Source organism: Enterocloster aldenensis, from assembly GCF_003434055.1.
GTDB lineage: Bacteria > Bacillota > Clostridia > Lachnospirales > Lachnospiraceae > Enterocloster > Enterocloster aldenensis.
The window spans coordinates 1-115,343 of the sequence record NZ_QVEX01000006.1 but is presented as its reverse complement, the minus strand read 5'-3'; the positions used below and the strand labels follow the sequence as shown (position 1 = coordinate 115,343).

Genomic DNA, 115,343 nt, shown 5'->3' with positions numbered 1-115,343 from the left:
ACAGAGGTAGCCCAGAGGATTATTGATTTCACTTCAGGGGCAACCTATTCCATGAACGGTAATCTGCAGAAGATATCCAATTATATCTTCATTGCAACGCCTGATTCCGTGGAGTTATCCGGAGATTTCCAGGATATCCTGGCTGCCGGAGGCGCCATGGGTATGGATGTGTCGGGGCTTAATATCCGTTTATGATATAAGGATACGAAGACCATATGGACGTGAATGCGGCAGACCATGAGAGTCTGCCGATTTTGTGTTGTTCAGCACCACAGCCCGGATCAGATGGCGGGAATGAAATATTAAAACACCCAACCAAAGGGCAATGGGTGCAATCTTTTAGGAGGAAACGGATATGGCGGACAGAATGAACGTGTGCAGGGATGGAAAACCGATTTATGACATTGTGATGGATACATCTTTTTCCGGTTTAAAGGAAGAGGCTGACCGTCTTTCATTGAAAGAACATAAGATCTGCATTGTGACCGATTCCAATGTGGCGCCCCTTTATCTGGAGGAAGTGAAAACCATCCTGTCCAGCTGCTGCAGGCAGGTTTCCGTATTCATATTCCCGGCAGGTGAGGAGAACAAGAACCTGGAAACAGTGAAGAAACTGTATGAACACCTGATACTGGAGCATTTTGACCGGAAGGACATACTGGCTGCCCTTGGCGGCGGCGTGGTAGGCGATCTCTGCGGCTTTGCGGCTGCCACCTATCTGAGGGGCATTGGTTTTGTCCAGATTCCCACCACCCTGTTATCCCAGGTGGATTCCAGCATCGGGGGCAAGACCGGCGTGGATTTTGACGCTTATAAGAACATGGTAGGCGCATTCCATATGCCGCTTTTTGTATACACCAATTTAAGGACCCTGCTTACCCTGCCAGGGGAGCAGTTTTCTTCCGGCATGGGGGAGGTCATCAAGCATGGGCTTATTAAGGATAAGGAATATTACCAGTGGCTGGTGGATAACCGTGAAGGTATCTTAAAACGCGACCTTGACCTGTGCCAGGCCATGGTATATGGAAGCAACCGGATTAAAAAGGAAGTGGTGGAAACAGATCCCACCGAGCAGGGAGACCGGGCCCTTTTGAACTTTGGCCATACCCTGGGCCATGCAGTTGAGAAACTGAAGGATTTCACCATGCTCCATGGCCATTGTGTGGGGCTTGGCTGTATTGCGGCGGGATACATTTCCCATATAAGGGGCATGATTACAGAGGAAGAGTTCCTTGCATTAAGGGATGTATTTACCGGTTTCGGCCTTCCGGGACGGGTGGACGGCCTTGACTGGGAGGATGTGGGCCGGACTGCAAAAAGCGATAAGAAAATGGAGGCCGGGGTCATTAAATTCATCCTTCTTAAGGCCATCGGACATGCCTGCGTGGACAAAAGCGTTACCAGCAGTGAGATGAAGGCCGGATTTGACATGATAGGAGGATACAGGGAATGACAAAACAGAAAAAATCCATGCTTGCCAGCTTTGTGATTGGATTCATAATCCTGGTGGGGCTGGACCAGTGGACCAAGGGGCTGGTTGTAGCCCATCTGAAAGGCAATGGGCCCTATGTTATCTGGGACGGTGTATTTGAATTCCTGTATTCCGAGAACCGCGGCGCTGCCTTTGGCATGATGCAGGAAAAGCAGCTGTTCTTTTTCCTGATTGCGCTGGCAGTTCTGGGGGCAGTGGCTTACCTTATGCTCAGGATGCCCACAGACAGGAAATACCGTCCCCTGACCGTCTGCCTGATGATGGTCAGCGCAGGCGCTGTCGGCAATATGATTGACCGGGTGAGCCAGGGATATGTGGTGGATTTCCTGTATTTTAAGCTGATTAATTTTCCCATATTCAATGTTGCGGACTGTTATGTCACCATTGCCGCCGCATGCCTTGTACTCCTCATCATGATTTATTACAAGGATGAGGATATGGCCTGCTTTGCATTAAAAAAGAAGGAGTAATACCCTTGAAACAGGAATTTTATCCCACGGACCTGGAGTCCGATGTGCGTATTGACAGATACCTTGCCAAAGCCTGCCCCGAATTAAGCCGCTCCTATATCCAGAAGCTCCTTAAATCAGGGCAGGTCCTGGTTAACGGCAGTCTCATAAAATCCAGCTATGTGGTTGCAGCGGATGACCATATTGAGGTGGATGTGCCGGAGGCAGTGGAGCCGGAGATTGAGGCCGAACCCATGGACCTGGACATCCTTTATGAGGACCGGGACATCATACTGGTTAACAAACCAAAGGGAATGGTGGTCCATCCGGCTGCAGGGCATTACAGCCATACCCTGGTCAACGGCCTGATGTATCACTGTAAGGACCAGCTGTCCGGCATTAACGGGGTCATGCGTCCGGGCATCGTGCACAGGATTGATATGGACACCACCGGCGTGCTTATTGTGTGCAAGAACGACATGGCACATAACTCCATTGCCGCCCAGTTAAAGGAGCATTCCATCACCCGGCGTTACCAGGCCATTGTCCACGGCGTCCTAAAAGAGAATGAGGGGACCGTGGACGCGCCCATTGGACGCCATCAGACAGAGCGCAAGAAAATGTGCATTAATTACAATAACGGCAGGAATGCGATTACCCACTATCAGGTGTTAAGACGGTTTGAACAGTATACCTATGTGGAATGCCGGCTGGAAACCGGCAGGACCCATCAGATCCGCGTGCACATGGCCAGCATCCACCATCCCCTTCTGGGGGATACGGTGTACGGCCCCTCCAAATGCCCTGTGCCAAGCCTCATAGGACAGACCCTACACGCAGGTGTCCTTGGGATCATCCACCCCAGGACAGGCGTGTATATGGAATTCACCGCGCCTTTGCCCGGGTACTTTGAGAAACTTTTAAAGACTTTGAGATAAAATATTTTTTAGATAAAATGCCTATTAAGAGAGACAGTAGCAGACAAGTTGTCACTTTTGTCGAAAAGCTTTGGGTTATTTTATATTTTATTGCGCATTTCTATATACTTTTCTGAATTTTTGAGTTATAATACTTAATAGATAAAATATGACTCATTCATAACATGACATAGAGTGCAGAAAGGGGAATGTGGAATGACAAATAATCTTATTATCACAATTGGCAGACAGTGTGGAAGCGGAGGAAAATTAATAGGCGAGATGCTGGCTGGGAAGATGGGGGTCAAGTGCTACGACAAGGAACTCTTAGCCATGGCAGCCAAGCACAGCGGTCTCTGCGAGGAATTATTTGAGAAACACGATGAAAGGCCCACCAGCAGTTTCCTGTATTCCCTGGTAATGGATTCTTATTCCATGGGATATACCGCATCCGGATATTCCGATATGCCCATTAACCACAAGATATTCCTGGCACAGTTTGATACCATTAAGAAACTGGCGGACGAGGCATCCTGCGTTATCGTGGGGCGCTGCGCGGATTACGCACTGGAGGATTATCCCAACGTGGTAAGCGTATTCATCACAGGAGATGACAAGGATAAGCTGAAACGTCTTCAGGAGCTCTATAAGGTGGACGAATCCAAGGCAAAGGATATCATGATTAAAACTGACAAACAGCGCTCTAATTACTATAATTATTATTCCAACAAAAAGTGGAGCGACCCGCGCAGCTATGATTTATGCATTAACAGCAGCAAGGTCGGGGCGGACGGCGCAGTGGATGTAATCATGAATTTCGCCAAAGTCAAACAGGCATGGAACAGACAGAAGTAGTATCAAATGTAGTATCATGGACAATATATGATTAAAAACAGCGGATGCTGCCGTACCAATCCAGGTTGGTGCGGCAGCATCCCTTTTGTCACAGTAACGTCATGATGACATCATTCACGCTATTTCCATATGCCTGCCCTTATTGCGCAGAAGCCATGTCCAGGTCAATGAGTTCCTTGGCCATTGCCGTCAGTTCATCTTTCGTGACAGCCTTATTGATGTCCATAAGCATATAGTAGACATCCCCGTCAATCCATGATATGGAATTGGCCTGGATTGTGCTGTAATATAATTTCCTTTCCCCATATTCCACAAGGGCAGAGTCTTCTGAAAAGGACTGGTCCGTGGCCTGTTCCGCGGACAGGGTGACTGATTTGGCAGTGCTGCCGGCTTTATTTACATAGTTGAAGCTGATGCCTTTTTGCTTGTTGACCTGAGCGCCGCCCGCGTCCAGGTCAAATGATTCCGTAATCCTTCCGCTGTCAAACCGGTAACCTCCTGCCAGTGCGGCCGGCGCCTTTGGCTTGAATCCCACGTCCTTTTGCAGGGTCTCACTGCTTGGGAGCGCTGCATATTCCGTACCCTGGGAACCCACATAACTGACCTTTACGGACTGGGATGCAAAGCAGGGCACCGTATTCATCAAGCAGGCGCCTGTAAGTAACAGTAAAGCAATTCTCTTTTTCATAGTTAACTCTCCTTTGTCAATTGTGTGAATCATTTCCTGTGGTTATAACTATAACAGATGATTCTCTAAGACACATCTAAAGGCAGCATCATTCCACGGTAACTGATTTAGCCAGGTTCCTTGGCTGGTCCACATCCAGGTTCTTGCCGGTGGATGCATGGTAGGCAATGAGCTGAAGGGCCACGGCAATGGGGAACACGGTGAATCTGTCCTCCAGATCCGGTATCCTCAGTTCCATATCCGCAACGCCGTCCTCCAGCTGGGCCTGTTCCTTTGCAAGAAGGATTACGTAGGCCCCCCTTGCCTTTACCTCCCTGACATTGGAAATGGTCTTGGCAAACACGTGGTCCTGGGTGGCGATTGCAATTACAGGAACATTATCATAAATCAGGGCAATGGTCCCGTGCTTTAATTCGCCGGCAGCATAGGCCTCGGCGTGGATATAGGATATTTCCTTCAGCTTCAGTGCGCCTTCCAGGGAAAAGGCATAGTCCAGGCCCCTTCCGATGAAAAAGGTATCCCTTTCACGGATCAGGTGGCGGATAAAGGATTTAATCTGGTCTGACCGGCCAATCATTGTCTCCATGGCCGGAATCACGGCCAGAAGGTCCTCCATGAACTGTCCGGCCTCAGCTTTGTTGCAGCATCCCCTGGTAAGGGCCATGCGGCAGCAGAGCATGTAGAGGGCGGCCAGCTGGACAGAGTAGGCCTTTGTGCTGGCAACCGCTATCTCCGGGCCGGCGTGGGTATAAAACACATAATCGCTTTCCCTGGCAATGGTGGACCCCTTCACATTGACAATGGATAGCGCAGGCGCCCCAAGGGACCGTGCCAAACGCATGGCTGCCAGCGTATCAATGGTTTCGCCGGACTGGGAAATGACGATTGCCAATGTCTTTTCATCCACCAGAGGGTCTTCATACCGGAATTCCGATGCAATGGACACCGTAACGGGAATCCTCAGAAGGGGTTCCATCAGGGCCTTGGCCACAATCCCTGCATGCATGGCTGTTCCGCATGCAATGATGCGTATCTGGTTACAGTTAAGGAACAGTTCATCCGGAATGCCATCCGCGGTAAAGTCCGGCAGGTTCCCTGACAGGCGGGGGAGAATGGTGTTCCTGAGGGCCTCCGGCTGCTCATGGATTTCCTTCAGCATGAAGTGAGGGAAGCCGTTCTTCATGGCCGCATCCATATTCCAGCTGATCTCCAGCATTTCCGGTTCAATCCTGTTGTATTCCATGTCATATACCCTTACCTTATAAGGAGTAAGGCGCACGATATGTCCCTCAGGCACCACGAAGTATTCCTTTGTGTAGGAGATAAGCGCTGTCAGGTCCGAGGCAACCAGGGCCCCGGAACGGGTGTAGGCAGCCACCAGCGGGCTTACATTGCGCACAGCGTATATTTCCCCTGGCCGGTCATCAAAAAGAATGCAGAAGCCGTAAGAACCAGACAGCTTCTTTATGAATGTCCTGATGGCAGCTAAGGGGTCGCGGCCGCTGTCCTCATACACTGCGTCCAAAACCCAGGCAGCCACCTCGCTGTCGGTCTGGGATACCAGTTTATCCTGAAGTCCATATGCTTGTGTCAGCTGGTGATAATTCTCTATGATTCCATTATGGATCAGGGTCACCTGACCCGCCCTGTGGGGATGGGCATTCTCATCGGTCACACCTCCGTGGGTTGCCCAGCGCGTATGCCCGATGCCGCAGTGTGACACGTCCCCGGTCCTATTGACGCATTCCCTGAGGGCAGCCACCTTGCCCACGTTCTTAATGATCCTGACCTGGGAGTCTGTGTTAAAATAAGCAATCCCGGCGCTGTCATAACCTCTGTATTCCAGTCCTGCCAGACCGTTTAATAGCAGGTCCCTGGCCTCTAATGGTCCTGTATATCCAATGATTCCACACATAATATGATTCCGCCTTTCTATTCTCAATCGGTTTACAAGTAAGTGTTACATAGAAGTAAATGATAGGATGTAAATGATTCATTAAGCTGCACAAAAAGGCCGCACAAAAATAAGCTGCCGCCAAAGGACAGTTTTTCGAATCCGTATTTTGCTTTTGGAAAATCATTCCGGTTATGTTGCCTCTGTTTTGCAGTTACCCGCATATTTAACAACATATCACACGCCCGGACGGCATGGGAGAGTACCCGCCGAATATCTCGATTATCTCTCCACCTCGTTAACCTTTTCACCGGCAGCATTGGTCCTGCTGTTCACGGTCCCGGTAAAAGGTGCATGGCGCTTAGCTTTGCTATGGGTCCCTATTCCTCCTAAATAGATTGGGATTATTATATCTCACTCTATTTTATGCGTCAACCATATTTTGGGTGTTATGCCGGACAGGGGTTATAGAGGATGATTCAAAAAATGCATTGAGAATCCAAAAGAGGAAAACCGGGAAGCGTACAAAGCATGTCGGAAAAATATAAAATGAGGTCCTATGCACCAAGACGGAGGATTTTCCGGCTGAGGTGAGATGCAGCGGATATTATCCAGTGGCTGCTTTAATTAAGAGACTTTATTTTTGGGACTTTAATTAATGATTCTTTAAGAGTTTTGTTCTGTTTTTTCTTTTGTCCCTATGATATAATGGGGAACGGTGTAATTACATAGGATACCTGTGACAATAAGGATAAAACAATGAACAGACTGATACAGCTTTTCCTGAATTTTTTTCATACATATAAACAGCGCATATATAAGATATCGGCTTTGGCCCTTGTATTCCTGACAGGCTGCTTCCTGTCATTTACAACAGGCAGGCGCCTTGGACAGCGCAGTCTGGCGCCGGTTCCAAAGCCTACGGCCATCAGTACTCCATCCACAGCGGAAACACTGAATGGCACCCCCCATTTTGAATTCCCGCCATCTGCATCCTATTCAGATGCCACCCCTTCCAATGCTGACCTGATGAGTCCGGACATTTTAAACCTGGCTTATCTTTATGAGGATGGGGCAGATACGACCCAGCCTTCCTACAGTTACGCAGGCCGGCTTTATGACCAGCTTTCCGGAATGGATGCCAAATGGTCCTCCGGCATATATGATTTATATCACTATACGCCGGAACGCCTGGCAGGGCTGTTAGGACTTCCGGTTGAAACCGTGACCGCGCCTTCCGGAGTGATTCCTGAGTTTAAAAATGTGAACCTGCAGTTCCTGGATGGGGACGGACAGGCCTCCGGCAGTACTTCCAATGCAAGGAGCATTGTTTCCATGGCAAATATCCTCTACTATCATGGCATCCTCAATGATATGGGGCAGCTGAAGGCATATGTTTCAGATATGTGGGAAGCCTCCCACAGCTATTCGGTACATATGGGGGAAATCTATTACTGTGACGGAAGCTGCCTGGAGCAGGGGAATGTATCTGCGGATATATCAGCGGACGCCGGCACCTCCCTGGTCCCGGCTGCTTCAGAAAATATGGAATCAGCGGACCCTGCCCCGCCATCTGCCCCGCCATCCCCATCGTCACTTGAAACAGAAGAGACCGCCGGGTCAGCGCAGTCTGGTGGCGGTGATGGATCAGAGACTGGGCGGGTGGATGATAATGCGGCCGCCACGGCTGCCGGACAGGCTGCCGATAATGCGGAAACTGCAGCCGCACAGACAGACCCTTCTTCCAATCATCACAGCAAGGGACCTGGTGAAACAATAAGCACGGATGCAGGATTTGAGCCGGAAACCGCAAAGGCCCAGGAACCTCCGGTGAATCCATGCCCCGGTCACATGGATTTTTCCATCAACATCACGATTAAGGGGATTACGGAAGACAACGGACTCTTCCGGACGGATGAACTGGCCGGCAGCGCAGCAGGGCAGGGGACCTGGAATGGATGGGATGGACCTGCAATGGAACAGGTCCGGTATCTGAGCGCACAGGACTGGTACCAGGTATACGGTATCAATACCACGGACCTGTTTGTCCGCAATCCGCTGACATCTGCGGAAATAGACATTTACATGACCATGGTCCCCGAAAATACCAGCCGGCAGAAGAAGGATTTTATCCGCTATGCCCTTTCCTCTGTTGGGAAGATTCCTTACTACTGGGGCGGCAAGCCAAGTTCGCCAGGATACACGGGCAACGGCTTTGGCTCCATCACAGCACCGGATGAGGACGGACGTTTCCTGAAAGGCCTGGATTGTTCCGGGTGGATTAACTGGGTATACTGGTCCGTTACAGGCAGGGGACTGGGCGCCGCAAGCACAGGCACCCTGATTTCCAGCGGCAGGGCCATTACAAAGGCGGAGCTGGTTCCTGGGGATATCTGTATCCGCACAGGACCCTCTGCCCATGTGGTCATCTTCCTTGGATGGGCGGCAGACGGACAGATGTTATGTATCCAGGAAACCAGCGGCAATGTGAACAACGTGGAAGTAGGGATTGCCGCATCGGATTGGCAAAGCTACCGGCGTATCCTTGAATAAGCCGGATAAACAGAATGAGAAAGATAGATGAGGTGTATGTCATGAATTACAATGATGATGATGAGCTGGAACGCCTGCGTGCCAGGAACAGAAGAGGGACAAGGCGCAGCCCTGCTGCGGCCGGACCAGGGACCGGAAGGCAGATACCGCCTTCCAGGAATGGAAAACAGGACAGCCGCGGCCATTATGATGAGGAATACTACTACGACGAGGAATTCGGTCAGGAAGAATATGGGCGCGAAGCTTACGGCCGCGTGGAAAACCGATGGAACCGCCAGAGCCAGGACGGCTTTGGTTACAGGGACGGTTATGGTTTTGGGGGCGGGGAGGATTATGGGGACGGCGACGGGTTCGGGGACAGTATCATAGAAGATGAACCGGAATACCGGAGGTCCAACAGACGCGTTTCCCCTACCGCCCGGTCCTCCAGGTCCGGTAAGGCGGCCCGGGCTGTGGCGGGCGGCGCTGCATCCAAGAGCAGACGTCCGGTCCGTCCGGCAGCAGACACAGCAAAAGCCGGACAGCGCAGGCAATATGATGATGTTTATACAGACAGCAATGGAAGGAGCCGTGACGCCTCCGGGCGGCGGGGACAGGGACAGATGGCAAAAAAGAGAAAAAAGAAAGGATTCAGGAACATTCTTCTGATACTGCTGGCAGCGTTCATTGCATACGGGGCATGGCTGTTCATCCACAGGCCCACAGGGATATGGAACATAGCGGTGTTTGGCGTGGACAGCAGGGATGGCAATACGAAGAATGCGCTGGCCGACGTACAGATGATATGCAGCATAGACCGTTCTACCGGTGAAATCAAGCTGGTCAGCGTATACAGGGATACCTATCTGAAAATCAATTCAGAAGGAACCTACCACAAGATTAACGAGGCATACTTTAAAGGCGGCCAGAAACAGGCGGTTGCCGCCCTGGAAGAGAACCTGGATATAAAAATTGACGACTATGCCACCTTCAACTGGAAATCCGTTGCTGAGGCAATCAATATCCTGGGCGGTATTGATATAGATATCACCCCGGCTGAATTTAAATACATCAATGCATTTATCACGGAAACCGTTAACTCCACCGGAATCGGTTCCGTCCAGCTGGCCCAGGCAGGCCCCAACCATCTGGATGGGGTACAGGCAGTGGCTTACAGCCGTCTGCGGCTCATGGATACGGACTTCCAGAGAACGGAACGTCAGAGAAAGGTTGTGATGCTGGCGCTGGAGAAAGCAAAACAGGCAGATGTATCCACCCTGACCTCACTGGCCACCTACATGATTCCGCAGATTTCCACCAGTGTCGGGGTAAATGATGTGGTCCCGCTGGTAAAGGACATTAAAAAATACCACATCGGCGACACGGCCGGTTTCCCCTTCTCCAGGCAGACCAAACGCGTGGGAAGGATGGACTGCGTCATCCCAACCACCCTGGAGAGCAATGTGGTGCTCCTCCACCAATTCCTGTACGGAGAGGATGCCAGCTACCGTCCATCCTCGGCCGTCAAGAAAATCAGCGCCCATATCTCAGAGGAAACAGGCCTTTATGAGGAAGGCAAGGCAGCGCCTTTTGGAGGCGGTTCATCCGGTGGTTCGTCCGGCGATTCATCCGGCGGAGGCCAGGCGCCGGTCCAGACAGCTCCTCCTGAAACAGTGCCGGAAACAACAGTAGAAGAGAGCACCCAGGAAGAGACAACAAAAACGCAGGAGACAACAGAGGCAGAAACAACAGAGCCGGAGGAAACACAGGAGGCAGGCCCTGGTATGACAAAGCCTTCCAGGGAACCGGATAAAACGGAGGAAGGAACCACCACCTCGGATGAAGGCGGCCCAGGCGCCCAGGACAATACAAAACCTTCCGTCAAGCCAACACAGCCGTCAGCAGCAGAAACATCCCCACAGCCGCCGGAAGCAGGAACCCCGGGGCCCGGAGGCCCTTCCGGTTCAGAAAATAATTCCGGCGGCCCAGGTCAGGCAGGACCGGGCGTATGACGGGAATCTGTCATCCGGTCATGATTCAGCCGTCATCGGGTCATGATCCAGCCATCATCCGGCTTAATCCAGCCATCCAGCCAGGATTAAAGGCAGGATTCCCATGAAAAAAGAACGATTCCCATGAAAAAAGGCCTCAGGCGTTACTTAACCGCCTGGGGCCATCCCTTTATATTCCCATCCAGGATTGCGTGGAACATGCAGTCCTTCAGATGGGGATTATCCTTCTGAAGCTCTTTGATCAGATCCTTAATATATTGTCTCTTGGTGTATCCATCCATCGGGCATGGATTCTTGCACACAGGAAGCTGATACTTATTCTTAAATCCAACAATATCCGCCTCCGTCACAAATAAAAAGGGACGTATGACCGTCAAATCCATGCGGTCCAGGTAAGTATGGGGTGAGAACGAATAGAACCTTCCCTCATAAAACAGGGACATCAGCATGGTTTCAACCACGTCGTCCCTGTGATGGGCATAGGCAATCTTATTACATCCCAGTTCTTTCGCCGTTTCATTCAGGGCGCCCTTACGCATCTTGGCGCAGAGGGAGCAGGGATTGGACTCTTTGCGGATATCAAATAAAACCTTGCCGATTTCCGTGGGAATCACCGTATAGGGCACGCCAAACTCCCTGCACAGCTCCCTGACCGGTTCCAGGTCCATGTTCCCCAGTCCCAAATCCACCGTAATTGCACACAACTCATACTTACTGGGATAAAACCGCTGCAGATGATGCAGCGCATACAGCAGCGCCAGACTGTCCTTTCCTCCGGACACCCCCACTGCAATCCTGTCCCCGTCCTCAATCAGGTTATATTTATCCAAGGCCTGTCTTGTCAGGCTTAAAAGCCTCTGAAGTTTCATCCTGCCGTTTTCCTTCCTTCATAAAATTCGATTCTTACACACCAGCCTCTCTATTCTACATACATACCTGCCATCTTGTCAAGAAATCCCTTACCGGTTTGCAGATGAATGACTCTACCATAAACCCTTGTGCACTTTCCCCAACTATGTTAAAATGGGGGGAGGAAAAACAAAGGATGATGATACGATGATTACTTACAAATATGTTATTTCAGACAAGCAGGGCCTCCATGCAACCAATGCCATGAGTCTCTGCCGCGCGGCTTGCGGGTATGAAAGCAGTATTTACCTGAAAAGTGATAAAAAGACTGCAGACTGTAAGAACGTCCTGTCCCTCATGAGCCTGGGGGCGCGCCAGGGCGAGAGCCTGGAGCTTGAGGTGGAAGGGCCGGACGAGGTTCAGGCCGCCGGATTCCTTAAGGGCCTGCTTCGCACAATTTTATGATTTCCTAGCTGTTAGGAAATATCTTTACCTCTCTTTTTCCTGGTAATTGGTTATATTATATATAACATACCAGATAGTACAGGACTGTGAACCAGTCTTAATAAGAAAGAGGGGTATTTATTATGGCAAGATTAGGTATTTCCATTTATCCGGAGCATTCCACCGCCCAGCGCGACCAGGCGTATATCAGGAAAGCAGGAAGCCTTGGTTACAAGCGTATCTTTACCTGCCTGCTGAGCGTGGGGGATAAGTGCAGGGAAGAAGTGGTAAGTGAGTTCCGCCTGCTGGCGGACGCGGCCCATGAGTGCGGCATGGAAATCATCCCGGATGTAAGTCCGGCCGTGTTTTCCAGACTGGGGATTTCCTATGAAGACCTGTCTGTTTTCAAGGAGATGCACGTGGACGGCATCCGGCTGGACGAGGGCTTTGACGGCATGAAGGAAAGCCTGATGACCTACAATCCGCAAGGGCTTAAGATAGAGCTGAATGCCAGTACACAATTGGTCTATGTGGAGAATATCATGGACCACCATCCTGACCGGTCCAAGCTTGTTACCTGCCACAACTTTTATCCGCAGCAATACACGGGCCTGAGCCTTGCGCATTTCAACAAATGCAATGAGAAGATGAAATCCATGCACCTGCCGGTGGCCGCCTTTATTTCCAGCAACAGCGAAGGCACCTACGGTCCATGGCCGGTGAACGAAGGCCTCTGTACCCTGGAGATGCACCGGGGCCTGCCCATGGATTTCCAGGCGCGCCACCTGTTTGCCACAGGAATGGTGGATGATGTGCTGGTGGCCAATGCCTATGCTTCCGATGAGGAATTGAAGGCCTGCGCGGCCGTGAATCCGAGCATACTGACCTTTGGGCTGGTTCTTGAGAAGGAACTGACTGAAACAGAGCAGAAAATCCTGGATTACGGACCCAAACACGTGGTACGGGGCGATATGAGCGAGTATATGATACGCTCCACATGGCCAAGGGTAACCTTTGCGGATGCACCGGTCCCAGCCGCCAACACACGTGACTTAAAGCGGGGGGACGTGGTCATCTTAAATGACGGATACCTGAAGTACAAAGGGGAACTGCATATTGTCCTTAAGGATATGCCCAATGACGGACGCAAGAACGTCATCGGACATCTACCGGAATACGAGCATGTGCTGTTAAATTATGTAGAACCGTGGAAGGTATTTGCCTTCTGCAAAGCATAAGCAAAAGAGATAAGGAGTCTAACCATGCAGAACGTGAGACAGGAACAGCTGCTTGCCATACTTTCAGAAAGAGGGGACTGGATGACCAGCAGGCAGCTGGCCGGCCTCCTTGGAGTATCAGACAGGACCATCCGCTCTGATGTGGAGGCTGTCAACAGACGGATAACCCCGGCGCCCATTGAATCCAACGTGCGCCAGGGTTATCGTGTTATGGAGGATGCCAGGACAAGCATTCCGGCGCCCGAGAAAAATCCTTCCGGGCCTGAGGTTCCCCAGACCCCGGGAGGCCGGTGTATATACATTATACAGAAGCTTTTGTTTGAGACCAGGGAACTGAACCTGGTCTCTCTTCAGGACCAGATTTTTGTCAGCGGCTACTCCATTGACAATGATTTAAAACGCATACGCAGGATGCTGGAGCCTTACGCCAACCTGAAACTGGTACGAAACAGGGAATGCATTTCCCTGAAGGGGGATGAGGCCAGCAAACGGCGGTTTTACAGGGACCTGCTTGTGGCTGAGGTCCAGGAAAATTTCCTCAACATGAACCTGCTGGCCGGCCTTTATAAAAGCTTTGACCTGATTGCGGTCAAGGATATCTTCGTGGATGTGCTGGAGGAGTATGATTACTCCATCCATGAGTCCATGTTCCCCATGGTCATCCTCCACGCAGGGACCAGCATTGAACGGATGAACTGCGCCAATTATGTGAATATGGATAACAGCTCCCAGGGCCTTGAGGATACCATTGAGTACCAGATTTCCCTGACCTTTTTTGACCGTATCTCAAAGCGCCTCCACATCGAGGTCCATGACGGCGAAGTGGGGATGTTTGCCCTGGTCATCATGGGCAAGCGGGCCTCCAACTATACAAGTGATTTTGTGAACTTTGAAGGTAAATGGCTGAACACGAAAAAGCTGGTTGCCGAAGCCCTGGATGGGATTTATTCCCTGTTCGGACTGGACTTCCGGGAGGACGGGGACCTGATAGCAGGGCTTAAGATGCACATCCACGGCCTCATAGACCGCGTAAAGGCCAAAGCCCATATGCAGGATGTGTTTGTGGAAGAAATCAAGCGCAAATACCCTTTGGTGTTCGATATGGGCATCTATGTGGTGGAACTTTTGGAGGACAGGCTGGAGGCTTCCATATCCGAGGTGGAATCCTGCTACATTGCCCTGCATCTGGGTGCTGCCAGCGAGCGGATTAACAGTGTCAGGAAGTACAGGACCATCATGATCATCCCCCATAACCAGACATTCTCCGATATGTGCGTGAAGAAGATATCGGAAATGTTCCGGGAGAGGGTGGATGTGGTTGGGACGTTCCGCTATTTTGAGGAAGAGACGGTTTCCTCCCTGGACCCGGATCTGATACTGACCACATTTCCCCTGGAACATAAGCTGGACGTGCCAACGGTGCCAATCAACCTGTTTGTGGATTCAGATACAGAGTCAAACATCCTCCAGGCTGTCAATAAACTGGATAAGAAGCAGTTCCAGCTGGAATTCACCTCCCATATCGGCAGCCTGATACGTAAGGAGCATTTCCATGAAAACGTGACCCTTGGGACTCCAGAGGAAATCATACGCCTATTGTGCCATGGCCTTGAAAAGGAAGGCATCGTGGAGCCGGGCTTCAAGAATATCGTACTGAAAAGGGAACAGATGTCGCCCACCTCCTTTGTGAATGCATTTGCGATTCCCCATGCCTTCGGCGCCTTTGCCAGCCATTCCACCATTGCGGTGGCCCAGCTGAAAAGCCCGGTGCGCTGGGGGAACTTTGACGTGGGACTGGTCATGCTTTTTGCCATCAATGAAGGGGATGAGCGGATGATCAAGATTTTCTTTGACTGGGTCAGCAATGTGGTGAACCGGCCTGAGGAGCTGGCAAAAATAGTATCGTCCTGTACCTATGAGGAATTTATTGACAGGATAATGGGTTGAATTTCCTAACAGCTAGGAAATCCGATTAATGAAAAAAACTGAATAAAGGCCTTATAATAAAGGCAACTTAATAAGAGATGCAGCAAACAGACAGTTTTGTTGCATTTTCTCATTTACGATTTTAAGCAAAACAGCAAACAGGAGGTAGCATTATGGTAGAGGGATTAGAGATGACATGCTTTCAGATCATTTCCAATGTGGGCGCTGCGCGTTCCAGCTACATTGAAGGGATCCAGAAAGCAAAGGCAGGGGATTTTGAAGGGGCAAGGAAATGCATCGAGGAAGGACAGAAGCTATTCCTGGTCGGGCATGAGGCGCATTTCGAACTGATACAAAAGGAAGCCCAGGGCGTCCAGGTAGGCGGTTCGCTTATCCTGGTCCACGCAGAAGACCAGCTGATGAGCGCGGAAAGTTTTAAGATCATTGCCGAGGAAATGATTGCATCCTATGAGCGTATCATTGAACTGGAAAAGAAGCTGGAAAATAAATAATCATTAAAAATAAAAAAGTAACCATAATAAAGAATATGGACATAAGGAGGATTTTACAATGAAACGTGTATATTTATTCTGTAGCGCAGGTATGTCAACCAGTATGCTGGCAAGCAAGATGCAGGGTGTTGCCAATTCCCATGACCTTCCGATTGAGGTGGAGGCGTTTCCGGACGGCAAGATCGGGCAGATCATTGATGAGAAACACCCGGATGTCATCCTGTTAGGGCCCCAGGTTAAATACCGTTATGCTGAGATTGTTGAAAAGTACGGCAGCACAGGCATCCCTATCCAGGTAATTGACCAGACGGATTATGGTATGATGAACGGCGAAAAAGTCCTCAAGTCAGCCATCAAGCTGATGAAGTCAGCAAAATAAAGAAACACCCGGCGCCAAGGCGCACATTAAAATATCTGATATGGGGGAATAGAAAATGTTAAGTAAGTTAGAGTCCGTACTCATGCCGCTGGCAGAAAAAATCGGTAAGAACAAATATCTGATAGCTGTCCGTGACGGTTTCCTGTTATCCATGCCACTGTTGATTGTAGGTTCCTTCTTCCTGCTGATTGCCAACTTCCCGATTCCTGGATGGAGCGATTTCTGGGCAAGGTTTTTCGGCGAGAACTGGACCTCCTATTTCTCCAAGCCAACGGACGCCACCTTCACGATTATGGCAATCCTGGCTGTCATCGGCATCGGTTATTCCTTTGCAGAGCAGATGAACGTGGATAAGCTGTTCGGCGCTGCAATCGCCATGGTATGCTGGTTCTTAATCATGCCGTATGAAATCATATCCGGCGACACAACCGTAACCGGCATCCCGCTGGGATGGGTTGGTTCCAAGGGAATCTTCGTAGGTATCATCGTGGCATTCCTGTCCGTGCATATCTATGCATGGGTGAATAAAAAGGGCTGGGTCATCAAGATGCCTGACGGCGTGCCGCCCACCGTATCCAAGTCCTTCTCCGCACTGATCCCGGCTGGCGTGGCAGTACTGGTGTTCTTTGTCATCAACATCGTATTTGCCATGACTCCATATAAGGATGCATTCACCTTTATCTTCACCATCCTTCAGACACCGCTGTTAAAGCTGGGCAACACACTTCCGGCCATGGTAATCGCTTATATATTCCTGCATTTCTTCTGGTTCTTCGGAGTAAACGGCGGTTCTGTGGTGGGCGCGGTGTTCAACCCGATCCTGCAGACACTGTCTGCCGACAACCTGGCTGCGTTCCAGGCAGGCCAGGCGCTGCCAAACATAATCTCACAGCAGTTCCAGGACCTGTTCGCCACCTTTGGCGGCTGCGGTTCCACCTTGTCACTGTTAATTGCCATGCTGTTATTCTGCCACTCCAAACGTATCAAGGAACTTGGCAAGCTGGCATTCATCCCCGGCGTGTTCGGCATCAATGAGCCAATCGTGTTCGGCCTTCCCATCGTGCTGAACCCGATGATCCTGATTCCGTTCATGCTGGTGCCCACCATCAACATCGTGATTTCCTATGTCTGCATGAGCATTGGCCTGGTTCCCCTGTGTTCCGGCGTCGCCATTCCATGGACCATGCCGGTGGTGCTTTCCGGTTTCCTGGCAACAGGATGGCAGGGCGCCGTGCTCCAGCTGCTGCTTCTGATCCTGGGCGTGTTCATCTACATGCCATTCATCAAGATGATGGATAAACAGTATCTGGCAGATGAAGCCAAGGCCGCTGACAGCAAGGACGACGATGATATTGACTTTGACGACCTTTCCTTTGATGACCTGTAGGAAGCAGTATGACGTGAACTAGTATGACGTGAACTAGTATGACGTGAACTGACAGCAAAACCTGTAACTCCATTCACATGCCGGGCCTGTACCTTTTGTGCAGGCCCCTTATAAAAACAAGAGGTGTATGATATGAAAATAATTATGATATATGACCAGATTCAGTCAGGACTTGGAACAAAGGACGATACCATGGTTCCCCTTACAGGAAAAAAGGAACCCATCGGGCCCGCGGTCATGATGGAACCTTTCTTAAAACAGGTGGACGGACACGTAATTGCATGCCTGTGCTGCGGCAACGGGACCTATCTTGCAGACCCCGAGGAGGTAAGCCGCAAGCTCTGCGCCATGGTAAAAAAGCTTCAGCCGGATGTGGTCATGTGCGGGCCGGCCTTTAACTTTGCGGATTATGCAGCCATGTGCGCAAAGGTTGCCTGTGACATCAACGCAAATACCGATGCAAAGGCATTTGCAGCCATGTCCGTGGAAAATGCGGAAACCATTACGGCCTACAAGGATAAGGTAGCCATTGTGGAAACGCCAAAGAAGGGCGGAATGGGCTTAAACGACGCCCTTAAGAACATGTGCGCCATGGCAAAGGCCCTGGCTGACGGAGAAGACATAACCGGACTTAAGAACGCATTCTGTTTTAAATAATTCATTGGAAGAGGAGGAATCTGCCATGTGGGGAATGATTGCAACCTGGCGTATGGCCGTGGAAGGGATTACAAAGGGGGCTGGGCTTTTAAAGGACGGGAAGGACGCAGGGGATGCCATTGAGACAGCCATCCGTGAGGTAGAGGATTTTCCATACTACAAGTCTGTCGGATACGGCGGCCTTCCAAATGAAGAGATGGAAGTGGAGATGGACGCCGCGTTCATGGACGGGGATACGCTGGATATCGGGGCTGTTGCGGCCATTAAGGATTTTGCCAACCCTGTTTCCATTGCAAGGCGCTTAAGCCATGAAAAGGTCAACAGCCTGCTGGTGGCCGAGGGTGCTGAGAAATTTGCCCATAAGGAAGGATTTGAGCGCAAAAACATGCTGACCGACCGCGCCAAGGCACATTACCGCAAGCGGGTAAAGGAAGTGGCTGCCCAGGAAATCAAGCCTTACTCCGGTCATGATACCGTGGGCATGGCGTGTCTGGATATGACAGGAAAAATGACTGCCGCCACATCCACCAGCGGGCTTTTCATGAAGAAAAAGGGACGGGTGGGGGATTCGCCTATCTCAGGTTCTGGTTTTTATGCGGACAGCAAACGCGGCGCAGCCAGTGCAACCGGACTTGGGGAGGACCTGATGAAAGGGTGCATTTCCTATGAAATCGTACGCCTTATGGGGGAAGGCATGCATCCCCAGGAAGCATGTGAGACAGCGGTGAACCGGCTGGACGCGGAGTTAAAAGAGAGAAGGGGCCAGGCCGGCGACCTTTCCCTGATTGCCATGAACCCCAAGGGTGAGTGGGGCGTTGCCACCAACATTGAGGGCTTTTCCTTTGCAGTTGTCACGGAAAACCAGGAACCCACGGTTTATCTGGTAACACGGGGCGGGGACGGACATTGCACCTTTGAGGCTGCCTCAGAGGAGTGGATGGAAAATTACATGAAGACGCGTATGGCGCCTATCGAGGAATAAGGGATGGGCTTGAATATGGGCTTTGATAAGGGTTTTGATCAGTGTATCATAGAGGCAGTGGACCGTTTAAAGGATGAGATGATTGACAGTATCCTTGAACTGGTGCGGATTGACAGCGTGGAAGGGGAAGGATTAAAAGAGGCACCTTTCGGCCCGGGCGTGAAGCAGGCTCTTTTAAGCGCGCTGGATATCAGCAGGCGTCTGGGATTTGACACGGTGAATCTTGACAACTACATTGGTTATGCACAGTATGGCAGGGGAGCGGACGGATACGTCTGCGCCATCGGGCATGTGGATGTGGTGCCGCCGGGGGAGGGATGGAAACAGCCTCCCTTTAGCGGATATATGGAAAACGGAATTATCTACAGCAGGGGAGTATTGGACAATAAAGGGCCTGTTCTGGCCTGCCTTTACGGGCTGGCGGCCCTTAAGAAGCTGGGGGCAAAGCTAAGGCACCCGGTCAGGATTATCTTTGGATGTGACGAGGAAACAGGCTTTGAGGACCTGAAGTATTATCTCACAAAGGAAAAGCCCCCCATATACGGGTTTACGCCAGACTGTAAGTATCCGGTGGTGTACAGTGAGAGAGGACGGGCCGTTGTGCGGATTCTTGGGGGCAAAGAAAAGCTGGAACCATTTTTCGGATTTGTGAACCAGTATTTTATCGGCGCCAGGAATACAGGGGACCGCCTGGGGATTGACTTTTTCCATGAAGAATACGGGACCATGGAAATGCGCGGGTATAAACTTGGATGTGTGGAAGGAATGGTCAGCTTTGACGTGACCCTCAGCTATCCGGGCGGAACCGCCATCCGGCAAATCATGGAAAAGATTCAGGGGAAGGCTTTGGAATCAGGGCTTTACACAGAGCTGGTCATGAATTATGACCCGGTCATATTTGAAAAGGACAGTCCCATGGTAAAAGCGCTACAGGAGAGCTATGAGATTGTAACGGGACAGGACGGGACGCCGGTTACCACCACGGGCGGGACCTATGCCAAGGGTATGCCTGGAATCGTGCCCTTTGGCCCAAGTTTTCCGGGGCAGAAGGGAATCGGGCATAATCCCAATGAATGGATGACCGTGGACGACCTGATGACAAACGCAAGGATATATGCATTGGCCTTGTACCGGCTGGGGCAGTTGTAGGCAGCAGGGAAATGGCGGCGGGTACAGACAGTGGTTAACCGGATGCGGATTGGCACTCGGACGGTCAGACCGATGGATCAGATAGGGAGGAACGTAAAACTATGTTGGAAATATGCTGCGGCAGCTACTATGATGCGGTTCAGGCCGCGTCCGGGGGCGCCAAAAGGATTGAGTTAAACAGCGGGCTGCATCTGGGCGGGCTTACCCCGTCCCTGGGCACCCTTGAGCTTGTGAAGGAACACTGCAATATCAGGACAGTGGCAATGGTGCGTCCAAGAGGCGGCGGCTTCTGCTACTGCAAAGAGGATTTTGAGGTAATGGAAAGGGATACCGGGATCCTGGTCAGCCACGGGGCGGATGGAATTGCCTTTGGCTGCCTGAACCCGGATGCAACCATTAACCGGGAGCAGAATGAAAGGCTGATTTCCATCATCCATGAATATGGGAAGGAAGCCGTATTCCACCGGGCCTTTGACTGCACGGACAATCCTTACAGGTCCATGGAGCTGCTCATAGACATGGGGGTGGACCGGGTGCTTACCAGCGGACTAAAAGCCAAGGCAGCACAAGGCACGGCTCTCCTAAAGGAACTGCAGGCCATGTACGGGGACAGGATTGAAATCCTGGCAGGAAGCGGCATCCATGCCGGCAATGCCAGGAAGCTGATGGACGACACCGGTATTACCCAGGTCCACAGTTCCTGCAAGGACTGGGTAAAGGACCCGACCACCATTGTAAACAGCGTTTCCTATGCCTTTGGGGATGCGCCCAACGAAAATGCTTACGATGTGGTATCAGAGGAACTGGTGCGCAGACTTCTCATCAGCATCGGCGAGGCAGAGGGGACAGGGCTATGATTGCCAAATACAAGAAGAACATCATGGTGCGCAGGCTCATAACCATTGCAGCGGTCATTGTCTCCGCACTGCTTCAGACCTATGTAATCCAGGCATTTATCCGGCCGGCCAACCTTTTGTCCAGCGGTTTTACCGGCGTGGCAATCCTGATTGACAGGATTGCCTCTTTATATGGACATAATATCTCCACATCCCTGGGAATGCTGGTCCTCAACATACCGGTAGCCATCCTGTGCAGCAAAAGCATCAGCATGCGTTTTACCTTTTATTCCATGCTGCAGGTATTCCTTGCCAGCTTTTTCCTGAAGGTGTTCCACTTTAAGCCATTGTTCAATGACGTGCTTCTGGATGTGGTGTTTGGCGGCTTCCTGTACGGTATTGCCATTGCCATCGCGCTGCGCGGAAATGCCTCCACCGGGGGCACTGACTTCATTGCGCTGTATGTGTCCAATAAGACCGGGAAATCCATATGGGAATATGTGTTTGCAGGGAACTGTGTCATCCTGTGTATTTTCGGGTATATGTTCGGATGGCTTTATGCCGGGTACTCCATCTTATTCCAGTTTGTTTCCACCAAAGCCATTTCCGCCTTCCATCACAGGTATGAGCGGGTCACGCTGCAGATTACCACCACCAATGCAGAGGATGTGATTAAGGCTTACGTGAAACAGTACAGGCATGGGATATCCTGCGTGGACGCCATAGGAGGCTACAGCCACAGGAAAATGTACCTGCTGCACACCGTGGTATCCTCCTATGAGGTGAATGATATCGTCCACCTGATGCGGGAACAGGATCCGCATGTGATTGTGAATATGATTAAGACAGAGAACTTTTATGGTGGGTTTTATCAGGCGCCGATTGAATAAGGCTGCCATGCCATCCTATGATCCATTTCCCCTTTTGTTCCTGTCATATGTCTGATATAATAGTGAAAAAGGAGGCGGGTTATATGAAACTCTGCATTGCATTAACTGGAATAGTCCCAAAACAATCATTAATGGATCAGGAGGATTATAATGACTATTCCAGACAGCAGCAGGATTTATCCCAGAACGGGAGATACGCAGATTGTATATTTGAAGAATGTAATTGAGAATCCCAATATAGAAATAGGGGAATTTACAATTTATAATGATTTTGTCCATGACCCAAGGGATTTTCAAAGGAATAATGTGCTTTACCATTATCCAATCAATCAGGACAGGCTTATCATCGGGAAATTCTGTTCCATTGCATGCGGCGCCAGATTCCTGTTCAACAGTGCGAACCACACCATGCACTCCCTTGCCACCTATACATTCCCTTTGTTTTACGAAGCATGGGGACATGGCATGAGACCTGACATGGCGTGGGATAATAAAGGTAATATTGTCATCGGCAGCGATGTATGGATTGGATATGAGGCAGTTATCTTGGCAGGGGTTACCATTGGCGATGGGGCCATCATCGGAACCAGGGCCGTTGTCACCAAGGATGTGCCGTCATATACAATCGTAGGAGGCGTCCCGGCCAGGGTGATACGGAAACGTTTCTCAGATGAAGATATACAAACACTACAGCAGATGAGGTGGTGGGACTGGCCGGTGGAGAAGATTGCATCTGCCATACCATTGATACAGGCAGGAGACATTGATTCATTAAAGACGCTTCATCCGTAGATAGGATGGGATTCATAGTGGCAGGCAGCGGATTGCAGCTGCCTGCCGGTTTATAGTATAAAGATTCGTTTTTGTCATGGGGGATTGGTTATGAATATGAATCTTATTATATCGGATTTGATTGAAAATAATATTGAAAGAATACTGAAATATTTAGGCGGGCGCGTAAAGGCAGAATTCAAGAAGAGCCAGGTTCGATTCAGGATAGCATTTCAGAATTATTTAAGTACATCATATAATAAGTATAGTAAAGTAAAAACTATATTATATAATGATGAACCCATTTATTTATATGAATTTTTTGTCTGTAATGAATTAGAAAATGATAGATTTACAATTGATACAAACGAACATATAAAAGACTTACTGAATATATCACATTATATCATCATTACGGGCAGCGGTGGGATTGGTAAATCCATGATGATGAGACACTTCTTGATAAAAGCAATACAGGATAAAACATACATCCCCATCCTTCTGGAATTAAGGGATTATTCTGACTTTCCAGGGGATTTTCAGGAATTTATTTACCATTCCCTTACCGCATTAGAGTTTGACCTGGAAATGAATTATTTTGAACACGGTTTATCGACCGGTTGTTTTGTATTTTTATTAGATGGCCTTGATGAGGTAAAATCCAATAGATACTTAAAGCTCTGTAAGGAAATCGAATATCTTTGTTCCAGGTACAAAAAGAACTATTATATCATAACATCAAGACCTGGAAAAGGGTATGAAAGTTATTTCCAGCAGTTCACTGTCCTTAAATGCATGGAATTCACAAAAGAGCAGTCCATTATGATGATTAACAGGTTAAGTTATGATTATGAGATAAAGCAGAAATTCATCAATTATCTTCGGGATAAATTGTATGAATCACACAAGACCTTTGCCTCTAACCCTTTACTTTTAACAATACTTTTATTAACATATCATGAGTATGCGGAAATACCGGATAAACTTCACCTTTTTTACTCTTATGCATTTGATACGCTTTACATAAAACATGATGCGCGCAAAGGATTTAAACGTGATTTCCGTTCAGACTTAAGTGTTGATGATTTCAGGTTGGTATTAGCCACATTTTGTATGAGGACCTATATTCAAGAAATTTATGAATTCACATCCGATGATATAAGAAAATTAATAAAGGAAATACTTGATAAAAAGGTGAAAACAAAAGCATCCACAGAAGATTACATAGATGATCTTTGTACGGCCGTGTGTATCTTAATACGGGAGGGTGTCCGATATAGATTCTCCCACCGGAGTTTTCAGGAGTATTTTACCGCGCTTTGCATACGGGATTTATCGGATTCACTTTTATCAAGAATCTGCAATTATATGATCTATGAAAGCCAACCCCAAATACTTCAGGATGATATGATACTGATGCTATATGATATGATACCGGAACGTTTTGAAACTTGTATCATGATTCCAATATTAGAGAAGCTGGAAAATGATATGTCAGGTGATAGGCAGCTCGAATACACAAAATTATTATTTCCCAGGTTAAGGATGAAATATTCCAGTGACCAGTTCACAAATTTTGAGATATCATATAATAATTCACCTGTAATCAAACTTCTTTTAACCGCTATAAAACGGAACCATACAATATCTGATGCAGCTGCTGTTTCCGATAAAACCTTTTGGTATGAAATGAGAAAAAGGCATATAAAATTGACAGAGCCAATGGTGAATATCATAAATGAACATGGCAATGAATTCATGGATATTTTTTTACAGACCAGAATGGGACTGATGATTAAAAATACCTTACACTTGAAGAACCGGCTTCAGGAAAAATACAATGAAGAAATTTATTTATTGGATGAGTTACTAAAATAAAACCTGTATGTGGCATATCATGCCGTGATAGTTTACATAATAATGTTATGTTAACTATCGCGGCAATCGTCTCATCTTATCTTTTTTAACTCTTTATATTCTGTTATATATTACCAAATCCACTTGACAAATAAAATGGAATCATATATCATGATAGTATCATATTGTTATTAACAAAATGTAATTATCATACCGTTACTATGATATTGATATAATCCATACCAATATCCCACATGATACCATACATAAGGAGGAGGGTGACATGGTTTACTCATTGGAAGATTTAAAAAAAGCATACAGCAAAGGCCAGCATTATAAATTCCTGTTCTTTTGGGGGCACACACCGGATTCCGGCGGACGTATAACCGAGACCTGCTTAAGTCAGTGGTGGATGGCCCGCTTTGAGGTGGATGGGATTACATATTCCTGTGCGGAGCAGTTCATGATGGCGGAAAAGGCAAGGATGTTCCATGATGAGGAGATGCTTTCGTTGATTTTGGAAGCAAAGCAGCCCAAGGCCATGAAGGCATACGGCCGTAGTGTCCGCGATTTTGATAAAGGGACATGGGACCATGCATGTTACGGCATTGTCAAGCAAGCCAGCATGGCAAAGTTCTCCCAAAACCCGGAACTGTGGGAATTCCTCCGTTCCACCAGGAACAGGATACTGGTGGAGGCCAGCCCAAGGGACCGCATCTGGGGAATCGGTATGGGAAAGAGCAATCCGGATGCGCAATGCCCGTTAAAGTGGAAGGGCACTAACCTTTTGGGATTTGCCCTGACCGAGGCCAGGGATATCCTTATGGGGCAGGAAAAGGAGGTATGACAGGGATGGACAGAGACACCAGAATCCTTGACCGGAACGGCCTGACAGAAGCCGCGTATTTACAATCCTATGATCCCGGCCGCTATGAACGGCCTTCGGTGGCAGCCGACATGGCTATTTTCACGGTTTTGGAGGAAACAGAAGATAATTACAGGAAGCTTCCTGAAAAGGAACTGGGCATACTGCTAATCCAAAGAGGGGTTCATCCGTATCTTGGTTCCTGGGCCCTGCCCGGCGGCTTTGTACGGCCGGATGAGACCACGGAACAGGCGGCCAGGAGAGAACTCATGGAAGAAACCGGTCTGGACCAAGTATATATGGAACAGCTGTATACTTTCAGCGACCCTGGCCGTGACCCCCGCACCTGGGTCATGAGCTGTTCCTATATGGCGCTGATTGACAGTTCCCAGGTCCGGATAGAAGCAGGGGATGATGCGGATAATGCCCGCTGGTTCCACATTTCCTTCCACTTGATGGATGAACACGCGGATTATCCTGTTCCAACGGACGGGGAGGAACCAAAGGTCATACGCACCCAGCATTATAAACTAGAATTAACCCAGGACAGCACCTGCCTTTCTTCTGTCATTGAGAAATCCATGACCAAAACAGAAAAAGGCACGTTTATTGAATATAAGATAACGGAAAACAACGGCCTGGCTTTTGACCATGCCAGGATTATCACCTATGCCCTGGAACGGCTCCGGGGTAAGGTTGAGTACAGTGGACTGGCGCTTCACCTGATGCCTCCTGAATTCACGCTGACACAGCTGCAGCAGGTATATGAAGTGATTCTGGGAAAACGCCTTTTAAAGGCAGCCTTCCGCAGGAAAGCAGCCTCCCTTGTGGAGGAAACGGATTCCTACACAGGGAATGAGGGCCACCGTCCGTCCAGACTGTATCGCAAAAAATGGAAGGAGTTTTAAATATGGATAGAAAAGCAACTGCCAAGGAAACACTGGAAATCATGAAACGCGGAACCTACGAAACCCGTGGCAGGACAGTTGATATCATGAAACAGCACAGGGCATCTGTGGACAACAGCCTTTTATTCACACCGGAACAGGCAGAGACACTTGCAGCAACATACGCCAAAGGGGAACCGTCCGGTAAATTACCTGTAATGAAGACCATGGACTGTTCCACCGTGGATGCCATCCTCCGGCTGGCAGGAGATGGGGTGGCTGATCCCGGGGTGCTGAACTTTGCCAGCGCCAAGAATCCCGGAGGAGGGTTCTTAAACGGAGCCATGGCCCAGGAAGAGAGCATAGCTGCATCCAGCGGACTCTACCACACCCTGATAAGGCATCCGGAATACTATCAGAACAACCGGAACTGCCCATCCATGATATATACCAACCACGCCATTTATTCACCAGAAGTTGTATTTTTCCGCAATGGCCGGTTTGAGCTTTTGGAGGAACCTGTAACGGCTTCCGTGCTGACCCTGCCCGCTGTCAACATGGGACAGGTGATACAGAAGGGAGAGGATGTACATACAGCGGAAACAGCCATGTATGAACGCATGAAGCTGGCCCTGGCCCTGTTCGTGCAGATGAATCACCGTCATCTCATCCTTGGGGCTTACGGATGCGGCGTATTCCGCAATGACCCGTACAAGATAGCCTGCTGGTGGAAGGAACTGCTGACCGGTTATTTTGCAGATACCTTTGATACCGTGGTGTTTGCAGTCATGGACCGTTCCAGGAAAGGGGAATGCCTGCGGGCGTTCGGGGAGGTGTTTGGTGCGGATGAGGCGGTGAGGATGTCTTAATAGGAGACAACACGATGAAAGTGAAAATCATGGCTGCAATGTAACTTATAGGATTATCTATCAAAGAGGTACTGTAGTGTCAGTTTGGATTTAATCCGTGCAATACAGTACCTCTTTCCTGTTTATCTGTATCCCGTCCTTGGGTTCAGCCACTCGCTTTAAAGGGACCGCCCTGGCGTATTGGTTCAAGAACTCCAGGGGAACTTGACTGAGTCTGTTTTTTGTGAACGGAGGCATGACAGCGTTACATCGCTACCAGTTTCTTTTCCGAGAAGCACTTCCTTGGCAGTAGAGACAATGGCATTGTTCACGAATCCATGGACCGACATGTTGGTACACATGCCTTGCCATCCATACATTTTTGTATTATAATTAAGAGCATCAAACAAATGGAGAAACGATTATGAGCGCAGGACAGCTTTTTACAAAATTATTTGAGAATCCGGTGAACACAGCCATTACCGTACTTACCGTGGTGATTGTGATTGAACTGGTAAAGTATTTCATCAACCGTAAATAAAAGTTTTCTGTTTGATGGTTGACATTTCCCGGTTTTCCCATTATAGTAAGTTCTAGAATAAGAAGACCGGTGGTTCTTCATAAGCAAAGGAGTGGTTGTTATGTTGGCAAATCAGATGGATCAGGTGAAAACAAGATAACAGTGTAAATCAGACAGGGACTGGCGTATGATATGTTTTTTGCGCACGGCTTGTTGTCGTGTTTTTTTGTACCCTTTTTTACCTGTCAGCTTATGAAGGAGATTTTAGGTTTGAATCAGGAAAATTGCATATTGATTACGAATGAAAAGAACTGGGTGGAACAGGCGGCCAAGGACCAGCTCTGCGGCGTGGGCAGGCTGCCAGGGGTCATAAAGGCAGTGGGTCTGCCGGACCTGCATCCGGGCAAGACGCCGGTTGGAATGGCTGTGCTCAGCCAGGGAAGGTTTTATCCCCATCTGATTGGAAATGACATTGGCTGCGGGATGAGCCTTTTTAAGACAGAAGTAAAACAGAAGAAATTTAAGATGGACAAATGGGTAACCCGTTTAAACTCCATACGCGGACTGGAAGACATACCCTGTGACATCCCATATGATGAAGCGTGCCCTATCCGGGATTTCGGAACCATTGGCGCAGGCAATCATTTTGCTGAATTCCAGTGCCTGTACCAGGTGTATGATGAGGATACAGCGGGAGGGCTTGGGCTTTTGGATGGAAGGATCTTTCTCTTGATCCACTCCGGTTCCAGGGGTTATGGGCAGGATATCCTCTCACGTTTTTATTCACCTGCCGGACTGGAGGAGGGTTCCCAGGAGGCAGGGGCCTATCTGGCGGAACACGATAATGCGCTTTTATGGGCAGGGCGCAACCGGCTGGCTGCTGCTGTCAAGCTTTTGGATTATCTGAATGTAGACAGCCAGGTAGGACTGTTAACGGACAGCTGCCATAATTATGTGGAGCAGACCAGGGAAGGATGGCTGCACAGGAAGGGCAGTGTGTCCGCCGGTCACCAGGCCCTGGTCATCCCCGGTTCCAGGGGAACCCTGACCTATGTCTGTGTTCCGGGAAGGGATACACATATATCCCTGGATTCCATTTCCCATGGAGCTGGCCGCAAATGGGCCCGCAGCATCTGTAAGAGCCGGATTGACCGCAAATACGACCGGAATTCCATACGCAGCACCCGGTATAAAAGCCAGGTGGTGTGCCATGACACCAACCTGCTGTTCGCAGAAGCGCCGGAGGCATACAAGAACGTGGAACAGGTCATGGAAGCGCTGCAGGAATATGGACTGGTTGATGTAATTGCAACCCTGCGCCCGCTCATCACATTTAAAGGGTAGGTGAGGGCATGAGGGTACAGATCAGTTCCGGGCAGGGCCCGGCGGAGTGCGGACTTGCAGTGGAATTATTTTACAGACAGCTACAAAAGGAGGGGAGGGATATACGCCTGATCCAGAGTGTCCGTGCAAAAGGAGGTAAAGGGTATTCTTCCATACTGTTTGAGACAGAGGAGGATATGCGGGAACTGGAAGGCAGCGTGCTCTGGATATGCAGAAGTCCTTTCCGTCCAAAGCACAGACGCAAGAACTGGTTTATTGATGTGAGCGTCCTGGAACAGCTGCCTGATACCCAGGGGGACATGAAGCTCCGTTTCGAAACCTTCCGCAGCAAAGGCAAGGGAGGACAGCATGTAAATAAGGTGGAGACAGGGGTGCGCGTCATCCATGTCCCCACCGGGATATCGGTTGTGTCCACAGAGGCCCGCAGCCAGCACATGAATAAAAAGCTGGCCATGAACCGTCTGTGCGATATCCTTGCAGATATGGAACTGGACAACAGGCGCAGGGAAAAGGAACTGGCATGGATGGAACACACCCGCCTGGAACGCGGGAATCCGGTGAGGGTTTACGAGGGCATGGATTTTATAAGGAAGAAATAATCATAGGGCAATAGGCCCCGTATCCCTCTGCCTCCATCTGGCTTAGGGGTATGAAACGGAGGGAGGCGCTGTTGATGCAGTAGCGCAGCCCTCCCTTTTCTAAGGGGCCGTCCGGAAACACATGACCCAGATGGGAACCGCCTTCACGGCTTCGGATTTCCACACGCGTCATACCATGGCTGGTATCGTGATGTTCCGTGATTGCACCGGGATGGACGGGTCTTGTGAAGCTGGGCCAGCCGCAGCCGGAATCATATTTGTCATCCGAAAGAAAGAGCGGCTCCCCGGTCACCACATCCACATAGATGCCCGGCTCCCTGGTCGTCCAGTATTGGCCGGAAAATGGACGTTCCGTGGCTGCATTCTGGGTCACTTCATACTGTTCCTTTGTCAGTGTGCCCTGCAGTTCCCGGATGTCCTTACGGATTCCCACGGTTTTATCCGTGCGCACATCCAGGCTGTTAAGGCTGCTAAAATCAATATGGCAGTAACCTCCGGGATGCACCCGCAGATAGTCCTGGTGATAATCCTCGGCAGGATAAAAGCTTTTAAGGGCCATGAACTCAACTGCCAGCGGTTTTTCATGGTCTTTTTGTACTGCGGCAATGATGGGCCGGATTTGCGCCCGGTCTTTCCCATCCGTATAGTAGATGCCTGTCCTGTACTGGCTTCCCCTGTCATTTCCCTGCCGGTTGATGCTTACCGGGTCAATTATCTTAAAAAACAGCCGTGTCAGTATGCCCAGTGTGACCACGGCCGGGTCATACACCACACGGACAGCCTCTGCAGCCCCTGTTGTGCCGGAGCATACTTCTTCATAGGACGGATCCTTAATATCACTGTTGGCATAACCCGAGATCGTGTCAAGGACACCGGGAACCCTGGAGAAATATTCCTCCACGCCCCAGAAACAGCCGCCTGCATAGTAAATTTCTTTTGATACATCCATTTGTCATTCCCCGCTTTCATGGTCCGGTGTGTGTTCCGTGTGATTTGTCATAAAATCTTAATAGAATATATACTATCCATATTTTCTTTTTTCTACTAAAATAAAAGTAGTAAAATAAAGTATATAGGATGGAGGAAGCCGCCATGACGCCAACGTTTCGATTCGTGTTTCCATATCTGCTGGTTATTATCATTGATTTCTATATACTCCCGCTTTTAATCAGGGACACTGGTTCGGCGATGATCATGCTTTTGATCATCCTGCCTTTTATCTGCTTTGTGTCATCTGTATTTTATGGTATCCGTCATTCCTTTCATCTGTCATACGCCTTCATAGTGGCAATATTGTTCCTTCCATCACTTTTTATCTATTATAACATAAGTGCTTGGATTTACAGCCTGATTTACGGGATTATCGCCCTGGCCGGTAATCTGACCGGATATCTGCTTCGTAAAACACAGAATCCGCACGAAAGGAGGGGCTTATGAGGGCAAATAAATGGCGTCTGTGGGGATTGATTGCTTTTCTGTGCCTGATTAACTGCCTTGCCTGCGGCCATGTCAGGTACAGCCTGGCGGGGCAGCAGTGGCTGGCCTCTCCTGGCGGCAAGGCCATACTGATTGTGACAATTGTATCGGCAGCCGCGCTGGCCGGATGTATGGTCATGGATTTTAAGCGGGGAAGGCGGCAGCCAAGGGATACAAAGGGGATATTTAAAAAAATAATGTGAGGATTACCATGAAAAAACAGACAAATACGGACCAGCAGGAGCCAAAGGACAGGAAGAAGGAAATCCTGGAATGGCTTCAGATCATAATAGCGGCAGCAGTAATCGCATTCTGCCTGAATACCTTTGTGGTGGCAAACAGCCGGGTCCCCTCGGCCTCCATGGAGAATACCATCATGACAGGGGACCGGATCCTTGGTTCCAGGCTTTCCTATTATTTTGGGAATACACCTGAGCGCGGGGACATTGTTATCTTTACCCACAAGGCGGAGCCGGGTAAGGATAAGACACGGCTGGTAAAACGTGTCATTGGCCTGCCCGGGGAGACAGTTGATATCCGGGAAGACAAGGTCTTTATCAATGGCTCAGACACACCGCTGCAGGAGACCTACCTGCCGGAGGCCATGGATTCAAAGGACTATCACTTTGAGGTGCCTGAGGGCTGTTACCTGATGCTTGGCGATAACAGGAATCATTCCATTGACGCCCGCGGATGGGAGGACCCATATGTGACAGAGGATGAGATAAAGGCCAAGGTCTTATTCCGGTACTTCCCCAGCATAGGGAAGATTGAGTAAAAGTAAAATCACTATATTGGGCAAAATAAACCGCGGATCATGGTAAAAATACCGGCTGACTGTAAAAACAGGACTGCCATCATGATTGGCGTCACATAGCGTATCATAAATGCATACATCTTCTTGCGTCTGAATACATTCCCATTTACTTCCATCTCTTCATCAATCCAGGCCGGTTTGATGACCCATCCCACAAAGATGCAGGTCAGCAATGAGATGAACGGCATCAGGAAGCTGTTGCTGATATAATCCATCAAATCCAGCAGCTGGGCGGTCTGTCCGTTTGGCAGAGGCATTTCAAAGTAAAAAATATTGTAACCCATACAGATGACCCCGGCGGCGCCTGCGAACAGGATGCCAATGAGCAGGCTCATCTGTTGGCGGGACTTGTGGAACAGCTCCATGCAGTTGGCAACCAGTGTCTCCATAATGGAGATACAGGAGGTCAGGGCTGCAAATGCCACCATGATGAAAAATACAAGGCCAATCAGGGCGCCGGCCCGGCCCATGGAGTTAAAGACCTTTGGAAGGGACACAAACATCAGGCTTGGGCCGGACGCCATGCCTTCGGTTCCGGAGAACACGAACACAGCGGGAATAATCATAAGCCCGGCCAGGAACGCAACACCTGTGTCAAAAAATTCAATCTGGCTTAAGGAGCGGTTCAGGTTAACCTCCTTTTTCACATAGGAACCGTATGTAATCATGATTCCCATGGAAACGCTTAAGGAAAAGAACAGCTGGCTCATGGCGTCCAGGAGGATTTCCAGGAAGCGCTTTAATGTAATCCCGTCCAGGCTGGGGATGATATATACCCCCAGTCCCTGAAGGCCTGTACGTGTGACCCCGTTCCCATCCGTATACTTGAGGGTAAGGGAGAAAAGCGCAATGCCCATAATCATGAAAATCAATCCCGGCATGATGATTCTGGAAAACTGCTCAATCCCTTTCTCCACGCCCCGGTACACGATAAAGGCGGTTGCAGCCAGGAAAATCAGCATGAAAAAGATGGGCGAGGCCTTGGATGTGATGAAGGATGTGAAATATCCATCCTTTGCAGCCTCCGCGCCCCGGGCAGTCATGTAAGTGACAATGTATTTCGTGACCCAGCCCCCAATTACGGAATAGTAGGTCATGATCAGGGCAGGGACCAGGAAGGTGAGATAACCCAGGAAATTCCATTTTTTATTGATGGCCCCAAATGCCTTAAGTGCATTCTGCTTTGTCTTCCTTCCAATGGTAACGTCCGTGGTCAGAAGCGTAAATCCAAAGGTGAGTACCAGCACCAGATAGATGATCAGGAACAAGCCGCCCCCGTCCTTAGCCGCCAGATAAGGAAACCGCCATATATTTCCCACCCCAACCGCACTTCCGGCCGCGGATAAAACAAAACCGATGGAGCCGCTGAAACTGCTTTTCTTTTTGGTATCCATAAAATCCCCCTGTTTCTTCTTATGTTTTCTATTGAATATTTTTGATTGAATGTTTTTTCTCATGTTTATGATTAAGCTTAAAGGATAACCTCATAAGGAAAACCTCAAATAGTTTATCAGAATTACTTTATAAATCAAATGTGCCCGTGTTTCATTTCAATAAACTTTTTTGCCTAAAAGTTTATTTAGAGTAGAATTATCCGGAAGGATGGTGTATGATAGGAAACTGGACACATCCCATATGGATGATGATATATTCTAAAGAAACTTTCAGGAGGAATCATGAGCAGGATCAATGAACATATTGGCGGGCGCATCCGCATGTACAGGAAGGCCAGGGAACTGACCCTGCAGCAATTGGCGGATCTGATTCACAAAAGCCGGGCCAGTGTGAGCAAATATGAAAATGGTGAGATCACGCTGGACGTGGAAACCTTGTCTGAGATAGCGGATGTGCTGATGGTCAGCCCTGGCCAGCTGATGGATTTTAACCCGCCGGTCCCAAAGACCGCGAAGCAGCCCCTGAACCATTCTGCCAAAAGCCCCTTTTACCAGGCCAAACGGCTGTATTTCTATTTTTATGACGGCCGTTATAAAAGGCTGAAGGATGGGATTATCGATATATATGAGAGGGAAAACTCACCGGGCAACTTTGAGGCAACCCTGTCCATCAGCGCAGTGACGCCCACGGGCAGGAGCAGTGAGATCTATTATACAGGCAAGGTGGTCTACAGTGATATGCTGATACGTTTTTCCTTTGTGAACCAGTGCAATGCCCTGGAGGAGGATCTGCTCTATATCTTCAATCCCCTGGAAATCCGTGATTCCACGGATGGGCTGCTGTGCGGGATTTCCAGCGCTGATTTCATGCCCTGCGCATTCAAATGCCTTGTGACCCTGACGCCCCAGGAGCACACGGAACGCTTTAAACAGCAGCTCCTTATCACCAAGAAGGAACTACAGAAATGGCAGAAATTAAACATGTTGATTGTGGACAACAGAGGACTATAGAAAGAGGACCATATGACAAATCAATTTGCAGCATACAATTTATCGCAGCCCATCCTTGACGCACTGACACTGCTGGGATACACGACGCCTACACCTATCCAGGAAGCCGTGATCCCGGCGGCCCTGAATGGGCGGGATATCGCTGCCCGTTCCCAGACCGGCACGGGCAAGACACTGGCCTTTGCCGTCCCGATCTGTGAAAAGGCCGTGTGGGAGGAGAACCTTCCCCAGGCCCTTGTACTGGAGCCGACCAGGGAGCTGGCCGTACAGGTAAGCCGCGAACTCTTCCAGGTGGGAAGGAAGAAGCGGCTCAAGGTCCCGGCTGTGTTCGGAGGTTTTCCCATTGACAAGCAGATCCGGACCCTGAAACAGAAATCCCATATCGTGGTGGGCACACCGGGACGCGTCATGGACCACCTGCGCAGGGGCAGCCTTTGTCTTTCAACGGTACGTTTCCTGGTGATTGACGAGGCGGATCTGATGCTGGACATGGGATTTCTGGAGGACGTACAGCAAATCCTTTCCATGCTTCCAAACCACAGGACCACCTTCCTGTTCTCAGCCACACTGGACGGGCGGGTACAGGAACTGACGGAGGCGGCTGTGTCAGAAGCAGTGTTCATTTCCATGGAGGATGAGGTGAAGGCGCCGCCTGCAATCGAACAGTCCGTGTATCAGGTTTTGCAGGAAGAAAAGTATGGTGGGTTTAAAAACATTCTGATTAAGGAAAATCCGGACAGATGCATGATATTCTGCGGAACCCGGGAGATGGTCAACGTACTGTTCCAGAAACTGCGGAGGGACCGCATTTTCTGCGGTATGATCCACGGGGAAATGGAGCAGGCGGAGAGGCTTAAGCATGTGGATGCATTCCGCCGGGGCGGGTTCCGGTACCTGATTGCCACAGACGTGGCTGCCAGGGGCATTGACTTTGAAGGCATTTCCCTGGTGGTGAACTATGATTTCCCTACGGGGCGTGAAACCTATGTGCACCGGATTGGCCGGACCGGCAGGAACGGACAGGCCGGACGGGCCGCCAGCCTTGTGACCGTGGATGAGCTGAGGATGCTTAATAAGGTGGAGGAATATATGGACGCCGCCCTGCCGCTCCTGCCGCTGCCTGAGCCGGACGAGGCAGAGGAAAAGGCATTCTGGGCGCTCCAGCGGAAAAAAGCAGAGCCCAGGGCAGGCAGGGACGCGGCCCTGAACCATTCCATCCTGCGCCTGTCCATTGGCGGCGGCAGGAAATCCAAGATGCGCACAGGGGATATTGTGGGAACCATATGCAGCATTGACGGGGTGGCGGCAGAGGATATCGGAATCATTGATGTCAGGGAAAGCCTGACCTATGTGGAGATACTGAACCAGAAGGGTCCCATGGTGCTGGAGCAGCTTCAGTCAAAAACCATTAAGGGAAAGGTGCGCAAGGTAAGGGCGGCAGGCAGCGGCCTGATATAGCGGGTATCATATACCATACCTGTACATGATTGGAAAACCAACAGCAAGGAGGGATTTTATCATGCCTGAAACCACTAACAGACAACCGGATAACAGGTCACGGCGTCTTTTTGCCGCCATTACCGCTGCAGCCACCCTTATGATCCTATGGGTGCTGTATGATTCGGAATTCCATTATGCCGATACTGCCAAAGGGCAGATGGAGGCGGCGGCTGATTATATAATAGATACAGACGGGAACAACAGCCTGCATTCGGTCCGGCCCGGTGACCCGCTGCATGTGATTGCATCAGGGAAGGTAAAAAAACATCTTTTTATTTTCTATGGCGCTGAAGACAGGGATAACATCCATGGCCTCGTCCATCTGATACAGGGAATCAATGGCAAATACCGTCTGTCCGATGCAAGCCTCAATCCATTTCCATACACAGCCGGGATCTATGCGGAACAGCTGCGGGTCAAGGGTAGCAATCTGGAACTGCTGGCACTGGCCGGTCACGGCTGCCAGGATATGGATGCATTCCGTATCACGTACGTATCATCCGTGGAAGGGTCTGCAAAGGAGACCACCCATGAACAGGTCTATCAGATAGAGGAGCCGGATTTCTTATGGCTTAAGGACATAAAGGAGCTGCGGCAAGAACTGGGCCTGGAGGACAATGCACGGATCCGCCTGTCAGCCGGGGAAATCCAGCTCCTTAACAAGGATGGGAATGATATCACCAGCCAATTTAAGGATCCTTTTGTAAGCCAGGGATGGGGCGGCGGAAAAGGAACCGCAGAAATGGGACTTCTGTACGTATTGATGGGGATTGTGGGCGGACTTGGATTAATATTAATCCGCTACTTACTCTATGACGACAAAAACCATGGGAGGCATTAAATGACAGGAAGCAGGAGAAGAAGCAGGAAAAAATGGAGCCGCCAAAAGGGAATACGGCGGGGAAAGGGCCTCATACTGGTCCTTGTGCTGATTGTGCTGGCAGGCGCCGGCATGGGCGGCGCATCCTACTATTATATACAGGCCAGGAAACAGGCGGCCATCCCAAAGCCGGATGAATTGTTTGTCCGGTACATTTCCTGCCTGTCCGAGGGCAGCTACGGGAAAATGTATGATATGCTGGACGACCAGAGCCGCCATGAGATAAGCCTGGAGGATTTCACTGCGCGCAACCAGAACATCTATGAAGGCATTGAGGCCTCCCATATCCAGGCTGACATCAAAAGCGTGGAGGAACCCCAGGAAAATGTGGCTGTGGTAACTTACCAGATGAGCCTTAATACAGTGGCGGGGGCAGTCTCATTCCCCAATCAGGTGACCTTTATAAGGAATGAAGAGGGATATTACCATATGTCCTGGAATGACCGGGTCATATTCCCTGAGTTCAGCAAGACAGACAAGGTCCGCGTGTATACGGAAAAGGCTGAACGCGGGGAAATTTATGACAGAAATGGAACGCTTCTGGCAGGCCGGGGCGCCGCATCCCTGGTAGGTCTTGTACCTGGCAGGATGAGCGCTGAGCCTGCCTCGGACATGGAACGCATTTCCTCCCTTCTGGGTATTTCCACGGAAAGCATTGAAAAAAAGCTTGGCGCGAAATGGGTCAAAGGCGACTCCCTGGTCCCCTTAAAGACCCTTAAAAAGGTCGATGAGTTAAATCTTAAGTCCGGGGAGCCAGGGGAGGAGAACCTGCTAAACCGCGCCCTTCAGGATGAGCTCCTGACCATCCCGGGTGTCATGATTACGGATACGCCGGTCCGTTCTTATCCCCTTGGGGAGCAGGCCTCCCACCTGATAGGATATGTGCAGAACGTAACGGCAGAGGACCTGGAAAAACATGCCGGGGAAGGATATCTGACCGACAGCGTTATCGGGCGCAGCGGCATGGAGGCTTTGTTTGAAAATGAACTGCGGGGCACCAATGGCTGTACGGTTGCCATCATCCGGGAAGACGGTTCCATGAACCGGGTGCTGGCAGCCATCCCCAAGCAGGACGGTAAAAACATTACCCTTACCATAGACAGCAATCTCCAAAGCGCCATATACCAGGCATTTAAAGAGGATAAAAGCTGTTCTGTTGCCATGAATCCTTATACAGGTGAGGTGCTGGCCCTTGTGAGCACGCCGTCCTATGACAACAATGACTTCATACTGGGTATGTCCCAGGAAAAGTGGACCGCGCTGAACGAGGATGTGCGCAATCCGCTGCTGAACCGCTTCAGGCAAAGGTTTGCCCCTGGTTCCTCCTTTAAACCCATAACCGGCGCCATTGGCCTGGATGCAGGAACCCTGGACCCGGACCGCGATTATGGCGAGGAGGGGCTGAGCTGGCAAAAGGACGAAAGCTGGGGCAATTATCATGTGACCACACTCCACAACACCAATCCGGCCACGCTGGAACATGCCATGGTGCTGTCCGACAATATTTACTTTGCAAAGGCTGCACTGGAAACCGGATATGATGCCTTTGCCTCCGGACTTGACCGCCTGGGCTTTAACCAGGACCTTCCCTTTGAAATCTCGGTGGCCAAATCCCAGTACTCCAATACGGACCGCATTGAGACAGAAATACAGCTGGCGGACAGCGGTTACGGACAGGGCCAGATATTGGTTAATCCTATCCATCTGGCCTCCCTCTATACCATGTTCCCCAATCGGGGAGATGTGATAAAACCCCGCCTGGTCCATGATAAAGATATGGAACCGGAGGTATGGCTTCCCGGTGCATTTTCACCGGAAATCACGGAGCGGATTGAAAATTCCCTTAAGCAGGTGGTGTCTTCCCCAGAAGGCACGGGGCGGGCCGCATACAGGGAGGACCTTACTCTTGCAGGCAAGACCGGGACAGCGGAAATCAAGGCCTCCAAGACCGATACCAGCGGAACGGAACTGGGATGGTTTGCCGTCTATACAGCAGACCCCAATCAGCCCACGCCCCTTCTTCTTGTGAGTATGGCGGAGGATGTGAAACATACAGGCGGCAGCGGACTGGTAGTGCGCAAGGATAAGACGGTGTTGGACACCTATCTGCCGGCTGCACCGCAGTAGGAATGGTCATGCTGTCGCGCAGCTATGTCCAGGCCCACGATGAGGCGGAGCGGATCAATGCCAACCTGGAGGAGCTGGTTAAACAGCGCACGGCCCAGCTGAACCATGCCAACCAACAGCTGAAAGCCTCCCAGACAGCACTTCAGGAAATGATCGGCAACATTTCCCATGACCTTAAGACGCCCCTGACCGTGCTCAATAATTATCTGGAGCTGCTGGGAGATGATATGATTGCTTCCAGTGAACAGGAGAGGACGGAATACCTCGGCATTGCCTATCACAAGAACCTGGACCTTCAGCGGCTCATCCACAACCTGTTTGAGGTTACCCGCATGGAATGCGGAACCATTGTCTATCATCCGGAGTGGGTATGTGCCGGATTCCTTATCGAGGAGGCGGACAGGAAGTACGGCGACCTGGTGCGGGATAAAGGGATTACCTTCCTGGTCCAATCTAATCATAGGCTGGAGCTTAAAATTGACAAAAACAAAATCTGGAGCATATTGGACAATTTAATCTACAATGGGCTGCGCCATACGCCGGAGAGCGGGGAAAAGGACGGTTCCAGCGGCCTGGGCCTGTATATCGTGAAGACGACGGCCGAGTCCATGGGTGGTTCTGTCTGGGTGGAAAGCACGTTGGGCAAGGGTACTGTTTTTACCGTCACCTTTTCTGCAAGATAGTTTTTTGATCCGGAACATGGATTTCTAACCGTGTTTTAACCTTATATTGTATATAATGAATGCGTGATCACATTGCAGCAGCCATAAAAAAACAATATAAACCGGAGGTAACAGATTATGATGAAACACAAAATGATGACATGTCTGGCCGTTACAGCCATTGCAACCGCAGCCCTTGGGATTCCCGCATTTGCAGCAGAGGCAAAACAGGAGATTTATACCGTAACAGTAAAAGAGGCTGACGGCAGAGAGACAGACATGAACATGACCTTACCTGACTTAGGAAATAATGGAAATGGGGTCCAGTACTATGATACGGAAAATGGGAGCACGGTTTCCATTGTGCGGGCAGATAATACGGATACCGGTAAAAAGCTGCCGCCTCAGAAAACCGATGGAAATGGCAACCGCTATTTCGAGATGGCAGATGGCAGCAGGGTCTATGTTACCCAGTCCAGGGGAGTTTCCGTCAATTAACCGTATGGAACATAAATAAGCGGATGGAAGGATATGGTATGCAATGAGGCTTTTAATTGTGGAGGATGAGGATGATATGAGGGAAGCGTTATGCTGCGGACTGAGGAAACGCGGTTATGCCGTGGACTCCTCGGGTGACGGTGCAGAAGCTGTCCATCTGTGTTATATCAACCGCTATGATCTGGTGGTACTTGACCTGAACCTACCGGGCATGGATGGAATGAAAGTCCTCAGGCACATACAATCCCTGGAAAACCATACAAAGGTACTGATACTTTCCGCCCGCTCAGAACTAACAGACAAGATAGCGGGATTGGACAGCGGTGCAAGCGATTATCTTACCAAGCCCTTTCATTTCCAGGAACTGGAGGCGCGTATCCGTATGCTGCTCCGGCGTTCTTTCACCCAGGCAGACGCCGCCCTGATGTGGGGCGGCCTTTGCCTGGATACAAATGCAAGGACCGCGAGCTGTAACGGCATTCCGCTGGAGCTGACCATGCGTGAATTTGCCATACTCGAATATCTGATGATGCATATGGGCAGACCGGTAAGCGCCGAGGAACTGATGGAACATGTGTGGGACAGCGAGGCAGACCCATTTTCCAATCAGGTCAAGGTTTATATCAGCGTCATCCGCCGCAAGCTGCTTGCAGTTACCAAGGATGATATCATAAGGAATATCCGTGGAGCCGGTTATCTCATTGGCGGGGAGGAGAGGAAATAGCAGTACTTTGTTACCCAGTCAGATGAATACGATATTGTTGTATCCACCGCAGTCCCGGCTGAGACAGATCCAGGGGAAATGACATTTACCATAAAGCAGGCCGGCAACCGGTTCAATCTATGGGGAGTTGCCGGCCTGGTCCTCATGCTTTTCCTGGGAACAGGCGCAACCTGGCTCATGGCCGGGAAAGCGCTGAAGCCGCTGGGGGAGCTGACGGATACCATTGAAGAGATTGGAGGCAATAACCTGTCCCGCCGTGTGGAACATCAGGACAGGGCGGATGAAATTGGACAGCTTGCAGGTTCCTTTAATCATATGATGGACAACGTCAGCGCCTCCTTTGAGCGCCAGCAGCGTTTTTCAGCCAGCGCTGCCCATGAACTTAAGACCCCCCTTGCAACCATGCTGGTGAACCTGGATGTGCTGGACATGGAGGAAAAGGCTTCGGCAGCCCAGATGGAACGGGTGCTGTCAATTGTCAGGACCAACACGGAGCGGATGATCCGTCTGGTGGACAATCTGTTCCAGCTGACAACAGAGAAGAGCAGTGAAATGTGTGAGGAAGTGCCGGTAGATGAAATGTTTGCGGAAATCCTGGAAGAACTGTCCGCTCAGCTGAATGCAAAGCACCTGTCCGTGTCCCTTAGCAGCCTGTCAGGCATAAAGCTGACTGGGAACCGCACCATGCTTTACAGGGCAATGAGTAATCTGGTTGAAAATGCAGCAAAATATAACCGTGAAAACGGCTCCATATTTATCTCGGCCAGCCAGCAGCAGGAGGACGTCATCATAAAAATAGAGGATACAGGTATCGGAATCCCAAAAGAAGAGTGTGAGCGTATTTTTGAACCCTTTTACAGGGTTGACCAGTCGCGGTCGCGGTCCATTGGAGGGGCAGGGCTGGGACTGGCCCTTGTGAAGGATATTGTGGAGAAACACAGAGGGACCATCCAGGTGCACAGCAGGGCGGGGCAGGGGAGTGAATTCATTTTATATTTGTGAAGATTACTTTTCCCTAAGCCTTACCTTATTCCGGGCGCTGCGCCTGCGCTCATCCTCCAGGGCCGCATAATGGCGCTTCGTGGTATTTACATCTGAGTGGCCGAGAACATCTGCCACCAGATAGATATCCCCCGTTTCACGGTACAGGTTGGTGCCATATGTACTTCGCAGTTTATGGGGGGTAATAGGTTTCAGGGGAGAAACAATCCTGGCATACTTTTTCACCAGGTTCTCCACACTGCGGACCGCCATACGTCTGCGCTGAAGGGAGAGGAAGAGGGCGTCTTCATGGCCTTTTTCCGGGATGATGCGGTCCCGTTCTTCCAGGTAGTCCAAAAGGGCATCCTCCACCTCTGTCCCAAAATATACGGTCACTTCTTTGCCGCCTTTGCGGTAGATGCGGATTCCGCCATTTTTAAAATCTATATCGGCAATATTAAGCCCCACACATTCAGATACGCGGATACCCGTGCCAAGCAGAAGGGTAAGCAGGGCCAAATCACGGACTTTTGTCTTCTGGTGATAAGACTTCTGCTTATCCGTTAATTTTTCTCCCTGTTCCACCTCATCTAAAAGCAGGGCAACCTCATCAATGTCCAGACGTATGATTTCCTTTTCATGAAGTTTTGGAAGCTGCACAAGGGCAGCAGGATTATTTTTGATGCGTTCATTGCGGTAAAAATAATTATAAAAGCTTTTCAGGGAGGAAATCTTTCTCATGATTCCACGTTCTTTGTTCATGACTTCCTGCTTTTTATCATTGAAGCGGTACTTAAGGTATTCCATATATTCCTCAAAATCCGTAACTGACAGCTGGTCCAGGTGCTCCAGGGCAATATCCCTTATTTCCAGTTTGGACAGCATGGGATTCTCCCGGTGCAGGAAATCAAAGAATACATGAAGATCATAGGCGTATGCAATCCGCGTCCTGGAGGAAGTCCTGGGTTCTATGCCACGGAAAAAGTCACTGCAAAAGGGGGGCAGATCCCTGACCAATCCCCGCAGCTTTAATATATTCTCCCTGTCTATCTGTTCGTGGTATGATAAATTGCTCATTTAAATCAATGCCTCACTTGTCAATCGTTGTGTTCAGATACCGTTCTTCATACTCATCCGTGGAAATAGGCCTGCTGAACAGGAATCCCTGTGCCAGACCCACGCCGCAGGAGCGCAGGGTTGAAAACTGTTCTTCTGTTTCAATCCCCTCGGCCACCATATCGATTCCCAGCTTGGTACAGATTTCCGAGATGGATTCCACAACCGCCTTTGTCTTTGGATTACTGGAGATATTATCTATCATGCTCTTATCCAGTTTCAGCACATCAAATTCCACCTCTGACAAAAGGGCCAGATTCGCATACTCGGTTCCAAAATCATCAATGGCGACCGTAAAGCCGGCCTGGCGCAGCTTTGATATAAGATATTTAATATCCAGACCTTCCATGTCATGCACCCGTTCCGTCACTTCAATCTGCATATATCTGGGAGATATATGGTAGGAACTGCAGATAGCCGTAAGCTGCTCAACAAAGGAGGGCTGCATCAGGGACGCGGTGGAGAAGTTCACGGAAACGGGAAATGCCTGCCTGCCATTGTCAATCCATCCCTTCAGCTTTGCGCACACAAACCTGAACACATAAAAATCAATGAGGCTGATGGACTCGGCCTCCTCCAGCAGAGGAAGGAAATTCCCCGGAAGGACCAGTGTGTCTGACTTGGAACGATAGCGGATAAGGGCCTCGGCGCCCACTGCCGAACGGTCAGAGGAGGAAATCTTAGGCTGCAGGTAAACCACAAAATGGTTCTGGTCAATTTCTTCCTGAAGCACGGACGGGTCTGCCAGGTGCAGGATTTCGTCACTGTGATGGCGGTAACGGTGGGAGACAGGGTGTGTGCGGTAAAATTCCTTTTTATCTTCATACATTTCAGCATCAGCATTGGCAATGATCTGGCTTAGGTTCTCAACCTTGTGCGTCCACTGGGAGCCGATAGCTGCCTGATAATGAGGGTCATTCTGGAATTGTGCCTTTAGTTCCCGGAGCTTGCTGTGAAAAACATCCTTTTCCATGCCTGGACAGATAATCACAAACTCATCGCCGCCTATCCTATAAAAGTCAGCGCCCATAAACACTGATCTCATGCGCCTGGCGCATTCCACCAGCACCTTATCGCCATATTCATGTCCGTACTGGTCGTTGATGTCCTTTAATCCATTTACATCCAGATAAGCAATGCCGACCGGTCTGCCTGTATAGGCCAGGGCATTCGTGTCCTCTATGTAACGGTTCCTGTTATAGAAGGAGGTAAGCGTATCAAAATAGCTCATGTGGGACAGCTGCCGCTGGCTTTCCGCATGGCGGCGGGCCAGAAGAAGGAAATAGCACAGGGTCTGAAGCAGCGGGGCTATATTCATGATCCGTTCCGGAGGAGGATTGTCAACCCCAAGATATCCAAGCAGTTTTCCATCTTCTTCCAAGGGCGCTGCCACAAGGCTGGATATGGACTGCCCATGCAGTATCCTGTATTCATCCGGCTCCGAATCCTTAAGCTGTCCCAAATCCTTTATGATGATGCATTCCTTCCGGTTAAAATATGTAATCCATCTCTCAATCAGGGAAAGGGGGAGCGCCTGAAGATATTCTTTCTGAGGCAATATGCCGTCGGCACACCATTCATAATCATTGTACATCAGCCCATCCCTGATATATATGATATAAGTACGGTCCGCTGACAGGAAACTTCCGAACATACGCAATACCTGTGTTGTGGTTTCCACGATATCATTTTGCTGATATAAGGCGCTGATACAGTTGGTTACCATTTTTTCTGCATCCAATGTAAACTTCAGCTGCTGTTTTTCCTTCTCAGACTCAGTAGTATCAAATGCGATTTCCATACGGGCCGGCCGGTCCTCCCACTCAATCAGGCGGTCCTTCAGGATATAATGACGTCTGGTCAGGGGATTGGTGTATTCCCATGTGTAATTTTCCCCTTCCTTCAGATGAGGAGTGGTACAGAATTCGCAGGGCGCTTCCTTTCCCTGAAGGACCCGGTAGCATTTCTTTCCCTCCAGCGAATCCACATGGAAGGTTTCCATGCCTGCCTTATTAAGGAACAGCAGATCATAGGTCTCAACATCCGAGACATAGATAAGTTCCGGGATATCATTCATGGGTCCACGAAGGCCTTCTGCCATGCGGGACAGGTGTTCCTTCCTTTTCCTGTTTTCTTCTTCGGCTTTCTCCAGTTCCCTTTGACGCTTTGCCTGGTTGGCACTATATATGTATAATAAAACCATGAGCAGGACAAAGGCGCAGTTCAGGATGAACATGCTCCTTTGTGCAGAACGAACGCTTTTTTCAGAAAACATTTCCGCTGTGGCCACGGTCTGGTCCGCCAATCCGAAAAATGCTTCGCTGGCCTCGAAGAGGGCATCCGTATCCCCGCCCGCGCGCACAAGATAAATTTCCTCTTTCATCTGTTCCCATTCATCACGCATCCGGACAATAAGCCCCTGAAACTCGTCACTGTCAAGACGCGTAAGTCCATGCTCCCCCTGCCCGGTCTGCAGCTCCTCCAGGATGCCTTCTATCTGCCCAATCAGCGCATCGTTGGGAAAATGATTCAGCTCCTGTTTTATCAGACGCTGTGTGGCTCCGCGCACCACACCGGCATAATTTATGACCTTGGCATTTCCCTGCAGGTTATGAATGAAGAAGAGGGAGACCAGGCTTGAAACAAGAAGGGCCGCGATCAATATGATTGGAAATATTTTCTTTTGCATGTGGTACCTCCAGATTAAAATAGTGCTAATAATCCATTCATATAATCATAACAAATTGGGAGATAAAGTCAATAACAACCCGAAACATTCTGCTGTAAAGCAGATATTAGGGTATTTAAATGTCATAGATGACAGTGTATACATAGGAGAGGAGAGAAGATGGGGAAATGACTTATCAGCAGCGCAATGTTAATAAGCCTGACAATCCATACAAAACTGCCGGGGACAGTGTAATCAATCTGCGTCTGGTGGCTTACCATGGATGGTATTAACTATTCCATGGATGGTGTCAACTATTCGCGAAACTCATAAATGGCCCTGATATGGGATAAGCAGGAATAGGACTGCATCATCAAGCCTTTATGAAACAGCTGATAACGGCATATAGCAGACACTCCGGAATCAGCACAGGCAGGAAATCAACACACAGGAAATCAGCGCACCAGCTCACAGGAGAAGCTGTACTATGTCAGATGGATTCCGTACAGTCTGATAATTATTACCTGCATTAATTATCAATAAGGAGGTCCTGCAATATGGCAACCATAACCAAAAGGATGTGAAAGCATCCAAAGAAGTAGCAACGGGGGGCATACCAGACACCACCTTTATTCAATTATTCAATTTTATTCCATATGGATACTGATTCAGATAATTGATTGATGGATGTTATAGAAACCCTGTTAACTATTCGTTAAACGGCCCAATGTTTCGCGAAAACCCATCCATAAGGGTGGTAGTTGCAAGGCGCCGGACTTCTAATTTCACGCCGGACGGCGCCTGTCTGCAACTATTTGCGAAACAGTAGTTTAACGAGATAGTTGTAATCTATATCAACCACCCAATTCAACCATTGCCATTTTATATAATGACTTATTCATGCGGCTTAGACCGTTTTCCAAGTTATCTTCCACAAATTCAAGGCTACCACCATCCGCCAGGATGACAGCGGCAAGGGTGGGCATGACCTGTCTTTTTATCCAGGTCTTTTTCTCGTCCATGGTCTTTTCATACTTTGGGACCGTTATCTTGAGTGACGATATCCCGTCCATGAAATCAGCCCAGACAGAATGTGTAGAACACCTTGAACGGTTGATATCATCAAGTTCAATCATCCTCATGTAATGCCCCAAAACACCAACAGCTACAGCACCCAGGGGGATACCGGATGTAAGCATCTTGGATACACTGACCGCCCGGTCATTCTTAAGTTCCAGTTCCCAGCGCACCCAGGGATTATCAATATGGGTACCGGATGCGGACAGCTTACGGTTGCGTTCCAACTGCTTATCGTATACCCTCAAAAATATATCACTTGTACGGCTACCGAAGTATACCGTATGGCCTGTTTTCTTACCTGAGACTTCGGATTCAACAACATTACGCATGTTGCGGAATTTTGAAACAATCTGGGTATTCCCATACAGGCCGCACACATCATCCGTGGTAAAATAATTACAGCCGATATCATCAATCGCCACATCAATCCTGGTAACATGACCATTATCCCGTATGCGTTCCAGGAGAGCCACCATGAAGGTGCTGTCAAAATCTATATCATACCCCTCACCGAAGGGGGTATCCACTTTCAAAGTTTCCGAAAAGCTACGGACCAGTTCGCCGATGGCGGAGCCAGCCACATCAATATGTATACCCATGCCGGGATTACCGTCACAGAGAACCGAAAGGGAATAGCCATTGAGCCGGAACATGGTCTTGTAGCCACGTGCGCCCCTTGGCATCCGTGTGAAATCCTCCATCACATAGCCGAACATATCCAGCACATCCACAACATCAGCCGTTGACATGACCGTGAACGACAGCCAGTCAACGGATACGACTAACCCGTTATCCAGGGTTATTAAGTTTCCTTCCATCCCAACCTCCAATGTATTTAGTACCCCCGTATTACCCTACGGGGGTTTTACAAGCCATCCCTGGCGTGGGACAGCACAACGTAGGCGCATATACGCCTATCGGCTACCATGACGAATGACAGGCAGGGCTAATCTGGCACTATGGGCGGACAAGGAAACGTGGGATTGCAACCATTAGGAACTGGCTGGAACCGAAGAAACCAGCCAGCAGGAGAGTTATTTCATGATTTTGAATGAGCAAGCCTTACCTTTACGGTTACGCTCAAAATCAACTTCCATACCAGGCTTAACATCATAGATACCAGGAATTTCCAGCCTGTCAGGAACAAAGAATGATTCGCAAAACTCACCGTTAACATCCGGGTCCTTATAGGTGCAGTGAAGCTTTACGCCCTTAACGATTTCTCCCGTGTCATGGTTTGTAAAATTAAGAATTTGAGTACCAACAACTTTTGCTTTCATCAATAAATCCTTCCTTTCATTATTCTATTATCAACGTACCGCCCAGGGCGTTTACATCAACCTGGGAGGGCAGTATCTCTGCCTAATAACAGCCGTCAGTTTCTCGATATCCACTGACAAACAGACCGAACCAACAAAAATCCTTTCCTCTGTGTTTCACGGGCTGGGAACCGTCCACCAATCAAGGGGGCCACATTAAAGGGGAAGGGGCTAGGCCCCTTGCTCTATTTCTTTTAAACTTTTATCCAGTTTCTGCAACAAACTGAATTTAGTCCTTGCTATCAGGATTGATTGCTCATTACCGCTTTCCATTGATTCAAATAAATCATCCGTAACCATATCCTTGTATTTACGGAAAACTTCCTTCTCTTTCTTTGTCATTCCGAATCCTCCTCCTTGTCTGAGCCATCTGACAGCCAATCATAATCATAGTCATAATCTTCCGTACCTTCATGGTAGTGATAACACGCCAATACAGCATCTACATAAGCGCCCATATCCATATCATTTTCCCCTTTCAAAACTGTGATTCATTTGGTATACTTACCTTGACGATAAGCCCCATTCTCACTACTACATCAAGCGTCCTCGTTGCTATGGGGCCTATCAACCTTGCAACTATAGTATACTACATCTTGCGTAAGATGTATATAGAAATCTTGCACAAGATGTAAATGAATTTATTATGCATCTTACACAAGATGTATGAGGAAATAATAAATGAGTGATTTCAACGCAACAAAATACAAAAATGAATTTAATAAAGAATCATACGATAGAGCCAGCATAAACTTTCCAAAAGGTCAGAAAGCGGTAATAGAAGCGCACTGGAAATCAAAGGGATACAAGTCCCTTAACGCCTACGTGAATGACCTGATAGCAAGGGATATGAAGCCGGCCGGAGGGGAGGGCATCCACATCCAGAACAGCAGTGGTGTCATAGTAGGGGACAACAAGGGAAAAGTGATAGTAGGAGACATAAACGGTAACATAACCATGTAAAAAACATCCTCCCCAGCAATTCCATACAATTGCAAGGGGGGGGGTCTATTTTGCAGATAATACTCATAAGAGCCATACACATAGGAATTGCCATACTAACCCATAAATACACCATTGAAATATGCATACTATTGATTCTAATCATCATCATCCATGCCCAGGCCAGGACAATAAAGGAACAGGAGGACGAGATTAAATGGATGCGGTTGATGTACCGTCAACACAACAATTAGAAGTATCCGGACAAACAGGAGACAGGACCGGGGCATCATCAGCGGTTGTAACATCCGGGCAGACCGGGCAGTCGCCCGGCGTGGCCCCCACGCCCCCTTCCGTGCGCCTGTCCGCCCTGTCCAGCAGTGCAAACGTATCATAGATACTGTAGTACCTTTTCCTGCACTGGAAGAACTCACTGCCTACCTTCTCTTTCATGGGATACCAGATTTTCACCTTGACGAAAAGGTTGGTGGGGGAGAGCAGGAGACAGGACAGGAACACACCCTTAAGGCCCATGTTGTTCACCTTGCGATGGATGTATTCATACTCAATCAATCCGCGAACCTGCCTATCCAGCATGCGGTCAAACTGGGCACACAGGATGATGAAGAAACCGAAGTGCCTGTGCATGGTGAAGAACCAGTTCCAGCGGTCGCGGCCCTTGGCAGACCAGTCACGTGCATTGAACAATAACTGGGCCTCGTCAATGACCAGAAGTATGCTGTCCTCCTTACATGGACGGCCTGAAAAATACGCCCTGGAAAAGGCAACCAATGCATCCGGGTCAAGTTCACCGTTAGGCACAAAGTGGATGTCCTTCCTGCGCCGGACACGTATGTTATCCTCATTGAGTGGGAAGTTACAGATGATAGGCGCACCACGCCTACACCAGTTATGGATGGTCCTGGCAGTATCCAGGGACTTACCACTTCCAGGAGTACCGGAATATAACACAATCATGCAGACATACCTCCCTTAATCAATCGCATTGACCGTGCGCAATATGGCACTGACAACATAATACAGGCCGACTGCAGTCCCCCATGCGGTGAGGATTGCAATGAAGTCACTGACCGGGACAAAGTAGTTGAAGAAGCTTATATATGGTATCGATGCAATGTTATCGATGAACCCACGGAACGGGGAGTCCGGCAGTAAATCAATGGCTATCCCCATCATATAACTTAACGCCTTGAATACAACTGACATATCATCCTACCCCCTTATCATGTCACGTGTGACGGATATCAGACCAGCAATGAAAAGCAGGTCAAGCATGGTCCTAAGTATCTTAACAGCGGCATCCCATTCGGACATATCAACCACAAAAGTATGAGCATAGTCAAATGATTGATAGTGTATCTCAAAGGGCAGTTCAAAGCGTGGGACTTCGACAGATGCATTCATGGACTTGACCAGATATATCACATCGAACGGGATGCAGAACGGGAACTTATCTGAGATGGAAGAGGGCATCTTCATATCCTCCAAATCCTTGTCACTGTCCTCAGGTTCAAGCTTCCTGTCAAACATGGCTTCAATCGTTGCCGGGATGGCTTCCACCTTCGCAAGGATGGCGGCAAGGGTGGCTTTTGTTTCCGTGTCCTCACCTTCCCCGGTTGTCGCTGATTCCGTAGGCAGGACAACATCATTCCCCCAGCCAATCACAAGTCCGGCTTCCTTCAATGCGGCTTCCAACTCATCAATCCTGTCCATGGCATCATCCAGGCGTTCCAGCAGTCCGGCGGCATCCACCCCCGTCTGGGGAAGCGTTATGACGGACGGAACGACCTTGACTTCCGTGGTCTGGGCCTGCTGGTTGACATTGGTCACAGGAAGCCCCTGGCCCACCTTGTTATATACATCCTGCATGGACTGGTCAGCCGCATACGCATCCGCGGCGGCCTTGTTCGCAAAGACCGGGAAGGGCAGTTTGTGGATTGCTTCGGATGGGAGATAGAAAGCACCATCCTCGGTATACTGCCTTACATTATTGGATACAATACCATTCGTGCGCTTATAGGTATAACGCCATGTGAAAACCTGCATGGAACGTGCTTCGCCGATATAGGGCGGCAGACCATATATATACCTGGCACGCAACAGCCAACGGCCCTGTGGTGCATCGTAAGATTCAAGATAAGCATAAGGCTTGTGTGAAGCAGAAAATCCCTCAGGGTAATAATAGTTATATACCCAGGTTATGTCACTATCATTATAAGGAGTATTATAAGATGCAAGGACAGCCTGATATTGGCTGGGGCCGGGCGTACCCTTAAGGGCGATTTCCTGGAACGGAGCAAACGATTTGATGTAATCCAATGCACCCGTACCGTAGGACGAGAACGTCTTGAGATATCCCTGTATACTCGCCGTCACATCAGCCGCCGTACCCTTGACACCATCATACCAGCCATTCAGTATCCCCTTGCCCAGCGTGATATCCGTACCGCCAGCATCCGACCAATCAAGTTGCATCCAGTCCGTAAGCGTACCGGCATTCTCGATTGCCTTCTGCTTCAAGGCTTCCGTATCCGCATTATGGGACAGGTCATACAGGTACTGGCTGTAACTGCCAAGTTCACCCCGTTCCCCCTGTGACAGATAATCGTTATAATCCGACCATTCACCCAACCAGGAATTGACGGATGATAAGGGTACATCAATCCCATTCGCGGACAGCAACGTGTCAAAGACATATTCCGCAACCGTAGGGACGGCAGGAGCCGCCAGGGCGGTGAGGGGGAACATGGACAGCAGGAGGAGGGAGAGGGCGGCGCATAAAAACCGTTTCAAATAACGCATATCATTACCCCTTTCAAATGGCTTGGGACAGCCATCACTATGACGACTGTCCCAAAGTAGATTGATTATGCCTTGCCAGCAATACGCTTGAACACCTTAAGGCCGATTGTGATGACCAGGCCAGCACCGACCAGCGGTAAGGCAATCGGAATCACACCGTTGATTGCAGTTGTAGCAGATGTAGCAATGGATGTACAGGCAGTAATCAACGGGTCGGCGGCATCACCCTCAGCCGCAAAGGATGTAACCGTGCCGAGCAGGAGAGGGGCCGCAACAGCAACACCACCAACCGCACAACGTGCAACAGTAACCCTATTCTGGAATCTCTCTTTCATAGTCATAATTTCTTTCTCCTTTTTAATTAGATTTTTTTAAATATATTGATAACCACATGGACACCTACACCAGCTAGCATGGGCAGACAACCAAGCAGGAAACCAACGCCTACATATGGGGCATACATTGTTAATAATCCATCAATCTGCATACTAAAAACCCCCATCCATCAAACCGACCATCGTGATTACCACGAAGGCCAGGGCCAACATAAAAGCAACAAAACCATCACCATTGTAACGCATACAGTCACCACCTCAGGAAACGGCTGAATATGGAGCACAACAGGCAACCCAGAATCAGCGCAAGAAGGAAATCAGCGCACAGGAGAAGCTGTACAATATCAGCCGTATTTTCAGCAGTACGGAAGATACTTGCATTATCAACGGACGTGTCCAGGGATTCGGACTGCATCAGTTGCCATTCATAATCATTCAGTAAGTCCTGCAATGCAGTAACGTCATGACCAGAAGGTTGTGAAGCATCCGAAGGAGTAGCAACGAACATACAGACACCACCTTCATTCAATTTTATTTTCAAATGGATTCTGATTCAGATAATTGATGGATGTTATAGAAACACCTCCAACTATTCGTTAAACTAGACTTATTAGGAATAGTTACTTTATTTTATTAAGTGGATAGTACATCTGTTATGACAAAGAAGAATCCGAAAGAGCATCAGCAACCTTATCATGAACTGATTTCAAAACCTTGATTTCAGATTCCGCAATGCTGAAACGCTCTGACGTGTTTATATCATCAAGGGAACGAATACGGCGTATCCTGGCGCAACGTTCCAATAATTCATCCAGACGGACGTTTACTACCCGGTTAAGGTATCGTAATTCACGTTCCGTAAGTTCAATTTTCATCCAACCACTACTTTCTTATAATCTGTAACACATTTCCCATATCCGCGACACCGTAGGTGCATCCGGGACATGATGAACCGCGACCGCCAGGAACCTGGCACCAATCAGCAATCAAGGGGAAGGAGTATCCCCGGCCCCTAGATAATACCTGGGGCCGGGGAATAGTGCATACGCTAGTTAGGTGAATCAACTATCTGGACAGCATCAACAAAACCCCTGCGGTCAAAATTAAAATCCACATAGTCCTCAGGATGGATACCGGAGATATCCGGCGCATACTGACCATTCCAGACATCCACATTCTCCACCCTGACACCACGGACCTTATCCGGCTGACGGGAAGGAACAGAATAAAAACGGGTAAAATCATAAGGCTTACCTGTCTTTTTAGAAACGCCTTCGAACCTCTCAATACCTAAAACATGATATACCATAACTAATCCTCACTTTCTTTAAACTAACTAATTGGTTATATTATAGACCAGGGCAGGGCCACGGAGGGATACCCTGGGGGCAACCTAAATAGGCGGAATATCGTCTGAATCCTCATTTATGTAAGACAAGATGGCTTCAAGACGGGAAAAATGATACTGTAATACATCAACACGGCACTGGTCATGCAACGCCATGGCACGACAGATTGCCACGCTGGTTTCATTTTGTTCCTGCTCTAAGAGAGCCTTGGAAAGTCTACGCATTCGGGACCCCTCCTACCATTTCTATAAGCACATTCGACAACGTTATACAAAGCAAGAAACTCTTCAAAAGTAATTACACAAATATTAAACGCAAAACTCAATTGCGCATAAAGCCAAGTATAACCAAATAATGACGATTCAGAATCATCATCGCCAAGAAGATACCGTTCTACAACATCATTAAGTGTCTGGCGAATACGCTTTTCATCCATCATATTAAATCCTCCTTATGCACTAACTAAATCATTCTTGTGAACTAACTAAATTTGTGATAAAATAGATACTAACTAAGCGCTTAATTGTTACTTATCTTATACTAAGATTATACTACAATATTTTGGAGCAGTCAATAGTTAAATCAATATTTTGGAGTAGATTATGGAAAATTATGTATCTAAACTTTTTAGAATAATGGAAGAAAAAGGAATAACAGCTTATCAAATAAGCAAAGGAACAGGAATAGGTCAAACAACATTATCAAGTTGGAAAACCGGAACCAAACCAGCAATGGATAAATTTGTGTTAGTACTACAATATATTGGCATATCATCAGATGAATTATTTGGCCTAAGAGAACCAGAATACACCCCCAAAGAAAAAGAAATCATATCCAAATACAGGAAATATGATGTACATCAAAAAGAATTATTAGAAGCTTATATGGACTTACTCGGAGGAGAAAAGCATCATGACACGGAAGATGCAAGATTATACGGTTAAACGACTACATCAATACTAAAAATAAATAGTCAACCCAAACGAGGAAAATGTATGTATCAGACCTATATAACACTAATACTAATTATAATTCTACTTTACATTATCATTAAACTAATCAAAGAAAAAAATAAAGACAATGACACAAACATAAGAAGAATTGAAGAACTAAAAGAAAAAGAACTAACAAAAGAAGATAACAACATCAATAAAAATCAATATAAAAAGAAATATTTTCTAACAAACACAGAAAAACAATTTTTATCAATATTATACGAACTAAAAAAATATAATTTAATTATTATACCCCAAATAAATTTAGCTACAATTATACAAAAAACAGGAGAATTTCGGTATCAAAATGAATTATATCGAAATATTGATTTCGGAATATTCGATAAAAATTATAATATTCTACTTTTAATTGAATTAAATGATATATCACATCAACAATACAAACGGCGAGAAAGAGACATGAAAGTAAAAGAAATCGTCAAACAAGCCGACATAAAACTTATCAATTTTTATACAGACAAACCTAATAAACCAGAATACGTAATAAAAAGAATCATGAATGAACTTGCGATATCTATACCGAATTACGAAATAAATCAAATTGAACAAGATAAAAAAGACGAACAACCATCCATAACTCACCAGAATGAACAAGAATCGATTTAAGGGAATTTTAAGGAGGATAACCTAAATGAATGAAAATGAAATGCTAGAAGCCATCAGAGGAATGCTACAAGAAGAACTTAAACCAATCCATGATAGCATAGAAACTCTAAAAGTACAAAACAAGGCTATAAAAAACAAATTAGAAGAAATAGACATAAGACTAACCAACCTAGAATACCAGACAAAGAAGGGAACCAAAGAAACCAGACAAGACATAGAAACATTAGTAGAAGTCCTAGAAGCAAAAGGCATATTACCAAAAGCACTATAACAGCAAAATCCCCGGCTCTATGCCGGGGATATCTTTATCTATGTAACACATTTTCACCTGCAGGTGATTTCTGGCCTGGCCGGAGCCGGCATGACCATGTGTTACTAATCATCATCAATTACCCCACGCTTGACGGCATCAGCCAGGCCAATTGATACTAACCGGGTAGCCAGTTCCGCAGGAGTGGCATAACATTCACAATATTCCATGTATCGGCAAAGCTGGTTATACTGCTTCTTAGTAAGATATGCACTGACCTTGATTTTCCCAACTGGTCTATTCATAAAAATCCCCCTCCTGATATCTCAATAACTGATTCCGCAACTTGTTAAAGACAGGACCTGTAACCTCAAAGGGACGTTCCAGGAGCAGGGCCTTGTATCTACGTTTCGTAGGGGCCGACATCTGCCGGAGATAATAATCCATCCTATCTACTGGTTGCTCCGAAAGCAACTGCACAATGACCTTGGTTTCTGCCAGGTCGATTACCTTACGGGTATAGACATTGGGCCAGCATCGGCAACAGTCAATGTAATCCAAGCTGTCCAACGTGACCTCAATACGGGTAAGGGGATAATCAAGTTCCGCTTCCAACTGCTTATTATAGACCTTCACACGTCCTGGACTTGACATAGACCCTAAATACTCTGTAAAATCCTGAGCCGATTTATAAAACTGACTGTATTTCCTGTTATCCTTGATAAGCTGGACACAATCGCGACCATACGGAACATCCACAGCTAAATCCCAACGTTTGATTCTTATTTCTTCCGTACATGACCAAAGGTTTTCCATAACCTCCATCAGAATCTCTTTTATCTGACACCTTAAATCCTTGTAGGAAGATTCCTCATTACTAAACGGGGAATGAACCGTACCCATAAATCCATTGCCATAGGATATATCACCGAGTATCTTATTAGGGTTAAAATCCAAAAAGCCTTGTAAGACAGTTTCCTTTTTAATCCCATTCATACAAAGGCCGATACTGAAACTCAATCCTTTAATACCAAACACATAAAGGTATCTGTAATCAAAATCCTTTAAGGACTGGTAATGGGTGGAGCCGGGAAGGCGGGAGAGGAAGGTAAGGAAATCTTCTACTGTGTCCGCATCTGGGAAAACAAAAGAGAACCGAAGGGAATCACAAGAGTAAAATATACCGTCCTCAATCAATGGATTGTAATAATAAAGCATAAGGGAATACCTCCTAAAACTTTGTGAAGAATACTACAAAGTGAAAGAATTTTTCAGGACTTCGGACCTAATTAGACGGGGGTCCGAAGTCGGCCGGGGGGTGCACCCGGCCTAAAGCCGGGGCGCATCCCCCTCAATCATCATATTATTTCCTTTTGCTCTTTTTCTGCGACAGAAAAATCTTAACACGTGCAAGCAGAAGGTAAGCAGACCGTATAAGAAAAAGGCGAATACAATGTAATACATAGATTATATATTCCTTCCTGTTAGCATAAGGTAAATCCGGAATAGGACACAGCACATACTCAGCATCCTTAAGTACAGGCGCATCAAACGAATCAAAATATTTTGTATAATGTGGGATGAACGTAACCTTGATGGAACCTGCCCAAAAGAGCAGGAGGGAATCAAACTGCATATCATCAGCAAGATGGGACTCCCCTGTCCCAGAATCCGCATGGACAATGGTAATAGTCTTATTGATACGCCGGGCAACGGAAAACACATTGAAGTACGAACGTATGAGATACATCTGGTCAGTCAAATCACGGAGCTTCTTATCAATGTCAAATGACTGTGAAAGAAGATAGACCGTATGATGATAATGACGCTGTAACTTAAAATAATCACGGTATTCCTTCTTGAATGACTTAAAGTCACGTGAATCCCATATCATACCGACCTCATCCAGGAAGATGACAGCACCTGGAGGGATGGCCTTAAAACCAATATCATAAGCATCAAACAGATATGCACCGGGTATGGGCACATTACTATAAACAGGTCTTCCAGCCTTCAAATACCTGAGTGACAATTTGGTAAGAAGGGTAGTCTTACCACTACCTTTCTTACCAAAAATCATGATAAGTTTATATGGATTACGATAACGGTATGCGAACGCCATGAACCCAAGGATAAAAACCATAAAGAAAAGCAGATATCTCAACGCAAGCCCACCAACTTTCTAAAGCAAAGGAAAACCATGCTTATGATAACAAAAGCAAATGGGAGTGATATCACGATATCATCCCAAACCACTGATTGCAGGAACCATAAAATCAAGTCACCAAACGCATTTAAGAAATCAAACATGATACCACCCCCATATGACTAGGCACTATGAAGCAGACGGAACAGTGCGGCCATGGCAAAACCGACTATGAACATCCCAAGATAGATTGCACCAAGGGAATCACCAATCAGCCAGGCCGTAAAGCTTGTGAATGTGCCAAGTGCCCATGTGATAAGGGTAGTGACCTTATCCAACACACCAGTCACACCCGCAGAATCCCCTTCAGCCGCAAAAGCAGTAAGTGGAAGCGCAAGGGAAGTCACAGGGACAGCACAGGCAAGACGCAGACGATTACGCAAAATAAAACCTTTCAACATACAGTCCACCCCCCTTTAAGCACTATGGAGCAGCCGGAACATAGCAGCCATAGCAAAGCCTACAATAAACATCCCAAGGTAGATTGCGCCTAAATCATCAGCAATCAGCCAGCCCGTAAAAGATGTGAATGTAGTAAGACACCAGGTTACCAAAGAAGTTACATTGCCTAATACGGTACTCATAAAATCATTCCTCCTTTTCAATTAACGTAAACCTTTAAAGGCAATCTTGACGAGTGATACGAACTCGTCCAACATATATAGTAAGATAAGGCATGCAACAACATACACTATATCCTCACTACCAGCAGGGACGGCACCTATAAGCGCCGTGAGTTTTTCCAAAAGCATAATACAATCACCCCCAATACAAAGAAACTGGAAACAGCAACATAATATGTCCGGTATGAGACATCAATGGAACGCTGTATCTCAATATCCTCCACATAAAAATTCCCATAAGTGGTACTGGACGAAAGAGAAGTGGAAGAGGAACCACGATAATAATAAGTCATGTAAGACAGATAATCATAACGATATAAATTACTGGCACTATTACCAAGGATAGGATACAAAGTAAGGTTCCTGTAATTATAATCAGAAGGGTCGAATGTACCGGATGGAAACAGCCTACAGGTAATATTACTACCGGATACATTATAAAGGACACCATTCCCGCCGACATAAAGGGACGGATAAGTAACAGCAGGGACAACAAGCGTATATGGCTCACCATCAAAAGTACCAGAAACCCATACTACATCATGGTCAGGCAAGGAAATACCAGACGCATAAAGACCAGCGTCATCAATATCAAGAGCAAGGATACTAACATCATCCGTACCTTCCTGCGAATCCTCCAACGGAACCGCTTCAGACGGCGAAGCAAGCGCCGGGCCAGACATGGAATCACGTATGATCTGGACTTCGGATAATATGTAACGCAGAACCTCATCATCATCAAGATATTCATAATCCGCCGCATTTTCAGCCACCTTCACATCATCCATTGAACCATCAGGCAACACATCATCCATATCCGTGTTACCAGAACCATCTAAAGCTTCAGAATCAGCAATATCATAATCAGTATCGCGCACAGCATCGGAAGAAGTTGCAGTACGTGCATAGGCAGGTACTGCAAAAGCAATAGAGATAACAGCCAAAGCACAAAATACAACAGACATACGCTTAACATAATCAATGACCATGCGCCCTCCTTATCAGATTAACGATACGCTTCAATACAGCAATACCAATGATTGATATACCAATCCATCCAGCATCCTGGTAAAGAAACATATAGAATGATTTAACAGTATCAAACAGCCAACGGTAAAGAGTAACAAGCACATCCATATACAACACCCCTATCGTCCATAATCATCCGTTTTACTAAGCCACCGTTGATTTTCAGATTCGACCCTATTTGCTTCTGATGCCTCATGACGAAGATTAAAAGAAGAAAGCTGACCAACCAGGGCAGAAGCAACAACACCAAGGATAGCAATCGCTACAAGAATATCACCAAGGGAAACACCATCAAGGAAAGGTAAATCAAAATACAGCCCAACAAGGTCTGAAAACATTGATGCAATGAATATAAAAAAACCAGCCATGTCAATCCCCCTTATTAATGATATTGAAAATCACACAGGTACCAACAAAGAGTAAAGCGAACGTCTTTAAATACGCCGGAAGATACACCACAGCAGAAGCAATAAAGGTAAGGGCTACAGGTATCTGGGTAATGACCGTAAGAAGCATCTGTATAGCAGATATAAAAAAGTTGATGATAAATCCAATCAGGTTCGCAATCGACTCAAAGAAATTAAACATGGGATCACCTCCGGAACCTATGATAACCAACAAGCATCAACACGAAAACAAGGGTAAGTGAGAGAGTGACAGGTATATTAAAAGCACCCATATTCACGAACACAGTCTGCCAAAAACCACCTAGCCAGATACAGGCCGACAGGATACCGCCAGTATTAAGAAAATTATCAAAATCAGGCATCGTATAGTCAGATAACCAGCCGGATGCAGTATCATGGATATTGGATTCAGCAGATTCATATTCCTGCAACTTATCATTCAATTTATTACCAGATTCATCAAGATTAGAAGAATCATAACCATTCACAACCGTATCAGTATTACGGTTATCATTGTTAATGATATCCGTAGTATTGGATTCCTCAGCAGCTATGATATCATCCGTATTATCCCGGTCAGCCTGTAACTGTTCAGAATGTTGCTGGGTCATCTTGTTATAAAGATTCGTAAATTCACCTGCAAGCTGGTTCCAAAAAGCCGTCAATTGTGAACTAATCGTCTGTATCGTATTTTTGATTAATTCGATGATAGTGTCCCCTTGTTCAACCTGCTGGGCCGTATTATTTGCGATATCATGCGTAGCATTATCAGACGTATAAGAACCACCAGCAGTAGTATAATCAGGTTGGGCAGTGGTCTTAGTAAAATTAATCTTTACATACCCACCATAAGGAGGAACTAAATCATTAGAACGCATATCAAATGCAAGTTCATACACATTACCTAAATCAACCACATTCGATATATAAAAATCGCCACTTGATTGTGTAAAACCAACATTAATATAACTAGAATCAGAAGAAGCATTAGCTGTTTTCTTAAGACTATATATAGCAGCCCCTGTATATGTGACACCTGTATTTGATGCAAAATTGACAGATACATCATAAATGCCAGAAGGAGGCAGTGAATTACGATATAATCTAAAACGGATGAAACTCAATCTTGCATAATCAGATGGACGCGCAATCGAAGCATAACCAGAACCATTAAAACCAGCATGGACAGACTTGACATTATTAGACATATCATAATAATACATTGTCAACTGCACAGAACTAAAATCAACCGTATTAGATACAGATGGTAAATCACCAGAGGACATGAATACAGGAACATCCAACATATCAAAACCATCTGATTCCATAAAGTCATCTAAAGGCATTGCATTACTAGATGTGGCAATATTTAATTGGGCATTAGAGGATGTAGCAATTTCAGACGCGAACGAACCAAAAGCACAAGTCAATGATATGAGAGATACTAAAATGATTGTTATGATACGCTTAGACATAAAAAATACACCCCCTAACAAATTGTTAAAAGATGTACTAATCAATGCTTAATTTGTAACTAACTATTCGTTAAACTAGACTTTCGCGAATAGTTGTCTGCGTTAGAGTGGATGACTCTTTCGTATCCAACATAGGCTTGTTATATACACTGTATACCTTGTATTTAGTACCCCCGTGTTACCCTAGCGGGGGCCTTGCAATCTTTGGACTGTCTGGAACATGATTGCTAATAATTTTATTCCTGATACCGTCCCTGACCGCGCCGGTAATGCCGGCACAGCCGGACCATTGCCGCGCCAATCCATGTCCCCATTGTATTTAATACCAAATCATCCAGTTCTGACACGCCTGTCCCAAATATATACTGTAATGTTTCGATAATAAGGGATAAACATAACCCGCATACCGCCGCGCTCCAGATTCCCTTCACCTTACCGGAAGCCAGAAGCACGCATCCCAATGGAACAAACCAGATAATATTGCCCACAAACAGGTACAGGACCAGAAACCATCTCTCCTGCCTGATGAGAGGAATATAATCCTGAAATAAGGACAGGTTGATTGTTCCGTTCTCCATGACATGATACAGGCTGAAGGTGGAACGGAAAACAGTGATGCGGAACAATACAACCATATATATCAGGAAAAATGCCAACAGATATTTATCTTTTGTCTTTTTCATCTCCTTATTACCAAGCATTCCCCTCTTCCTTTCCATGCCCTCTTCCTTTCCATGCCCTCTTCCCTTCCATACCCTCTGCCTTATCTGCCTGTTAAACCCCTGCCGACAGCCCAAGCACCTCTAAGATTTCATCATGGGGATGTCCGGTATCTGCCTGGTATACCGCAATATGGTTCAAATCCCCGCTTCTGTCCGTAAAGGCCGGAAATAAAAATCCGCACTCCGGCTTCCCCGGCTCATATTCCCCTGTCATTGGGCAGACGGCGCAGATCATATATTCAAACACCTCTTCTGATTCCCATAACCGTTCATTATCAGATGCTTTTGCCGGAATATCATACCGGTCATGGAAAACAAGGATGGCATAATCTGAATATGTATGATATTGTTCCATGACAACATCATAAAAAGTATCCATCAATGCATCGTTTTTCAGGCCGCATTCGTTCATGGCCATCAGCAGCTGCCACATACTGCCTGGTCTGCGCATGCTTTGGGTAAATTCGTATTTCTTCAGGTTTACATTTGTTGGCGAAAAGGGGATTTCCTTTGCCAGTTTCAGTTTCTTTGTCCGTTCTGCTGCGGACAGCTTCAGGAAGTTGGTATTGAAGCTGCCGTCAAACTCCCCATCCCTGTCCACATAACATCCTGCTATCCTTGTAAAGGATGTCCGTGAAAGTGTCATACGCCTTGTTAATTCCAGCATATCTTCTCTGCGTATCATTGCCAGTCATTACCTTTCTGTCATTTCCCTTTTTATGGATGGGGGCCCGGGTAATGGAGGGAATATCCTCTTTTACACAGGAAGCCCCCAGGGATTCCCCCTGTAACTATACCATAAAATCCAAAAACGTGAAACCAGAAATCACTCCAGCGTATCATCCCGCAGGGCGTCGGAAAAATTACACCGCATTACCCGTCTCCCGCCAAGATAATAAGCCAGCGCCACAAAACCAAAGATAGCCAGACAGAAAATAAGGATTGGTATGACCGGGGCTTGGGCCATGAACTCCATGGGGTCTAAATAGCTGGCCTTAATCATGAATCCCGTTACTGCCACGGCAATGGGCAGGGTAATGAGGATCGGACGTCCTGCTGTCACCAATGCTTCGATGCAAAACAGCCTTCGTATTCCTGACGGTGTCATTCCAATGGACATATACCGGGCAAACTCCCGCCTTCTCTGGCGCAGGAAGCCTAATGTATTGGAAAACACATTGGCGATTCCAATCAGCCCAAGTATGGAGCAAAGGCCGCCAAGAATCAGCTCATATCCAAAAATCATGTAATCATTGGTGATTTTCTCCTGGATACGGTTCTCAATCCCAATCCCATACTGCCCGCCAAACAGCTCCAGCATATCGTTCTCCAGCGCATCCAGGTCTGCCAGGGAAGCCCCCTCTGCAGCCAGTATCCGTATACAGGTATCCTGCCGCCCTTCCCCTATGTTCACGGATATTTCTTCCCACAAAGACAGAGGGATGAACTGTACCAATGAATGGCTGTCATACTCCTCCCTCAAAACAGGGACCTCCTGCGTATAGGCAATGACCGGGATTTCCACGGCTTCTTTTTGTCTGCTTTCATTCTGCCCTGTTCCTGCCAGTGCCTCTCCTGTCCCGCTTCCCGACGTTTTGCCCTCCTGCAGCACAACCGTCCCAAGGCTTTCATCCACATAAGGAATATAGATGGGATATCGGAAGCTGCTGTTTAAGCTGTCCCATATCCGGTTCAGGACAATGGCTCCGTCAAGCCGCGGCAGGGCCCCAATCCTACTGCAGTATTCCATGAAGCTGTCATCATCCAGCACAACTACAGGCGCCCGTACCAGCCATGCATCATTCACTTTTTCGGCCGAAGGACCCGCGACCATGCCAATCCCGCCAAGGGCGGCCAGTTCCTGGCTCTCTCCGCTTTCAGGAATGCGGGCAGCGGCCTCCAGCCTCTGATACACGGCCAGGTCCCTTACGCGGTCCAGTACCTGCAGTTCCTTCCATTGCCGTGTCATCCTGAAATCCTCTATATCCATATCCTCCACCGTGGCCATGACATCCCACATTGACTGATACTTTTCAAAATAAGTATATCTTGTGCTGATACCTGAAAGGGTAAAGAAACACAGGGTCAGCGTAAAACCCAGACATGCAAGCGTCAGGGACAGCGTGGAGGTATACATTGCCCTTTTCCTGGCTTTCATGGAATTTCCGGCCAGTTCGCCTTCCATCCCAAACAGGAACCGCAGGATATGGGAATGTCCCTCCTTTTTAAGCTTCCATTCGCCGGTATTACGGATAGCTTCCAATGGCGGCATCCTGCTCAGTTTTCCTGCCGGAATCCATGCTGAACCCAACACGGTAAGAAAGGAGGACAGGATTGTCACCACGAATACCATGGGATGATACCTGAAACCGGCTTCATGCCTGCCCGGGATATCTGCTGCTATCAGTTCAATTGCCTGGATTACCCCAAAACTGAGGGCAATCCCTATCATGCTGCCAACAAGAATCGGCACCACACTGAGCATCACCGCCTCCTGTATCAGGCAGGTCCGTATCTGTCCGGGAGAAGCCCCCACGCTGGACAAAATACCAAGCTGGTGTATCCGCGCATTCATGGACATTGCAAAGGAATTGCGGATGATCAGTATCAGTGAAAGGGAAACCATCAACAGGATGACCAGGTAAAATGTCATTAAAAGCGGCGGTGAATCATCCTGCGGATCATGAATCAGGTATCTGGATAAAAGCTTCAGGTTGTAGGAAACCGCGCCCTCCTCCGCCCCCAGCCGTTCTGCAATCAGGGGCATGTCCCGGAAAATGCTTCTGGCATCCTCGAAATAAATATCGGCAGCAATTTCCTGTCCGCTGGAAAGCTCCTCATTGACCACTACCTTTTTAACATTGCCAAAGTTCTGTATCATCATGAGGCGGTCCCTGTCCCTATCCCTGTCACTGTCACTATCCATATCCCATGTAATACGCCCCTGCCAGTCTCCTTCCTCCAATATGATTCCCTCTACCTCATACACCCAGAAACCATAAAACAGGCTGCACAGAAAAGAAAGGAACAGGGCCGATATAAAAGCCGCCGCAAGAATGGATATGCTGGAAGCCCGGTTGTTTTTTATATAACTGATTGAATATTCCCTCCACATATGCCTACCCCCGCTTCCGGTCGCTTATGATATGACCGTCCTCTATGGTTATGATGCGGCCGGCTTCCAGGGCAATGGACTCATCATGGGTTATGAGCAGGATGGTCTGGTTTAAGCTTTGGTTGGATAACTTCAGCATATCGATGATTTCCCTGGAATTCTTCCGGTCCAGGTTGCCTGTGGGCTCATCTGCCAACAGCAGGGCCGGCCGGTAAATCAGGGAACGGGCAATGGCGGTCCTCTGCTGCTGCCCTCCTGATAACTGGTCCGGCAGGGCATCCAGTTTACCGGAAATGCCCAAAGAGTTTACCAGCTGGTCAAAATATTCCTGGTTTGGCTTCTTTTTGTCCAGTAGAAGCGGCATCAGTATATTCTGCCGGACCGTCAGGGTCGGAATCAGATTATAGAACTGGTAAACCAGTCCCACCTTCCTGCGGCGGAAAATAGCTGACTGGGTGGGATTCAGGGCAGCGATATCCCTGCCCTCTATGAGGACCCTGCCCTCAGTGGGTCTGTCCACGCTTCCAATCACATGCAGCAATGTGGATTTTCCTGAACCGGAAGCCCCTACAATGGCCACAAATTCCCCCTTATGGACCGAGAGGTTAATCTTATCCAGGGCAATGACCTGACTGGCCCCTGAGCCATATACCTTACTCAAATCCTCACATTTTAAAATTTCCAAGCTTTTTTCTCCCTTCCTGTCATTCTGACTTCGGTTTCATCATAACAGGTCAAAGTGACTGCTCAGTGACTGTAAAACCGGATTTCAAAGGCCGCGCCTTTGCCTGGAAGATTGACTGCGCGGATTGTGCCATTCTGCCGTTCAATGATTTCCCTGGCAAGGGAAAGGCCGATGCCGATTCCATTGCCAGACGCATTCTTACCTCTGTAAAACCGTTCAAACAGATGGGGGATGTCTTCCTTGTCAAACCCCTTTCCATCATCCCACAGGATGATTTCCGTGTAAAGGGGGTTTTGGGAACAGGCGCAATGGATTCTTCCCCCTGGGGGCGTGTATTCCGCACAGTTTTTAAAAAGGTTCATCAATGCTTCCATGGTCCAGTCCAGGTCAGCCAGTATCTTCATTTCCCCCATTTCCGGTATGTCAACAGACAATCCGGCTGCCTCAAACACTTCCTGTAAATTGTCGGCGGCAAGGCTCACTGCGGTATAGACATCCACTGCCTCCATTTTCAAGGGAAGGATTCCTGCGTCAAGGCGTGACAGGAGAAGCAGGGCCTCCTCCAGATGGGTCAGCCGTCCCAGCTGCTTGTGAATCTGTGCCAGGTAATCCCTGGATGGATGTTCCTCCATCATCTGTGCGGACAGGGAAATGGCTGTTATGGGTGTTTTTAGCTGGTGGGCAATATTGGACAGGTTTTTTGCAAAACCTGCTTTTGCTTTTACGGCAGCCTCCCTTGTCTGATACAGCATGGTCACGGTCTTGTAGATCTCATCCTGCAGCTGGGAGAAACCGTCTTCTTTTGCGGGCAGGAGAAGTTCAAGGCTTCCTGTATCCACTTTTTCAAGGTACTCTGTCAGTTCTTTTATGCGCATACATTCCTTTTTGCGCCAATACAGGAAAACAGTGAAAAACAGCAGGGCCCCGGCGCCAAAACCAGCTGTTGCAGGAAGGATGGCGTATCCGGATGTGTGTTTCAGAAAGTCAGACCGCCGGTAACCATAATCCAAAAGCACATTGTGATCTTCTGCCAATGCGGCCTGGTTTTTGATTCCTTTTATCACAGGGAGCAGGGTCTGTTCCAGTTCCGGATCTTCTTCCAGGATGTCTCCGCACACACTGCCCAGCAGCTGGAACTGTGTGCGGTTATTCATCCCTGCCATCACCGCGGCTGTCACGGAGGACGCAATCAGGCAGGCTGACAGCATGAATCCCAGTAATATTCCCATGTTCTTCTGTCCAATCATACGCAGTCCTCCATACGGTAGCCAAAGCTGCGGATAGTCTTCAGGCAGGAGGGCTGGCCCAGCTTGCCGCGCAGGCGCTTGATGGTAACGGTAAGCGTATTGTCATTCACATAGTTCCCATTACTGTCCCATACCTGTTCTAAAAGCATTTCCCTAGACACGGTCCTGCCTTTATTCTGCAATAAAACCAATAACACCTGGTATTCCGGCTGGCTTAAGGCGACTTCCTCATGCCCGCAGAATACCCTCATACTGCTCCGGTCCAATGTGATACCGTCACAGGTAAGATACTGCCCGGATGCATATCCTGCCCTGCGCAGCAATGCGCATATACGTGAATACAGGACCTCCAGTTCAAAAGGCTTCACCACATAATCATCAGCCCCATTCCGGAAGCCGGACACCATATCATGGGATTCACCGCGTACCGTAAGGAAAATGACCGGAAGCTCCCTCCATCTTAAACGGATCCACCGGCACAGCATGTCCCCCTGGCCGTCCGGCATATTCCAGTCCACCAGCACAATTGCGGGAACCCGGCGTACCATGGCCTGCCTGGCCTCCTCCATTGTTGTAAAAACCGAAACCCGGCAATCGTGCTGCTCAAGATATTCTTTGACCGCATGTGCAATTGCCTTATCATCTTCAATGTGATAAACTTCAATCATTTTGTCCTCTCCGCTGAATAAAAAAATCCGGTTGCCTGATAAACACGCAGGACTGCCGGAACAGAATCCGGTCATTTGGTAATCAAATGGTCACAAGACAGATTGTGCCCCACAGCGCATCTGCGTTGTGAGGCACGAAACTCCTGTCCAATGTAACCCCTATCTAATACAGATTATTATAAATCATAATACCGCTGGAATTCTGCCGGATGGGGAATCTGTGACAGCTCCCGGCTCTCTTCCCGTTTCCTCTTAAGCCATACTTCAATCAGCCGTTCCGGGAACACCCCTCCCTGGGTCAGATATCCATGGTCTGCCTCCAGGGCATCCAGGGCCTCGTCCAGGCTTTTTGGCAGGGACTGTATTTTCGCCTTCTCCTCATCCGGAAGTTCATAGAGATTGCAGTCAAACGGCCCCCACCCATGCTCTGCCGGGTCAATCCTGTTCTTAATCCCGTCAAGGCCTGCCATGAGGATTGCCGCATATGCATAGTACGGATTGGCCGTCGCATCCGGGTTCCTCAGTTCGAAGCGCTTTGCCTTTGGGGTCTTTGCATAAGCCGGAATACGGATGACGGCGCTGCGGTTGGATGTGGCGTATCCAATGGTCACCGGCGCTTCATATCCGGGCACAAGGCGCTTGAAGGAATTGGTGGATGGGTTTGTAAATGCACACAGGGACGCCACATGCTTTAACAGACCGCCTATAAAATAGTGGGCTGTCTGACTCAGGCCCGAATATCCATTTTCATCATAGAAAACCGGTTCCCCATCCTTCATCAGAAGCATATGGACATGCATTCCATTGCCGGCCTCTTTGTAAATGGGTTTGGGCATGAAGGTGGCTGCCCTGCCGTCCTGGATTGCGGCGTTATGGATTACGTATTTGATGATCATGGTCTTGTCAGCCATGTCCACCATGTCGCCCAGCTCCACCTCAATCTCCATCTGTCCCGAACCGCCCACCTCATGGTGATGGTACTTCACATCCACTCCCCAGTCCTGGAGCATCATGCACATCCTGCTTCTTAAATTATACGCCACATCCTGCGGCGCGGCAATATGATACCCCCCACCGCCCGGAACCTGGAAGCCTTTATTGTCAGCGCTCTCGCGGCCGCTGTTCCAGGCAGCCTGTCTGGTATCCACTGTAAATGCCATGCGCTGCGGTTCCACCATGAAACTCACATTGTCAAACAGATGGAATTCAAATTCCGGTCCGATGAGCATCTGGTCCGCAATGCCCTGTTCCTTCATGTATTCAATGGCCCTTAAGCTTACATTCCTGGGATATTGGTCAAAGGGCCGGTTTTCCTTTCCTATGACACAGACATCCCCGCACATGGTCAGTGTTGGAATTTCTGTAAACGGATCCACCACAGCGGTTTCCGGGTTGGGTATGAAGACCATATCACTTTTTTCCACCGGGGCGTACCCATAATTAGAGCCGTCAAAACCAATGCCCTGTGTAAAAATCCCATCGTCAAACCTCTCAACCGGAATCGTGATATGCCTCCAGCGGCCGCTTAAATCCGTCATTTTGAAATCAATCATCTTGATTCCCTTTTCTTCGCAGATACGTAAAATCCCTGAACTCTTTGACATGTTCTTCCCCTCCAGATTGTTTTTAAAGCAAATGTGTCCTGCTATATTGATTTTACCATATCTTTGGGAATTAATCGTCAATTAAATCTGTCTTTTTCAATAATTTCCGCATTTCCGTAAAAATCCGGGACATCCGGGGCTGTTTTGGCGCGGCCTGTAAAATATGCGCCGTATCCATACATCTTCACTCCCATGCGGCGGGCTATGTATTCATATCCCCCTGCCAGGATACGGATATCCGGATCCGAACCGTCCGTGCCCATCCGGTCCTTGAGGCGGGTCATGGCATGGCCAATGTGTTTTCCCACATGATGATCCGCATCCTTCCACTCCTTATCAATCATCCCCATGAGCTGGAACTCCTTATCGCCCCCGGCAATGGTCAGGGTCCCGGCCCCATAATCATACATCTTCAGACAGATATACTGTATCTTTGATTCGACGCCATCAACAATATCCATGATATCCTGGTCTTCCTCTCCGGTCCCAAGCCGCTTTCCCATGCGGACCCGCGCTTCGTATATTTTGTTATACGCCATCAGGCAGTCAGAACTCTCAGCAAATTCATTTCGCACATGGCGCTCTAGTCTCGGATTAGCCCCTGTTATAAAATTCCCATTCATAATCTCAAATATATGTGTCTTAATCATCTTATTCCAACTCTTTCGCAAATAAATGATGCTTTGTATATACTTGTGTCTCAAACTAGCTGCCGCTCCTGTACGTCCTTGTTCATATGCATATATAGTATTTAGTATAACAAAACATGGCTGAAATATCAATATTTTGAATCCTATTCCTGCTCCGGCCGTGGTATGGAGGACTGTCCTCCCATGGATGTCTTTTACAGCCCACATTACGGCTTTGGCATTAAGGAAAGGCATCAATCATGAATATGACTGATGCCTTATGTAATGTTCCTGTTATTCATCTGCCCTTATTTGAGAATGCTTTCCTTTTTATTAAGGATTGCTTCTACTGCCGCGCAGGCCGGGCAATCACAATATTTTGCCCCTGCAGCCTTGATTTCCTTGGCATGGGCAGCCACTACCGGGGCGTGGTCAGCCCCAAAGACCTGTGCTCCGGCATCCGACTCAGCGAATCCGATTAAACTGTCAATCGGCATGATATCTGCTTCCAATTCCTTTACGTATGTTTCGGTTGCCTCTGCCTCCCTGTCCGTTCCGACGGCTGCCAGCCAGGCCTCTGCTGCTGCTTTTGTCTCGCTGTTGCAGGTTGCGGCGTTTATTAACTCGTTGGTCTTTTCTACAACATAACTCAATACATCCTTGTCCATAACCAGTACCTTCCTTCTTCTGAAATTTAACTATATATTACCATAATTACCTGACGTTTGCAATTCGGCAGCGGGTATTTTAAACAATAATCTTTGTCTGCCCTGATTAACAGTCCCAATGGTTCGCCGGAGCTATACGCAGCTATAATAATCAATACAGCCATATGCAGCTATAATAATCAATGTTCCCTAGCATAGTTTACATAAAATAATTATGTAAACTATGCTAGGTTCCTTCTTCTGGTCCATTGCATATAATGGAAACCTTAATCGTACTTATCGCCTGTCTTATAATCATCCCTTGCCCAGTTGGGGGCGTTGATGGGGCCTGCCTTGGCATTCCCGTTTTTTGCCGCGCCCTGGATTTCCGGCACCTGTGCCTGCTCATTTTTCGGATGATTCATTTTGTGATGGTTTTCTGTCCCATGGTTATCCGGGTCATAGGGACTTGGCCGTCTCATACCTGCTTTTGCCATAATGATACCTCCTGTCTGGCAATAGTTTTTGTATCCCGGCAGAAAGTATGCATGGTTTCAAGTATAAGCCATATTTTCCTATCCCATTTTATTCCATATTTTTAGCTGCATGTCTTCCAATGCATTTCCCCAAAAGCTCCATCATAAGTCCTACCTGGATTGGCTTTGACAGGTGCCCGTCCATACCGCTTTCCATGGATTTCTTCGTATCCTCATCAAAGGCATTGGCGGTAAGGGCGATTATGGGAATGGTCCTGGAATCCGGTTTTCCCGAAGTGCGTATCTGCCTGGTTGCCTCCAGGCCATCCATTACCGGCATGCGTATATCCATCAGTATGGCATCAAATCCTCCTGGCCCACTGCTGCAGAAATACCCCAGTGCCTCCTGTCCGTCACAGGCGCAGGTCACGGAAAATCCGTTCATTTCAAGGATGTTCTGTGCAATCTCCCGGTTGATTTCGTTGTCCTCTGCCAGCAGGATGCGGCGTCCGCAAAAATCAGGCAGGGGGGCGGCTTCCTTCTGCGGCACATTGGATATCCCCTCCTGCGCATAATCAAATCCCAGTGTAAAGAAAAATTCAGAGCCTTTTCCTATCTGGCTGTTTACTTCCAGGGTGCCGCCCATCATCTGCACCAGACGGCTGGCAATGGACAGTCCAAGACCGGTTCCCCCATAGCTGGCCGCTATTCCTGCACCTGCCTGTTCAAAGGCGTTAAAAATACGGTCCAGGGCTGACGGTTCTATCCCAATCCCAGTATCGGCAACGGAAAACCGAAGGATTGCCCTTGGCGTTTCCTCCAACGGTTCCACTTTTACCGTGATGCCGCCCTGTTCCGTGAATTTAACCGCATTCCCGATGATGTTGACCAGAACCTGGTTCAGCCGCAGTCCATCTGCAAGGAGCTGCCTGGGACTGCTGTATCTGTTTTCAAACCGTATATCCAGGTGTTTTTCCTCTGCCTGGGTGCGGAACAGGGATTCCAGCCCGTCCATCTGCTGCCTAAAATCCATGGGACTGCTGTTGAGTTCCATTTTGCCGCTCTCAATGCGTGACATATCCAGAATGTCATTAATCAGGTCCAGCAGATAGGCGTTGGCTGATTCAATCTTCTCCAGGCAGGACAGGGTCTTATCCCTGTCATCCAGGACTTTTTTAGCAATGGTAGTCATGCCGCTGATGGCATTCATGGGTGTGCGTATCTCATGGCTCATGCGGGAAAGGAAATCCGTCTTGGCCTTGCTGACCGCATCTGCTTTGGATTTCATGACAAAGGAAGGGATAATCCTGACCAGTTCCTTTAAGAGCTTGCGCTGCTCCTGTGACCACTGATAATCCGGCTCATCCACCTCAAAACTCATGGAACCCACATACTCACCGTAGTTCCAGATACCGGCATGGAGGCATGATGCAATCCGTGAGATTCCGTCCCGGACATTGTGGTCGGCCAGGCCATCCTCATCATACATATTGGAACAGATGTCGAAATCCTCCTTGGAGGCATAAAAATCCTGCCCCAACTGAAGGTCCGCCCGGTTGCGCGCCCACTGATAGGAGAAACGGTAGGACAGATAAGCCTGGCTGGCTTCAATAATGGATACCCGGTCCAGGCAGTATTTCTTTCCGATTCTGGAAAGCAGCAGGAACACAGCGTCATCCAGGTTTTTGGACTTGCCGAGCAGGTCCAGCGCAAAGGATACCAGGTCGTCGTCCAGACGTGATGTCTCCATCTCAATCGCATTGAGGGGATGCTCTTCCGTATAAAGCTGTGTCAGGAATACCCCCAGTTCATTGGAGGTGTCCTGATAACAGGCTGCCCGCCCTTTTCCATTTTCCTTGACATATTTGAGCGTACTCTCCGCACAGCGGTAAAGGGCGCTGTACTCCTCTGTCACCTCAGTACTGCACATCCCGATGCTGACCGAAACATGTATATCCTTTTCCATATTCACAAAAACATTCTGTACCTGGTCCGCAATCCTGGGACCTGTGACCATGGCCTGTGCCTTGTTGCTGTTTTTCACATAAAGCATGAATTCGTCCCCGCCAAGCCGGACCGGGATACTGTTCTGTCCAGCTTCCGTCCGCAGGATATCAGCAACTTCCTGGAGTACCACGTCCCCAAAAATCCTGCCCTCCTTCAGGTTCACATCCTCAAATCCATCCATGTCCAAAAGCATCAGGACCCCATGCTCACCCGGCGCCCGGTCCGCCATGCATTCCTGAACCAGGCGGATGCCGCTGTCCCTGTTATAAAGGCCCGTAAGGCTGTCCCGGCTCCTTGCCTTGACAAGCGCCTCCTCCGCTGTTTTCTGCCGTGTGATGTTTTCCACAATGCCAATCACAAGCCTGGGGGAGCCATCCTCATTGCGCAGGATGACAGACAGGGTCTGCCTGCACCAGAACGCCTGGTTGCGTCCCCTGAATTCACAGCTTGCGGTGCGCGCACCCTGATGGATGCGCCCATACATCTCATAAAAAGCAGGACGGAACGGTTCATCCACCTGTTCCATGGCAAAGCTGCAGGGCAGGTTGTCGTAGTGTTCCTGGCAGCAATACAGCTCACTGGTCCTGGCCGGAACCATGCATTCCCTGGTATCCGGATAGTAATAAAACTCACTGGTAGTGGTATGCTCCAGCGCCATATGCAGCACCTTATCGCTGGCTTCCAGCTGGTCTGTGAGACGCTGATTGCGCTGCTCTGCCTTTTTGCTCTCGTTAATATCCAGATACACACTTTGGATGTAGGTCTGATTGCTGCTGTCTGACAATACCTCGGCGCTGCCGATGATCCAGCAGGGACTGCCGTCCTGCCGGCGCAGCCGATATTCATAGCTGGCCTTATCCCCCGGTTTCCTGAGTTTTGCAAACACCTCGCCAATATAATCACGGTCTTCTTCTGCAACCAGGTTATCCATCCGCCAGTACTTCCTGGCCCAGAACTCTTCCGGGGTATAACCAAAGATACGGATTGCTTCCCTGTTGGCATTCCTGAATACCACACCCTGGCTGGTGGGATGATACTGCACAATGCCGCAGAGCACGGACTGGAGCAGGTGATTATACCGGTCTGCCAGCTGTTCCTGTTCCCTGGCCAGTTGTTCCTGTTCCCCGGCCTGCCTTTCCAGGCGTATCCTGGACTCCACTTCCTCGGAGATATCCCGAATCACACTGATGCAGACCTCCCGTCCATCCTCAGACCATCCCTTTTTGCCCACATCGTTAACCCAGATATAACTGCCGTCCTTTTTCCCCATCCTGTATTGAACCTGGTAGTCAGTGCCCTTATCAAATGCCTCTGACACCAGGTCATCTACCTGTTTCCGGTCATCCGGGTGCATGCAGTTAATCACTTTCCCGTCAATTGCCTTTACGAATTCCTCATAGGTATATCCCAGATAGGACAGCATGAAGTCATTGACATAATATAACGGAAAATCCGGTTCCAGATATCCTCCCATCATTCCGCCCGGAATATTCCTTCCCAGTATATCCAGGGCCTTGGCCTCCAGGCGGGCCTCCATCTCGGACCGGCTCAGACCGGAAGCCGGAAAGAAGCTGCCTTCCTCCTGCCGGATGTCAGGGGTGGACGCATGGATGGATGCAATCCGGCATGCCCCATCCTTATCCCCGACACAGGCAGCGGACACCCTGAACCACATGGCGGCGCTGGATGGCGTCCCGGGATATACCGTGGCAGTGAGAATTACAAAAGAACAATCATCCGTTCCGTACGCCTCCTCAATCCCATCATATTCAATCCTGCAGGATTCCGGAGACTGGGAAAATTCTGCCCGAAGCGCCTCTGCTGCCTGGCTGCGGCCATACACCATCTCTGACTTGCCGGTCCCCACCCAGTGTATCCCTTCTGTCAGGCAATCCAGCGTATTTTCTATATTCCTCTGGTTCAGATACGCATCAAAAAACCGCCGGACAGTCCTTGCAGCCTCCCCTGACTGTATCATATGTTACCCCTTTCTGTCTGCCAATGTACAGATCATGGCTTCTCCATGTGTTCAGATACGGAACATTATCCTGTTTTTAAACTCCTGTGCCTTGCCGTCATTCCAGTCATGTACCGGCCTGTAATATCCGGCAATACGGCTGTAGACATCCGCAGCAGCCCCGCACTTTGGACACACCTCCCGGCTTCCCCGCAGATAGCCGCAGGATGGACAGATGGAATAGACCGGGGATAAGGTGCAGCAGGGGATATCATGCTCCGTAATGACCTTGTGAAGCACATCCCTTGCCTTTCTCCAGTCCTCCAGCTCCTGTTCCACATACACATGGAAAACTGTCCCCGTGGTATAAAGGGGCTGCAGCGCGTCCTGGTTCATCAGCGCATCCTCAAGGGATACGGGATAATCCGCAGGAAGCTTGGTACTGTTTGTATAATACGGCGCATCCCCTTCCCGGCCCGCTGTCCTAAGCGCAGGGAACCGTTCCCTGTCAAGCCTGGCAAAACGGAAGGTGGCTGATTCCGCCGGTGTTGCCTCCAATCCATATAGGGTGCCATATTCCAGCTGGTATCCCACCAGTTTTTCCCGCATATGGTTCAGGACATCTTCCGCAAACCGCCTTGTCTGTTCTGATTCCATGCCTGCTTTCAGCCAAGACGCATTTAACCCTGCCTCATTCATACCGATGATGCCGATGGATGAAAAATGGTGGGAAAAATCCTCAAGATAACAGGCCGTATACGGGTATAGCCCGCCCTTTAACAGATTGCCCACCACCCTCCGTTTAATATCCAGGGAACGGGCGGATACATCCATCATATGGTCCAGCTTCCCATAGAACTCATCCTCATTCCTTGACTGGTACGCAATCCTTGGAAGATTGACTGTCACAACGCCGACAGCGCCTGTGTGCTCGCCATAGCCAAAAAATCCTCCGGCCTTTTTGTGCAGCACGCGTAAATCCCGGCTGTCATCCCCATAGGTAACCCTGTCTTCCCCCTGTACTGCACCGCCCCTTACATAGTTAATGAAATACGGCGTTCCATGCCGGGATGCCAGTGAGAATAAAAGGCGGTTCTGCTCCGTGTCCGACCAGTCAAAATCCGCATTAATCCCATAAGACGGGATGGGATACTGGAATCCCTGGCCATTGGCGTCCCCTTCCAGCATGGTTTCCAGGAAGGCCCGGTTTACCATATCCATCTCATCCTGGCACTCCCCATATGTAAATCCCATCTTCTTCCCGCCAACAATGGCCTTTTCCCCGGCCATGTCCTTTGGCACCTTAAAATCCATGGAAATGTGTGAAAACGGCGCCTGGGTCCCCCATCTGCTGGGGGTGTTCACACCAAATACAAATGCCTCCATGCACTTTTTAACCTTATCGTAGGACAGGCTGTCCGCCTTTACAAAAGGCGCCAGATATGTGTCAAAGGATGAAAATGACTGGGAGGCAGCCCATTCATTCTGCATGATTCCCAGGAAATTGACCATCTGGTTGCAGAGGGTTGCAAGATGCTTTGCAGGAGATGCCGTAATCTTCCCTGTAATACCGCCCAGACCGTCCATCAGAAGCTTTTTCAGGGACCAGCCGCAGCTATAGCTGGTCAGCATGGACAGGTCATGGATGTGGATATCCCCGTTCAGGTGCGCATCCGCAATCTCTTTGTCATATATCTCTGTCAGCCAGTAATTGGCTGTCACTGCGCCGGAATTGTTCAGTATCAGCCCGCCCACGGAATATGTGATGGTGGAATTCTCCTTTACCCGCCAGTCCTCCACCTTTACATAATTGTCCACCACGTCCTTATAATCCAGGGTGGTCTTTTCCAGGTTCCTTATCTTCTCGCGCTGCTTCCTGTACAGGATATATGCCTTGGCCACCTCCGTGTACCCGGATTCCTCCAGGACCTTCTCCACGCTGTCCTGGATGTCTTCTACCGATATACGGCCATCCCGCATCTTCTTCTGGAAATCAGAGGTTACCCTGATGGACAGCAGGTCGATGATGTCATCCGTGTAGGACTTTCCTGTTGCCTTAAACGCCTTCTTTATGGCTGAAGATATTTTCTCCAGATGGAACTCCACGGTCTCTCCGTCCCGCTTAACAACTAAAAACATGGCAGTGCCCCTCCCTTGGTAAATTTGTAATCAAAGCCCATGCAAAAACTTTCTTCTATTATACCAAAAACCTGTCCGGAAATACAGTTCAGAAACACCTATAATTCCATTTTCTCCTATTTTCCCCACACCCTGCCTGGAGTCCGGCACAGCCCAAGGCTGGAGGACAGCCTTAAGTTCCTTATCATAATCAAATCCGACCACATAGCTGTATTCCTGGCTGGGCAGTGTTCCCTGTGGGAAGGCGACCTCTAGCGCATCCGGAAACAGGATGATATACTCAGGCTTCATGGCTGCCTCCATTTCAGAGAGAAGTCCGGGGTCACTGATATCAGCGGCCTTTAAGTTCCCGATGGATATCATATAGCAGTCCCTGTCTTTCATAATATGCCTTAATGGAAGCCTGTGCGGTCTGGTTCAGATCATCACAGCCGTCAATCCCGCCCACATAAACATAATCCAGCCCTCTGACGTCATGGACGTGAAGAAGTCCTTTCGCCCTTATCTGCAAGAAATCCGGATAAAAACGCCTTAATATGCCGGGTCCCAACCCCAATCTCCCGGTCGAATCCGCATGTCAGATAAAAAGATTTATCTTCAGAGGAAATGTGAATCCGTGGATTCTTATCCCGGTCTTCTTTGATATGCCAATAATATGTATTCCCCTGGAATTCCAGTTTCCGTTTTCCCTTTTTTGAAATCATGCCAGTACTACCTTCCGTTATTTTTCCTGGATGCGGCCACGGTATATCAGGCCCATATCTTACCGCCTCCCAAACACGCCCTGGAACGGAGTTACCTCATATATCTGCAATCTCAATTTTCTTATCCAAAGCATGGCTGTCATTCCATGGAAAAATGCAGGTCTGAAGTGAAGTATATCATTTTGTCCTCCCCTCTGTCAAACAGCGTGCACTGCCTTTCCCACTATTATAGCAAATGCCCTGGCATAAATATAGAACCCTTTCTGTATTCAATGGCCGGTCCAATATAACCATCCCGTCATGGAATGGTTATTTGCATCTGTCACTTTCATTTTTTAACTATTTCCAAATAAATTGAACAATATATTGACAATATATGGATTACGTGCTATCATTTCTCGTGTTCAACATTTTATAATTTTTAATATTTTTGAACATTTAATCCAGGAGGAATCACATATGCACCCATCCTATTTCCAGAAACAATTAAAGCCAAGGCTTATATTTGCCGCGTTTACGGCACCGGCCCTCCTATTCCTTGTCCTGTTCTGGGTTATCCCCATCCTGGCGTCCATCGGAATCAGCTTCACGGACTGGGACTATATGACTTCGGGCTTCCACATGACAGGATTGGGGAATTACAGTTCCCTGTTCAGGGACAAAGCCTTTCAGGATGCACTCATCCATACGCTGTTATTTGCCCTGGAAACCGTAATCCCGGTCACATGCCTTGGATTGCTGCTGGCCATGCTTGTTTATTCAGCCGGCAGGCATACCATCTACCCGCTGATCATCTTTTCACCCTGGATCACGCCGGCCGTTGCAGTGTCCATTGTATGGACCTGGATTTTTGAACCGGACAGCGGATTGGCCAATACCATCCTGCGTCAGTTGGGGATGGCCGGACTTCCCTGGCTCCACAGTTCCTCAACAGCATTGGCAAGCGTTGCCCTTGTAACCGTGTGGAAGAACCTTGGATATGTGATGCTGCTTTTTGCCGGGGCCTTGTCCAGGATCCCCGCAGAACTCTATGAAGCTGCTTCTGTTGACGGCGCAGGCAGCCTGAACCGGTTTGTACATATCACACTCCCAATCCTGCGGCCTGCAATCCTTATGATCGGAATCATCATGACAGCTGATTCCCTGCGCGCCTATGACCAGATCCAGATACTGACTCAGGGCGGACCTGCGGGGAGTACCAGGACGCTGCTCTATCTGTATTACCAGCTGGGGTTTGAACAGTTTGATATGGGCCGCGGGGCTGCGGCCGTGGTCATCCTTATGGCTATAGGCATCAGCCTGGCCCTGGTCCAGCTTAAGCTGAATAAGGAGGGACAATCATGACCCGGCCAGCCATTCCATGTGCGCGGATCATCCGGCGCGCCTCTGTCCATGCTGTTTTGGGATTCACCTGCTGTGTCACGGCATTCCCTTTCCTCTGGATGGCTGTCAGTTCACTTAAGACCAAGGAAGAGGTGCTGGACACGGCTTCCTTCCTGCCTTCTGTCCCCCAGTTTGGGAACTATCGTTCCATCCTGGCTGATTCACCAATTCCGGGATACCTTGCAAACAGTTTTTTTGTATCCCTTGCAGAGGCTGCCATCCAGCTTGTGTGCTGCGCCCTTTTCACCTACGCGGTAACCTTCATGAAAATAAGAGGCAGGGATATGCTTTTCCGGCTGGTCCTTTTTACCTATATGGTGCCCACGGCCGTTACCTACATCCCATGTTATATCATATTATCCAGGATGGGGCTTTTAGACAGCTATCAGGGCCTGATATTATCCAATGGCGTCAGCGTGTTCGGTATTTTCCTGCTTCATCAGGCCTTTGAGGCCGTCCCTAAGGAAACCATGGAGGCGGCCAGGATGGACGGGGCCGGACATCTCTCCATCCTCACAAGGATCATAGTACCCATGACCCGGCCCTCCTTCATGACCTTCATCCTTTTATCATTCATCAACACCTATAACAGCTATATGTGGCCGTCCCTTATCACGGATTCGCCCAATTTAAGCCTGATATCCCAGGGCCTAAGGCGGTTTCTCTATGAGGGAGGCGCATACGGCACCCAGTGGTCCCTGGTGATGGCAGCCGGGACCATTGCCGTCCTTCCCCTGCTGGCGGTTTTTATCTCTGCCTGGCGTTGGATTGTCATGGGAATCACGGATTATGGGTGTAAGGGGTGAACCCAGGGCGTGCTTTGCACTAAGGGGTACCTACGGTGGATTCCTTAGGGCAGATGGCGGGAATGAATTTTCAAACAGACCCCGGTACAACTAACTTCAAACAGACATAACAGGAGGAATCGTAAATGAACATGATATTCAGGTTTAACAGCAGGCTTAAGGGCAAGATCCTTACCGCAGTATCCTTAGTCTCAGGCTGCGTGCTGATGACGGGCTGCAATGCTTCGGGTCAGGCAAAGGATGTGGTTGCCCACGGAAAAGTGCAGATTACATTCTGGTATTCCGGCGGTAAGACGGCGGCTGGTGTTATGGATGACATCATCGATGGATTTAACCAGGCCCAGGACCAATACCAGGTAACAGGGATCCGGCAGGAGGATTATGACGGGACCTACACCAAGCTGCAGGCCGGGATTGCAGGGAACAATGCCGCTGATATTGCCCTGCTGGATTCTGACAAATCCCGCAGCCTTATGCAGAAGGACCTGTTGGTTCCCATGGACGCCTATACGCAGCAGGATACCTCCTTTCACCAGGATGACTTCATCCCTGTTTTCTACAACCAGTGTCTGGACAATAACAAAATCCTGTATGCAATGCCTGCTTACGGCACCACCCAGGTCATGTACTATAACCGGGAACTTTTTGAAAAAGCCGGAATCCGGCCCGAAGGACTGGATACCTGGGAACGTCTGGCCGACGCGGCCAGGGTCATAAAAGAAAGCACGGGCGGCGCGGCTTATGGATGGGAACCCATGTGGGGGGAAGATAACCTGATTGACATGGCCCTGAGCAACGGCGGATCCATGATAGATGAGGAGGGCAGGAAGGTACTTATTAACACGGATGCCTGGGTGGATTCCTGGGAAGCTGTCCGCAAATGGATTCATGAAGACAGAATCATGGCTGTCCATTACGGCGGACAGGGCTGGGAATACTGGTATGACACAATGGGCGACGTGCTCCAGGATAAGGCCGGCGGGTATACCGGTTCCTCCGGCGACCAGGCCGACCTGGACTTCCATAAGGTGGGGGCCATGGAACAGCCCGGCTTTGGTAAGCATGGACCTGCGCCAGTGGCCAGGGTCCTGCAGCTGGTGATGATTGATACGGGCAAGGATAAAACCATGGACGGCGCTTACCAGTTCATCCGGTATTTTGCAGACGCATCCCAACAGGCAAAGTGGTCCATGGCCACCGGCTACATACCGGTAAGGAAGAGCACACTGGAAATCCCGGAATACCGGTCCTACACGGAGCACAATCCCCATGCCCTGGTTCCCATATCCCAGGCCATGCACGCCTCCCCTGACCCGGTGGACCCCACGGGCGGCAAAATCTTCGATGCCCTGGCCATTGCCGCCGACCAAGTGGAGATTGAGGACATCCCTGCCAGGGAGGCCCTCAATGAGGCTGCCAGGACCGCCCAGGCAGCGCTTAACGCGGTGAATCAGCCGCAGTAGGCGCCTTGCTTTGCAAAGAAGCCATGGCCTCCCATTACTGCTTTTGCCTCAGCCAGCACCTTCTCTTCATCAATGGTTAACAGCTGCCGGTCCTTCATCACAAGCCTGCCATGAATGATGGAATGTTTTACATCAGCACCGGACGCGCTCTCCACAAGTGGGTTGACAATGCTTCCGGTTGCCATCAGATTTGATAGAATCATTATAGGAAACAGACGGTTCATAAAAAAGGACATATGGGCATATTTCACATAAAATTTCAGGCTTCAATGCCTAAATCTGACGGCATGCGCAAAGAAGCATCGTAAATCCTGAAACAGCTTTTCCCCTTTCCCTTTGCCCCGTACATGGCTGTATCGGCATGGCGGAACAATGTGTCAAAATCATTGCCGTGCAAGGGCTGGAAGGCAGCCCCTATGCTGCAGCTGGGGTGGATTACCATGCCCTGCTCCAGGCACATGTCCTGAATGGATTCCAGGACCATGGACATGCGTGTTTCAACGGTCTTCACATCCGGGACATGGGACATGAAAAGAAGGAACTCATCCCCTCCTATCCTTGCAAGGATGTCCTCACTGCGGAACTGCCGGGTCAGTATATCAGCCACAGCCCTCAGCACACTGTCCCCGAACATATGGCCATTGCTGTCATTGATTTTCTTAAAGTCATCCACATCCAGGACCATCAGGGCCCTGTATCCCTGGACACATGGTTCCTCCAATATGGCCTCTATCAGCCTTCTTGCCGTCCTGCGGTTATAGAGCTGTGTCAGTTCATCCCGGTCCGCCTGATACTGTAGGGCCTCCTCAGCCCGCTTCTGCTCATCCACGTCGGCCAGCATCCCGATTACCCTGCTTACCTTTCCGGCTGCATCAAACTGGGAAGAGGCACGGAGCCTGCACCAGCGGTACCGTCCCGCTGCATCGGAAAGCCTGAATTCAATCTCCCTGTAAAGCATCCCCTTCATCAGCAGTTGCTGCATGTTTGTAAATTCCGGTATGTCAGCCGGATGGATATGGGATACGAACCGGATGCGCTTACTGAAATTTTTCATGATAGGGGTATATCCGAACTTTTTCTCAAAATTGGCAGAATAGGTGACTGTGTCCGTTTGGGTATCCCACTCAAACAGGGTATCCTCTGCCTGCTCCATGATGATCTTATGACGTTCCAGGGACAGGCGGAGTTCTTCCTGGTCCTTTTTAGACACAGTGATGTCCATAAGGGCAAATACCAGATACTCCATGCTGTCCTTTCCGGTAACGGACTGGCATCGCTCCAGGACCCAGATAATCCTTCCATCCTTCGCAGTAAGCCTGTATTCCAGTTCAACGGAGTTGCCTGACTTAAGCTGTCTTCCTGTCTCCTCCAGGATCCGGCTGCGGTCGGCGGGATAAATCATATTCAGGTACTTGCTGTCAAATTGGGTTTTCATTTCCTCGTCACTGTAACCCAACAATTTCTTCATGCCGCCATTGGTCTCCACAATGGTAAACTCCCTGTCGTTAAGGCAGGCCAGGACACATCCAATCATATGGCTTAAAAAAGCATCATTAAACATCCTCAGCTGCATGGTGCTGCTGGCCGGGACCGCATCTTCCTCCATTTCCAGTTCTTCCCAGATAATCAGGGCTTTTTTCTGGTACGGGTTTCCTGTATTGATGCGGAGCATGGTGGCCCGGCACCAGCGGTAAACCTGCTCCACCTGGTTATACACACGGTAGTTACGGCTTCTTTTATTAAATCCTTCTTTCATGAAATCCTTCATATAAGTCCCCATAAGGGCCCTGGCCATATCCCTGTCCCCTGGGTGGACGGCTGTTTCCACAAAATGATAAAATGCTTCCTTAAAGCTGCCCCCGGATTTCAGGCCGTCAAAATCATGGTTGGACAGATAGACCACATGGTAGACGCCGGTGTTAAAATCCACCTCCACAACCGTGGAATCCACATATTTAAGCAGCGTCAGATATTTCTGACGGCCCATCTGCCTCATATCCCCGTCGCCCTCCCCCAAAAGCCGTATATCCTTGCTGATGGCTGGCTGTTTCTGTATCTGTCCATCCCTGTACTCGCCGGACAGCTTGGAAAATGTGACCTTTACGTTCTTAAAACATTCCAGAAGCCAGGGGGAAAAGGTACCGCACTCCCCGTTCAATATCATATTGACTGCCTGGGCAGGGGGGATGGCATTCTTATACACACGGTCGGAAGTCAGGGCGTCATAACAGTCCCCAATGCCTACCACCTGGGCGCAGACCGGGATATTGTCTCCGCGAAGCCCGTCAGGATACCCCCTGCCGTCCCAGCGTTCGTGATGATAGCGGCATATGTTATAGGCGTATTTCAGATATTCCCTGTCCCCCATGCGGTCAAGGTTCACCAGCATCTCGCAGCCCTTTGTGGTATGGCTTTTCATGATTTCAAATTCTTCCTCTGTCAGCCGCCCAGGCTTGTTGAGGATTGTATCGGGTATGGCAATCTTGCCGATATCGTGCATGGATGAGGCGCTGGATATGATATCAATCTGCCGGCGGTCCAGGCCCAGCTCCGGAAAGTTCCCCGCTATCTCCTCCAGCAATATCCTGGTAAACATCCGGATACGCTGTATGTGCTGGCCCGTTTCCACGCTCCTGTACTCAATGATGGCGGATAATGCGTCAATCATCACTGCATTGGATTCCATTAACCGGGCAGCCTGCTCATCAATCCGCTCCTGAAGGTCCTGCTGGTTCCGGCTGAGGGCAATGCTGTTCTCCACCCTGCGCTTAACAACTACCGGCTCAAAGGGCTTCATCACAATATCCGAAACCCCCAGGTCAAAGGCCTTCACCGTATTGTCCGGAGAGTCCTCAGATGTGATGATGATAACAGGACATTCCGGCAAAAGATGCAGGTCATTCATCTCAGCCAGGACCTGATAACCATCCTTCTGCGGCATCACAAGGTCCAGAAGCACGGCAGCAATGTTTCCGTGGTACTGCTTAAGAAGCACCATTGCCTGTTCCCCGTTTTCCGCCTCCAGCAGATTATAATCCCTTTCAAATATACTCTGCAGTATGATACGGTTTACCTCAATATCATCAACAATCAGGATGGTATCCCTGCCCCTGTGCTCCCTGTCTTTTACATGGTATGGATTAATCTCTTCCAACACGCTTCATTCCCCTTTTTCCAGCCGTCCATGGTTTTCCAGGACAGCCGCCGCGTTTACGTTTTACTCCCTATACCATATCATTTTATCCCTGAAAATGCAATCATTCTTCCCCTCCCACATATAAAACCTCATAGAAAGGCCCTCCGCGGGGCCGCATTCCATGCAGCCGGCCGGAGGGCCCTCAAATCCCTAAGAAAATCCCTGACATCATGTTGTATCTCTTGCCGCATCCGATTCCAATGCTGTTATTACGGCATGAAGCCAGCTAAACTGCGTCCTAATTCCCTGCACTTTGAAAGCGCATCCTCATCCGGGGTTTCCTGGGCAATCACCCCCTGTCCGCCCACAACAGCCGCGCCTGCGCCTGCCACACGCTCTTCCCAGCCGCGCATCCACTGTCCGTCTCCCCAGCCGTAAGAACCAAACAGGCCAATCTGCTTTCCTTTGGCAAAGGATTCCACTTTGGCCATGAATGGCTCCATCTCATCCTCTTCAAGGACTTCAGCCCCCATGGCCGGGCATCCCAGCGCAAACACAGGCGCATCCTTCAGCGCATCCGGGGTCATGGATGAAACCTCCACGGCAGCGCTTTCTTTCCCTGCCTCCTTCACACCTTCTGCCACCGCATTGGCCATGATTTCTGTGTTGCCTGTCTGTGACCAGTATACTACCATTAACTTACTCATATTGCCTTCCTCCTAAATTGTCATTGATTTATATTGGTGTAATCCATGGATTTTTAGAATGTCCCCTATCCCCATCCCACGGGAAACCATATGTATAAGCATTTCCCGCGCCTGGCTGTATCCCCTGAAGATCCGCTTACACTCTGACTGGTTGGAATAAACCTTCCAGTACCCGGTGCAGAGATAGTTCCGGCCATTGTTCTGGATGAATCCCAGCACGTCCGCGGGCGGGTATCCCAAAAGCAGTCCGATTTCATGGGGGAATCCGCCAGTTCCGTCCATGTGTGACGTATACTTTTCTGAAACACGTTCCAGAATCCGTTCCAGCTTCATGGCATGATACCCAAAACGTTCCATCAGCCTTTTTACGTCCGTTTCTGCAAGGTATTCCATAAGCCCGGACCTTAAATACAGCAGGAAGGTTGTCTTTTCCCTGGATTCATACAGCATGTAACAGGATACTGCGGTTCCTTCAAACAGTCCCGCTGCCTCCTGCTTCCTGTGGCTTGTGACAGTAAGGAGATTGGATATCTTCACCCCGGTCAGCAGCGGCGCGCACTGAAGTGCAATCTGTGTTTCTAATCGGTCATGGTTCATCCTAAGCAGCAGATGCAGGGTTTCTTTGCTCATATCGGGCGCCTCCTGGTTATAAACATCGTTATTTAGTTAGTCATTGCTAACCTACGTCTATTATTCTAACACTATATCAATGGATTTTCAAGATATTTAGATGGGAATGTTTCTCAGATACGCCCCAGGCAAATTTTCCATGCAAAAAAAGGCAATGTGTTATATAATGATTGATGAACAAAAGAATAAGCAGAGGTAAAAAATGGAATTATTACAATTACGCTATTTTCTTACAACCGCAGAATACCAGCACATGACAAAGGCTGCCGAGCACCTTCAGATTGCCCAGCCCGCACTGTCCCAGGCCATACACAGGCTGGAAAGCGAACTGGGAATCCCGCTGTTTGAGAGGAAAAACCGGAGTATTGAATTAAATGATGCCGGACGGCTGCTGCAAAAACGGCTGATTCCGATCATAAGCGCCCTGGACCGGATTCCAGGGGAACTTAAGGCGGGCCAGTATCTGTCCAGCCATACCATCCATCTGAAGCTGCTGGCAGCTTCCACCCTGATTACCAACCGGATCATAGCATACCGTACCCTGCGGCCGGATGTGAACTTCCAGCTGTACCAGTCCGATACCAATGCGGACTTTGACCTGTGTGTGTCTGCCATACGCTCCGACATTAAAAGTGAAGAATATTCCGATTACATGGTCATGCTGGAGGAGGACCTGTATCTGGCCGTCCCCACCCACTCCCCTTATGGGGATAAAGATTCAATCCGGCTGACCGATACCAAGAATGCAGGTTATATCTGCCTGGCCGGCTCACGTCCCATCCGGCAGATATGCAACAGCTATTTTTCAGAAGCTGATTTCACACCAAAGGTAATCTTTGAAAGCGACACCACGGAGTCGGTGCGGAACCTGATTGCTGCCGGGCTGGGCATTGGCTTCTGGCCGCAGTATTCCTGGGGCCCCCTGTCCGCTGAATGGGGTCCCCTGTCCCCCCGGTCCCCGGTAAAGCTCCTGCCCATCAAGGACCAGGTCTGCCGGCGCCAGATCATCCTTATGTGCTCCCCCCATGGCAGGGAAAACCCGATTGTCATGGATTTCTGCAATTTTTTAATCCAGAATTCAAAATGGCTGTAGGTCCTGCCTGCAGCCATTTTGGTCTTCATATTTCAATGGTCCTATCCCAATGTTTTTTATCTCAGTTCCTTGAGATGGCTTCCCTTAAGCCTTGACAGCGCCCTGGCCATGGATGCCTGGGTCATCTTGAACTCCCGCAGGCTCTGCTTCTGCCGCAGCTGTTCCTCGGCCCGCTCAAGCGCCTCCCTGGCCCTTACCTCATCGATATCCTCCGGCCGTTCCGCCGTATCCACAAGCATGGTCACACGGTTGTTGGCCACCTGAACGATTCCCCGTCCCACAATGGCTTCCCGCCACTGTGTTTCCCCAGGTACCCGAAAGCGCAGTTCACCTTCCTGGACGGCCAGGATCATGGCCTCATGGTGGGGAAGGATACCCATCTCACCGTCATGGGCAGGAACCACCAGCGTCTCACAGTTTCCATTATAGAAAGTATGGTCGCTGGCAACTATTTTCAGCCAAAATGTAGACATATCCGGGCTCCTTTCTATGTGTCCGCCAAACCTCAGGATTCGCTGTGTTCCATGGTTTTGGCCTTTTCCACAACCTCGTCTATGGTGCCCACATTGAAGAACGCGGCTTCCGGATACGCATCCATCCCGCCTTCGATAATGGCCTTAAAACCACGGATGGTCTCCTTTACAGGCACATATTTGCCAGGCACGCCTGTAAAGTTCTCAGCCACATGGAATGGCTGGGACAGGAAACGCTGGATCTTCCTGGCCCTGTTTACTGTCAGCTTATCTTCCTCAGACAGTTCCTCCATGCCAAGGATTGCGATGATATCCTGAAGTTCCTTGTATTTCTGAAGCATCTGCTGTACTTTGTTCGCCACTTCATAATGCTCTTTCCCAACCACATCCTCTTCCAGGATACGTGAAGTGGATTCCAGGGGATCCACTGCCGGGTATATGCCCTGTTCCACAATCTTCCTGGAAAGCACCGTGGTTGCATCCAGATGGGCAAAGGTGGTTGCCGGAGCAGGGTCCGTCAGGTCATCTGCAGGCACGTATACGGCCTGTACCGAGGTAACGGAGCCGTTCTTGGTGGATGCAATCCTCTCCTGAAGCTCACCTACCTCTGTTGCCAGGGTGGGCTGGTAGCCAACCGCTGAGGGCATACGTCCAAGAAGGGCGGAAACCTCGGAGCCTGCCTGCACAAAACGGAAGATATTATCAATGAACAGCAGCACATTCTGATGCTCCACATCCCTGAAATACTCTGCCATGGTAAGTCCGGTCTCAGCCACACGCATACGCGCGCCCGGCGGTTCGTTCATCTGCCCGAATACCAGGGCTGTTTTTTCCAGTACGCCGGATTCCCCCATCTCAGTCCAGAGGTCATTGCCCTCACGGGAACGCTCCCCCACTCCGGTAAAAATGGAATAACCGCCGTGTTCGGTTGCAATATTGGTAATCAGTTCCTGGATCAGGACGGTCTTGCCAACGCCTGCGCCGCCGAAAAGGCCAATCTTACCGCCCTTGGCATATGGGGCCAGCAAATCGATGACCTTGATGCCTGTCTCCAGCATCTCCACCACAGGACTCTGGTCCTCAAAGGAAGGCGGGTCCCTGTGGATGACCCATTTATCCTCATCGTCCAGGTTCTGTCCCCCGTCAATGGTTTCACCAAGGACATTGAACAGCCTGCCCAGGGTCTTCTTTCCTACCGGTACCTTGATGCCTGCCCCGGTAGGTTCCACCTCCATATCCTTACAAAGCCCGTCGCTGGATGCCAGCATGATGCAGCGGACCACATTGCCGCCAACATGCTGCGCAACCTCCATGACACACTTCTTTCCCTGGTTGTCAACAATCAGGGCATCTTTTATATGGGGAAGGTTTTCATCTTCAAACGCCACGTCAACCACAGGTCCCATGACCTGTATGATTTTTCCCTTGCTCATGGCTGCCTCCTTTTATTTCTATACGTTTCCACGATTCTATTCATTGTGGGCTTTCCTGGTTCATTACGAATTATGTTTCTTTTTCTGTGCCTTGGCACCGCTGATTACTTCCGTTATCTCCTGGGTGATGGCTGCCTGCCTTACACGGTTATACTCAATGGAAAGGTCGCTGAGGATGGCATTGGCATTGTCGCTGGCCGACTGCATTGCCATCATCCTGGCATTCTGCTCACTGCAGAAGGATTCCACCAGCGCGCCGAAAATAAAACCCGTCACATAGTTGGGCACCACGTTATCCATGACCGCGCTGGGTGATGGGACCATCTGGATCTCCTCCTGGATGATATCAGGCGGAATCACGATGTTGCTGAAATCTTCCCGCTTCAGAGGAAGCAGCTGGACAATCTCGGCCTCCATCTTCATGCTGTTAATCATCTGGGTATAAAGGATCCATACCTCATCCAGCTGTCCCTGCTCATAATCCTCCAGCACAGTGGAGGATATCAGCCTGGCCCTGTGCATGGTGGGATTCTGTACCGTATAATGGAACTGCTCCTCCACCGGTATGTGCTTGGAGGCAAAATAATGGCGTCCCAGTTCCCCCACCACATAAAGACGGTGGTTATCGCCCTGTTCCATCCACTCCTGGGCCATCTTAAGCACGTTGTGGTTATAAGCACCTGCAAGCCCTTTATCACCTGTGATGACAATAAGGCCCTTTGTCCTGTCTGCTCCCTTGATCTCGCTTCTGGGATTAAAGTAAAAATGCTCCACATCCGGCATATGACGCAGGATACGGCGGATTAAATCCTGCAGCGTATAGAAGTAAGGCTCTGTCTCCTCCAGCAGCTTCTTGCTTTTCTTTAACTTGGTGGAGGAAATCAGGTACATGGCATTGGTAATCTTCCTGGTATCCTGGACGCTCTTCATACGGCTCAGGATTTCTCTTGCATTTGCCATATTCTCTCCCTCTTCCCGGTTATACGGACGCCTTGTACTGGTTGGCAGCGTCCACGATTCTCTGTACTAAATCATCTGTCAGGTTCTTTTTCTCTTCAATCTCCTGGCCGATTTCAGGATGCTTCACGTCGAACCATCCCAGCATATCCATCTGGAATTCCTTAATCTTATCCACATCCACGGTAAGCATCACCTTATGGGTTGCCGCGCAGAGCGTGATGACCTGTTCGTGAAGGCTCAGGGGCCGTCCCAGAGGCTGTTTTAACAGTTCCATCAGACGCTTTCCGTAGGCCAGCTGTTCCTTGGTTGACTCATCCAGGTCCGAACTGAACTGGGTGAATACCTCCATCTCCCGGTACTGCGCCAGGTCGATACGGATACTGCCCGAAGCCTTCTTCATGGCCTTGGTCTGGGCAGCGCCGCCAACACGTGACACGGAAAGCCCTACATTGACAGCAGGCCTCATTCCTGAGAAGAACAGATCGCTCTCAAGGAAGATCTGGCCGTCCGTAATGGAAATGACATTGGTTGGTATATACGCGGATACATCCCCTGCCTGTGTCTCGATGATGGGCAGCGCCGTAATGGAACCTCCTCCCTTTGCATCGCTCAGCCTGCTGGACCGCTCCAAAAGCCTTGAATGGAGATAGAATACGTCGCCTGGATATGCCTCACGTCCAGGTGAGCGCTCCAGCAAAAGGGATAATGCCCTGTAAGCCACCGCATGTTTGGAAAGGTCATCATAAACAATCAGTACATCCTTTCCCTGATGCATGAAGAATTCAGCCATGGCAGTCCCTGAATAAGGCGCTATGTACTGCAGGGGAGCCGCTTCACTGGCAGTGGAGGACATCACAATGGTATAATCCATGGCGCCGCCCTTCTTAAGGGTGGAGACCAGCTTGGCAACCGTGGAAGCCTTCTGTCCGATTGCCACATAGATGCAGACCACATCCTTGCCCTTTTGGTTCAAAATGGTATCGGTGGCAATGGAGGTCTTTCCGGTCTGGCGGTCCCCGATGATCAATTCCCTCTGACCCCGTCCAATGGGGAACATGGAATCAATTGCCAGTATGCCTGTTTCCATGGGAACACCCACTGACTTCCTGTCCACGATACCGGGTGCTTCCTCCTCCACCGGGCGGTAGTCCTCCTCCTTTACCGGGCCAAGACCGTCAATGGGGTCTCCCAGGGCATTGACCACCCTGCCTAAAAATCCACTGCCCACAGGCACGCCGGCACGCTTTTTCGTACGTACCACCTTGGTGCCCTGGCTTATCTGCGTATCCTTACCAAAAAGGATGACGCCGATTTCATCTTTGCGGATGTCCTGGACCATTCCCCGGACACCGTTTTCAAATATTACAATCTCTCCATACATGGCATGCTCCATGCCGTATACAATGGCGATACCGTCGCCAACCCAGATAACAGAACCCGTCTCCTGTTCCGTGGCGGCCTGGGTATCGAAATTCTCAATCTCGCTTTTTATGATGGAGATGATTTCCTGGGAACTGATTGTGCTCATATCAAGACTCCTATCTTACCACAGCCCGGCGCAGCTTTGACAGCTGCCCCTTCAGGCTGTAATCATATTCTATATCCCCTGCCTTTAAGACGAATCCGCCTATCAGGTCAGGCTGCATCACCAGTTTAAGGGTGATATCCTTTTTATGGTATATCCTGCATAGGAACTGCTTCATTCCTGCAATCTGGGCCGCACCCGGCATGGTCACATAATGAAGTTCCGCCTCCATGATTCCCTCTTTCCCAAGGGAATATGACCGCCATGCATCTGCAATATCTTCCATCTGCCCGATGCACCCCGCATCGCAAGCCTTTTTTAAGAAGTTCACCATGAGTCCGGAAAATTCCGGTTCCCTGAATATCTTCCCCAGGATGGCATGCTTATTCTTAACCGGAACCACCGGGCTTTTTAAGGTCCTGACAAGCTGCGGGCTTTCCTTGAATATACTGACCGCACCCTCGACCATCTGTCCCGGGATTCCCAATTCATATAATACAATGGCATATGTCCTGGCCTTCTCAGTCATTACTGTCACCTGATCCTGCTAAAAATGAGTTATATAGGTTCCTGTCCCTGTCAGGCCCGGCCTGCTCGCTGAGGAGTTTGGCAGCAGCCGTCATGGCCAGCCCGGCAACACCGGCCTGAAGGTCACTCATGGCTTTCTCCCGCTCCAGCGCAATGGTCCTGTCTGCCTCTTCCATCTTCTTTGCAGCATCCTTCTTTGCCTGCTCAAGGATCCTGTTGTATTCCTCTCCGGCCCTTGCCCTGGCATCCTCTATGATTTTTGACGCTTCCTGATCCGCATTGCCCATGGATGCTTCATACTCTTCCTTTAGCTGCTCTGCCTGGGTCCTTGTATCCTTGGCATCATCCAGGTCACGTTCAATCATCTGCTTCCTTTCATCCAGTATCCTGCGCACCGGTGCAACAAGGAAGTGCTTCATGAATATGTAGAGCACCAGAAGGTTAATGACCGTACAGGCAATGTTCCAAATGTTTAGATTTAACATATTCAAACGCCTTCCCGCTAACAATTATTTTAAGAACAGAATGATTAAAAGACCGATTACAAATCCGTAAATGGCAGTTGCCTCGGCAAGCGCACATCCTAACAGCAGGGCTTTTGTGATCTTGCCGTCTGCCTCAGGCTGCCTTGCAATGGCATCCACTGCCTTGGATGTGGCCATGCCGATACCGATACCTGCACCAATACCTGTAAGAACTGCAACTCCTGCACCTATAGCGATTAAACTTGTCATAATAAAATTCTCCTTTTTCTCATAAAATTTTCATTCGGTTTGAAGCCATCAGTCTTCAATTGCCTCTTTTATATATAGTGACGTGAGGAATACAAATACATAAGCCTGTATTACCCCATCAAATATATCAAAGTAAAAACTAAACGGCAGAGGCACCACCAAAGGCACCAGATGCTTGATAAGCGCCATGACCACAATGGCCCCCAGCACATTGCCGAACAACCGCATACACAGCGACAGCGGCCTGATGAACAGTTCCAGCACATTGATAGGGGCTATGATGGGAATGGGCTCCGCAAAGCTTTTAATCCAGCCCTTGACGCCTTTCTTGCGTATTCCCGCTGTCTCCACAAGCACAATGCTCATAACAGCCAGGGATGCAGTCACATTCAAATCCTTAGTAGGCGACTTAAACCCAAACAGCCCAATCATATTGGCTATCCCGATGTAAAGCACCACTGTGATCAGGTATGGTATGTAATCCTTCCCATCCTTGCCCAGCAGTCCTTCGAAGAAGTCATAAATAAAGGATATGCCGCTTTCCAGCGCCGCCTGCTTATTGTTAATCTGTCTGACCTTCAGGCCATGGACCAGAAGCAGGGATGCCGCCATAAGGACCGCCATGATGATCCATGTGACCACGACCGACTCAAGTATGGGTATGCCGCCAAACAGCGGTATGGTAAACACCACATTGCAGTTAAGCTCCTCCATCAATGATCCTACTAAATCACTCATATCTTCCAACCCCCTTTCTCATCTCTTATGCATTGCCCTATTATAGTCACTGTATTTTATAATTTCAAATACATATTATTTATAAATTAATAATATTAAAGTTATGGAAATTAATATTCAACAAGAATACATTAAATTTCAACACATATTTGTGCTATTTTCAACTGCAGCCTGTTTCCTTCTTTATACAATTTTAACTTTCAATTGAAATTTTGTTATAAACGCACAAAAAACTCCAGAAAATTATATGCAAATGTAACCGCCCATCCCGGAAGGCCCGGCCGCATTGTATCATTCTATGAACCATCCTTGCCATTCAGACCTTAGGGTGTGTTTGAAAATTGCTTTCCGTCCGCCGTACGTCCCGCTTTGTGGGAGATTCGGGGCGTGTAGACGGCGGGAACGGATTGCCAAACACATCACAGGGAGACAAGAAAACAAAAATTCCCTGCAAGACATACATGTGCTCCTATGCACTTCTGTCCGCAGGGAATGACACAATCCCCATGATTACATGATTATATGATATAAAAAAGCATCACTATCTACTTATAATAAACAACGGTCAGGTACTGGCCCGCATGGATGGTATCTTTCTTAAGACTGTTCATCTGTCTGAGCTGGTCCACATATTCATGGGTGCTCATGGAACTTCCATCCTTATACTGATTGGCAAGCTCCCACAGACTGTCCCCTTCCTGTATCCGGACACTCTTATAGTATGGCGTGGCCGCACTTTCCTCTTTTGCCATGGAGGTAAACATAGTACGCCCCATGAAAATGGTGACAAATAACAGTACGGTAAAACAGGCAGCCACTAACTTAACCATTAACTTTCTCATATGCAACCTCCCCAAGGCGGTTCCGTTATGCGCGCAGTGCAGAACGTGTGTTCTTTTGTATGTATATAATATAGCACCAGAACACATGTTTGTCAATGGGTTTCCGGCAAAAAAGCGAACAAAGGTTTGCATTTTACCCGAACATATGTTACTATAAGAATAGAAAATGCAGGAGGTTGAATATGGCTCAGGATAAAATTACTTCTAAACAGCAGGAGATATTAGAATACATAAAAGAAACAATACTTAAGAAGGGGTATCCGCCCGCTGTACGTGAGATCTGCGAAGCAGTCCATTTAAAGTCCACATCTTCCGTGCACTCCCACCTCTCAGCACTGGAGGAGAAAGGCTTCATACGGCGCGACCCAACCAAACCAAGGACCATTGAGATCCTGGATGACACCTTCAATTTCAACCGCAGGGAGATGGTCAACATCCCTCTGATCGGTACGGTGGCTGCCGGGGAACCGATCCTGGCCGAGGAACGCATTGAAGACTATTTCCCATTCCCGGCAGAGATACTTCCCAACGCCGAGACCTTCATGCTAAAGGTAAAGGGGGAGAGCATGATCGGAGCCGGCATCCTGCCCGGTGACCAGGTCATCGTGGAACAGCGCCCCACCGCACTGAACGGTGAGATAGTGGTGGCAATGATAGATGACTCCGCTACCATAAAGCGTTTTTACAAAGAAAAAGGCCACTACCGCCTGCAGCCCGAGAACGAAGCCATGGACCCCATCATCACGGACCATGTGGAGATTCTGGGCAAAGTAATCGGTCTTATACGTATGATGTAATGATTCAGATTTAATAATTTATATTTTAAAAGAGGGCTGCATTCCTGCAACCCTCTTTCTCCTTTTTCAGCCCTATCGCGACTATCCTTCATAACAGCATATAACAAAAATAACAGCATATAACAAAAAAGCAGAATCCTGCATCCCCACAGCCATCTGCCTTCACTCAAGCCAAATCGTCCATGAACTATATGGAAACGGGATACAAAACCCATATCCCAGCTGCCGCCAATACACAGCAAGGGAAGAGGGAGGCTGAGGGAGGGCGCAGACCGTTGGGCCCTGGTGACATTTGGAGCGGTTCGGCCGGACTTAGGGGGCGGGATGCAAAAACAGAAGGCGGATTTGGAGCGCTCCACGCCCAAATCCGGCCGCCCATGGAGGGGCAGGCATCAAGCCTGCGCCGTAATTGGCGGCGAACCTTCTGTTTTTGCATCCTGCCCCCTTAGTCCGGCCCACCGCGGAAACCAGGAACCAGGGCCCAACGGTCTGCGCTCTCCCTCAGCCTCCCTCTTCCCTTGCGTCACTCCAACTTCTTAATTACAGTTCCTCAACATCCACAAACGTCTTCCCGTCCCTCCAGATCCGTTCCAGATCATAGAAGAGCCTGTCTTCCTTACAGAAGATATGGACAATCACATCCTTATAATCCATGAGAATCCAGTTTGCATTCTGGTAGCCCTCAATCTGTTTGCACTCACAGCCCTCTTTGCCCAGGATTTCTTCCACGTTATCCGCCATGGCCTGCACCTGGTTGGGGTTGCTTCCATGGGCAATGATGAAGTAATCAGCCAGGACCGATACGGACTGGATATCAATGATTTTAATATCCTCCCCCTTTTTATCGCTCAGGGCCTTATATGCCAGTTTAACCATTTCCTTTGAGTTCATTGCTGTCTCCTTTCAGCCTCTTAAAATATTCATATGCTTCTACGGTCATAGGATCAATGTTTCCGCCCTTTTTATCCAGATATTCCAGGGTTCCGGACAGGATGGCGTACATGGTGCCATCCAGGTCCTCAAATGCCATTTTCCGTATGATTGGAAGATTTTCCGCCTTATAACGCCTTGGCTCGATATAATCCGCTATATAGAGGATTTTGTCCAGGGTAGTCATATCAGTTTTACCGGTTGTATGGCAGCCAATGGCATCCAGGATTTCCTGGTCCCTTATCTGATACTTATGCTCTGCCAGCCAGGCGCCGTACTTTGCATGAAGCACCGGCAAGGCCTTTAACTCGTCCTCTGTCACTTCAATCCCGTGTTTCAGGCATTTCTTCAATATTATATCATCGGAATAACGTTTCCCACAATCATGCATCAGACCGGCCAGTTCCGCCTTATCCATATCATAACCATAGCGCATGGCCAGGTTCATACAGGTAAATGACACACTCAGTGAATGTTCATAGCGCATAGGGTCCAGTTTTGATTTGAGATTTTTCCTCAACATCATGACCTGGCTGCATTGTGTTTCCATATAATCCTCCTTACCCATCCTTATGCCTGCCTTACTGCACAGGATGGGTATACAATCCATGGGACCTGATGTATTCCTCCACCGGCTCCGGCACCAGACCGCTGATTGGGAGCCCCGCCGCCACCGCGGACCTGATTCCCTCAGATGACACATCCATCTGCGGACAGTGGATTGGGTAAATCACAGCGCCGTACTTATGGGAAAGGTAGGCAATCTGCTCCTCCATGGTCCTCTGTCTTTTTTTGTATGCCCTCCCGGCCACCAGAAGCACGGCCTGTCCCATTACCTGCTCCGGATGATACCAGTGTTCGATTTCATACAATGAATCAGCGCCTATTATAAAATAGAACCCGTCCTCACTGCGTTCCTCTTTCAGGAGTGTGAGGGTCTGGGCCGTATAGGTATTGCCCTCCCGCTCCATTTCAAAATCCGAATACAGAAAACAGGGGATATCCGCGATTGCCAGCATGACCATGTCCCGGCGCATCTTCCCCTCTGTAATCCTATGATCCTTTTTGTGGGGCGGTGTCCCGGAAGGCATGAACCAGATACGTTCCAGTCCGAATTCCTCATATGCCTGTTTTCCAAGTGCCAGATGACCGTTGTGTATGGGGTCAAATGTCCCGCCCAGAATTCCTATCCTTGCCATAGAAATCCCTCTCCCTTATTTTTCAGGCAGCACGATTTTACGTTTTGTCTCATCCTTTGCCGGACGGTAAAGGACAATCTTCCTGCCAATCACCTGCACAACCTGTGAATGGGTGCGCTCCGCCAATACCTCGGCAATGGACCTGCCATCGTCCAGACAGTTCTTAAGAACCGTGATTTTTATCAGCTCCCTGGCTTCCAGGGCTTCGTCCACTGCCTGTGTGATCTCAGGCGTAAGGCTGGATTTCCCAATCTGGAACACAGGAACAATGTTCATGGCCAGGCCTTTGAGATAGGCTCTCTGCTTACTCGTCATATTAACTCCTTTTACTTATAATAATCAAACTCCAGTCCATATATGCGGACCGTATCCCCTTCTTTGATACCTGCCTCTTCCAATTCCTTAAGGATTCCCGTGTTCTTTAGGAATTTCTGGAAGAAATCAAACCCTTTCTCAGAATCCAGATTGGTGTATCCCAGCATCTTCTCGATTCTCGGCCCTTCCACCACATAAAGCCCTTCTTTTTCCTTGGAAACAGTATAGGGAAGGTTCCAGTCGCCCTGGTACTCAATCTCGAATTCCTTTTCAAATACAATAGTTGTATCATCCACTGTCTTTAACAGGTCATTGACATGGTAAAGCAGTTCCTTTACCCCCTGCCTGCTGACAGCTGATATGGCAAATACCCGGATGCCCCTGGGTTCAAATTCAGCCCGCAGGGTATCCAATATATGATTGGAATCATCCTCTGAATACACGGCATCCATCTTGTTGGCGGCAATGACCTGGGGACGCTTTAACAGTTCCGGGTTATACGCCTCCAGTTCTTTGTTAATGGTCCGTATATCCTCCAGCGGGTCACGGCCTTCCACGGAAGCAGCGTCCACCACATGGACCAGCACCTTGGTGCGCTCAATGTGCTTAAGGAACGCATGTCCCAGACCCACGCCTTCGGATGCGCCCTCTATAAGGCCCGGTATATCAGCCATGACAAAACCGGCGCCGTCCCCCAGGTCTACCACGCCCAAATGGGGATTCAGGGTGGTAAAATGGTAATTTGCAATTTCAGGCTTTGCATTGCTCACAACAGACAACAGGGTGGACTTTCCAACATTGGGAAATCCTACCAGCCCCACATCCGCAATCACCTTAAGCTCTAACTGCACAAACAGTTCAGCCCCCGGCTGCCCTGGCTGGGCATATTTGGGTACCTGCATGGTCGATGTTGCAAAATGCATATTCCCAAGGCCGCCCTTGCCGCCCCGGAGAATCACCTCCCGCTGGTTATCCCCCGACATGTCGGCAATGACCTTGCCGGATTCGAAATCCTTAATCACAGTACCCTCAGGCACCTTTACGATCAGGTCCTCCGCGTCCGCTCCATGGCAGCGTTTCTTGCCGCCCTGTTCTCCGTCCTTGGCAATGTATTTGCGGATATGGCGGAAATCCACCAGCGTATTCTTACCTTTGTCCACCTGAAAAATAACATCTCCGCCACGTCCCCCGTCTCCTCCGTCAGGACCGCCGTTGGGGACGTAAAGTTCCCGCCTGAATGACACATGGCCGTCTCCGCCCTTGCCGGATTTAATAAATATTTTTGCACTATCGGCAAACATACATAGCACCTCCTGTGGTGTTGTCCCCAACAGGATATTCCTGTTGAAGAAAAAAGAGCCCCATACGCCAAGTATGGAGCCCTTCGAAATTATTCGTTGATTGCCCTTGGATATACAGAAACCTGCTTCCTGTCTCTGCCCTTCCTCTCAAACTTAACAACTCCGTCTACTAAAGCAAATAAGGTATCATCCTTACCCCTGCCCACGTTGTTGCCAGGATGGATATGGGTCCCGCGCTGCCTGTACAGGATGTTGCCTGCCAGTACGAACTGTCCGTCAGCCCTCTTGGCGCCAAGTCTCTGGGACTCAGAGTCTCTACCGTTCTTGGTAGAACCAACACCTTTCTTATGAGCGAATAATTGAAGGTTCATCTTTAACATGTGTTACACCTCCTTATACTTGACATTAATATATGATTTCCCGTAATCCTTCTCAATATTCCGTAATCCCAGAACAAGAGAATTCATAAGGAGCTGCGACTCAGGACTTATATCTGAAGTAAAGCGGAATTCAAACTGTACGTCCTCCTGTCCTGCCCTGCCTTCAAATTCATCTTCCGTAAATGTCTCCACCGAGTTAAAAAAGTTCAGGGATAATGCAGATACCGCGGCACAGATGATATCCTCACCTTCCTGCGCATAACCGGCATGTCCCTCCATCACGATTCCCCTGTAGATGACATTGCCTGAATCTGTGGAATCTTTTAATACGGTTGCTTTAATCATATCATTTACAATTAAGCGTTAATCTTGTCAATCTTAACCTGGGTATAAAGCTGTCTGTGGCCGTTCTTCTTATGATAGCCAGTTTTCCTCTTATACTTGTAAACGATAACTTTCTTAGCCTTACCTTCCTTCTCAACTGTTGCTGTAACAGTTGCTCCGGATACGGTTGGGCATCCAATCTGCAGCTCGCCGTTGTTAACAACCAGCACCTGGTCAAATGTTACGGTCTCGCCTGCGCCTGCGCCCAGTCTCTCTACCTTAATGACATCGCCTTCTGCTACCTTGTACTGCTTTCCGCCTGTTGCAATAATCGCGTACATGAAAGGCACCTCCTATAATCATTACTCGCCAGCTTCGGTGTTACTGCTTTTCTGCCATCGGACAAATGGGCAGTATCTTAGGACCTCGCTGTGCGGCATACTTGATTATAATAGCATTTCCATCTTCTGATGTCAACAGGAATTTCCACTATTTTTCAGCTATTTTATAGCTAGTTACATTTCACGATTACATGTAATCCCAAAATGCCGCCAATCCCCGCAATATCAGCTGCGCTTCCAGGTTCCCGGTGACAGAAGGACCAGCATGGGGAACAGCTCCAGCCTTCCCGCCAGCATATCAAAAATCAGGACGGTCTTGCTCAGGTAGGACATCATGGAATAGTTGGACGCCGGACCTACCACGGACATGCCCGGCCCGATGTTGTTCAAATTGGCAGCCACGGCTGAAAAGGACGTCATGAAATCAAAATTGTCCAGGCTGATGACCAGTGTGGAAACTGCAAATATCATGAAATAAACAATGATATAGGCATTAAGGGAACGCAGCGTATTGTGTTCCAGGGGCTTTCCTTCATATTTCAGCACCTTTATGCTGCGCGGATGGATGACGGATGCCATTTCCTTTTTTATTTCCTTAAAAGCAATCATGATACGGGATACCTTCATGCCGCCGCCCGTACTTCCGGCACAGGCGCCGATGAACATGATAAGCAGCAGTATGCTCTTGGAAAATTCCGGCCACACATTATAGTCAATGGTGGAATATCCCGTGGTGGTGATGATTGAGGAGACCTGGAAGGCCGCCTGGTGGAAGGCCATGAACAGGCTTGGGAAAAGGGAGCGGATATTAATGGTGATAAGAAGGATGGCAATCACCACAATGGCCAGATATCCTCTCAGTTCCTCACACCGGAACGCATCCTTGGGTTTACGTATGAGCATGAGATAATACACGTTAAAGTTCACGCCGAACAGCAGCATGAATACGGTAATGACCCCCTGCTGGTACACGGTATAATCGGCCTGGCCTGAATTACGGCAGGCAAAGCCTCCTGTACCGGCAGCGCCAAAGCTCATGCAGATGCTGTCAAACAGAGGCATTTTCCCAATCAGGAGCAGGATCATCATCACAATCGTCATGCAGAAATAAATGGTGTACAGAAGCTTTGCCGTAATCCTTATCTTTGGCACCAGCTTTCCCACAGAAGGACCCGGGCTCTCCGCACGCATGATATGCATGTTGTAATCGCCTGCCATGGGAAGGATGGCAAGGATGAATACCAGGATTCCCATGCCTCCGATCCAGTGGGAGAAGCTTCTCCACATCAGGGATGCCTTGGACAGATCCTCCACCTTGGGGATGATACTGGACCCGGTGGTGGTAAAGCCGGAGACAATCTCAAACATGGCGTCGATGATATGCGGTATCTCCCCGCTGATGACAAATGGCATACAGCCAAAAAAGCTCAATACAATCCAGCCCAGGGATACGGTCACAAACCCTTCCCTTGCAAAGAACATCTTTGTCTTTGGTTTTTTCCTGGTACAGGCAACGCCTAACAGTCCGCAGACAACCGCCACCCCCAGATAGATAAAACCTATGTTTTCCTTATAAACAGCAGCTGTCAGGACAGGCAGCATCATAAACAGGGCCTCAATATTCATGATCCAGCCCAGCATATATATAATAATATTCCGATTCATTTCCAGCCCGCCTTTACTTCAGGATATCCTTTAAATCGTTAAGCCCTGTGTGTGTGGTTACAATGATGACCGTATCCCCCACCTGGATGGTGTCCTTGCCCCGGGGCGTGATGAATTTACCGTTCCGGTTGATGCATGCAACCAGAAGATTGTCCTTGGTCCTCAGATTCTCCAGCGCAATCCCCACAACCGGTGATGTCTCCCTTACCCTGAACTCCAGGGCCTCGGCCTTGTCCGCAACGATTTTGTATAAGGTCTCAATATTGCTTCCCATTGAATTCTGCATGGCGCGCACATATTGAAGTATGATGTCCGCAGTAAGCATCTTGGGATAAATCACACTTCCCAGGTTCAGGGAATTAATGACATTCTCAAAGGCAATCTTGTTTACTTTCGTAATCAGCTTGGCCTTTGACTGGCTGGCCGCGTACAGGGAAAGCATGATATTCTCCTCGTCAAAGCCGGTCAGGGATGCAAATGCCTCGGTCTGGCGGATGCCCTCCTCCAGAAGGAGCTGCTGGTCAGAACCATCGCCGTGGATGATCATGGCCTCAGGAAGCAGTTCGCTGAGCAGCCTGCACCGCTCCTCATCCCGTTCAATGATCTTCATCTTTATCTTGGCCCCGGCCAGCGCCTTTGCAAGATAGACGGTCAGCCTTCCTCCGCCCACAAACATGGCGGTGTTAACCGTATTATTCTCAATCCCCGCCTTGTGAAAGAACTCAGCCGAATCAGCGTGGGGCGCAATGAATGAGATTTTATCCCCGCCCAGCATCACGAAATTACCGTCCGGTATCACCACCTCGCTGCCCCGCTCCACAGCACAGATCAGCACATTGCTCTTTAACCGGCTGACCACCTCCATTATTTTCATCCTGTCCAGGATGGACCCCTGGGGAATCTGGAATTTCAGCAGTTCGATCCTGCCCTTGGCAAAGGGCTCAATCTTGATTGCGCTTGGAAAACGCAGCAGCCTGGCGATTTCCCTGGCAGCAGCCAGTTCCGGGTTAATGGCCAGGGACAGGTTCAGCTCCTCGCGTATATAACTGATTTCAGCCGAATACTCAGGGTTGCGGATACGGGCAATGGTATGGCAGTTTCCCGCCTTCTTGGCAATCAGGCAGCAAAGCATGTTCAGTTCGTCCGAGTTGGTGGTTGCTATCAGAAGGTCTGCCTCTTTAATCCCGGCCTCCATCTGTACCTGATACACGGCGCCATTTCCCGTGACACACATGACATCGATGCTGTCGGCCACTGCCTGCAGCGCTTCAGCATCTGAATCAATCAGCGTAATATCATGCTGTTCCCTGTTCAGCTGTTCAGCCAGGGTGGTTCCCACCTTGCCGCATCCAACGATTATAATTTTCATCTTCCTACCCCTTTTGCTCCTTTGTGTGATATTTTATGTTTAAATCTGTTCGTAAAGCGGCTTCCTCACTTTTTTCCTGGTAACCTCAACCAGGTTGAGCCTGGTCATATCAACCACCGTGGTCTTGACCGGGTCTTTTGAAACAACTTCTCCCAGATGGCGCATCAGCATATCCCTGTCCTCTTCCCGCTCCATGTCGATAAAATCAATGAGTATGATTCCAGACAGGTTCCGAAGCCTGAGCTGACGGCCGATTTCATCTGCAGCTTCCATATTGATCCTGCATATGGTTTCCTGCATCTTTTTTTTGCCTGAGTATTTGCCTGTATTCACATCAATGACAACCATGGCTTCCGTGGGCTCAATGACCAGATACCCTCCGGACTTCAGCCATACATGCTTGTTAAGGGCGTGCTCCAGGGCGGAATCCAGGCTGTAAAGCTTGGACAGGGGAAGCAGCTTATCCACATACAGGGTCAGCTTATCCGCGTCCTCTGACTGGTATTTCCCCAGATAATCCTTAAGTTCTTCATAATAGGAGGGTATGTCTGTCACGATTCCATCCAGGGTGCCGCTGTAGGAGTCCCTGATGGCCGCGATATATCCTGGCAGGTCCCTGTAAATACAGCTGTAGCAGGTACGGCAGGACGCTTCTTTTGTCAGTTTGAAATAAATCTCCTTCAGCTGCCTGTATTCCTGCAGGATTACCCCGTCCGCTACCCCGGCCCCGTTGGTACGCACGATAATGCCAAAGCCTCCCCCGTCTTCTGCCATGGCCTCATTTAACAGACTCCTGACCCTTGCCTTATATTGATTGTCTCCTATCTTATTGGAAAAGCCCACACCCGTCCTGCCAACGGTAAGCACACAGTACCTGCCGGTAAATGCAAGCTTTCCGGTCAGGACCGGCGCCTTTGTCTTTACCGCGTCCCGGCTTACCTGGACCACGATCTCATCCCCGGCTTTCAGCTTCCCGGAAGTGGGGGAGACAAACAGATGCTCCTTGTTTTCATCCAGGCTGTAGTAGCCTGTCCTGCCGCCGCCTATGTCCACAAAGGCAGCATTGATATTGCCAACCACCTTCTGGACCTTACCGATATATATGTCATTTAACAGGGAGGAGGAATCCTCCGGCTCCATCATAAGCTGGGTAATACGGCTGCCGGAAACAGCTGCCGTACATATCCTGTCATTTAATTTTGTTACAATCAGCCTGTCCATTACAATATTTCCTGCCCCAACTGTTCCAGTGATACAAACTCATGGCTGCCCGTTTCCTTCTGTGCATCAGAAGCCATGTCGGCATATACCTCTTCCCGCTGCACCAGAAAGGCGAAATCCGGCCGTTCCTGGCCCAGATGGGCATAATATGCATCCAGCACCAGGTCGGGCTTTATATTGGAGGAGCTGCCGGTGGATATTTTCATGAAAAGGGCCGGCCGGCCTTCTTCCCGGCCGGCTGTTTTTTCCGGCTGGGACGGGTCTTGTGCGGACAGCTCCTCCTGGCCCGGTTCCTCCCACCTGGCGGCGCGAAGCTCATATACCAGGGGTTTTATATCCAGCTCAGCCTGTCCCCGTTTGGTCTTCTTGGTAACAATGACCTGAGGCTGTCCATAGAACCCCACCAGGCCCTCAAACCACTCCTCCTGGGTCATCCCCTCCGGCTCATAGCCAGGGCGGAAGGCAACCCTGTAGTCGGCAGCAGCCACAATGGACATGGCATTGCCTGCCGTATCAGGCAACTCCCGGTAACTGACAATCTCAAACCCTTCCGACATGACCTGGTTCAGGCGCCGGACCATGGACCTGGAATCCTCTGTGCCCAGTACTTCTATGTCCACATATTCCCCATTGCTGGTAATCCCCACGCCCAGGGGGGCTGCAAATGACATGACCTGATGGGGGCTGAACCCGCCGCTGTAACAGATATCCACCCCTGAACGGCGGATGGCCTTCTGGAAATACCGCATCACATCCAGATGGCCGATAAATTTCATTGTACCGTGTTTTTTAAATTTAATCCGAATTTTCATATATTATCCCTTTACCATTTCATAACAGACACCGCTGCCAAATGATTTTGCCCCGCATCCGGAACACCGCTGCCTGCAGTTAGGCGTTACCTGTTCATTGACCGCACAATTCCACTCCCGTATCAGGAACTCCTTGGTCACTCCCGCATCAATGAAATCCCAGGGGAACACTTCGTCCAGGCTGCGCTGTCTGGTTGTATAGAAGTCCATATCCACTCCGCAGGTCTCAAAGGCCTTCATCCAGACATCATTGTTAAAATATTCTGACCAGGAATCATAGATGGCGCCCGAGCGGTAAGCCTCTTCAATCACAGCGCCCACACGCCTGTCGCCTCTGGCCAGCACGCCTTCCAGGACAGTCAGCTCCGCCTCATGCCAGTTGTACTTTAGGCTCTTGAAATTCTTCATTTCCCGGAACTTGCCGCGGACAATGTTCGCACGTTCAATAAACTCCTCCTTGGTGCACATCCTGGCCCACTGGAAGGGTGTGAACGGCTTGGGCACAAAGAAAGAGGAGCTGGCCACGATTTGCACCTTTCCGTTTCTCCGGTCCTTTGGTATCTCATAATACTCTTCTGCTATTTTCTCGGACAGCAGGGCAATTCCTTCCATGTCCTGTACGGTTTCCGTTGGAAGGCCCAGCATGAAATACAGCTTCACCCGGTTCCAGCCGGCCTCAAAGGCGTCCCTGGCCCCCTTAAGGATTACCTCCTCGGTCAGGCCCTTGTTGATTACATCCCTTAAGCGCTGCGAACCTGCCTCAGGCGCAAAGGTCAGGCTGCTCTTCTTAATATCCTGCACCTTACTCATGACATCCAGGGAAAACGCGTCAATCCTCAGGGATGGCAGGGAGATATTGACCCCCTTTCCCTTAAACTCATCAATCAGGAAATTCACCAGTCCTTCCAGCTGGCTGTAATCGCTGGAACTTAAGGAACTTAGGGATATTTCCTCATGCCCTGTGTTCTTTAGCATGTCATAGGCATAATGCTTCAGGTATTCCAGGCTGTGCTCCCTCAAGGGCCTGTACACATCCCCGGCCTGGCAGAACCGGCAGCCCCGGATGCAGCCCCTCTGTATCTCCAGGACCACCCTGTCCTGAGTCACCTTGATAAAAGGCACCAGCGGTTTTTCTATATAACCCACGTCATCCATATTGCTTACAACCTGTTTTGTCACCACCGGCATGGCATGGCTGTTATTGGGCCGGAAGCTTTCAATGGTCCCGTCTTCCTTGTAGGAAACATCATAAAATGCCGGCACATAGATACCGGGTATCTCTGCTGCCAGCTCCAGGAAACCGTGTCGGTTCCCGCCTCTTTTCTTATTTTCCTTGTACCGGTCCATCAACTCAAAATAAACGGTTTCCCCTTCGCCGATATAGAATATGTCAAAGAATTCAGCCAATGGCTCCGGATTGTAGGCGCATGGTCCTCCGCCTATTACGATGGGATGCTCCTCTGTCCTGTCACATGCGTGAAGGGGAATCTGGGACAGATCCAGTATCTGGAGCACGTTGGTGTAGCACATCTCATACTGCAGGGTGATTCCCAGGAAATCAAAATCCTTCACAGGATCCTGGGTCTCCAGGGTAAACAGCGGGATTTTCTTCTCCCTGAGTACGGGATCCAAATCCGTCCATGGGGAGTATACGCGTTCACAGTATATGTCCTCCCTCTGGTTGAACATGGAGTACAGGATCTGGATGCCCAGATGGGACATGCCGATTTCGTACACGTCCGGGAAGCACATGGCAAAACGGATATCTACCTTGGATGGGTCCTTTTTTACCATGTTGACCTCGCCCCCGATGTAGCGGGCGGGCTGTTGGATACTTAGTAATATTTCATCATTTAAAGCTGGTTTTCTCATGGTTTTTCCTTATTTTTCGTGCTGATTGCACCGTATTTTTTACTTGCAGCAAGGGACTCTGAAGCAAAAAGAGCCCGGATTCACGTCCTTATCTGCTTCTTGTTGCTCCTTTTTTATCCAAACCCTATAACGCAGGATAAAACAATATGCCACAATGCATAATTATAAGGCATTTCACGGTATTAAGCAACACTATTTGGCAGAACATCATCCGGACCGTAATAAAGTTTAAGGTGCACATCCATATTATCTCCATACTGTTCCTTCGTTAAAGGGAAGGATAATCCAAGCGCCTATCATGAACTGCCTGGAAATCATAGAGCACCTGATGCCGGAACAATCCGCAGGATTGGTTTTATTGAAATAATGCAATGGCACAATAAAAAATCTTTGGGTTGGCAAATTGCAATACCATACCCGAAAGAAAACTGGCCGCTTCGCCGCTGTCAGCTTCCGGGGCAACCGGACTTTTCCATACCTTCCACGCAAGATAAAGCATATAGGCAGCCCCAGATATCTGCATAATAATCTTCACTTTCGGGAGATTTTGGGAACCATTTTTAGCCACTCTCCTCTTTACAAATCATAATAGAAATGAAGTGAATTTCATGGATTCCATGAATATGATTGTTGCTAAGAATATTCGGAGACTACGGGAAGAAAGCAAACTTAGTATGGATGAGCTGTCAAAGTTAAGCGGTGTCAGCAAGAGCATGCTTGCTCAGATTGAGCGTGGGGAGGAAAATCCAACGATATCTACACTTTGGAAACTCTCAAATGGCATGAAGGTTCCTTTTGACGCCCTGACGGTCCGCCCGAAAAGTCCATATGAGAGATTGTAAATACATCAAATGTACAACCACTGCTTGAAGATGGAGGGAAGGTGAAAAACTACTCTATCTTTCCGGATAATAAAAACCGCAGATTTGCGGTCTACTATCTGGAATTAAGGCAGATAGCAATCATTCCTATAGGAATATCGGGAAGGAAACGGCTATTTTGCATATGATACTTTACAATCCCTAAATATGTTTGTTGTTATCCCGGAATTTTAGCAAGAAAGGGTTATATATAGGTTCTGTTCCCCCGCCCTCATGGCGTGGCATTGTACTCATTGCTTCATCCTCTACTTTATCATTTCCTTAATCGGCAGCAGCAGGTCAATCTGTGTATCTTCCATCTTTGCGCCATTATTCATAAGGTTGTAATAATTTAATATCTCCTCAAAGCACGGCCCATCGGCCTCTTCATATCTCCCGCTTTTACTGACCCACTCCTGGAGCAGACCCCAATCCTGAAAATTCCAGTCCCTCAGTACATGGGCGGCATACATCCCGCCGCTGAACGTTTTCTTTACCAGGGGCGGCGGGACTTCCATATCCTCAGGGATTGATACCCATGCTTCATATGCGGTTGGGGTTGCCCCAACTTCCACTCTTAAATCTGCCCTGGAACAGTCAAATCCCATCCCTCTGGCATCGGGTTTCATTTTCAGCAGCTCTGTTCCGTATACAAATTTCTCAATCATACCGGTTGCTTCCGGCCCCACGCCGTATTCGGCTTTTCCCGAAAAGCGGGCTGCTGCTACGGTCATTGGCGGAAGGTAAATAATCCGCACGTCTTTGTCCTCCAGCTTTTGCAGCGTCTCATTTGCTTTGTTAAGGTCTTCCATTGACGTTTCCTCCTGTAATATGTTTTTGGGAAAGGAAATGCTGTCCACAACCGCAAAAACCGAGCTGTCTCCAAGATAATCCAGCTGCAGATTAAGATTTGCTTTTTCCTGAAGTTCCCGGACAAGACGGCTGAGTATGGATTTAACCGTTGATAACGCTGTCATCTGCCCGTCAAGTTCCCGGATATTCTGCTCAAATACGTCAATAACCCCCAATGCGCTGCTATTGCCGAATATCTCCCGGATCTGCTTTACTGGTACCCGAAGCTTCCGCAGTATAATGATTTGGCGAAGCCTCCGTATTGCCTCTTCATCATAAACCCTGTAAGCGTAATCCTCCACGCGCCGGCTCCCTATCAAGCCTATCTGCTCATAATAGCGGAGCATACGGCTTGAAATACCTAGATTTTTTGATACTGTGCCGATTGTCTGCATTTGATCCATATTGTTCACACCTTCCTTTCGATTCAGTATAAAGCACGACACGGTGTCCGTGTCAAGAAAAATTTCCATGAAAAATAATTGCAGCTCTTTCTGAGTTCTCCTTGACAAGGATGGTCCTCTCTTTATATAATAAAGGAAGTGAACAATCGTTCACTCAGAAGGAGGCATAGGAATGTCTGATACAAAGGAAAAGATTATGATGACAGCACTCCGTTTGTTTGCCAAAGACGGCTATGAAGCTGTTTCTGTCAGCAGGATAGCCGGTGAACTGGGAATGACAAAAGGTGCACTGTACAAACATTACAAAAATAAACGGGATATTTTCGACAGTATTCTGAATCATGTATGCCGGCTGGATATGGAGCGTTCCAAAAAAACGGGGATGCCAGAGGATGATTTTGATAAAATGCCGCAGCCTTTCCGTAACACTACAGTTGAGAGCGTTATGGCTTATATGAAAGCCCAGTTTTCTTACTGGACGGAAGATGAAACCGCCTGCAATTTCCGCAGGATGCTGACCCTGGAACAGTATAGAAACCCTGAAATGGCAAATTTGTATCAAAAGGTTCTGGCCAGCGGGCCAGTCAACTATATTGAAGATCTGTTCCGGGAAATGATGCTGTCGGGAACCTGGCTGGAAGGCAGCCCCAGACAAATGGCGGTTGAGTTTTTTGCTCCGTTTTATTTATTATTGAGCATGTCGGACGCTGCATCAGGAAAAGAAGAAAAAGAAAAAGTGGCAGTTCTTTTTACAACGCACCTTGAATGTTTTGTTGAAACGTATGCTGCGAAGATGCCATGAACCCATCAAAGGATTGAAAATATCGGGTATCCGCAGCAACCGCAGCAGGAATATGCGGGGACCCGCCTAAAACTGCCGGTGCCGCAGCAAAATCCACACGCCCATCAGCGTTTAAATAGACCTGCTCCTATTACTCAATAAACGCATGGCTCATAATATAAAACTCTTCCTGGCTCGGCTGATGTTTCTTTTCCATTTTTTCTAAGGTATCATCATATTTCCGCGCTTCTTCCTCAGAGATTGCCATTACAGGGCTGTCATAATAGAACCATTTTCTGCCGTCCAATTGATTGGGAACCAGCTCCTTCACCATCATGGCAGCCGGATATTTCCCATTTTCCATACAGATATTCAATTTCCTGCTGCTTTTAAATCCACGGCCCACATAATTCATGGGACTTCCTAATATGACAATGACGTCATAGCCAAGCTGTACGGCCTGTTCAAAGGAATGCTCAAGCAGCATCTTTCCGTACCCCCTTCTCTGATGCTGAGGATCAATACTGACCGGGCCAAAGGTAAGGATTTCTTTTTCCGTTCCGGCTTCATCAACCAGCCGGGCTTTTGTATACATAATATTCCCGATGACCTGGCCGTCCAGTTCAATCACAAAGTCCAGTTCTGGTATGAAATCCTCATGTCCGCGCATGGTGTGGACCAGATAATGTTCCGCACACCCCGGGATATATAGATTATAAAATGCCTTTCTCGTAATCTCCTCAACAACCTTGTAATCGCGTTCTTCTTCATTCCGTATCGTTATCATATCAGCTGCTCCTTCATACCTCTTATTTTGGCTTGGTTTTCTTCTTAAAGAAAACGGTCGTTTATATTGTTCAAATAACTTCATTTACCACATTACCGATATCAAGCAATGGATGCAGTTCCCCGTTTTGGGCCATACGGATCAGCCCACGTTTTGTCACCCATTTTACATCTATAACTTCAGTTTCCTGAAGTATGATATCCGAAATATCAATATTTTCATGGAATGCCCACACATCGTATAAATCCTGAGTCTTCTCACGGCATGTTTGAGAAATCCTCCGTCCTTTTGCCGGATTCAATATTATCCCCAGTTCTTCTTTTACTTCCCGGACAGCGCCAATCAGGCTGTCTTCTCCTGCCAGGACGGAACCACCCGTACATTCCCAACAGAGAGGATACTGTTTATTTGGATGTCTTCGGGATAGGAGATACTCTCCACGGTCATTTTGTATCCATACACTTACAACCAGATGATAATATCCCTTGGGTATGGCCATTCCCCGTATCCACGTAAGTCCTGTTTTATTTCTATTTACATCATATAAATCCCATTTCTCTTTCATAGCGGACCTCTTTAGATTCAATTTTTCTCAGTCTCTGATAAAAACCCTTTTCAGTATGAATCATCCTTATGCTCTCAGAAATCAAACGCTGGTGTCCCTCCTTCATCCGCTTTTCAGCATTTTCAAGCCAGTTTTCTTCCACATATTCCTGGAATGGAACCAAGGTTTCCTCCCCCGCCTGTACAAAGGGATAAAAAAGCTCCACGGTTTTGTTTGCCAGAGAAATTTTTGCAACGAACTTTGTTTCTATTCTTTCCGATTCCGGCTCACCATTCATTTCCACGATATATCCATCTATGATATTCCTTGCTGCCTCTTTCTCCTCAGCTGTTTCCAGTTCATCCATGGCCTGCAGCATTCCTTTTATCAATGGGTCATCCTCTGGTTCCCTGATCCGCCTCCAGTCTGCCAGAAATGTCATTCTCCTGACTACATCCCCATCTTCTTTGCTTTCCCCTGTAACGACAACCTCGCAATTCTTCAGGTCATAACGGCCTCTTTGTGATGCCCGAATAATATCCGTTACCTGCTCTGCTATTTCCAAATCACAGTTATCAGCAAAATCATTATTTTTCGTACATCCCGTCAGGCATATGGCTGCTATGATTGAAATCATCCCAAGTCTGGTCCCTGATATTTTCAATTTAATTTCACTCCTTTTTATTCTTGTCCTCAAAAAATGGAGCTGGTGAAGGGGCTTCCCCAACAGGACTTATCATCTCTCTCTGATATACCCTCTTCCACTGCCAGATTCTCTTCATAAAATCATTTTCCAGAAAATCCGGGTCAAGTTCGCCAGATGAAAACATCTTCCAATAACAGCTAAGAAGATAACCATTGATTTCCTCTAATAACAGCTGTATATCAATGCCAGGCCGAATCAGGTCCATATCTGCCGGAATCAGTATATCATCTATTCCATGGATAAATGTGGCCCTGTCATTGTGCCGGAGTTCTTCTTTAATTTCAGGATTTTCCTCAAAAAACGCCCTCAATGTAAACAGGTATATTGCCGGGGCCTCCCTCATAAATAGACAGCCTGCCAGGACTCTTTGGCAAATAATTTCAAAAAAATCCGTGGTCTGGGCATGACACTTCATTACTTTCTCATGATAAAGACTGCCCGCATGCCCCCAAAATATGCCGCATTTATGATCTGTTCTTGCCTTTCCTTCGGAAGTGCAAAAAATTTCTCATTCATCCTAAACCTCCTGGTGTTTATTTCCTTACTATTTCCTTTCCCATCCTGGTATTTGCAGTAATCAGACGTCCGCGTCCCTCTGCCTTTATCATTGTTTCCAGCTCCCTCAACGCATCCTTTCCAATCCACCGCTGTACTTTATTTCCTTTTTCCACCCATTCATTCGCCAGTAAAAGGGCTTTTTCATTATAATGGAAATCCTTTTTCCCAATTTCCTTCAGTGCACTGGAGGCAGCTTTCTTCACATGCTCCCGCTCATCGTCCGCATACCGCATGATCAGCTCCAGATAACCGTCCATCCTGTCGTTTTCCAGTTTCTTATCATGTATCACAGAAGCTGCAATCAGTACAAATGCCGCCCTCTTTTTATAAAGCTGCGGTTCCTGCATCCATTCTGTAATAAAAGTATCCCTGCGCTTCATTTTCAGGAATAAATTTTTACACAAATGGTCGCATAAATCCCAGGACATCACATCACGAATCAGCCTCTCTGCTTCCACTTCTGTTGTTATCTTCGAATCCATCAGCAGAACAGCCAGCATCCTTGCCTCGTGGTATTTTGTATCCCACAGTTCAAATGCCAGTTCCTGCGATTTTCCGACTTTTTTTGCAAAGCTTCTTACCACGGACGTCGCTACACCGATACAGTTTCCAGCAGGTATCCCCATTCGGATTACATTCTCCCTATATTTCTCAGAAGCATTTGCCTTAAGTTCTTTTATGATTTCCTGACTGTCCATCTGTATCCTCCATTCTGTTTTCTTTTTGTACATTCTTGACCGGGATCTGGAGCTCGGTCAGATACTTTGCCGGGTCGTTTTCATTCCAGGGACCCCTGTGTACAATCTGGCGCACCAGGGCAGACATCTGATAACTGCTGTTCGTCTGCAGCCATCTGGCAAAAGCCAGATACGCTTCTTTGATATTTGAAAAATCCCCATATACCATGGTGCTGGCCATGGCCGGTACCGCCTCCGTCATGCGAAAACAAAACGGCCCTCTGCTTTCACCCGCTTTCTCTACAGGGGCGCATAATTCCATGTCAACATCCTGCTCCCGATATTCCGTATCATGATAAATGGTAAAGGTATTACCGGATATTTCTATCCCCTCTTTTCCTGCAAAAGCAGAAATCTCCTTCCATAAACCGCCCTCTGAGTAATAGTCCGGTACTGTCCTGCGCAGGGATAGTACCTGGCAGGCCGGTATGGATTTTATGGAAATATGGTAATGCATCTGGCTTTTACTTCCCTGTATCGCTTCTTTGGCAACCGCGATTTTCAGCAGCCTTTCCTGCTCTTTTTGTAAGGCCTGCTCAATCTCCAGACATTTTTTATCAAGAGCTGCCAGCAGCGCATGGTCATCCATTTCCAGCGCCAGGGCAATTTCAGAAACCTGAAAGCCGCTGTCACGCAGATACCGGATTCGGTCAAGCCGTGGTATCTGATTTGCCGAATACAGACGGTGTCCCGTCCACCTGTCAACCTCTGCCGGCTTTAGAAGCCCTGCTTCATCGTAATATCGCAGCATCCGGACAGATACCTGTGTCAATTTTGAAAATTCGCCAATCCGAAACATCCTCTATCACCACCTGCATATGATTATACCGGATGTTTTTTATACTTCAAGGCTTTTGGGGAACATCATCCAATGGACTTCCTGAGATAGTCTGCCGTAATGGTCTGTGCACGCTCTGACCTCTCCTGTGGAGTTCCTGTAAACACCACCTCACCACCCAGCGTTCCCCGGTCAGGTCCCCCTCTATTACCGCTACCGTTCCGTGGCCCACCAGAAATCCCATTCGGAAGGATATGGGCAATATCCTGAAAACCAATGTCCTCGACTGTCATGGTCAGACCCTCCTGGTTCTCTGCAGACTGCTCGTCTACTTTCATGAGGAAGAAACAGTGATAGGAATACAGATGTCCCGCATTGGGAAAATCAAGGACATTCAGGGTATCGTCTTCATCATTGCCTTCCATCTGTTCCCACAAAAGAGATAACTCCGTATCCCCATAACAAACAGACCCGTCATTCTTAATCCAGATACCGTCGGATGCCGTTACGGAAATATCATAGCCGTCCTTATCGCTGATCCAGAACCCATAAAAAGGAAAATCCATCTGGGAGAGGGCGCTTTCCTCTGCCTCCTGACCGCAACCGATACCCCATCAAAATAATACATCTGGAAAGCGCTTGTATCCGGGCTTGCCCCGGCAAGGATGTTGCCGCCTTTGCCATTACTGCTGCCGCCGTTTCTTATTCCATACAGGATTGCCGCCAGAATAAGCAGAGCAATAATTAAAACTGGTATATATGCTTTCCTCCAAAGCGTTTTATATGTTTTCACTGATGCTTCCCTTTCTGGTAATTTCCTTTCCCATCATTCTATTGACCCATTACTTCTATTATTTTTATATCTTCCGTGGAAAGAATGCAGAAATTATAAATGTTTCACTAGAAATGCCCTTTCCTGATAAGATTTCATCCTTCTCAAGAAAGGGCAGAAATGATTTACATCACCTTTGTGATACAAATCCGGGTTGCTTTCATGCCGCTGCCCGAAGGGCTTCCCCATACATGAACGAACTGACCTGATGCCAAGTCTGCCGCTGTTGCTGCTGATAGTTCGGACCTGGCCCCTCCATCGTAGATTGTTTGTATTGCGAACAGGGTATTTTCATCGTATGAAACGGAAATCCTGTTAAACTCCGAATCGTCCCCGCTGCCAGGTGATACCAGGATATCCCCTTCCAGGTTAGGAATGCTGCCTGCCCAATCTGCAGGTATTTCTTGTGCTTCTGGCTGTTCCTTCTGTGCGCTGTCTGTTACTTTGTCACTGCTTTCACTGGATTGCAGGCCCTCTGATTGGCTTCCAGGGCCGGTTACTATTGTTATGGCTTCCGGTCCCGAAGTCAAACCATCCTCTCCTGTATCATCCTCCGGGATTGATGCTCCCTGAACCGCCTGAGGTTCCTGAGCCTTTGCTGCTTCCTCCACCCTTCCACAGGCACATACTGCGAAGCTTATGATACACAGCATCCCTGTCAATAAAAACATCTTACCTGCTTTCCTATTCATACTGTTCTCCTCTCAGATAAAATTAAAAACCCTATTTTATCTTATATTGCCGATTATTTATATCAATTTTACCGAAAAAGTCTCTAAAAAGCCTCTAAAACTGGTTCTATACTGAATGTTGGGGTGTACTGAAAAGCACACT

At 48.7% G+C, this 115,343-nt stretch carries 126 protein-coding genes and 1 pseudogene (1 of these 127 running past the window's edge); 47 read left to right on the top strand and 80 right to left on the bottom strand.

From position 1 onward, the window contains the following. The 5 genes from DWX59_RS14020 to DWX59_RS14000 all read left to right on the top strand — a co-directional run. Nucleotides 1-195, top strand: partial view of a cell division protein SepF gene (locus tag DWX59_RS14020; RefSeq protein WP_117559851.1) — the 3' end only. Its footprint begins 315 nt before the window's first position; 195 of the gene's 510 nt are visible here — the last part of the coding sequence; its start codon lies beyond the left edge, outside the window; the stop codon is at nt 193-195. Nucleotides 196-355: 160 nt separating this feature from the next. Further along, a complete protein-coding gene (aroB, locus tag DWX59_RS14015) occupies nt 356-1,453 on the top strand; it encodes a 3-dehydroquinate synthase (protein WP_117559850.1) in 1,098 nt (365 codons plus the stop codon). Then, nucleotides 1,450-1,962 (top strand): signal peptidase II, encoded by a 513-nt coding sequence (gene lspA, locus DWX59_RS14010; protein ID WP_117559849.1) that lies wholly within the window; start codon nt 1,450-1,452, stop codon nt 1,960-1,962. The genes aroB and lspA overlap by 4 nt, the downstream gene beginning before the upstream one ends. Before the next feature lie 5 nt (nt 1,963-1,967). After that, complete coding sequence (locus DWX59_RS14005; protein WP_117559848.1) at nt 1,968-2,879, top strand: RluA family pseudouridine synthase; 912 nt, start codon at nt 1,968-1,970, stop codon at nt 2,877-2,879. Nucleotides 2,880-3,053: 174 nt separating this feature from the next. Then, a complete protein-coding gene (locus tag DWX59_RS14000; protein WP_117559847.1) occupies nt 3,054-3,713 on the top strand; it encodes a cytidylate kinase-like family protein in 660 nt (219 codons plus the stop codon). Between the two features lie 139 nt (nt 3,714-3,852). Here DWX59_RS14000 and DWX59_RS13995 read toward each other — a convergent pair whose 3' ends face one another. Both DWX59_RS13995 and glmS read right to left on the bottom strand, forming a co-directional pair. After that, entirely contained in the window at nt 3,853-4,401 is a 549-nt protein-coding gene (locus DWX59_RS13995) for a hypothetical protein (protein WP_117559846.1), read from the bottom strand. Nucleotides 4,402-4,489: 88 nt separating this feature from the next. Beyond that, entirely contained in the window at nt 4,490-6,316 is a 1,827-nt protein-coding gene (glmS, locus tag DWX59_RS13990) for a glutamine--fructose-6-phosphate transaminase (isomerizing) (RefSeq protein WP_117559845.1), read from the bottom strand. Between the two features lie 738 nt (nt 6,317-7,054). Between glmS and DWX59_RS13985 the strand changes: the two genes are divergently transcribed. Both DWX59_RS13985 and DWX59_RS13980 read left to right on the top strand, forming a co-directional pair. After that, nucleotides 7,055-8,848, top strand: a complete 1,794-nt coding sequence (locus tag DWX59_RS13985; RefSeq protein ID WP_117559844.1) for an NlpC/P60 family protein — start codon at nt 7,055-7,057, stop codon at nt 8,846-8,848. A gap of 41 nt (nt 8,849-8,889) precedes the next feature. After that, nucleotides 8,890-10,839: an LCP family protein gene (locus DWX59_RS13980; protein ID WP_117560050.1), complete on the top strand. Its 1,950-nt coding sequence runs from the start codon at nt 8,890-8,892 to the stop codon at nt 10,837-10,839. A gap of 143 nt (nt 10,840-10,982) precedes the next feature. Here the strand turns inward: DWX59_RS13980 and DWX59_RS13975 are convergent, their stop codons facing one another. Beyond that, the gene (locus DWX59_RS13975; RefSeq protein WP_117559843.1) at nt 10,983-11,708 is read right to left on the bottom strand and encodes a tRNA lysidine(34) synthetase; all 726 of its coding nucleotides are present in this window, start codon (nt 11,706-11,708) and stop codon (nt 10,983-10,985) included. Nucleotides 11,709-11,895: 187 nt separating this feature from the next. Between DWX59_RS13975 and DWX59_RS13970 the strand changes: the two genes are divergently transcribed. The 19 genes from DWX59_RS13970 (at nt 11,896) to prfH (ending at nt 29,779) form a co-directional block, all read left to right on the top strand. Continuing rightward, complete coding sequence (locus DWX59_RS13970) at nt 11,896-12,153, top strand: HPr family phosphocarrier protein (protein ID WP_117559842.1); 258 nt, start codon at nt 11,896-11,898, stop codon at nt 12,151-12,153. 122 nt (nt 12,154-12,275) lie between these two features. Next, nucleotides 12,276-13,370 carry a DUF871 domain-containing protein gene (locus DWX59_RS13965; RefSeq protein ID WP_117559841.1) on the top strand — a complete coding sequence of 365 codons (1,095 nt, stop codon included), beginning with the start codon at nt 12,276-12,278 and terminating at the stop codon, nt 13,368-13,370. A 24-nt stretch (nt 13,371-13,394) separates the two neighbouring features. Then, nucleotides 13,395-15,317, top strand: coding sequence for a BglG family transcription antiterminator (locus DWX59_RS13960; protein WP_117559840.1), 1,923 nt, complete (start codon nt 13,395-13,397; stop codon nt 15,315-15,317). A gap of 152 nt (nt 15,318-15,469) precedes the next feature. Beyond that, nucleotides 15,470-15,808 carry a PTS sugar transporter subunit IIA gene (locus DWX59_RS13955; protein WP_117559839.1) on the top strand — a complete coding sequence of 113 codons (339 nt, stop codon included), beginning with the start codon at nt 15,470-15,472 and terminating at the stop codon, nt 15,806-15,808. Nucleotides 15,809-15,866: 58 nt separating this feature from the next. Next, nucleotides 15,867-16,187: a PTS sugar transporter subunit IIB gene (locus tag DWX59_RS13950; protein WP_007864812.1), complete on the top strand. Its 321-nt coding sequence runs from the start codon at nt 15,867-15,869 to the stop codon at nt 16,185-16,187. 55 nt (nt 16,188-16,242) lie between these two features. Continuing rightward, nucleotides 16,243-17,574, top strand: coding sequence for a PTS cellobiose transporter subunit IIC (gene celB, locus DWX59_RS13945; protein ID WP_117559838.1), 1,332 nt, complete (start codon nt 16,243-16,245; stop codon nt 17,572-17,574). Between the two features lie 132 nt (nt 17,575-17,706). After that, a complete protein-coding gene (locus DWX59_RS13940) occupies nt 17,707-18,231 on the top strand; it encodes a GrdB-related putative oxidoreductase (RefSeq protein WP_117559837.1) in 525 nt (174 codons plus the stop codon). A gap of 25 nt (nt 18,232-18,256) precedes the next feature. Continuing rightward, nucleotides 18,257-19,213, top strand: coding sequence for a glycosylasparaginase (locus DWX59_RS13935; RefSeq protein WP_117559836.1), 957 nt, complete (start codon nt 18,257-18,259; stop codon nt 19,211-19,213). Nucleotides 19,214-19,291: 78 nt separating this feature from the next. Beyond that, nucleotides 19,292-20,362 (top strand): Sapep family Mn(2+)-dependent dipeptidase, encoded by a 1,071-nt coding sequence (locus DWX59_RS13930; protein WP_409337937.1) that lies wholly within the window; start codon nt 19,292-19,294, stop codon nt 20,360-20,362. 101 nt (nt 20,363-20,463) lie between these two features. Next, nucleotides 20,464-21,219, top strand: a complete 756-nt coding sequence (locus DWX59_RS13925; protein WP_117559835.1) for a copper homeostasis protein CutC — start codon at nt 20,464-20,466, stop codon at nt 21,217-21,219. Further along, nucleotides 21,216-22,088: a YitT family protein gene (locus DWX59_RS13920; protein ID WP_117559834.1), complete on the top strand. Its 873-nt coding sequence runs from the start codon at nt 21,216-21,218 to the stop codon at nt 22,086-22,088. Before DWX59_RS13925 ends, DWX59_RS13920 begins: the two co-directional genes overlap by 4 nt. An 83-nt stretch (nt 22,089-22,171) precedes the next feature. Further along, nucleotides 22,172-22,315 (top strand): hypothetical protein, encoded by a 144-nt coding sequence (locus DWX59_RS29300; protein ID WP_235845053.1) that lies wholly within the window; start codon nt 22,172-22,174, stop codon nt 22,313-22,315. Then, nucleotides 22,299-22,880, top strand: coding sequence for a CatB-related O-acetyltransferase (locus DWX59_RS13915; protein WP_235845052.1), 582 nt, complete (start codon nt 22,299-22,301; stop codon nt 22,878-22,880). The genes DWX59_RS29300 and DWX59_RS13915 overlap by 17 nt, the downstream gene beginning before the upstream one ends. 90 nt (nt 22,881-22,970) lie before the next feature. Further along, entirely contained in the window at nt 22,971-24,737 is a 1,767-nt protein-coding gene (locus tag DWX59_RS13910; protein ID WP_117559832.1) for an NACHT domain-containing protein, read from the top strand. Between the two features lie 262 nt (nt 24,738-24,999). Then, nucleotides 25,000-25,563 carry a riboflavin biosynthesis intermediates N-glycosidase gene (locus tag DWX59_RS13905; protein WP_117559831.1) on the top strand — a complete coding sequence of 188 codons (564 nt, stop codon included), beginning with the start codon at nt 25,000-25,002 and terminating at the stop codon, nt 25,561-25,563. A 5-nt stretch (nt 25,564-25,568) separates the two neighbouring features. Continuing rightward, a complete protein-coding gene (locus DWX59_RS13900) occupies nt 25,569-26,489 on the top strand; it encodes an NUDIX hydrolase (RefSeq protein WP_117560048.1) in 921 nt (306 codons plus the stop codon). Nucleotides 26,490-26,491: 2 nt separating this feature from the next. Further along, nucleotides 26,492-27,337, top strand: coding sequence for a TIGR02452 family protein (locus DWX59_RS13895; RefSeq protein ID WP_117559830.1), 846 nt, complete (start codon nt 26,492-26,494; stop codon nt 27,335-27,337). Nucleotides 27,338-28,106: 769 nt separating this feature from the next. Further along, nucleotides 28,107-29,180: an RNA ligase RtcB family protein gene (locus DWX59_RS13890; protein WP_117559829.1), complete on the top strand. Its 1,074-nt coding sequence runs from the start codon at nt 28,107-28,109 to the stop codon at nt 29,178-29,180. 8 nt (nt 29,181-29,188) lie between these two features. Next, nucleotides 29,189-29,779: a peptide chain release factor H gene (prfH, locus tag DWX59_RS13885; RefSeq protein WP_117559828.1), complete on the top strand. Its 591-nt coding sequence runs from the start codon at nt 29,189-29,191 to the stop codon at nt 29,777-29,779. Here prfH and msrB read toward each other — a convergent pair. Continuing rightward, complete coding sequence (gene msrB, locus DWX59_RS13880) at nt 29,763-30,728, bottom strand: peptide-methionine (R)-S-oxide reductase MsrB (RefSeq protein WP_117559827.1); 966 nt, start codon at nt 30,726-30,728, stop codon at nt 29,763-29,765. The two genes, prfH and msrB, sit on opposite strands and share 17 nt — an antisense overlap. 484 nt (nt 30,729-31,212) lie before the next feature. Between msrB and DWX59_RS13870 the strand changes: the two genes are divergently transcribed. Together DWX59_RS13870 and lepB are read left to right on the top strand one after the other, a co-directional pair. Continuing rightward, nucleotides 31,213-31,458 carry a hypothetical protein gene (locus DWX59_RS13870; RefSeq protein WP_117559825.1) on the top strand — a complete coding sequence of 82 codons (246 nt, stop codon included), beginning with the start codon at nt 31,213-31,215 and terminating at the stop codon, nt 31,456-31,458. A gap of 8 nt (nt 31,459-31,466) precedes the next feature. Then, the gene (gene lepB, locus DWX59_RS13865; RefSeq protein WP_117560047.1) at nt 31,467-32,033 is read left to right on the top strand and encodes a signal peptidase I; all 567 of its coding nucleotides are present in this window, start codon (nt 31,467-31,469) and stop codon (nt 32,031-32,033) included. Nucleotides 32,034-32,044: 11 nt separating this feature from the next. On the opposite strand, the gene DWX59_RS13860 is transcribed toward lepB, so the two are convergent. Continuing rightward, a complete protein-coding gene (locus DWX59_RS13860) occupies nt 32,045-33,466 on the bottom strand; it encodes a sodium-dependent transporter (RefSeq protein WP_117559824.1) in 1,422 nt (473 codons plus the stop codon). Nucleotides 33,467-33,748: 282 nt separating this feature from the next. Between DWX59_RS13860 and DWX59_RS13855 the strand changes: the two genes are divergently transcribed. The 8 genes from DWX59_RS13855 to DWX59_RS13820 all read left to right on the top strand — a co-directional run bounded on the left by DWX59_RS13855 (nt 33,749) and on the right by DWX59_RS13820 (nt 41,870). After that, entirely contained in the window at nt 33,749-34,477 is a 729-nt protein-coding gene (locus DWX59_RS13855; protein WP_117559823.1) for a helix-turn-helix domain-containing protein, read from the top strand. 12 nt (nt 34,478-34,489) lie between these two features. After that, nucleotides 34,490-35,935 (top strand): DEAD/DEAH box helicase, encoded by a 1,446-nt coding sequence (locus DWX59_RS13850; RefSeq protein WP_117559822.1) that lies wholly within the window; start codon nt 34,490-34,492, stop codon nt 35,933-35,935. 61 nt (nt 35,936-35,996) lie between these two features. Beyond that, nucleotides 35,997-36,818, top strand: a complete 822-nt coding sequence (locus tag DWX59_RS13845; protein WP_117559821.1) for a hypothetical protein — start codon at nt 35,997-35,999, stop codon at nt 36,816-36,818. Continuing rightward, nucleotides 36,819-38,984, top strand: a complete 2,166-nt coding sequence (locus DWX59_RS13840; protein WP_409337935.1) for a penicillin-binding transpeptidase domain-containing protein — start codon at nt 36,819-36,821, stop codon at nt 38,982-38,984. A 2-nt stretch (nt 38,985-38,986) separates the two neighbouring features. Then, nucleotides 38,987-39,667: a sensor histidine kinase gene (locus DWX59_RS13835; RefSeq protein ID WP_235845051.1), complete on the top strand. Its 681-nt coding sequence runs from the start codon at nt 38,987-38,989 to the stop codon at nt 39,665-39,667. Nucleotides 39,668-39,784: 117 nt separating this feature from the next. Beyond that, complete coding sequence (locus DWX59_RS13830) at nt 39,785-40,144, top strand: hypothetical protein (RefSeq protein ID WP_117559820.1); 360 nt, start codon at nt 39,785-39,787, stop codon at nt 40,142-40,144. A 43-nt stretch (nt 40,145-40,187) separates the two neighbouring features. Beyond that, nucleotides 40,188-40,868: a response regulator transcription factor gene (locus tag DWX59_RS13825; protein WP_117559819.1), complete on the top strand. Its 681-nt coding sequence runs from the start codon at nt 40,188-40,190 to the stop codon at nt 40,866-40,868. Nucleotides 40,869-40,946: 78 nt separating this feature from the next. Continuing rightward, entirely contained in the window at nt 40,947-41,870 is a 924-nt protein-coding gene (locus DWX59_RS13820) for a HAMP domain-containing sensor histidine kinase (RefSeq protein WP_235845050.1), read from the top strand. 3 nt (nt 41,871-41,873) lie between these two features. Here the strand turns inward: DWX59_RS13820 and DWX59_RS13815 are convergent, their stop codons facing one another. The 6 genes from DWX59_RS13815 to DWX59_RS29620 form a co-directional block, all read right to left on the bottom strand. Then, complete coding sequence (locus DWX59_RS13815; RefSeq protein WP_117559817.1) at nt 41,874-42,926, bottom strand: tyrosine-type recombinase/integrase; 1,053 nt, start codon at nt 42,924-42,926, stop codon at nt 41,874-41,876. A gap of 13 nt (nt 42,927-42,939) precedes the next feature. After that, a complete protein-coding gene (locus DWX59_RS13810) occupies nt 42,940-45,654 on the bottom strand; it encodes a sensor domain-containing phosphodiesterase (protein ID WP_117559816.1) in 2,715 nt (904 codons plus the stop codon). Nucleotides 45,655-46,487: 833 nt separating this feature from the next. Continuing rightward, nucleotides 46,488-47,531: a replication initiation factor domain-containing protein gene (locus tag DWX59_RS13805; protein ID WP_117559815.1), complete on the bottom strand. Its 1,044-nt coding sequence runs from the start codon at nt 47,529-47,531 to the stop codon at nt 46,488-46,490. A 216-nt stretch (nt 47,532-47,747) separates the two neighbouring features. After that, complete coding sequence (locus DWX59_RS13800; RefSeq protein WP_117559814.1) at nt 47,748-47,993, bottom strand: hypothetical protein; 246 nt, start codon at nt 47,991-47,993, stop codon at nt 47,748-47,750. Nucleotides 47,994-48,203: 210 nt separating this feature from the next. After that, the gene (locus DWX59_RS28720) at nt 48,204-48,374 is read right to left on the bottom strand and encodes a hypothetical protein (protein WP_166460227.1); all 171 of its coding nucleotides are present in this window, start codon (nt 48,372-48,374) and stop codon (nt 48,204-48,206) included. After that, nucleotides 48,371-48,496, bottom strand: coding sequence for a hypothetical protein (locus tag DWX59_RS29620; RefSeq protein WP_268878108.1), 126 nt, complete (start codon nt 48,494-48,496; stop codon nt 48,371-48,373). The genes DWX59_RS28720 and DWX59_RS29620 overlap by 4 nt, the downstream gene beginning before the upstream one ends. 217 nt (nt 48,497-48,713) lie before the next feature. Here DWX59_RS29620 and DWX59_RS13795 point away from each other — a divergent pair, with 217 nt between their 5' ends. Next, complete coding sequence (locus DWX59_RS13795; protein ID WP_117559813.1) at nt 48,714-48,995, top strand: hypothetical protein; 282 nt, start codon at nt 48,714-48,716, stop codon at nt 48,993-48,995. A 192-nt stretch (nt 48,996-49,187) separates the two neighbouring features. On the opposite strand, the gene DWX59_RS13790 is transcribed toward DWX59_RS13795, so the two are convergent. The 9 genes from DWX59_RS13790 to DWX59_RS13750 all read right to left on the bottom strand — a co-directional run bounded on the left by DWX59_RS13790 (nt 49,188) and on the right by DWX59_RS13750 (nt 53,920). Continuing rightward, nucleotides 49,188-49,952 carry a zonular occludens toxin domain-containing protein gene (locus DWX59_RS13790; RefSeq protein WP_117559812.1) on the bottom strand — a complete coding sequence of 255 codons (765 nt, stop codon included), beginning with the start codon at nt 49,950-49,952 and terminating at the stop codon, nt 49,188-49,190. 15 nt (nt 49,953-49,967) lie between these two features. After that, complete coding sequence (locus DWX59_RS13785) at nt 49,968-50,201, bottom strand: hypothetical protein (protein WP_117559811.1); 234 nt, start codon at nt 50,199-50,201, stop codon at nt 49,968-49,970. 6 nt (nt 50,202-50,207) lie between these two features. Further along, the gene (locus DWX59_RS13780; protein ID WP_117559810.1) at nt 50,208-51,797 is read right to left on the bottom strand and encodes a hypothetical protein; all 1,590 of its coding nucleotides are present in this window, start codon (nt 51,795-51,797) and stop codon (nt 50,208-50,210) included. 65 nt (nt 51,798-51,862) lie between these two features. Further along, the gene (locus DWX59_RS13775; protein WP_117559809.1) at nt 51,863-52,138 is read right to left on the bottom strand and encodes a major coat protein; all 276 of its coding nucleotides are present in this window, start codon (nt 52,136-52,138) and stop codon (nt 51,863-51,865) included. A 20-nt stretch (nt 52,139-52,158) separates the two neighbouring features. Next, nucleotides 52,159-52,284 (bottom strand): hypothetical protein, encoded by a 126-nt coding sequence (locus DWX59_RS29615; protein WP_268878107.1) that lies wholly within the window; start codon nt 52,282-52,284, stop codon nt 52,159-52,161. Nucleotides 52,285-52,382: 98 nt separating this feature from the next. After that, on the bottom strand, nt 52,383-52,640 hold the full coding sequence (locus DWX59_RS13770; RefSeq protein WP_147325815.1) for a hypothetical protein: 258 nt from the start codon (nt 52,638-52,640) through the stop codon (nt 52,383-52,385). 145 nt (nt 52,641-52,785) lie between these two features. Further along, entirely contained in the window at nt 52,786-53,007 is a 222-nt protein-coding gene (locus DWX59_RS13765; RefSeq protein ID WP_117559807.1) for a hypothetical protein, read from the bottom strand. 173 nt (nt 53,008-53,180) lie between these two features. Next, on the bottom strand, nt 53,181-53,441 hold the full coding sequence (locus DWX59_RS13760) for a hypothetical protein (RefSeq protein ID WP_117559806.1): 261 nt from the start codon (nt 53,439-53,441) through the stop codon (nt 53,181-53,183). A 236-nt stretch (nt 53,442-53,677) separates the two neighbouring features. Next, complete coding sequence (locus DWX59_RS13750; RefSeq protein WP_117559804.1) at nt 53,678-53,920, bottom strand: hypothetical protein; 243 nt, start codon at nt 53,918-53,920, stop codon at nt 53,678-53,680. Nucleotides 53,921-54,083: 163 nt separating this feature from the next. Between DWX59_RS13750 and DWX59_RS13745 the strand changes: the two genes are divergently transcribed. Genes DWX59_RS13745 through DWX59_RS13735 form a run of 3 tightly spaced genes read left to right on the top strand, consistent with a single transcriptional unit; the run spans nt 54,084 to nt 55,374 of the window. Beyond that, nucleotides 54,084-54,425, top strand: coding sequence for a helix-turn-helix domain-containing protein (locus DWX59_RS13745; protein WP_117559803.1), 342 nt, complete (start codon nt 54,084-54,086; stop codon nt 54,423-54,425). A 51-nt stretch (nt 54,426-54,476) separates the two neighbouring features. After that, nucleotides 54,477-55,103, top strand: a complete 627-nt coding sequence (locus DWX59_RS13740) for a DUF2726 domain-containing protein (RefSeq protein ID WP_117559802.1) — start codon at nt 54,477-54,479, stop codon at nt 55,101-55,103. Nucleotides 55,104-55,128: 25 nt separating this feature from the next. Then, complete coding sequence (locus DWX59_RS13735) at nt 55,129-55,374, top strand: hypothetical protein (RefSeq protein ID WP_117559801.1); 246 nt, start codon at nt 55,129-55,131, stop codon at nt 55,372-55,374. A 104-nt stretch (nt 55,375-55,478) separates the two neighbouring features. On the opposite strand, the gene DWX59_RS13730 is transcribed toward DWX59_RS13735, so the two are convergent. The 23 genes from DWX59_RS13730 to DWX59_RS29030 form a co-directional block, all read right to left on the bottom strand. After that, the gene (locus DWX59_RS13730; RefSeq protein ID WP_117559800.1) at nt 55,479-55,658 is read right to left on the bottom strand and encodes a hypothetical protein; all 180 of its coding nucleotides are present in this window, start codon (nt 55,656-55,658) and stop codon (nt 55,479-55,481) included. Next, the gene (locus DWX59_RS13725; RefSeq protein ID WP_117559799.1) at nt 55,651-56,571 is read right to left on the bottom strand and encodes a hypothetical protein; all 921 of its coding nucleotides are present in this window, start codon (nt 56,569-56,571) and stop codon (nt 55,651-55,653) included. The genes DWX59_RS13730 and DWX59_RS13725 overlap by 8 nt, the downstream gene beginning before the upstream one ends. Nucleotides 56,572-56,716: 145 nt before the next feature. After that, nucleotides 56,717-57,433, bottom strand: a complete 717-nt coding sequence (locus DWX59_RS13720; protein WP_235845049.1) for a zonular occludens toxin domain-containing protein — start codon at nt 57,431-57,433, stop codon at nt 56,717-56,719. A 248-nt stretch (nt 57,434-57,681) separates the two neighbouring features. Next, nucleotides 57,682-57,942 (bottom strand): hypothetical protein, encoded by a 261-nt coding sequence (locus DWX59_RS13715; RefSeq protein ID WP_147325813.1) that lies wholly within the window; start codon nt 57,940-57,942, stop codon nt 57,682-57,684. Between the two features lie 33 nt (nt 57,943-57,975). After that, complete coding sequence (locus DWX59_RS28715; protein ID WP_165641432.1) at nt 57,976-58,143, bottom strand: hypothetical protein; 168 nt, start codon at nt 58,141-58,143, stop codon at nt 57,976-57,978. Nucleotides 58,144-58,280: 137 nt separating this feature from the next. Continuing rightward, on the bottom strand, nt 58,281-59,171 hold the full coding sequence (locus DWX59_RS13710; protein ID WP_117559797.1) for a hypothetical protein: 891 nt from the start codon (nt 59,169-59,171) through the stop codon (nt 58,281-58,283). 159 nt (nt 59,172-59,330) lie between these two features. Then, nucleotides 59,331-59,579 carry a hypothetical protein gene (locus tag DWX59_RS13705; protein WP_117559796.1) on the bottom strand — a complete coding sequence of 83 codons (249 nt, stop codon included), beginning with the start codon at nt 59,577-59,579 and terminating at the stop codon, nt 59,331-59,333. Nucleotide 59,580: 1 nt separating this feature from the next. Continuing rightward, nucleotides 59,581-59,799, bottom strand: a complete 219-nt coding sequence (locus tag DWX59_RS13700; protein WP_117559795.1) for a hypothetical protein — start codon at nt 59,797-59,799, stop codon at nt 59,581-59,583. Between the two features lie 4 nt (nt 59,800-59,803). Then, nucleotides 59,804-61,093, bottom strand: coding sequence for a hypothetical protein (locus tag DWX59_RS13695; RefSeq protein ID WP_117559794.1), 1,290 nt, complete (start codon nt 61,091-61,093; stop codon nt 59,804-59,806). Nucleotides 61,094-61,329: 236 nt separating this feature from the next. Then, a complete protein-coding gene (locus tag DWX59_RS13690; RefSeq protein ID WP_165641429.1) occupies nt 61,330-61,794 on the bottom strand; it encodes a VanZ family protein in 465 nt (154 codons plus the stop codon). Between the two features lie 73 nt (nt 61,795-61,867). Then, nucleotides 61,868-62,500, bottom strand: coding sequence for a DUF4317 family protein (locus DWX59_RS13685; RefSeq protein WP_117559792.1), 633 nt, complete (start codon nt 62,498-62,500; stop codon nt 61,868-61,870). A 141-nt stretch (nt 62,501-62,641) separates the two neighbouring features. Then, a complete protein-coding gene (locus tag DWX59_RS13680; protein ID WP_117559791.1) occupies nt 62,642-64,930 on the bottom strand; it encodes an ABC transporter permease in 2,289 nt (762 codons plus the stop codon). A gap of 4 nt (nt 64,931-64,934) precedes the next feature. Further along, nucleotides 64,935-65,615, bottom strand: a complete 681-nt coding sequence (locus DWX59_RS13675) for an ABC transporter ATP-binding protein (RefSeq protein WP_117559790.1) — start codon at nt 65,613-65,615, stop codon at nt 64,935-64,937. Nucleotides 65,616-65,677: 62 nt separating this feature from the next. Beyond that, complete coding sequence (locus DWX59_RS13670; protein ID WP_117559789.1) at nt 65,678-66,862, bottom strand: sensor histidine kinase; 1,185 nt, start codon at nt 66,860-66,862, stop codon at nt 65,678-65,680. Further along, on the bottom strand, nt 66,859-67,530 hold the full coding sequence (locus DWX59_RS13665) for a response regulator transcription factor (RefSeq protein WP_117560044.1): 672 nt from the start codon (nt 67,528-67,530) through the stop codon (nt 66,859-66,861). The genes DWX59_RS13670 and DWX59_RS13665 overlap by 4 nt, the downstream gene beginning before the upstream one ends. Nucleotides 67,531-67,706: 176 nt before the next feature. Further along, a complete protein-coding gene (gene glnA / locus DWX59_RS13660; protein WP_117559788.1) occupies nt 67,707-69,134 on the bottom strand; it encodes a type I glutamate--ammonia ligase in 1,428 nt (475 codons plus the stop codon). A 77-nt stretch (nt 69,135-69,211) separates the two neighbouring features. Then, the gene (locus DWX59_RS13655) at nt 69,212-69,784 is read right to left on the bottom strand and encodes a hypothetical protein (RefSeq protein ID WP_117559787.1); all 573 of its coding nucleotides are present in this window, start codon (nt 69,782-69,784) and stop codon (nt 69,212-69,214) included. A 287-nt stretch (nt 69,785-70,071) separates the two neighbouring features. Continuing rightward, nucleotides 70,072-70,431, bottom strand: coding sequence for a molecular chaperone Hsp90 (locus DWX59_RS13650; RefSeq protein ID WP_117559786.1), 360 nt, complete (start codon nt 70,429-70,431; stop codon nt 70,072-70,074). Nucleotides 70,432-70,697: 266 nt separating this feature from the next. Beyond that, on the bottom strand, nt 70,698-70,907 hold the full coding sequence (locus tag DWX59_RS13645; RefSeq protein WP_117559785.1) for a hypothetical protein: 210 nt from the start codon (nt 70,905-70,907) through the stop codon (nt 70,698-70,700). 88 nt (nt 70,908-70,995) lie between these two features. After that, complete coding sequence (locus DWX59_RS13640; RefSeq protein ID WP_117559784.1) at nt 70,996-74,871, bottom strand: PAS domain-containing protein; 3,876 nt, start codon at nt 74,869-74,871, stop codon at nt 70,996-70,998. Between the two features lie 51 nt (nt 74,872-74,922). Next, complete coding sequence (locus DWX59_RS13635; RefSeq protein WP_117559783.1) at nt 74,923-76,989, bottom strand: ribonucleoside triphosphate reductase; 2,067 nt, start codon at nt 76,987-76,989, stop codon at nt 74,923-74,925. A 30-nt stretch (nt 76,990-77,019) separates the two neighbouring features. After that, the gene (locus DWX59_RS13630; protein WP_173906174.1) at nt 77,020-77,373 is read right to left on the bottom strand and encodes a hypothetical protein; all 354 of its coding nucleotides are present in this window, start codon (nt 77,371-77,373) and stop codon (nt 77,020-77,022) included. Next, the gene (locus tag DWX59_RS29030; protein ID WP_173906176.1) at nt 77,321-77,539 is read right to left on the bottom strand and encodes a hypothetical protein; all 219 of its coding nucleotides are present in this window, start codon (nt 77,537-77,539) and stop codon (nt 77,321-77,323) included. The genes DWX59_RS13630 and DWX59_RS29030 overlap by 53 nt, the downstream gene beginning before the upstream one ends. 613 nt (nt 77,540-78,152) lie before the next feature. On the opposite strand from DWX59_RS29030, the gene DWX59_RS13625 reads away from it, so the two are divergent. The 3 genes from DWX59_RS13625 (at nt 78,153) to DWX59_RS13615 (ending at nt 81,345) form a co-directional block, all read left to right on the top strand. Continuing rightward, nucleotides 78,153-79,037, top strand: a complete 885-nt coding sequence (locus DWX59_RS13625) for a carbohydrate ABC transporter permease (protein WP_117559782.1) — start codon at nt 78,153-78,155, stop codon at nt 79,035-79,037. Further along, on the top strand, nt 79,034-79,882 hold the full coding sequence (locus DWX59_RS13620; RefSeq protein ID WP_117559781.1) for a carbohydrate ABC transporter permease: 849 nt from the start codon (nt 79,034-79,036) through the stop codon (nt 79,880-79,882). Before DWX59_RS13625 ends, DWX59_RS13620 begins: the two co-directional genes overlap by 4 nt. 125 nt (nt 79,883-80,007) lie before the next feature. After that, entirely contained in the window at nt 80,008-81,345 is a 1,338-nt protein-coding gene (locus DWX59_RS13615; protein WP_117559780.1) for an ABC transporter substrate-binding protein, read from the top strand. Here DWX59_RS13615 and DWX59_RS13610 read toward each other — a convergent pair. The 4 genes from DWX59_RS13610 to DWX59_RS13595 all read right to left on the bottom strand — a co-directional run bounded on the left by DWX59_RS13610 (nt 81,333) and on the right by DWX59_RS13595 (nt 85,818). Further along, entirely contained in the window at nt 81,333-81,548 is a 216-nt protein-coding gene (locus DWX59_RS13610) for a hypothetical protein (RefSeq protein ID WP_235845048.1), read from the bottom strand. The two genes, DWX59_RS13615 and DWX59_RS13610, sit on opposite strands and share 13 nt — an antisense overlap. A 56-nt stretch (nt 81,549-81,604) precedes the next feature. Beyond that, nucleotides 81,605-84,502 carry a diguanylate cyclase domain-containing protein gene (locus DWX59_RS13605; protein WP_117559779.1) on the bottom strand — a complete coding sequence of 966 codons (2,898 nt, stop codon included), beginning with the start codon at nt 84,500-84,502 and terminating at the stop codon, nt 81,605-81,607. A 248-nt stretch (nt 84,503-84,750) separates the two neighbouring features. Further along, nucleotides 84,751-85,188, bottom strand: coding sequence for a flavodoxin (locus DWX59_RS13600; RefSeq protein WP_117559778.1), 438 nt, complete (start codon nt 85,186-85,188; stop codon nt 84,751-84,753). Nucleotides 85,189-85,200: 12 nt separating this feature from the next. Further along, nucleotides 85,201-85,818, bottom strand: coding sequence for a DUF3793 family protein (locus tag DWX59_RS13595; RefSeq protein ID WP_117559777.1), 618 nt, complete (start codon nt 85,816-85,818; stop codon nt 85,201-85,203). 202 nt (nt 85,819-86,020) lie between these two features. On the opposite strand from DWX59_RS13595, the gene DWX59_RS13590 reads away from it, so the two are divergent. Then, nucleotides 86,021-86,911, top strand: coding sequence for a LysR family transcriptional regulator (locus tag DWX59_RS13590; protein ID WP_117559776.1), 891 nt, complete (start codon nt 86,021-86,023; stop codon nt 86,909-86,911). A 56-nt stretch (nt 86,912-86,967) separates the two neighbouring features. Here DWX59_RS13590 and atpC read toward each other — a convergent pair whose 3' ends face one another. The 9 genes from atpC to yneA all read right to left on the bottom strand — a co-directional run bounded on the left by atpC (nt 86,968) and on the right by yneA (nt 94,144). Next, nucleotides 86,968-87,384 carry an ATP synthase F1 subunit epsilon gene (gene atpC / locus DWX59_RS13585; RefSeq protein ID WP_117559775.1) on the bottom strand — a complete coding sequence of 139 codons (417 nt, stop codon included), beginning with the start codon at nt 87,382-87,384 and terminating at the stop codon, nt 86,968-86,970. Nucleotides 87,385-87,416: 32 nt separating this feature from the next. Next, nucleotides 87,417-88,817, bottom strand: a complete 1,401-nt coding sequence (gene atpD / locus DWX59_RS13580) for a F0F1 ATP synthase subunit beta (RefSeq protein WP_117559774.1) — start codon at nt 88,815-88,817, stop codon at nt 87,417-87,419. A gap of 63 nt (nt 88,818-88,880) precedes the next feature. After that, complete coding sequence (gene atpG, locus DWX59_RS13575) at nt 88,881-89,777, bottom strand: ATP synthase F1 subunit gamma (protein ID WP_117559773.1); 897 nt, start codon at nt 89,775-89,777, stop codon at nt 88,881-88,883. Nucleotides 89,778-89,796: 19 nt separating this feature from the next. Then, entirely contained in the window at nt 89,797-91,305 is a 1,509-nt protein-coding gene (gene atpA / locus DWX59_RS13570) for a F0F1 ATP synthase subunit alpha (RefSeq protein ID WP_117559772.1), read from the bottom strand. A gap of 10 nt (nt 91,306-91,315) precedes the next feature. Continuing rightward, on the bottom strand, nt 91,316-91,831 hold the full coding sequence (gene atpH / locus DWX59_RS13565) for an ATP synthase F1 subunit delta (RefSeq protein ID WP_117559771.1): 516 nt from the start codon (nt 91,829-91,831) through the stop codon (nt 91,316-91,318). Then, the gene (gene atpF / locus DWX59_RS13560; RefSeq protein ID WP_117559770.1) at nt 91,824-92,315 is read right to left on the bottom strand and encodes a F0F1 ATP synthase subunit B; all 492 of its coding nucleotides are present in this window, start codon (nt 92,313-92,315) and stop codon (nt 91,824-91,826) included. Before atpF ends, atpH begins: the two co-directional genes overlap by 8 nt. A gap of 24 nt (nt 92,316-92,339) precedes the next feature. Beyond that, entirely contained in the window at nt 92,340-92,564 is a 225-nt protein-coding gene (gene atpE, locus DWX59_RS13555; protein WP_008725639.1) for an ATP synthase F0 subunit C, read from the bottom strand. Between the two features lie 48 nt (nt 92,565-92,612). After that, nucleotides 92,613-93,302 (bottom strand): F0F1 ATP synthase subunit A, encoded by a 690-nt coding sequence (locus tag DWX59_RS13550; protein ID WP_117559769.1) that lies wholly within the window; start codon nt 93,300-93,302, stop codon nt 92,613-92,615. A gap of 545 nt (nt 93,303-93,847) precedes the next feature. Continuing rightward, nucleotides 93,848-94,144 (bottom strand): cell division suppressor protein YneA, encoded by a 297-nt coding sequence (yneA, locus tag DWX59_RS13545; RefSeq protein ID WP_117559768.1) that lies wholly within the window; start codon nt 94,142-94,144, stop codon nt 93,848-93,850. A 182-nt stretch (nt 94,145-94,326) separates the two neighbouring features. On the opposite strand from yneA, the gene lexA reads away from it, so the two are divergent. Then, on the top strand, nt 94,327-94,941 hold the full coding sequence (gene lexA / locus DWX59_RS13540; RefSeq protein ID WP_117559767.1) for a transcriptional repressor LexA: 615 nt from the start codon (nt 94,327-94,329) through the stop codon (nt 94,939-94,941). A gap of 540 nt (nt 94,942-95,481) precedes the next feature. Here the strand turns inward: lexA and rsfS are convergent. The 14 genes from rsfS to DWX59_RS13470 form a co-directional block, all read right to left on the bottom strand. Then, nucleotides 95,482-95,832 (bottom strand): ribosome silencing factor, encoded by a 351-nt coding sequence (gene rsfS / locus DWX59_RS13535; protein ID WP_117559766.1) that lies wholly within the window; start codon nt 95,830-95,832, stop codon nt 95,482-95,484. Continuing rightward, on the bottom strand, nt 95,810-96,421 hold the full coding sequence (gene yqeK, locus DWX59_RS13530) for a bis(5'-nucleosyl)-tetraphosphatase (symmetrical) YqeK (protein ID WP_117560043.1): 612 nt from the start codon (nt 96,419-96,421) through the stop codon (nt 95,810-95,812). Before yqeK ends, rsfS begins: the two co-directional genes overlap by 23 nt. A 31-nt stretch (nt 96,422-96,452) precedes the next feature. Beyond that, on the bottom strand, nt 96,453-97,070 hold the full coding sequence (nadD, locus tag DWX59_RS13525) for a nicotinate-nucleotide adenylyltransferase (protein WP_117559765.1): 618 nt from the start codon (nt 97,068-97,070) through the stop codon (nt 96,453-96,455). A 15-nt stretch (nt 97,071-97,085) separates the two neighbouring features. Beyond that, nucleotides 97,086-97,385, bottom strand: a complete 300-nt coding sequence (yhbY, locus tag DWX59_RS13520) for a ribosome assembly RNA-binding protein YhbY (RefSeq protein ID WP_007864524.1) — start codon at nt 97,383-97,385, stop codon at nt 97,086-97,088. Nucleotides 97,386-97,396: 11 nt separating this feature from the next. After that, complete coding sequence (gene obgE, locus DWX59_RS13515; protein WP_117559764.1) at nt 97,397-98,686, bottom strand: GTPase ObgE; 1,290 nt, start codon at nt 98,684-98,686, stop codon at nt 97,397-97,399. Nucleotides 98,687-98,775: 89 nt separating this feature from the next. Then, nucleotides 98,776-99,066 (bottom strand): 50S ribosomal protein L27, encoded by a 291-nt coding sequence (gene rpmA / locus DWX59_RS13510; RefSeq protein WP_117559763.1) that lies wholly within the window; start codon nt 99,064-99,066, stop codon nt 98,776-98,778. A 3-nt stretch (nt 99,067-99,069) separates the two neighbouring features. Then, a complete protein-coding gene (locus tag DWX59_RS13505) occupies nt 99,070-99,411 on the bottom strand; it encodes a ribosomal-processing cysteine protease Prp (protein ID WP_117559762.1) in 342 nt (113 codons plus the stop codon). A gap of 11 nt (nt 99,412-99,422) precedes the next feature. After that, nucleotides 99,423-99,731 (bottom strand): 50S ribosomal protein L21, encoded by a 309-nt coding sequence (rplU, locus tag DWX59_RS13500; RefSeq protein ID WP_007864499.1) that lies wholly within the window; start codon nt 99,729-99,731, stop codon nt 99,423-99,425. 225 nt (nt 99,732-99,956) lie between these two features. Further along, on the bottom strand, nt 99,957-101,396 hold the full coding sequence (locus tag DWX59_RS13495; protein ID WP_117559761.1) for a TrkH family potassium uptake protein: 1,440 nt from the start codon (nt 101,394-101,396) through the stop codon (nt 99,957-99,959). Nucleotides 101,397-101,409: 13 nt separating this feature from the next. After that, on the bottom strand, nt 101,410-102,765 hold the full coding sequence (gene trkA / locus DWX59_RS13490; protein WP_117559760.1) for a Trk system potassium transporter TrkA: 1,356 nt from the start codon (nt 102,763-102,765) through the stop codon (nt 101,410-101,412). A 39-nt stretch (nt 102,766-102,804) separates the two neighbouring features. After that, a complete protein-coding gene (locus DWX59_RS13485) occupies nt 102,805-103,986 on the bottom strand; it encodes a ribonuclease E/G (protein ID WP_117559759.1) in 1,182 nt (393 codons plus the stop codon). Beyond that, nucleotides 103,986-104,798 carry a TIGR03936 family radical SAM-associated protein gene (locus DWX59_RS13480; protein ID WP_117559758.1) on the bottom strand — a complete coding sequence of 271 codons (813 nt, stop codon included), beginning with the start codon at nt 104,796-104,798 and terminating at the stop codon, nt 103,986-103,988. The genes DWX59_RS13485 and DWX59_RS13480 overlap by 1 nt, the downstream gene beginning before the upstream one ends. 3 nt (nt 104,799-104,801) lie before the next feature. After that, nucleotides 104,802-106,670, bottom strand: coding sequence for a TIGR03960 family B12-binding radical SAM protein (locus tag DWX59_RS13475; protein WP_117559757.1), 1,869 nt, complete (start codon nt 106,668-106,670; stop codon nt 104,802-104,804). Between the two features lie 355 nt (nt 106,671-107,025). Further along, complete coding sequence (locus DWX59_RS13470) at nt 107,026-107,238, bottom strand: LysE family transporter (protein WP_319638800.1); 213 nt, start codon at nt 107,236-107,238, stop codon at nt 107,026-107,028. Nucleotides 107,239-107,278: 40 nt separating this feature from the next. Between DWX59_RS13470 and DWX59_RS13465 the strand changes: the two are divergent. Beyond that, a pseudogene (locus DWX59_RS13465) lies at nt 107,279-107,696 on the top strand (helix-turn-helix domain-containing protein). Nucleotides 107,697-107,796: 100 nt separating this feature from the next. Here the strand turns inward: DWX59_RS13465 and DWX59_RS13460 are convergent. Continuing rightward, a complete protein-coding gene (locus DWX59_RS13460; protein WP_117560041.1) occupies nt 107,797-108,786 on the bottom strand; it encodes an effector binding domain-containing protein in 990 nt (329 codons plus the stop codon). A gap of 172 nt (nt 108,787-108,958) precedes the next feature. Here DWX59_RS13460 and DWX59_RS13455 point away from each other — a divergent pair, with 172 nt between their 5' ends. Beyond that, the gene (locus tag DWX59_RS13455; protein WP_117559756.1) at nt 108,959-109,588 is read left to right on the top strand and encodes a TetR/AcrR family transcriptional regulator; all 630 of its coding nucleotides are present in this window, start codon (nt 108,959-108,961) and stop codon (nt 109,586-109,588) included. Between the two features lie 130 nt (nt 109,589-109,718). Here DWX59_RS13455 and DWX59_RS13450 read toward each other — a convergent pair whose 3' ends face one another. The 9 genes from DWX59_RS13450 to DWX59_RS13410 all read right to left on the bottom strand — a co-directional run bounded on the left by DWX59_RS13450 (nt 109,719) and on the right by DWX59_RS13410 (nt 115,201). Beyond that, nucleotides 109,719-110,354 carry a GNAT family N-acetyltransferase gene (locus DWX59_RS13450; protein WP_117559755.1) on the bottom strand — a complete coding sequence of 212 codons (636 nt, stop codon included), beginning with the start codon at nt 110,352-110,354 and terminating at the stop codon, nt 109,719-109,721. Between the two features lie 70 nt (nt 110,355-110,424). Continuing rightward, on the bottom strand, nt 110,425-110,919 hold the full coding sequence (locus tag DWX59_RS13445) for an NUDIX hydrolase (RefSeq protein ID WP_117559754.1): 495 nt from the start codon (nt 110,917-110,919) through the stop codon (nt 110,425-110,427). Further along, nucleotides 110,894-111,595 carry a hypothetical protein gene (locus DWX59_RS13440; protein ID WP_147325812.1) on the bottom strand — a complete coding sequence of 234 codons (702 nt, stop codon included), beginning with the start codon at nt 111,593-111,595 and terminating at the stop codon, nt 110,894-110,896. The genes DWX59_RS13445 and DWX59_RS13440 overlap by 26 nt, the downstream gene beginning before the upstream one ends. Further along, on the bottom strand, nt 111,570-111,947 hold the full coding sequence (locus DWX59_RS13435; protein ID WP_147325810.1) for a hypothetical protein: 378 nt from the start codon (nt 111,945-111,947) through the stop codon (nt 111,570-111,572). The genes DWX59_RS13440 and DWX59_RS13435 overlap by 26 nt, the downstream gene beginning before the upstream one ends. A 190-nt stretch (nt 111,948-112,137) precedes the next feature. Then, a complete protein-coding gene (locus tag DWX59_RS13430; protein WP_117559751.1) occupies nt 112,138-112,860 on the bottom strand; it encodes a DNA alkylation repair protein in 723 nt (240 codons plus the stop codon). Continuing rightward, nucleotides 112,829-113,698, bottom strand: coding sequence for a MerR family transcriptional regulator (locus DWX59_RS13425; protein ID WP_117559750.1), 870 nt, complete (start codon nt 113,696-113,698; stop codon nt 112,829-112,831). Before DWX59_RS13425 ends, DWX59_RS13430 begins: the two co-directional genes overlap by 32 nt. 65 nt (nt 113,699-113,763) lie before the next feature. Then, a complete protein-coding gene (locus tag DWX59_RS29295) occupies nt 113,764-114,243 on the bottom strand; it encodes a hypothetical protein (RefSeq protein ID WP_227116127.1) in 480 nt (159 codons plus the stop codon). Next, complete coding sequence (locus DWX59_RS29290; protein WP_227116128.1) at nt 114,183-114,470, bottom strand: hypothetical protein; 288 nt, start codon at nt 114,468-114,470, stop codon at nt 114,183-114,185. The genes DWX59_RS29295 and DWX59_RS29290 overlap by 61 nt, the downstream gene beginning before the upstream one ends. Nucleotides 114,471-114,634: 164 nt before the next feature. Beyond that, nucleotides 114,635-115,201, bottom strand: a complete 567-nt coding sequence (locus tag DWX59_RS13410; protein ID WP_117559749.1) for a hypothetical protein — start codon at nt 115,199-115,201, stop codon at nt 114,635-114,637. Nucleotides 115,202-115,343: the final 142 nt, after the last annotated feature.

Coding starts and splice junctions, on each gene's coding strand:
- DWX59_RS13970 (WP_117559842.1), top strand. CDS start 11,896: ATGATTACTTACAAATATGTTATTTCAGACAAGCAGGGCCTCCATGCA.
- DWX59_RS13855 (WP_117559823.1), top strand. CDS start 33,749: ATGAGCAGGATCAATGAACATATTGGCGGGCGCATCCGCATGTACAGG.
- DWX59_RS13765 (WP_117559807.1), bottom strand. CDS start 53,007: ATGAAAATTGAACTTACGGAACGTGAATTACGATACCTTAACCGGGTA.
- DWX59_RS13905 (WP_117559831.1), top strand. CDS start 25,000: ATGGTTTACTCATTGGAAGATTTAAAAAAAGCATACAGCAAAGGCCAG.
- DWX59_RS13960 (WP_117559840.1), top strand. CDS start 13,395: ATGCAGAACGTGAGACAGGAACAGCTGCTTGCCATACTTTCAGAAAGA.
- msrB (WP_117559827.1), bottom strand. CDS start 30,728: ATGGATGTATCAAAAGAAATTTACTATGCAGGCGGCTGTTTCTGGGGC.
- DWX59_RS29615 (WP_268878107.1), bottom strand. CDS start 52,284: ATGCAGATTGATGGATTATTAACAATGTATGCCCCATATGTAGGCGTT.
- DWX59_RS13705 (WP_117559796.1), bottom strand. CDS start 59,579: ATGGCTGGTTTTTTTATATTCATTGCATCAATGTTTTCAGACCTTGTT.
- DWX59_RS13850 (WP_117559822.1), top strand. CDS start 34,490: ATGACAAATCAATTTGCAGCATACAATTTATCGCAGCCCATCCTTGAC.
- DWX59_RS13925 (WP_117559835.1), top strand. CDS start 20,464: ATGTTGGAAATATGCTGCGGCAGCTACTATGATGCGGTTCAGGCCGCG.
- DWX59_RS13760 (WP_117559806.1), bottom strand. CDS start 53,441: ATGGTATATCATGTTTTAGGTATTGAGAGGTTCGAAGGCGTTTCTAAA.
- DWX59_RS13830 (WP_117559820.1), top strand. CDS start 39,785: ATGATGAAACACAAAATGATGACATGTCTGGCCGTTACAGCCATTGCA.
- DWX59_RS13700 (WP_117559795.1), bottom strand. CDS start 59,799: ATGTTTAATTTCTTTGAGTCGATTGCGAACCTGATTGGATTTATCATC.
- DWX59_RS13495 (WP_117559761.1), bottom strand. CDS start 101,396: ATGAATCGGAATATTATTATATATATGCTGGGCTGGATCATGAATATT.
- celB (WP_117559838.1), top strand. CDS start 16,243: ATGTTAAGTAAGTTAGAGTCCGTACTCATGCCGCTGGCAGAAAAAATC.
- lepB (WP_117560047.1), top strand. CDS start 31,467: ATGAAAAAACAGACAAATACGGACCAGCAGGAGCCAAAGGACAGGAAG.
- DWX59_RS13785 (WP_117559811.1), bottom strand. CDS start 50,201: ATGTCAGTTGTATTCAAGGCGTTAAGTTATATGATGGGGATAGCCATT.
- DWX59_RS13685 (WP_117559792.1), bottom strand. CDS start 62,500: ATGATACGCAGAGAAGATATGCTGGAATTAACAAGGCGTATGACACTT.
- nadD (WP_117559765.1), bottom strand. CDS start 97,070: ATGGCAAGGATAGGAATTCTGGGCGGGACATTTGACCCCATACACAAC.
- DWX59_RS13840 (WP_409337935.1), top strand. CDS start 36,819: ATGACAGGAAGCAGGAGAAGAAGCAGGAAAAAATGGAGCCGCCAAAAG.
- DWX59_RS13730 (WP_117559800.1), bottom strand. CDS start 55,658: ATGAATAGACCAGTTGGGAAAATCAAGGTCAGTGCATATCTTACTAAG.
- DWX59_RS13770 (WP_147325815.1), bottom strand. CDS start 52,640: ATGTTCGTTGCTACTCCTTCGGATGCTTCACAACCTTCTGGTCATGAC.
- atpF (WP_117559770.1), bottom strand. CDS start 92,315: ATGTTAAATCTAAACATTTGGAACATTGCCTGTACGGTCATTAACCTT.
- DWX59_RS13900 (WP_117560048.1), top strand. CDS start 25,569: ATGGACAGAGACACCAGAATCCTTGACCGGAACGGCCTGACAGAAGCC.
- DWX59_RS13810 (WP_117559816.1), bottom strand. CDS start 45,654: ATGCAAAAGAAAATATTTCCAATCATATTGATCGCGGCCCTTCTTGTT.
- rpmA (WP_117559763.1), bottom strand. CDS start 99,066: ATGTTAAAGATGAACCTTCAATTATTCGCTCATAAGAAAGGTGTTGGT.
- DWX59_RS13670 (WP_117559789.1), bottom strand. CDS start 66,862: ATGATTGGACAGAAGAACATGGGAATATTACTGGGATTCATGCTGTCA.
- DWX59_RS13625 (WP_117559782.1), top strand. CDS start 78,153: ATGCACCCATCCTATTTCCAGAAACAATTAAAGCCAAGGCTTATATTT.
- DWX59_RS13650 (WP_117559786.1), bottom strand. CDS start 70,431: ATGGACAAGGATGTATTGAGTTATGTTGTAGAAAAGACCAACGAGTTA.
- yqeK (WP_117560043.1), bottom strand. CDS start 96,421: ATGGAAACACAATGCAGCCAGGTCATGATGTTGAGGAAAAATCTCAAA.
- DWX59_RS13895 (WP_117559830.1), top strand. CDS start 26,492: ATGGATAGAAAAGCAACTGCCAAGGAAACACTGGAAATCATGAAACGC.
- DWX59_RS13485 (WP_117559759.1), bottom strand. CDS start 103,986: ATGGACAGGCTGATTGTAACAAAATTAAATGACAGGATATGTACGGCA.
- DWX59_RS13480 (WP_117559758.1), bottom strand. CDS start 104,798: ATGAAAATTCGGATTAAATTTAAAAAACACGGTACAATGAAATTTATC.
- rplU (WP_007864499.1), bottom strand. CDS start 99,731: ATGTACGCGATTATTGCAACAGGCGGAAAGCAGTACAAGGTAGCAGAA.
- DWX59_RS13425 (WP_117559750.1), bottom strand. CDS start 113,698: ATGTTTCGGATTGGCGAATTTTCAAAATTGACACAGGTATCTGTCCGG.
- DWX59_RS13450 (WP_117559755.1), bottom strand. CDS start 110,354: ATGATAACGATACGGAATGAAGAAGAACGCGATTACAAGGTTGTTGAG.
- DWX59_RS29295 (WP_227116127.1), bottom strand. CDS start 114,243: ATGGATTTTCCTTTTTATGGGTTCTGGATCAGCGATAAGGACGGCTAT.
- DWX59_RS13815 (WP_117559817.1), bottom strand. CDS start 42,926: ATGAGCAATTTATCATACCACGAACAGATAGACAGGGAGAATATATTA.
- DWX59_RS13740 (WP_117559802.1), top strand. CDS start 54,477: ATGTATCAGACCTATATAACACTAATACTAATTATAATTCTACTTTAC.
- obgE (WP_117559764.1), bottom strand. CDS start 98,686: ATGTTTGCCGATAGTGCAAAAATATTTATTAAATCCGGCAAGGGCGGA.
- trkA (WP_117559760.1), bottom strand. CDS start 102,765: ATGAAAATTATAATCGTTGGATGCGGCAAGGTGGGAACCACCCTGGCT.
- DWX59_RS13985 (WP_117559844.1), top strand. CDS start 7,055: ATGAACAGACTGATACAGCTTTTCCTGAATTTTTTTCATACATATAAA.
- DWX59_RS13845 (WP_117559821.1), top strand. CDS start 35,997: ATGCCTGAAACCACTAACAGACAACCGGATAACAGGTCACGGCGTCTT.
- DWX59_RS13950 (WP_007864812.1), top strand. CDS start 15,867: ATGAAACGTGTATATTTATTCTGTAGCGCAGGTATGTCAACCAGTATG.
- DWX59_RS13710 (WP_117559797.1), bottom strand. CDS start 59,171: ATGGTCATTGATTATGTTAAGCGTATGTCTGTTGTATTTTGTGCTTTG.
- DWX59_RS13860 (WP_117559824.1), bottom strand. CDS start 33,466: ATGGATACCAAAAAGAAAAGCAGTTTCAGCGGCTCCATCGGTTTTGTT.
- aroB (WP_117559850.1), top strand. CDS start 356: ATGGCGGACAGAATGAACGTGTGCAGGGATGGAAAACCGATTTATGAC.
- glmS (WP_117559845.1), bottom strand. CDS start 6,316: ATGTGTGGAATCATTGGATATACAGGACCATTAGAGGCCAGGGACCTG.
- DWX59_RS13870 (WP_117559825.1), top strand. CDS start 31,213: ATGAGGGCAAATAAATGGCGTCTGTGGGGATTGATTGCTTTTCTGTGC.
- DWX59_RS13620 (WP_117559781.1), top strand. CDS start 79,034: ATGACCCGGCCAGCCATTCCATGTGCGCGGATCATCCGGCGCGCCTCT.
- DWX59_RS13825 (WP_117559819.1), top strand. CDS start 40,188: ATGAGGCTTTTAATTGTGGAGGATGAGGATGATATGAGGGAAGCGTTA.
- lspA (WP_117559849.1), top strand. CDS start 1,450: ATGACAAAACAGAAAAAATCCATGCTTGCCAGCTTTGTGATTGGATTC.
- lexA (WP_117559767.1), top strand. CDS start 94,327: ATGGCTCAGGATAAAATTACTTCTAAACAGCAGGAGATATTAGAATAC.
- DWX59_RS13790 (WP_117559812.1), bottom strand. CDS start 49,952: ATGATTGTGTTATATTCCGGTACTCCTGGAAGTGGTAAGTCCCTGGAT.
- DWX59_RS13430 (WP_117559751.1), bottom strand. CDS start 112,860: ATGGACAGTCAGGAAATCATAAAAGAACTTAAGGCAAATGCTTCTGAG.
- DWX59_RS29620 (WP_268878108.1), bottom strand. CDS start 48,496: ATGGATATGGGCGCTTATGTAGATGCTGTATTGGCGTGTTATCACTAC.
- rsfS (WP_117559766.1), bottom strand. CDS start 95,832: ATGAACTCAAAGGAAATGGTTAAACTGGCATATAAGGCCCTGAGCGAT.
- yneA (WP_117559768.1), bottom strand. CDS start 94,144: ATGAGAAAGTTAATGGTTAAGTTAGTGGCTGCCTGTTTTACCGTACTG.
- DWX59_RS13920 (WP_117559834.1), top strand. CDS start 21,216: ATGATTGCCAAATACAAGAAGAACATCATGGTGCGCAGGCTCATAACC.
- DWX59_RS13820 (WP_235845050.1), top strand. CDS start 40,947: ATGACATTTACCATAAAGCAGGCCGGCAACCGGTTCAATCTATGGGGA.
- DWX59_RS13690 (WP_165641429.1), bottom strand. CDS start 61,794: ATGCTTGGTAATAAGGAGATGAAAAAGACAAAAGATAAATATCTGTTG.
- DWX59_RS13980 (WP_117560050.1), top strand. CDS start 8,890: ATGAATTACAATGATGATGATGAGCTGGAACGCCTGCGTGCCAGGAAC.
- DWX59_RS13835 (WP_235845051.1), top strand. CDS start 38,987: ATGGTCATGCTGTCGCGCAGCTATGTCCAGGCCCACGATGAGGCGGAG.
- DWX59_RS13460 (WP_117560041.1), bottom strand. CDS start 108,786: ATGGATCAAATGCAGACAATCGGCACAGTATCAAAAAATCTAGGTATT.
- DWX59_RS13630 (WP_173906174.1), bottom strand. CDS start 77,373: ATGAAAGACAGGGACTGCTATATGATATCCATCGGGAACTTAAAGGCC.
- DWX59_RS13610 (WP_235845048.1), bottom strand. CDS start 81,548: ATGATTCTATCAAATCTGATGGCAACCGGAAGCATTGTCAACCCACTT.
- DWX59_RS13910 (WP_117559832.1), top strand. CDS start 22,971: ATGAATATGAATCTTATTATATCGGATTTGATTGAAAATAATATTGAA.
- DWX59_RS13935 (WP_117559836.1), top strand. CDS start 18,257: ATGTGGGGAATGATTGCAACCTGGCGTATGGCCGTGGAAGGGATTACA.
- DWX59_RS13505 (WP_117559762.1), bottom strand. CDS start 99,411: ATGATTAAAGCAACCGTATTAAAAGATTCCACAGATTCAGGCAATGTC.
- DWX59_RS13940 (WP_117559837.1), top strand. CDS start 17,707: ATGAAAATAATTATGATATATGACCAGATTCAGTCAGGACTTGGAACA.
- DWX59_RS13995 (WP_117559846.1), bottom strand. CDS start 4,401: ATGAAAAAGAGAATTGCTTTACTGTTACTTACAGGCGCCTGCTTGATG.
- DWX59_RS13955 (WP_117559839.1), top strand. CDS start 15,470: ATGGTAGAGGGATTAGAGATGACATGCTTTCAGATCATTTCCAATGTG.
- DWX59_RS13750 (WP_117559804.1), bottom strand. CDS start 53,920: ATGATGGATGAAAAGCGTATTCGCCAGACACTTAATGATGTTGTAGAA.
- DWX59_RS13695 (WP_117559794.1), bottom strand. CDS start 61,093: ATGTCTAAGCGTATCATAACAATCATTTTAGTATCTCTCATATCATTG.
- DWX59_RS13550 (WP_117559769.1), bottom strand. CDS start 93,302: ATGAGTGATTTAGTAGGATCATTGATGGAGGAGCTTAACTGCAATGTG.
- DWX59_RS13720 (WP_235845049.1), bottom strand. CDS start 57,433: ATGATTTTTGGTAAGAAAGGTAGTGGTAAGACTACCCTTCTTACCAAA.
- atpE (WP_008725639.1), bottom strand. CDS start 92,564: ATGACAAGTTTAATCGCTATAGGTGCAGGAGTTGCAGTTCTTACAGGT.
- DWX59_RS13615 (WP_117559780.1), top strand. CDS start 80,008: ATGAACATGATATTCAGGTTTAACAGCAGGCTTAAGGGCAAGATCCTT.
- DWX59_RS13595 (WP_117559777.1), bottom strand. CDS start 85,818: ATGAGCAAAGAAACCCTGCATCTGCTGCTTAGGATGAACCATGACCGA.
- DWX59_RS13455 (WP_117559756.1), top strand. CDS start 108,959: ATGTCTGATACAAAGGAAAAGATTATGATGACAGCACTCCGTTTGTTT.
- DWX59_RS29300 (WP_235845053.1), top strand. CDS start 22,172: ATGAAACTCTGCATTGCATTAACTGGAATAGTCCCAAAACAATCATTA.
- DWX59_RS13745 (WP_117559803.1), top strand. CDS start 54,084: ATGGAAAATTATGTATCTAAACTTTTTAGAATAATGGAAGAAAAAGGA.
- DWX59_RS13590 (WP_117559776.1), top strand. CDS start 86,021: ATGGAATTATTACAATTACGCTATTTTCTTACAACCGCAGAATACCAG.
- DWX59_RS13635 (WP_117559783.1), bottom strand. CDS start 76,989: ATGTTTTTAGTTGTTAAGCGGGACGGAGAGACCGTGGAGTTCCATCTG.
- yhbY (WP_007864524.1), bottom strand. CDS start 97,385: ATGACGAGTAAGCAGAGAGCCTATCTCAAAGGCCTGGCCATGAACATT.
- DWX59_RS13640 (WP_117559784.1), bottom strand. CDS start 74,871: ATGATACAGTCAGGGGAGGCTGCAAGGACTGTCCGGCGGTTTTTTGAT.
- DWX59_RS13800 (WP_117559814.1), bottom strand. CDS start 47,993: ATGAAAGCAAAAGTTGTTGGTACTCAAATTCTTAATTTTACAAACCAT.
- glnA (WP_117559788.1), bottom strand. CDS start 69,134: ATGTCAAAGAGTTCAGGGATTTTACGTATCTGCGAAGAAAAGGGAATC.
- DWX59_RS13795 (WP_117559813.1), top strand. CDS start 48,714: ATGAGTGATTTCAACGCAACAAAATACAAAAATGAATTTAATAAAGAA.
- DWX59_RS13655 (WP_117559787.1), bottom strand. CDS start 69,784: ATGATTAAGACACATATATTTGAGATTATGAATGGGAATTTTATAACA.
- DWX59_RS13410 (WP_117559749.1), bottom strand. CDS start 115,201: ATGAATAGGAAAGCAGGTAAGATGTTTTTATTGACAGGGATGCTGTGT.
- DWX59_RS13435 (WP_147325810.1), bottom strand. CDS start 111,947: ATGAGGGAGGCCCCGGCAATATACCTGTTTACATTGAGGGCGTTTTTT.
- DWX59_RS13965 (WP_117559841.1), top strand. CDS start 12,276: ATGGCAAGATTAGGTATTTCCATTTATCCGGAGCATTCCACCGCCCAG.
- atpH (WP_117559771.1), bottom strand. CDS start 91,831: ATGACTGAGAAGGCCAGGACATATGCCATTGTATTATATGAATTGGGA.
- DWX59_RS13735 (WP_117559801.1), top strand. CDS start 55,129: ATGAATGAAAATGAAATGCTAGAAGCCATCAGAGGAATGCTACAAGAA.
- DWX59_RS28720 (WP_166460227.1), bottom strand. CDS start 48,374: ATGACAAAGAAAGAGAAGGAAGTTTTCCGTAAATACAAGGATATGGTT.
- DWX59_RS13930 (WP_409337937.1), top strand. CDS start 19,292: ATGATTGACAGTATCCTTGAACTGGTGCGGATTGACAGCGTGGAAGGG.
- DWX59_RS13445 (WP_117559754.1), bottom strand. CDS start 110,919: ATGAAAGAGAAATGGGATTTATATGATGTAAATAGAAATAAAACAGGA.
- atpC (WP_117559775.1), bottom strand. CDS start 87,384: ATGTCTACATTTTGGCTGAAAATAGTTGCCAGCGACCATACTTTCTAT.
- DWX59_RS13600 (WP_117559778.1), bottom strand. CDS start 85,188: ATGAGTAAGTTAATGGTAGTATACTGGTCACAGACAGGCAACACAGAA.
- DWX59_RS28715 (WP_165641432.1), bottom strand. CDS start 58,143: ATGAGTACCGTATTAGGCAATGTAACTTCTTTGGTAACCTGGTGTCTT.
- prfH (WP_117559828.1), top strand. CDS start 29,189: ATGAGGGTACAGATCAGTTCCGGGCAGGGCCCGGCGGAGTGCGGACTT.
- DWX59_RS13975 (WP_117559843.1), bottom strand. CDS start 11,708: ATGAAACTTCAGAGGCTTTTAAGCCTGACAAGACAGGCCTTGGATAAA.
- DWX59_RS13775 (WP_117559809.1), bottom strand. CDS start 52,138: ATGACTATGAAAGAGAGATTCCAGAATAGGGTTACTGTTGCACGTTGT.
- atpG (WP_117559773.1), bottom strand. CDS start 89,777: ATGGCAAATGCAAGAGAAATCCTGAGCCGTATGAAGAGCGTCCAGGAT.
- atpD (WP_117559774.1), bottom strand. CDS start 88,817: ATGAGCAAGGGAAAAATCATACAGGTCATGGGACCTGTGGTTGACGTG.
- DWX59_RS13645 (WP_117559785.1), bottom strand. CDS start 70,907: ATGGCAAAAGCAGGTATGAGACGGCCAAGTCCCTATGACCCGGATAAC.
- DWX59_RS13665 (WP_117560044.1), bottom strand. CDS start 67,530: ATGATTGAAGTTTATCACATTGAAGATGATAAGGCAATTGCACATGCG.
- DWX59_RS13725 (WP_117559799.1), bottom strand. CDS start 56,571: ATGCTTTATTATTACAATCCATTGATTGAGGACGGTATATTTTACTCT.
- DWX59_RS13475 (WP_117559757.1), bottom strand. CDS start 106,670: ATGAGAAAACCAGCTTTAAATGATGAAATATTACTAAGTATCCAACAG.
- DWX59_RS13680 (WP_117559791.1), bottom strand. CDS start 64,930: ATGTGGAGGGAATATTCAATCAGTTATATAAAAAACAACCGGGCTTCC.
- atpA (WP_117559772.1), bottom strand. CDS start 91,305: ATGAGCACAATCAGTTCCCAGGAAATCATCTCCATCATAAAAAGCGAG.
- DWX59_RS13805 (WP_117559815.1), bottom strand. CDS start 47,531: ATGGAAGGAAACTTAATAACCCTGGATAACGGGTTAGTCGTATCCGTT.
- DWX59_RS13780 (WP_117559810.1), bottom strand. CDS start 51,797: ATGCGTTATTTGAAACGGTTTTTATGCGCCGCCCTCTCCCTCCTCCTG.